Below are 115,343 nucleotides of genomic sequence, written 5' to 3'. Positions count from 1 at the left end.
CAATAAAATTAATTGCGACAATTTTATTCTCATCATTATCATCTAACGTGTTATTTATATCAAATTTAACTCCTAAGCTACCCAAACAACTAATAAATGTTTCTATATCTGGAAAGGGACCACCTTTAGAATTTAAAATCATATCTATAGGATTTGTAAATGTAAAAATAATGTACTCATTACTACTTTCATCAATTTGCAAATTACCATTTTTGTCCTTCATGTACATATAAGCAGCTTTAACGGCTTCAGCTGTATCATTGATTTTGATCTTAGTGGTGGCTTCTAATGTCTTAATATCTGGCAATAAAATGTTCATATTGTTACTCCTAATTATAGTTGGATATTTCTATTAAATTTTCATCAGGATCTCTTAGGTAAATTGATGTGATTGCTCCTAGAGCACCATGCTTCTTTTCAGGGCCCTCAATAATCTGAATATGTTTATTATTTAATTCTTGAATAACTTCTTTAATAGGAGTTGCAGAAATTAAACATAAATCTTCTGAGCCTGGAGTAGGTAAATCAGCTTTAGGATTGAATTCATTATTTACTTCATGCAAATTTATTTTCATGCTACCAAACTTTAATGCATATCTTTTGCGATTATCAGTTTCAAATACTTCTTTTTGCATATTGAGTCCATCTGTATAAAAATTTAAACTTTTCTCAATATCTTTTACGGTTAAAACGATATGATCAATTGACTTAATTTGCATATGAATACCTCCCAAATTATAAGTTCATATTTTTATCCTTTGAATTTATTATTTTTAAATAAATTACTATAGAAACTTATTTTCTTAATACTTTGATTTAATTTCTTTTCATAGAAATCTTTTGAAGGGGCATCTTCTAAAAAGTGACCATCTTCATCAAAGTTCTTTTGAACATTGCCAATGGAAACATTTTGAGGGATGACAAATGCATTTAGTCTGGTTAAAACAGAATTTAATTCTAATCCACCAAATTGTCCACCACGACTATTGTTAGCATATGTCATAGTTAAAACTGCTTTATTAGAAATTTGGTTAGATAAATAATCAATCGCATTCTTAATCACAGCAGGGAAGGAATGATTGTATTCAGGAGTTAAGAAAATATATCCGTCTGCTGAATACATATCATCAACCCATTGTTGTTGCTTTGCGGGTAAATGGCGATTTTTATTTCCCATTGGAGGTAGTGCTTCATAGAAAAATGGCAATTCATATTGACCGATTTCAATGAAATTTAATTCTGCATCAATTTGTGATTCATATTTTGTTTTATTATTTTTTAAATATTTAAATAAATTTTTGCCTAGCGAAGCTTCTCGAGAACTTCCTAAAATAATGTTAATTTTTGTCATGATTATGCTCCTTAATTTTTTAGAAAAATGCTTTAATAAACAAATAAATTGATAAGAAAATAGCGAAAATTCCAACACCATTTTTCATAATTTTAGTTGGAATATATCTCACGATTATTGGGCCGATAAAACCACCAATAAATAGTCCAATGGCCAAAATAATAAGTTCTTTCCAGTATAAATTGGCTACTAAAATAAATACAATAGATGCCATTAAATTAGATGCTAAAGTAGCAACATTTCTAGTAGCATTATAAACATTATATGAACTGTTAGTAATTCGAGACAAAACCGCAATCATAATAACGCCAGCGCCAGCACCAAAGTAACCAACATAAATTCCAACTAATCCTAAGAGCACATATTCCCAAAATGTACTTTTGGCGGTTGTCTTTTTATCTTGATGCTTAGTTGGAATTAAAATAGTACATGCGGCAAAGAAAATCAAAAATGGAATAATTTTTGAAAATGCTTCATTGGAACTATGTAATAACAAGATAGATCCAATAAGTCCACCAACGGCATTTAACAAAATGACAGGGCAAGCGGATTTCCAATGACCTTTTAATTCTCGTAATGATGATAGTGTTGAACTAATCCCACTAGAGATTAGGGCCACCGTATTTGAAGCATTAGCTAGTACTGGTGGAATCCCAACTGAAATTAAAGCTGGATATGAAATTAAAGAAGCCATTCCAATAATACTATTAATAATTCCAGATATTACACCAATAAAAATTAAAAAAATGATCGTAGAAATTGTGATAGATATCGCTTCCTTTGATAAAAAAGTCAGATTCCAATTTAGAATCTGACTTTTTAATATTATCTATAAATATGATTATAGATTTTTAAATTTTTCATCAATTTCTTGATAATCAGCATCACTAATAGTTGTGTTTAGAGCTTTAGCATTGCTTTGAACTTGTTCTGGCTTCTTAGCACCAGGAATTACAACAGTAATATCTGGGTTCTTCATGTACCATGCAAGAATTAGTTCAGCCATAGTAACACCATGCTTGTCAGCTAATGGTTTTAAGCTATCAACTGTATCCACAATCTTTTCAAAACGTGAGCCTTCAAAATCAGGGTTACCGTGTCTGATATCATCTTCTGGGAAAGTAACTTCCTTAGAATATTTACCAGTTAGTAATCCAGATGCTAGAGGGAAGAATGGTACAAATGAAATATTGTTTTCTCTTAAGTAAGGGAATAATTCTTTTTCAGCATCACGGTGTAATAGACTGTATTGGTCTTCAACAACATCAACTAAGCCATCTTTGTTAGCTTCTTTAATTTGATCTAGTGAGAAGTTTGAAACTCCAATTGCTTTGATCTTACCTTCTTTTTTCATTTCATTTAATGCAGCAACTGCTTCATCTTTAGGAGTGTTGTCATCTGGGAAATGGATATAGAAAATATCAATGTAGTCAGTTTGAAGACGCTTAAGCGCATCGTTAACTGCTTGTTTTAGGAATTCTGGACTGTTATTAATAGTAACTTCGCTACCAGAAGTGTCTTGAGCAGCTTTAGTAGCAATGACAAATTTACTACGGTCATAGCCTTGAATAGCCTTACCAATTAATTCTTCTGAATGGCCCATTCCATATGCAAAAGCTGTATCTAATAAGGTAATACCTGAGTTTAAAGCGGTTTTAACAATTTGAATACCAGTATCATCTTTTAAGTTTGGGAATAAGTTATTTCCACCAACTGCATTAGTACCTAAACCAAGTGCAGTAGATTCAACTGTTGATTTACCAATTTTAACCATAAAATTTGCCTCCTCAATTTTTATTAACATAATAATTATGAACTAAAAATAAGTAATTTTAAAGTATTTTGTAATTCACTCCCTTAATAATGTTTGTTACACTTAAGTTGTGAAAACTGGGGTGGTAAATATGAAGAAAATTTTAGTATTAGGTGGCAACAATCCAGTTGCCAAACAAATGATTACAATGTTTCATGACAATGCATCATATGATGTGAAAGTTCTTAGTGATGTTGACTTTGATAATGAAGGTTCATATATAGATGAAGTTAAAGATGTGAACATTATTTATTCATTTTTAGGACCAATGGATGTTGATTTAAACTTTGAAGCATTGTTTTCAGCTTTAGATGAAGTAAATCCACCATTAGAGCAATTTATAATGCTATCAACTGCCGGCATTGATAATGAACTAAATGAAAAAGTTACATATAATAATGTTGATAATGCAAAAGAATATTTAAATGAACAACGATACGCTGTGAAATTGGTCGATGAATATGAAATTCCATATACAGTTTTAAGACCAGTTGAAATGACACAACAAAATAATGGCAAATTGAAAATTATTGATGAAGGAAAATCAATGGATTATGGTAAAGTTTCTTTTGATAACGTTGCGAATGTAGCTTACAATGTGGTTGTGAAGAAAGAATTCCTTAATCAATCTATTGGATTAATTGAGGAATAATAAATTATTCGAGGTGTATATTATGGCATTACAATTAAATAAACAACAATTATCCCAAATTAAACAACAATTATCAGCAACTAGAGAAGAATCACATTTAGTTATCTTCAAGAGTGTTGCTAAACAAGGTGGATATATGCATATGATCACCGATTATAATACTTTTGAGCAATTAAAGAATTCTCGTCCAAATATTGAAATGGAAATTGTTAGAGATATCATTCCAGTAACTGATAACTTAGCATATTGGGCAGTGGCACAAGATACTGCTGGACATATGGATCCTAAAGATAAAAATATGCAACAAGTTGCTATGGATATTGAAAAATATACTAATAAAGTATTGAAGGAAAATAAGTTACCAGAAAACAAATTACCAGAAGCATAATTAGCGATTTCAAACGTTGTATTTTGAAAATGTTTCACATGAAACATTTTTAGAATATGGCGTTTTCTTTTTGCAAAATATATAATGATAGATACTATTTAATGAAAAAGAAGGGATAATTTAATGGCACTACAATTTATTTTAGGAACTGCTAGTTATGACCATGAAGCAGTTATTATTGAACAACTTAAAAAATCACTAAATGAAAATCCCAATGATCAGTATTTTTATCTGGTGCCTAACCATATCAAGTTTGAGTCTGAAGTTCAGGCCTTAAAAAAGTTAAATTTTAACGATGAATCAATCTATGCGGAAAGTAAATTTCAAACTTTTTCAATTACCCGTCTAGTTTGGTATTACATGAAAAACAATCCTGAATATCAACGTACCCGTTTAAGTGAATCAGGAATTAATATGTTAATTTATCAAATTATTTTGGATCATCAAGATGAATTAACAGTCTTTCGTGGTGAAAGTGGACAACCAGGGTTTATCCAAAAAATTTCACAACAAATTTCTGAAATGCAAGCAGGTCAAATTGCTGCCGACGATTTAAATACTATTTATGAAAATAATGAACATTTAAAATCTAGTTTGCATGATAAAATGCACGATTTTATTATTATTTATCGTGCTTTTGAAGAACAAACTGACGGTAAATATTTATATAAATCAGATGTAATTAATTTATTCTGTGATTATTTGTTAGCAGGTAATCTAGATTTATCTAACAGTCATTTTTACTTTAATGGCTTTAACCAATTTACCGCTCAAGAACGCCACTTAGTTGAAATCTTAATTCAATATGCTAAAAGTGTAACGATTTCTTTAAATTTAGACCGAAAATATGCTAATCAATTACCTGAAAGTCCCAATCTTTTTTATCAATCTGCCAAATTATACAATCATTTTTATAATTTTGCGCGTGATAATGAGACCCATATTTTAGTGGATCAAATGGCCAAGCAACAACGTGTTAGCGATGACTTAAAAACATTTGATAAATATTGGCAACAATCCACTAAATTAGGCGCAATTGAGAATGAACCATTAAACAATAATGAATCCATTCAAGTATTTCGTGCAGATAGTCCATTCTCAGAAGTAGAACATATTGCAACTAAGATTCGCCAGATGGTAGCAACTCAGCATTATCATTATTCTGATTTCTTAGTAATGACTCGTCATCTAGACCGTTATCAAAATGTATTAGCACCCATTTTTGATTTAGAAGATATTCCTTCTTTTAATGATGTTAGTCGTTCAATGGAAGATCATCCGTTAGTGGAACTGATTAATTCATTATTCAATATTGATCCAGTTAATAGTAAACGCAGTTATCAATATGCCGATGTCATGCGTTTATTAAAGACGGAATTATTTATTCCCAAAGATGAAAATGGCGATTATGTTTCGATTGAAGATTATCGCAGAGCTGTAGCTTTAACTGAAAATTTAGTGTTGAAAAACGGCTATGAAGGTAATCGTTGGCTACAAGATGAGGATTGGCAATACGCATGGTTCTCCGATAGTGATTTTGGAGTAAAAGCAGATAAATTTGTGGAAATCGATCAACAAATTAATATGATTCGCCACTTTATTAAAGATAATTTACCTCCATTCTTTAAACGGATTAAAAGAGCTAAAACTGGAGTGAAAGCAGCTCAAATTTTATATCAATTCTTAATTAAAATGGGGGTTGCTGACCAATTAAAAGCATGGCGTAAGCAATCGATTGATGATGGAAAATTAGTAGAAGCTTCGCAACCAGAACAAGTTTGGCAAACATTTTGTAACTTGCTTGATGACTTTGTTTCAATTTTAGGAGAACGTGAATTTAAACTAGAAGACTTCCTGTTGTTACTACAAAGTGGCTTTGAAGGTGCTAATTATTCGCAAATTCCTTCAACGTTAGACCAAGTTGCAATTTCTGAAAGTGGAATTGTGCAAATGAACAATCGCAAAGTTATTTTTATGATGGGTTCAACTGATGATGTGATGCCCGATAAAGTAACGAATGAAGCTTTATTTAGTGATGCCGATCGTGATGATTTAGAAGATAGTTTTGCTGACGGTCAATATTTGCGTGAAACATCTGAAAAACAAATGGCTAATGATCCATTTTTAAACTATTTAGCATTTTTAGCAGGTAGTGATAAATTAATCTTTTCATATACTTTAGGTGAAGATGATGACAGTTCTATCAATCTTTCTCCATATGTAGCACGAATTGTGGATCACTTTAATTTAGATGTGGAACATTTAAAGAGTATGCCTAAAGCCGATGACCCAATCATCAGCCAATTTATCGGGACTAAACGTGCAACCCTAAGGCATTTAGTACAAGCTAGTCAAAATAGTAAAGCTACTAATACTAAATTAGCACCCGTTTGGCACTATCTTTATAATCAATTAGTTAAAGATAATAATTTGGCGGCATTAACTGATAAATTATTGGGTGGTTTGGATTACAATAATACGCCTACTAAATTAACCGATGATATTATTACTGGACTTTACGGTGATCAAATAAATACTTCGATTTCTAAATTGGAACAATTTTACAGTAATCCTTATGAATATTTCTTGAAGTATGGTTTGAATTTAAAAGAACGTGATGTCTTTGATTTATCACCAGCAAGTACGGGGCAGTTCTATCATGAAGCATTAGATCGCTTAATGCGTGTAGTGAATGAAGAACACGTGGACTTATCAACACTAGATAAACAAGCGATGAATGAATTAGTCGATACAGTCACCGCTAAGATGCTAGAAGATCCTAACGATATGCAATACACAATCTTACAAAGTTCTAGTCGGATGAATTATATTAAATCACAATTGATTAAAACGATTAAACACACGATTGAAACGATGCAAAAACAAAGTCAATTTACCCCAATGCGTCCACGCAAGACTGAAATATCTTTTGGCCAAGTGGGACATAAAAATGATTTAAAACCATTGAAATTTGATATTCCAGAAGATAAAGAGATCAAAACGCCAAAGTTAATTAATGTGCGTGGCCGAATTGATCGTATCGACTATATGAATGTGGATGGTCATGATTATTTAGGCATTGTAGATTACAAATCTAGTGAACGTAAAATGGACTTTGGTCAAGTTTATGATGGAACTTCAATGCAAATGATGACTTATATTGATGTATTAGCACATAATTTAGGGATCTTTGATGAAGAAGGTAAGGCTGAATTAGCTGGTGCGGTTTACATGCATATTTTTAATCCTAAATATTCCAAGAGTGATTTAAGAAAGACCTTTGAAGATGCAATTTTAAGTAAACAAAAATACCAAGGAATCTTAGTTAATAACGGTGACTTATTGCAAAAAATTGATGAAACGATTTCTGACGAAAAATATGGTAGTTCGAAAGTCTTTCCAATTAGGAAGAAAAAAGATGGTAGTTATTATAAAAGTAGTCCCATTGTGCAACCGGATGATTTAGATTTGTTGTTAAAACATAATGAAAAATTAATTACGAAAGCTGGACATGATATTTTCTCTGGAAATATTGATATGAAGCCAGCTCGCTGGGGCCAAAATCAAGATGCAATGCAGTACACACCTTATCGTTCCATCATGCAATTTGACCCATTGTTAAATGAAAACAATTACCGCGATGTTGATGAATATAACCTACCAAGTATTCTAAAGAAGTTAAGGGGTGACAATTAATCATGCAATATACAAAACCACAAAAGCAGGCCGTCTTTGATCGCTTTGATAAAAATGTTTTAGTTTCAGCATCTGCTGGATCTGGGAAAACCCGCGTGTTAGTAGATCGAGTCATTAATAAGTTATTGAATGAACATATTGATATCGATGAAATGTTGATTTTAACTTTTACTAAAGCAGCAGCGAAAGAAATGCGTGATCGTATTCAAACGGCACTTCGTGAACAGCTTAATCAGACTGATAATAATGACACTAAGGTCTTCTTAGTGAAGCAATTACGTCGCTTACCAGTTGCTGACATTTCAACTTTAGATGCCTTTTGTCAGAAAATTGTGCAAAATTACTACTATATTATTAACTTAGATCCGAACTTTCGTTTATTAGCAGACCAGACGGAAAGCCAAATGTTAAAAGAACAGGTCTGGGAAAATGTTAGAGAAGATTTGTATGCTAATGATAAAGATGATAGTTTTGCTCAATTAACGGAAAACTTCTCGGATGATCGTTCTGACGATGGTTTAACGAACTTAGTTTTCAAAACCTATGATTATGCCAATGTTAATCAAGATCCCATCGAATGGTTAAAGCAAACGCCTAATATCTATGACATTGGTGCTGGTTCCATTACCGATAGTGATTTTTACCAAAAACATTTGTTACCCATTATTGAAAATGAAGTGGCACAACAAAAATTATCATTTGAATCAGCTAAAACGGTTGCCGAAGATAATGGATTAGAAAAAGAAGCTGCTTGCGTACAATTAGACATTGAAGCAATGCAACAACTTTTAGATTCATTAAAACAAAATAAATGGGATGATTTGAGAAAGACATTTAGCGAGGTTAAATTTAAGAGTTTCCCTCGCACCAATAAAGATTATGACGATGTGGATAAAGCTACTCATGATCGGATTAAAAATATTCGAAATGATGCTAAAAAAGCCTTTCAAAAATTACCTGATAAATATTTTGCATTAAATGAAGCTGATAATTTAGCAATCATGCAGGCCTCTAAAAAATTAGTGGATAAATTAGTACGAGTAGTTTTAACGTTTAGTGATAGTTATCAACAAGCGAAGTTAAAACGCCATGCACTGGAATTTATTGATGTGGAACATTATGCCTATGATATTTTGAGTGGTGATAATGCAAAATCAAAAGGTATTCGTGAGATTCTACAATCACAATATAATGAAATTATGATTGATGAATATCAAGATAATAATCGTTTGCAAGATGCCATTATTTCAACGGTTGCTAAGCAAAATCCTAGCAATATGTTTATGGTGGGGGATGTTAAACAATCCATTTATCGTTTCCGTTTAGCGGATCCTTCAATGTTTATTGATCGAATGGATAATCCAGATGATGACACCATCGTGTTACCTGATAACTTCCGTTCAGCTAAAAATATTGATGAATTTATTAATCTAATTTTTACGCAAATTATGGATAAACAAATTGGGGACATTGACTATACAGACGCTGCTAAATTAAAAGCTGGTGCGAAGTACCCTGATGATTTAACGGCGAATGTTGATTTATTAATGTATGAAAGCAAAGATGCTGATGAAGAAGCAGTTGATGAACAATTTCAAATTCAAGATAGTGCGCATGGACAAATTGAAATTGTTGCACAAAAAATTGATGAAATGATTAATAAACAAATGCCAGTTTATGATCGTAAGCAGCAAACGATGCGTCCAGTTGAATATTCAGATATTGCCATTATTTCTTCAACTAGAAACAATAATTTAGTCTTATCTGATATTTTTGGCAGTCATAATATTCCATTAATTGTGAATGGAGCGCAAAGCTATTTCAAAACCAATGAAATTCAAATTATGATGGCACTATTGAGTATTATTGATAATCCATACCAAGATATTCCATTAGTTGCAGTGTTACGTTCACCGATTGTTGGTTTGAATGAAAATCAGTTAGCTTACTTAAGGATTAATGCTAAAACTGGTGATTACTTTAATGCGGTGCTTAAATTTATGCATGATTATCCAACAACTGCGGATACTGAATTTGGGAATCAAGTTTTCGATAAAATTAAAGTCTTTTTAGAACAATTAAATGAATTTAGAAATATTGCCCAACAACATGAAATCGTGGATTTGATTTGGCATATTTATCAAACAACGGGCTTCTTAGATTATGTAGGTGGAATGCCTGCTGGGAAACAACGCCAAGCTAATTTACATGCCCTTTATGAACGAGCTTTCGACTATGAAAAAACTAGTTTTAAAGGATTGTTCCAATTCGTGCGTTTTGTTCATCATATGCAAGAACGAAATGAAGATTTAGATGAGGCCAATGCTGATGAAAATACTAATGCGGTCTCTGTTATGACCATTCATGGAAGTAAGGGACTAGAATTCCCAGTGGTATTTTTGATTGATGCATCCCATGGTTTTAATCAACAAGATAGCAAACAACCATATGTATTAAACGATCAATTAGGTTTAGGCATTACTTATTTAGATCCTAATAATCGAGTTAAAGAAGATACTTTGCAGCGCCAAGTTGTTACACAAGTGGAAAACAAAGGGCTATTAGCTGAAGAAATGCGTAAATTATATGTGGCTTTAACCCGTGCGGAACAACAATTATTCATTGTTGGAGCTACTAAGAATGGCAATGATCGTACTAAGATTATTGATGCCTGGCAAAAAGCTGCTCATAGTAATGAACTCTTGTTATCCAATGCTTTAAGAAGTGGCGCCAAAAATTATTTAGATTGGATTGGGCCAGCATTAGTTCGTCATCCACGTTTTCGTGAAAAATTTGGGGATGATATTAGTTACACTGGTTTAAATGATGATATAACGCAATTTGATGTAAACTTTTATAATCAAAATGATTTATCGAAAAATCTAATTAGTGGTGATAACACTGATAATAAGGAGTGGTTAGCGGCATTTAAAAAATTAGCTAAGCAACCACTACCAGAAGATATTAATGTCGATAAGATTGATCAAATTATGGATTATCAATATCCAGATCAAGTGGCCACGCAAACAACTGCTTATCAATCAGTTTCCGAAATTAAACGTTTATTTGAAGATCCCGATAACATCACTTTAGGGAACTACGATGAAGACTGGCAAGAAAATAAACAAAGTAGTCGGTATGTAAATAGTGATTTTAATGAGCCACAGTTTATGCAAGCAGTTAGTCAACCTAGTCCGGCTGAAGTCGGAACGGCAACCCATTTGATTTTACAAGAATTAGACTTATCCAAACGACCATCTAATCAAGAAATTATTGATTTAATTGAAAGGTTAGTGGCAGATCAAGTGATTACTAAAGAAGTAGCCGCTAAGATTGATGTCGATGAAGTGGTTAAATTATTTGATACTGATTTAGGACAATTAATCTTAGAAAATCATGATAAATTATCACGAGAAGCACCATTTTCAATGTTGATGAATGCTAACTTAGTCTTTAATGGCTTTGATAAAGATAGTGATGAAAAAATATTAATTCACGGAATTATTGATGGCTATCTAGAATTTTCTGACCATGTAGTCTTATTTGATTACAAAACTGATTATATTGGTAATCATAATGTTGATCAGCATGTCGCAAAGATTATTGAAAAATACCGTGGTCAAATCAATCTTTATGCGAAAGCATTATCGAATATTTTAAATAAACCAGTGACTGATAAATACTTATATTTATTATCAATTAACCAAGCTGAAAAAATTGATTAGATTCGTCTCAGAATAGTTGAATGCATTTTGTGAAATTTGTTACAATTTAAGGGTATTCATATATTAGGATTTTTCTGAAGGAGGATGTTCTTAATGGTTCAAGTTGATGAAATGATTAATGAATTAGTAAAAAAATCAAATGATGCATTGAAAACGATGATGACTTTTGATCAAGCAAAAGTAGACAAGATTGTGGATGCAATGGTAAAAGCTGGTTTGGAACATAGTAAAGAATTAGCTAATATGGCCTATGAAGAAACTGGTCGTGGGGTTGCTCATGATAAAGCAATTAAAAATATTTTTGCTTCTGGTCAAGTTGGTCATCGCATTAAAGACCATAAAACAGTAGGAATTGTTGATAAGAACAGTGAAAGAAAAACTGTTCAAGTTGCTGAACCACTTGGTGTTTTAGCTGGAATTACTCCAGTTACTAACCCAACTTCAACAACTTTATTCAAAGCTATTTTGGCAATGAAAACTAGAAATCCAATTATTTTTAGTTTCCATCCTCAAGCTATGAAGAGTTCATCAAAAGCTGCTCAAGTGGTTTTAGATGCTGCTGTTAAAGCAGGTGCTCCAAAAGAAAGTATCCAATGGATTACTGAACCAAGTATTGAAGCTACTAATAAATTAATTAATAATGACGGGGTCGCAACTACTTTAGCTACTGGTGGTCCGGCAATGGTTAAGGCTGCTTATTCAACTGGTAAACCAGCATTAGGTGTTGGTCCTGGTAATGGTCCACTTTATGTTGAAAAATCAGCTGATTTAGAAGCTGCTGCTAATGATATTTTGGCATCCAAGACCTTTGATAATGGGATGATTTGTGCCACTGAAAATAGTTTAGTTATTGATAATGATATTTATGATGACTTAAAGGGTAAATTAACTGATAAAGGTGTTTACTTTGTTAAAGAATCTGATCAAGAAAAATTAGCTAAAACTATGTTTAACGAAAAAACTGGTGGTGTGAATGGCCCAATCGCTGGTCGTCCTGCTACTAAGATTGCTGAAATGGCTGGAATTGAAGTTCCTGCTGATACTAAAGTATTAGCTGCTGAATTAACTGGTATTGGTAAAGATTATCTATTATCAGGTGAAAAATTATCACCAGTAGTTTCAGTATATAAGGCAAATGACCGTAAAGATGCCTTCAGAATTGTTGAAGCATTGTTGAACTATGGTGGTTTAGGTCATACTGCTGCTATTCGTACAACTGATGATGACTTAGTTACTGAATTTGGCTTAACTATGAAAGCATGTCGTATTCTAGTTAATACCCAATGTGGAATTGGTGGGGTTGGTGACATTGTTAATGGCATGGATCCATCATTAACCCTTGGAACTGGTTCATGGGGTTATAACTCCATTTCTCATAATGTAACTGATTCTGATTTACTAAACTATAAAACAATTGCTTACCCACTAGAAAATAAGAATTTTGAACAATTAGTTGATAAGTATATGTAATAAAAAAGCTCACTAAGATTATTTTCTTAGTGAGCTTTTTCTTTTAAATTACTTGTTTCTTAGCAGGGTGAATGCCTTCTAATCTAATACTTAACAAAGCATTATCACCTTTTCTAAAGACATCTACATATGGTGAAATTGATTCTTTACCATTTTGCATATATTTTTGGGTATCATAATTTAATTTTTTAATTAAATGCATTAATGATTTTGATAGGGTATCCAAATCATCTTTGTTTAAAATGTTATTGTTACCAGCTAAATTGATTGAATTTTCTTCTTCTTCAATATAATGAAATATTTTATTTTTAATGGTTTTGTCTTTAACCCAATAATCACATCTAATAATATTATGCACAAAATATTTTCTTCTATAGCTGTCTTTATATTTTACTTCAGCTTTTGATTTATTTTCATATGGATGTAATTGGACATTACTATATTTTGAATTTAATAATATTTTCTTTATTAAATCGTTGATTTTATTATCCCCTTATTAATTGTTTTCCATTTTATTTTTATCAAATCTATGGTAACACTATTTTTTTAATATTATCACCATAATTTAGTGAGCTTTTTAAGATATTTTTAGTTTGAATTTTGCTACACTGTTTAACAACTAAACAATGTAGATAGAAGGAAGAATAATTATGACTAAAAAATATGATGTTATGTTCATTGGTAGTGGCCATGCTACATGGCATGGAGCTTTGAAATTAGCTCAAAAAGGTAAAAAGGTGGCCTTAATTGAAGGGGACAAAATTTTTGGGACTTGTACCAATTATGGCTGTAATGCTAAGTTCTTATTAGATCGACCAGCCGACGTTGTACACCAAGTCGAAAATACTACTGGTCTAAAAGTCGAAGTGCAAATTGATTGGCCAACTTTAATGGAGCATAAACATAAAATGTTAGATTCAGATCCTGATCATAAGGCTATCAGAGAATCATTCCCTAAATTAGGTATTGATATCATTGATGGTTGGGGTTCAATTAAAGATGAAAATCATGTGCAAGTTGGTGAAGATATTTATGAAACTGACTATATTGTGATTGGAACTGGTCTTCGTCCTTCTAAATTGAATATTGAAGGTCAAGAATATTTACATGATAGCCGTGACTTTTTAAGCATTCCTACGATGCCTAAACATATCACTTTTATTGGGACCGGGATTATTTCGTATGAATTTGCTGATTTAGCACGTGCGGCAGGAGCAGAAGTTGAAGTAATCGGACATTCGGATCAACCATTACGTAATTTCTATCCTAAATATGTTAAAAAACTAACAAAGCGAATGAAGAAAAACGGTATCAATTTTGATTTCAATCAAAATGTTGATTCAATTACTAAGAATGACAACGGCTTAGTTTTAAAGACCAAAGAAGGCCTAGAAGTTAATACTGACTATGTGTTAGATGCTACAGGAAGAGTTGCTAATTATGAAAATCTAGGCTTAGATAATTTAGATATTACAGCTGGTCCTAAAGGAATTCAGGTCGATGATCATTTAAGAACTAGTGTTAAGAATATCTTTGTCAGTGGGGACGCAATCGATAAAAAAGAACCTAAGTTGACCCCAACTGCTACTTTTGAATCTAATTACATTGCCAAAGATATTTTAAATGATGATAATCCAGCAATTAAATATCCACCAATTGCTGAAGCATTATTCTCATTACCACGTTTGGCTCAAGTTGGACTAAAGGTTCAAGATGTTAAAGATAATGATGACTATGAAATTAAAAAAGTTCCATATGGGATGTTAGTGTTTGAACCTGCTGATAGAAATACATCTGAAGCAACAATTATTCTAAATAAAGAACATCAAATTGTTGGAGCTACCATTTTAGGTGGTCAATCAGTTCAAATTGCTAATGCGTTTTCTATCATTATTAGTAAAAAAATGACTCCAGAAGAAGTGGACGAAGCTGCTATTATGGCATTTCCTGACGATATATACGGAATTGTGCAATTACTAACAGGAGCTTTACCAGGTTAAAATAAAAAATAAGCGACTAAATTCAAAAATGAATTTAGCCGCTTATTTTTTTACATTTATTTATCTAACCGTTTTCTTGAATAATAAATCTCTTTGTTGATCATTACCTAATTGGAAAACGTGATCATCGAATTCTCTGAAGCCCATTCTTTTATAGAAATGAATAGCAGCTTCATTATTTTCCCATACACCTAACCAAACATTACTTAGGCCATTCTTTTTGGCTTGTTCCATTGCATAGTTGATTAAGAATGTGCCTAGACCTTTTCTTTTAAATTCTTTTTTGATGTAAATTCTTTCTACTTCTAAGGCATCTTTAACTTTAAGTTCTGACTGGCTATCCCCAATGTTTAATTTTAAATATCCAGCTAACTTATGATCACAAAAAACAAATTTGAAATTACTATTTTGATCATTAATTTCTTTTTTTAGTTCATCAACATTGTAGGCTGTATCAAAGTAATTTTGCATATCTGCTTCACTATTATATTCGCCAAATGTGTCTCTAAAAGTTTCAATACTGATGTCTCTTAATGTATCAACATTATCGTTCTTGATGGGTGTCATATTAATATTCATAGTTAAACCTCCTAGTATTTTCTAACGCTGCCATTTTTAACAGTGTCCCAATTGTTTACAACATTTTCAGTAGCTTTAGATAAAAGTACACTAAGATTGTTAATTTCATTTTCAGTTAGTCCATTTAAAGCTACATCATTAGAATATTCATTTTCACGCTTAATGATAGGATAAATTTTTTTACCTTTTTCGCTAACGTATAAATGTTTATTCTTTTTATTTTTATTATCATCCATTCTTTTAACTAAGCCATTCTTGATTAATTTATTAATTGATCGACTGGCTGTTGTTTTATCAACACAAACTAAATCAGCTAATCTTTTAGCGATGATTCCTGGATTTTCATAAATCCGCACTAAAAATAAATATTGTCCTTTGGATAAATTATATTTTTTAAATTCAATATTACTAATTGAATCTAATGCACGAGCGATAGTTCCAATATTTCGCAAAATATCTTTTTGCGCCATAACTTTTCACTCCTTGATGTATAGTTGCAAATGCAACTATAATATAAAAATCATTTAAAATCAAGATTGTCATACGTTTAATTTAGGCTTAGTATTTAATTAAATATCAAATGTGGGGGATAATACTTATGGAATTACATAAAAAATCAATTATTGGTTTTTGTTGTTCATTACTTTTAGCTTTAACATTATTTGTAGTTATTAGTAATAAACCAACTTACGCAAAATATAAGGGTCATTATGAAACTCCAACGGAACTCAGAGGAAATTGGTATGAATCTGGGCAAAATAATTATGGAGATTGGCAAACTTATCATATGTATATTGGTAAGAAGGCAGTTTATCAAGATGGTATGAAGTTGTATGATGTTCATAATCATAAATCAAATAATGAATACATGTTATATGTCCAAAAAATTAATAAAAAAGATATGGACTTTGCCGGTAATACTTATGTTTTAAATGGAAAAGTATTTCCATACAAAGATGGAAACCCATATGTTTGGTTATCAAAAAAGAGAATTCATGGTAAACGAGTTCTAAAAAGTTATACATTGATGAATGGAATTGAAGTTTGGACTAGAAACAAAATTCAAAAAGATTATTCTGATATGCGTAGTAATATTAGTAGGTCAAAAGTGGGTATATAAAAATTTATCTTAAGGAGATATTTATGAGATCACATAAAATTATTGCATTAATGACGGCAATATTATCAATATTTGTAGTAGCCTTTGCTTTAAATATTGGTAATACTAATGCTGCCAGCAAAAATGTTTGGCATAAGGGCAACCCTAAAATTCTTGTTCGTAAAGGTGATTGGAGTACTAATTATATAAAACATGGTGGTAATAAACATAGTAAATTAGCTTTTGAACAACCAGGCTATAATAGAGCTTTTACTTCATTCACATCTGGCATGGGTTACAATCCAATGACTATTAATTATAATATGAAGAAAAAAGAGATTGGTAGTGGAGTTCCATATTCAGCAATGGCAGGAATGAATCCCCATTATAAATATTTAGGCAATAATTATTATTTATTAAAAGCAGGTGCAATGCCATCTAAACAACATAGTGCCATGTATTATGAATTTAATGATTCTGGCATGACTGGAGTTACTAATTTAGTTAAAGTACATGATAAAAATCATATTTATATTTGGTCTTTTGATAGTAATAAAACCAAAAATAATAAATTAAACAGTAAAAAAAGTTACGATGGATACTTTATTTATAATAATAAACAAAAATAAATAAAAAAATGGTTCTCAATAATTTATTGGGAACCATTTTTTATTCTCTTTTAATTATATCTCCAGGATTGCAATCTAATGCTTTACATATTTTTTCTAGAGTATTAAATCTTATACCTCTAGCTTTATTATTTTTTAAAATTGATAAATTAGCAGGTGTTATTCCTATTTCTTTTGCTAACTCTTTTGAAGACATATTTCTTTTTAGCATAATAATATCTAGAGATATTTTAATCATTCTAATCTACTCCTAATATATAACACTATCAGAATCATTTTGAACTTTAATACCATATCTAAATATATTATAAATAATATAAATTGTAATTAAAATAACGAAATATATTACATAGTTTATGATTGAAGGTTTACCCAAACCAAAGATATCAGTAATATTAAACAATTTTTTTACTGAAGTTAATATGTTTAAAATGATATTTATAATTATAAAAATCATAAATGAATAAAGTATATTTCTAATATAAACAGCATTATTTTCTATAAAATATTGTTTAACTTTAAGATTTTTAATTATTTTCTTTAAGAATCTACAAATCATTATTAATGTTACGATCATCAACATTATTAGAAAGATAATAATAGGAGCTTTAATCCCTATATTCATTGGTAAAGAACTATTTGCATAATTTATTGATCCTTTGTTGTCAATGTTTAAGCCAATTATTATAAAACTAATTAATCCAATTAAAAATACAACTTCAAAGAAATATAACATAATTAATATTAATTGTATAAGAACCTGAGATATTTTAAAAACAATCTTGTTTAATGCTTCCATAAATTCCATCCCCTTAAACTGTTATTATTTTAAAACAACATTTAAATATTGTAAAGCAATAATAAATTATTGTAAAACGATAATAAAAGCGTATAATTTTCTGGTGAAAGGAAGTAATTAATTTGAAAAAAAGAAATATTATATTTATTATATTTTTGTTTATTGTTTTAAGTTTGGGCGGATTGTATTTTGTTAATCAAAATAAGGAAAACAAAAATTTAGTGAACATATATAATAATTCTAATAAATTAGAAAAAGTTATTAAAAATAAAAAATCAATAGATTATATATCACACATTTTTGGAGATAGTATAGGAAATGGAGTTGGTAATAACCCAAATATTAAATTACCTGATAATGTTAAAAAAGTATGTAAATTAGAATTTATACAGGCTGATTCTAACGATAAAGGATCATTTGATTTATATGATAATGGTTATGCTGTTCACAAAGATTATAGTTTAGGTAAAACGATTGTTTGGAAACTATCTCAAAAAGAGAACAATAATATAATAAAAATTATTAAAGACAGATAAGCATTATAGAAAAAGCGATTCCAATTATTGGAATCGCTTTTTATTATTTAAATACTCTTTTAATGAAATGTGTATTTGAAGTTACATATCCTTGGTTAGTTTTAAATCTAGTAATTTGACCGTATTGGACAAATTCACCTTGAATAATAGTATTCTTTTTAAAGAAGTGATTAGTTTTTTGTTTAAATGACCTATCTTTGTAGATGTTAATTTGATTACTTTTTACCTTTAATTTTGTTCCATACATTAAATAAGCAAATGGATGTTTACCTTTACCACTAGCACTTACAATTGTTGGATTATCATTTGGTGAAATAAAAGGAACTTCATAATTATCTTCAGCTGTATATTGATCTAAAGATATTGGTTTTTGATTAGGTGCCATTTTCTGCATATATCTTTTGAAATTGTTATAACAAGGGATAACAGCATGTTTCATTGTTTGTACAAATTGTTTATATGTCATATCAACTTCATGGATAATGCCTTTATCTTTTCCAGCTTTGTATATTCTATTAATGTCATTATCATAATTATGGTTTTCATCGGCATTAACATTTAAAGATGATCCCATTATGATAAGGAACAATCCTGCTGTCATTAATATTGGAATAATTTTCTTCATTTATGTTCTCCTTATATGTATATTAACTATATCAAATTAACATTTATTAAATTCCTAATCAATTTCAAAAAGTAAGTAACACTTTGATGAATTAATGAATTAGAAGTAAAATTAATTTTGACAATTAATTTAAATTGAATGGAAGAGATTTTCTATGAAAATAAAGAAAAATATTTTGTTAATGATATCAATCTTATCAATGCTGATTATTTGTTTTAAAATTACTGGAAATAATGCCAATGCTGCTCATAAAAATGTTTGGCATAAAGGCAGTCCTAAGGTGTTGATTCGGAAGGGCAGCTGGAGTACTAATTATATAAAACATAATTATAATGATACTTTTAAAGAACCAATTTATACTGAATCTATTACTGCATTTGGAAAAGATTATGGTGGTAATCCTCTTAGTATGGCTTATGATATAAACAAAAAACAAATTGGTGGTGGAATTCCAGATTCTGCAGTCGCTAGCGATAATCCTCATTATAAATATATTGGCCGTAATTATTATCTACTTAAGTCTAGTGCAGTACCAACTAAACATCATAGTGCTATGTATTATGAATTTGGTGATAATTTTGGAAGTAGAGGTTTCCCTGGCATTACTGAATTAATTAAAGTACATGATAAAAATCATATTTATATGTGGTCATTTTATAGTAACAAACCTAAAAATAATAAATTAAACAGTAAAAAGAGTTATGAAGGATACTTTATTTATAACAATAAACAAAAATAAATAAAAAGTGATTTTCAATTATTGAAAATCACTTTTTATTATTCACTAATTTTTGAATGCCATAACTTAATATATAAGCTACAAATGTATAAAATGGAATCAAATACATGCTCATTAATCCATCGTCTTGACTAAAAACAAGCGTAACTATAAACAAGATAATCGCGATAATACTGATAATAATTTTTAATTTGAAGTTTTTAACTCCAATCAAAATTAAAATTGCTATCGAAAATAAACCAATTGTTAAATAACTAATTCCATAGGTGATTGCCTTAAAAAAAATCTGAGATGAAGTATAATCAACTAATAAAATAGATAGGAAAGCTGATAATGAAAATAAAATATTAATAATAACAAGAATTGGATTTAAAATTTTCATTAACATTTGCATTGCTTTACTTACCATATAATTCTCCTTGTGAGTTTTTACAATGTTAAATTTTATCATACTAAAAAAGATGCCTAAAATAGGCATCTTTTTTGCTTAATTATTTAATTTGCACATTTCTCAAATTCTTTAGCAATTCACCATAAGTTACACATTCAGGGACTTTAACAAAATCCTGCATATTAAAGGTAGTTCTATCGTTGGACTTATTTTCATAACCCTTTAAATTCATGATTAAATCATCATCAATCATTTTATTTAAAGCTTTATGTTGCTTAGGATACTTATTCATAAAGGCAACATCATCTTCATTAAATAATCTGAAATCTTTGGCCGCCATCATATGAGCATCTAATAAGATGCTACATAATAGTAATTTGTTTTGTGCCTGATTACCTTTCAATAAGCTTAACAAAGCCTTTCTAGAAGCCTTTTTATCAGGAACTTGAATTGCAATTTCAGAAATTAATTCAATAAACTTATCTAATTGTTGATCTTCTTTGTTCACATACTTATCAATATTTGATTGATCATCAGTAACCACGTAATTCAAGTAATCTTTGACGCGGTAATCTAATTCTTTATAGGTCACTACTTTAGGCAAGCCATTCTTAATCAAATTATCTAAAGTAAATTTAACACTGATACCACCGGTCTTATTAGGGTGCTTGTTAATGCTGCCAAACTTATCTAAATCAATTAACTCTCGTTTATTAGCATCATTCATTAGTTCATTCTTAAATTGTTTAGGTAACTTAATTGCATCATCATCACAAATTTTTAGTAACTTCTTAGTTAAATCACCAACTGTAACTAAGTTAAATTGACCCTTAGTTTTAACATATTCATTAACCAATTTATTTTTATCTGGGATTTCCATTTTTAAATTATTTTTTACATAATCTAAAATACTATCCAAGCTAACTGATTGGTTAGGGTAATCTTTCGCAATTTTTTGTACTAAAGATAAAATATTATAGTCAAACATAATAACTCCACCTTTCTCACAAAACCTTCTACTTAAAGTATAGTCGGATTAAAATTAAGACTATAATATTTTGTTTCAAAACTACCTGGTCATATAATTTGTAATAACAAAATATATTTGTTATATTTTAATTATAGATAATAATTATTATAAAGTAAAAAATGTTATAAACTGTTTTGAGAGTGAAAGGTAGGTTTATATATTATGAAAGTTATCGTTTTAGGTTCTTCTCATGGTGGTTATGATGCAGTCCGTCAAATTTTATCAGACGCACCAGATACCGAAATTCAATGGTATGAAAAGGGAGATTTCATTTCTTTCCTATCTTGTGGGATGCAATTATATCTTGAAGGGGTAGTTAAACATGTGAATGATGTTAGCTATGCTAAACCAGATCAAATGCATAAAGCAGGCGTGGATGTTTTTGTAAAACAAGAAATCAGCGCAATTGATCCTGCAAATCATTCTGTTCACGTTTTAAACCACAATGATGGCACTGAACGTGATGAACACTATGATAAATTAATTATTAGTCCCGGTGCTAATCCAGCAAGCCTTGGCGTTAAAGGTGAAGACTTACAAAATATTTATAAAATGCGTGGTCGTGACTGGGCAATTAAATTAAAAGAAAAAACAGTTGATCCAACTGTGAAAAATGTTGCAGTAATTGGTTCTGGTTATATTGGAATTGAAGCTGCTGAAGTTTTCGCTAAAGCTGGCATGCATGTTTCAATTATTGAATTTAATGAACGACTATTAGGTGCTTATCTAGATCAAGAATTTACTGATACCTTAACCAAGGTTATGAAAGACCATAATGTTGATTTTTATGGGAACCAAGGAGTATCTGAATATCGTGGTGAAAATGGTAAAGTAACTACTGCAATTACATCAAAAGGAAACGAAATTCCTGCTGATTTAGTAGTCGAAGCTGCTGGAATTCGTCCTAATACTGAATGGTTAAACGGAGTCGTTGATTTAGATGACCATGGCTTCATTAAGAATAATGAATACATGCAAACTAGTGAATCCGACATTTATGCAGTGGGGGATGCAACCTTAGTTCCATTTGCACCAACTGGTGAAAAATCAGTCATCGCCTTGGCAACTAATGCTCGTCGTGAAGGTCGTACTGCTGCAATGAACGCATTAGGCCAATCACATAAGATGACACCAGTTTCTGGTTCCAGTGCATTGTCAGTCTTTGATTACAAGTTCGCTTCTACTGGAATTAAAGAAGGAACCGCTGCACGTTTTGATGTTAAGACCCAATCAACAACGGTAACCGATACCTTTAGACCAGCTTTTGTGCCAGATGAAGCCGGAAACGCCAAAGTATTATTTAAACTAACTTATAATCCTGAAACTCATGAAATCTTAGGTGGCCAAGTTATGTCCAAACAAGATGCCACTCAAAATATGAATACTATTTCATTAGCAATTCAAGCTCACATGAAAGTTGAAGATTTAGCTTATGCTGACTTCTTCTTCCAACCAGGTTTTGATCGTCCATGGAATATTATGAATGTGGCTGCTCAACAAGCACTTAAAGATTTAAAATAATTTAAAATTAAAACGACCAATCTTCAAAAAGATTGGTCGTTTTTTATTGGTTTAATTTTGGTAAACTCAACAAAATTGTATAGCATAAGTGGCATATAAATGTTGGCATGATTAGCGTACCAATCATACACATGAAGAATTCAAATATTAATAATAAACTATTAAAAATAGTAATCGTTTTAAAGGAACTTACATAAAAGAATACACTTATTTGAATAATTAAAAACATAATCAAACAGACATTAGATATGATATAAGCATATATTCTTATTAGCTCATATAAAGTGAAATTTCCGCCTGCACTAAATAATATATTTAGGATTAGACCTAATATCAGCATAATGTCCAGAAATGCCATAACATTATTAGCTATCTGTTTTAAAATATAGATATAATTTCTCCTTATTTTTCTTTTTTATATTTCAATCCTAATCCAACAAAGATTGCCACAATAGTTACTGCAAAAATTATCATACCACCCATATCAGAATCATCATCGTCTGATTCATTTTTAATTTTTTTGACTAGTTGCTTAATTTCATTTTTGATCTGATTTTGATACTTTTCAGTCACAGGTTCGATAACATGACCAGTGAATTTATCATTAACTTTATTGAAAATCATGGGTTCATTATCAAAGGTTAAATTATTGTCCTTAATAAATTGTTTACCAGCATCACTATTGGCAATAATGATTGGGACATCTGGATAAATATCCTTGAAATAATTACTATAGACATTTTTAGGGGTAACGATTATTTTCTTTTGATCTTTTAAACCATGGATATTATTGATAGGATTAGGAATCTTATTAGTGATTTTAATTCGATTATAGTAGCGTTTTAGTTCACGTAATCGATTGTGATTGTAGCCATTAGAATCACTATTATCTAAGTTGTGATTACTTACAAAATACCAATATGGTAGTTGATCTTTATTACTGTCACTTGGCTTTTTAATTTCATTATATTTTCCATAGTTGTCATTATTATTAATATTTTTATTGTCGTTTTTATTTATCTTGGTTTGTTGATCAATATCCTTGTCAGAAGCATCTTCATTAGCATTATCTGACATTTCATCAGCGTCCATATTATGCTTGGTATTAGTGTTAGTGGTTTCATCCTCATGTTCTGCGCCAGTAGTCTTAGTTTCTTCGTGCGTTGTCGTAGTTTCTTCGTGAGGAGTTGTTTCAGTGACATGCGCACCAGTGCTAAATGCAAAAGCATTAATTTCAAATGAATTGATTCCTATGAACAAGCTTGCGGCGATGCATAGTAAAAGTTTATTAGTTAATTTCATGATTACTATGCTCCTTTCAAATATGTATTTTAAAGACGAATGACATTCTAGCACTTTATATATGAAAGAAAACCCTTTATGAAAATCTTTTATATAAAATGTATAATACATTTGTAGTCTATTATAAAAAGAAAGGGAGATAATCATGTTGAAAAATAAAAAATCAATCATTTTCTTATTAATTGCAATGTTATTTATTCCAATGACACTAACTTCAATTAATAGTCAATCTGCAAGTGCTAATACTACATATAATCGTTATAAATTAAACGATAAAAAGTTAGGTATCATGATGACTTTTAAGTATTTATATTCACCTAAAATGGTTAAAACATATTCAAAAGCAGGAGCAATGGCCTACGCTGATAGTAAGCATACTAATATGCTAAAGGGATATTCATATGTGACTGGTCAAGGTGATCCTACTAGTTTTATCTACTACAAGCACAATGGGAATACTGCTTATTATAAATACTGGTACGTAGGTCCTAAGCAAGATGTTGCGCATGGCCATTTTATTAAGCAACGTCATGTATCAATTAAATATTTAGTTAATAAATATTATCATAGTAAATCCCAAAAGAATGCTGTTAATTACTATGCAAGTAAATTGAAAAACGATAATTATTAATTAGATAATAGGGATGTTAAAATCCTTAATTACGTTCATATTCATGCGGTCATGATAATCTAAAACGGCATCATCAAAAAACTTATAGAGTGATTTAGCAATATAAGCAGTTTTGTTATGTAGTTTATGATTAGTTTTCGTTTGAATGATTAAATTACGCATCGTTTTAACTAAATTATCTTGCATATGACAATTAGTTTCAAAATGTAATGCTTTCCTAGCTTCACTGTAACCGTGCTTTAATGCACGCTTCAGTGAAGCTTTTTTAGTTTTAAAAATGAGTTGTGCATATTGATATAAGCAATGCGCATTCTCGGAATACTTCACTAACGTATTAATTAATTCAGGTTCAAAGGCTGCTCTAGCCTTTAAGCCATCGACCACGTTTTGCATTAAATCAAATTCATTAATGTTAACCGGCTTATTTTGATGATTAATATTAATGTCTGCTGTAACAGCTGTCTTAGCTGTATTATGTTTAGAGTTAGTTTGATTAGAGTTGCTAGAACCAACTTGAGAGGGTTTATAATCTGCACTATCATCATGAAAATGGGGTAAAAAGAAACGCGTTGCTCCATTAAAAACTTTTTTCTTAATGACATAACCTAATTCCGCTAGCCTCTTATAAACATTAATCACGGTATTGCGACTTACACCTAAATCTTTGATCATTTCTTCAACCGTATATATCACATAATAAGCATTCACTTTTTGATCAAAGAATTCACGACGTTTGATTGAAGATTGCATGCGGTCATATAAGTAAGCATATGCCAAGCGAGTGTCGTTGTTTAAACGGTCATCATTACGTAAATCAATATCAAATTTAATAAATTGTTTCATCATTATCCATCCTTTTTGGGACAGAAAAAGAGGGCACAAGTAATAAACTTGTCCCCTCATATATGTAAGATATATTGAAACGAATCCCTAGCTCTTATATAATAACTAAGGAGCGTTAAAGGTTAACAAGTAAGTGCGATTACTTTGTTAGCTGGTCGATAATTATTACCAGTAATTGTCGATCAACGCTCTTTTTCTATATTTTATTTTTGTATGTTTATAAGTATAGCGGTTTTGGGGTGGGGTGTAAATGATATGATTAGTATTGTATAAGTATTTTATATATTATTTTTAGGGGGATAACATATTTTATGTCAATATTAGATGCTTTAGTTTCCGGTAGCGTTTTTGCTACATTTTTAACTTATGTTTTTAATAGTATAAATAATGATAAAAATGCAATTCATAATGAGTCTGAATGGAGATCTGATTTATATGAAATATCTAAGAAAGAAAACATAAATAAAGAAAATGTAGAAATGTTTAGAACCTGTATAAGTTCAACTAGAGGAGGATGTAAGTATAAGTTTGATAAAAGATTTTCTGATAGATACATGACATTGGATGATATCGCTTTAATTTATTATCATTATTTAATTAATGAATATAATTTTAAAGTTGATTCTAACAATCATAATAATAATGATTGCTCTGAAAAAAGTTATCATGTTCTAAATGAAGAAGATTCTATAGTATTTAGACAGTTATGCAGAATGCTTTTGAAATCCGATTGGGAAATTAGAAATAAAAATAATAATTTGTTAAATAAAATCAAATGCATTGTAAAAACAAATGAAACTGAAAAAAAAGCAGTATCTTTACTCTGTTCTCTTAGTAATTACGAATATATAATTAGATTATATGCTGATTGTAATCAAAAAAGATACATAGATACTATAAAAGGAAACGATGAATACCAAAATAAAATTATATATGTTGACTTGTTTAAATCAATATTCATTTTATCATTTATTATTATTAATTAATCAAAACAACTATTATCTTTTCAATGACTTATCATCTCATAGAAATGCTCTTTATATCATTATGAAGAATTCATTTTGTATGTATTTTTTACTATTACCTATTGATATTTTAAAAAAATATCTTTTTAGTAAATATATAGATTCTTCTTGCTCAAATGTTTTCAACATTATGGAAATAGTATTAATCATTTTGCTTTGCATTTTAAAAAAATCTATTATCATTACATTTTTATCAATAATAGCATTTTTCTTTTTGAATAAAATTTTAAATAAATATATAGGATTTAAACGTATAAGTATTTATTTGAGTTTTATATGATGAAAATATTGTTTGAATTATTTTAATATCTTTGCTTATTCATTTTTATGTTCATTACGCTAATAAAAAGAATGACAAATAAAAAAGCAAACAGCTTGCTGACTGCTTGCTAATTGGTCTGGTTAGTATATTGAGACGTAAAAAATTATATACATACAACTAGTATGCTTAGCTAACGGTAACTTGATTAACAAAATAATTCAAACTATTACCTCATAGGAAATAAAAGACCGCTTTAAAAGGTTAGCCTTTAAAACTAACTTTTTAAGGCGGTTTAATATTTAATTACTGCATTTGGCAGCTTATCGACCAATCTTACTCATATAATTGTACTTGGTGTAATTATATGCATAGTCATGTTTAATCTTTTTTCTATTATATATATTGAATCCTAATGAGTTTTTATATGTTTTTAGGACTCGTCTACCATTAATTTTACGGTGTGATAACCAGTATGATTTGGCATCACCCATGGTAAAACTTTTGTAGAAAGTGTAATTAGTACCACCAAAGCCATGTTGATTGCCATAGTGAGAACTACCTTTTTTATGTCTGGTAATGTACATATAACTTTTGTGATTTTTAACATAAAGTTTCTTTTGATTTAGATAAATTGAGTATTTATAGATATGCATATGATTAAATTTCTTTTTGTGTTTGTCCCATGCGTACCAATTTCCACGTAGTTCAGTAGGGGTTTGATGATGCCCTTTGTATTTCGCATGGACTAAATTAGCATCAGCACTAAAAAACAATAATAAAGCAAATAATATTGATATATTTAATCTTAAAATTGATTTTTTATTTGAAATCATAACTTTTCTCCTAATAGTTTATTCATAATAAATAATAGTCCTAGTTATTTTTAAATACAAATTAAGAATATGTTTCAAAACATTGCCTTAGATAAAATAAAAAGACTTGCTGATAAGCAAGTCCTTTACTCTATTATGATCATTATAGCTTTTTAGATTTTTATCTCTTTTATTATTTATTTTTCTTTTATTGTAAAGCCGTTCCAGTAATATGAACCAAAGCAGTCATCACGCTCTATGCATATAAACGATGTTATTTTTCACGGATGGGTCTGTCTAAGGGTATTCCAGTCTAAACTTTTAATTAAGTTAGAATATTTTTATTAAGTTAAAGTGTATGCTATAGCGACCATACTTGGCGCTATTCAGTGAGTTCAATTTTGAATCCATCACTAATTGAGCTTGAGATGTAATTATACACTATTAATGTTAAATAAGGAAATCATTTCATATTAATTCCAAATGTTTGAAATTTATTAGGTTAGGGATTATATTACTTAAACAATTCACATATTTAAGGAGTTTTAATTAATGATTACTAATAATGTTAGACTTACAATCGATCCTAATAAGCGTGCTGAATATTTATCATTCATTGATGATTTAGTGAACAAATCTTTGAAAGATAAAGGGAATTTATTATATGCTCATTATCAAGATATTAATGATGAAAATCAATATTTGATTTTGGAACATTGGGAAAACCAAGCTGCTTTAGATGCACATTCAAAAACTGATCATCTATTGAACTTTAAAAATCATATTGGAGAATATGTAACTAAGAAGCCAGAAATTTTAGTTTTTAAAAATTAATTTAAATAGGCCATCAATCATAAATTAGAGATTGATGGCCTATTTTTATTGGTATAATATAGATAAATTAATTATAGGGATGATTTGTATGTTTTGGCGGATATTCACGACGATAGTTTTTATATTTACGATTATAGATGGCATTGTTTATTTCAAAAATGAACATAAATCTAAGCATTTAGTAGAAAAGATTTTACAAAATGATGAAAACAAACAAGCCATTATGCAAATATTATCAACTAATCAAGAAGATGCCGTAAAGGTTAAAAATTTAAGAAAACATTTTGACTTAAAATTAGGTGAAAGTCTGGATATATTCATTAAATATAAAAAACACGAAATTTAATCAATAACAAATGAACAGTTTACATAATAACCAATAATTTAAATTATCGTAGCCAGCCTTATTAATTTTTAAGGGTGGTTTTTATTTATAATTTTTTATAAGTGTCTTTTATCTTTTTCACATGTTGTTGAAACTCATCTTTACTGACATTGTGAATATCGAAAGCATCAAATGAATAAACATTGTTAATGATCATATCTTCATTAGCTACATTATCTCGCAAAATATTAATCGTAATTTGCTTCGTTGTTAAAGGCTTAAAATCAATATCAGTGTCATACAAAAATTCGTGAATAACATTATTAGCATTATCTAGATCTTCATTATTAAGATTGCTGATAATATTATTATCTAAGTCACATTTATCATCATCGATTAGACTAGCGATGTTTACTAATAAAGCATCCAATAAATTATCATAGTCTAAATAATCAATTGTGGATAACTTACCATTTAATTTTCTGGTTTGATTAATATCATTATTTTTATCTTTACTAGGCTTTTTACTAATCTTTATTTTATTAACATATTCATTAAGTGAAATTTCTGGTAACTTTCTTAATTCTTGTAAGGAATTTTTAAAGTTGTTTTGGTCTGCTAGTTGTTCAGCTTTTTTAATGGTTTGCATATTATTCATAATTTTATCCTCTTATTTATTATTTTATTGTTAGTATATCATGCAAAAATTAATGAAGGTGAAGTGAATCCTTAAAGTGAAACAATACTTTAGGGGTTTTTATATGACAAAATTTAGTTTTGATTTAAAGAAAAAATAGTCAAAGAATATTTTTCAACGGAAACCGATGTAATTTCACCATCAGAGATAAAGTATAAGCTATTACTCTTAGGATTATAGTTCATCTCTTGTGTATGTTGCCCTAGACCATTTTTAATAACTTATTTAATATCTTTAAGGCCAACCTTAATATCTAAATATTTAGCATATTAATTATGATAACTTTATAACTTTGTTAATCTTTTCACTTGCTTATTATTTAATCTAGAACTATTATTTACTTGTCAAGTTGATAAAGCGCTTTCATTAATGCTGACAAATTAATTTTTGTGGGGGTTAGAATTATGGCTTACGTTACTACTTATCCATATACAAACAAGGTTGTTAAAAAATATGATTCAATGAGTGATGAAGATGTTGATGAAGCTTTAAATAAGGCTGGAACATTATATCAGTCTTGGAAGAATGAACCGGTTGCCTCAAGAAAAAATTATTTGGAAAATGTATCTAAATTAATGTTGAAAAACTGTGATAGTTTGGCTAAAACTATCGTACAAGATATGGGAAAGTTATATACTGAGGCGGTAGCTGAAGTGAAATTAAGTGCATCAATTGCTAAATATTATGCAGATAACGGTGAAAAATTCTTGGAACCTAAGCCATTATTAACTGGCGCAGGCAATTCATGGATTGAAAATGATCCTGTTGGCATTATTATGTGTGTTGAACCATGGAACTTTCCATATTACCAATTGATGCGTGTTTTTGCACCTAATTTTATGGTTGGTAATCCAGTTATGGTAAAACATGCTAGTAACTGTCCAGGTTGTGCGTTAGCATTTGAAAATATTATTAAAAAATCTGGGGCACCTGAAGCTGCATATCAAAATTTATTTGTTAGTCATGATCAAATTGCTAAAATTATTGCCGATAAAAGAGTCCAAGGAGTAGCTTTAACCGGATCTGAAAAAGCTGGTACACATATTGCTGCTGAAGCCGGTAAGAACTTAAAGAAGAGTACCATGGAATTAGGCGGTAATGACGTTATGGTTGTTTTAGACAACGTAGATGTGAAGAAAGCCGCTAAATTAGCTGCTTATGCTCGATTATGGAATGCAGGTCAAGTATGTGTTTCATCTAAACGTTATATTGTTGAAAAGTCTATTGCCAGTGAATTTATGGACGCTTTGAAATCTGAATTTGCTAAATACAAGCCAGGTGATCCAATGGATAAAAATACTACTTTAGCTCCATTGTCATCAAAAGGTGCTCAAGCTAAATTAGATGAACAAGTTAACGAAGCCGTTAAGAATGGTGCTAAATTAGAATATGGTGGAGGTATTCCAGATTTAGATGGTGATTTCTATAATCCAACTATTTTGTCAAATATTTCACAAGATAATCCAGCATATCATGAAGAATTTTTTGGCCCAGTTGCCCAATTTTATGTAGCTGATGATGATGAAGATGCAATTAGAGTTGCTAATGATTCCAATTATGGTTTAGGTGGTTCTATTGTGGCTAAAGATCATAAGAGAGCTGCTAAAATGGCCTCAAAAATTGATACCGGAATGGTATTCATCAATGGAATTACTCAAGTTGCTTATCCTGAACTACCTTTTGGTGGAATTAAACGTTCTGGTTATGGGCGTGAATTAGGACCTAATGGGATTAAATCATTTGTAAATCAAAAATTAATTAGTATTACTAAATAGTTGTGATTTTAAGTAATTAAGGGGTTGTTTAAAAATGGCAAAAATATATGCTAGTCCTTCATCTTATGTTCAAGGAAAAGGTATTTTACTTAAAAGTAAAAAGTATATTAAAAGATTAGGAAAACGTGCATTAACTTTAGCGGGTCCTAATGCTTTAAAAATTATAGGTAATGAATATAATCAATATTTAAAAGACAGTGGTTTTGAAGTTCAGCCGGTAACCTTTAATGGTGAATCTTCTATGGATGAGATAAAACGAATTGTTAAGATAGGTAAAGATTTTAAGGCCGACATGATTATTGGCCTAGGTGGTGGTAAAACTTTAGATACAGCTAAAGCCATCGCTAACAAGTTGAAAACTAAAGTAGCTATTTTACCAAGTTTAGCATCTACAGATGCTCCATGTTCACGTTTATCAGTAATTTATCATTCTGATGGTTCATTTTCAAAATATTTGTTTTACGATAAAAATCCTGATTTGGTATTAGTGGATACTACATTAGTGGCTAAAGCTCCAGTTCGTTTTCTAGCATCTGGAATTGGAGATGCACTTGCCACAAATGTTGAAGCGCAAGCAGTTGTTAAACATGATGGGAATACTACACTGGGTGGAAAACAGACCTTGGTAGGTAATGCTATCGCTCAAAAATGTCAAGAAACGTTATTTAAATATGGTAAAGAGGCTTTGATTTCAGTAAAAAATGGTATCGATAGTAAAGCTTTGGATAACGTTATTGAAGCTAATATCTTAATGAGTGGATTAGGCTTTGAAAGTGGTGGATTAGCTGCGGCTCATGCAATTTATAATGGGATGACAGTATTACATGGTGATATTAGCAAAATGATGCATGGTGAAAAAGTCGCTTTTGGAACTTTAACACAATTATTTCTTGAAGGCGTTGATATAAAAAGATTTGATAAGTTCTTGGATTTTGAACTTCAGATTGGTTTACCAACAACATTTAAAGATTTAAGAATTCCAAATATTAAGGATGACGAGTTGTTAAAAGTTGCTCATGCTGCTAATTCTAGTAATGATACGATGGGTGAAATGCCATTTGAAGTTTCGGATGACGATATTGTGCAAGCTATGAAAGCAGTAAATGCATATAGTATTGATTACCAAAATCTTAAATAAGATAAAAATAGGGGCTGTGACATAAGTCTCTACAAAAACAGGATTTACGTTTGATATTTAACGTAAATCCTGTTTTTTATGAATTAATTAAGGAAATGGACGACTTTATTTATCTTCTTATATAATATATAATAATAAATATAGGAGTGATTTTTAAATAATATGTGGAATATACTAGCTGTTTTATTAGTTGTATTCGTTGTATATGCTGTCGTTAAAGAGGTCAGAGAACGTCGTATTTTGACTGATTTTCTTAACGACAAGGAGAATGTTTTGAAGGTCAATAAGATTATTCAAAACCAATCTGATGATAAAGATGCTGTTGATAAGATTAAAGATGACTTTGATCTTAATAACGCAGTTGCTACCGATGTATTTGCATTTGTGCAAAAGATAAATTAATCGTAAATATTTTGGAGTCCCAGTAAGCTATTTAGCCTGCTGGGACTATTTTTTATCAAAATATAATAATTATTATTGAAATTATATAAAAGTTTAATGTTATATTTTTTTAATTAGTAAAGTTTCCTTTAGTGCCTAGCTTTTCGTATTAAAAATTAAATTGTAATAATAATATTTCTCATTTACAATAACAATAATATTATATAATTATAAACTAAATGTATTAGTATTATAATGTAATTATTAAATCCTAATTGATATTTTTAAATAGGGAACACCTACCAATTATTTTTTAAAATATATTCAAATTTGAAGGAGCCTTTTTTACGAAGCTTAATAACAAATTATTTAATATTTCTTTTTTGTTGATATGTTTATTATTCTTCTTTTCCATATTTAGTATTAATGTTCATGCTGCTGGTTTTAGTTTCTCTGCCAGTCCGGTACAACCAGAAAATGAAAACAGCTCATACTTCAACCTTAAATCACAGCCCGATCAAACCCATCAACTAAAGGTCAAGCTTACTAACAGTGGTGACAGCAAGATGACTGTCCATGCGAAAGCTAACACTGCATTGACCAATGATGGCATGGATGTGAACTATGCATCTAATGATGTTACTAAGTTTGATTCCAGTATGCGTTATCCATTGAGTAAACTAACAACCGATGGTGATAAGCATGATATTTCAGTTCCAGCTAAGTCGGATGTGACAACTACTTTTAATATTAAAGCACCAGCATCAGATTTTAATGGGACTGTTCTAGGAAGTTTAACTTTCACTAGTGATCCTGAAAGTAGTGGTAACAAGGGGAATGTTAAGATTAACAATGCTTATTCTTATGTTATTCCTGTAGTTATCCATCAAGGATCGAAAGCTAAACCTCGTTTGAATGCTATCAAAGCCGATGGAAAAGTTATTAACGGGATTAATACTTTTTACATGCATTTTCAAAATAATCAACCAGTTTTAATGACTGGTGTTGAAGCTGATAATGCAGTTTACACTGCTGATGGTTACAGCAATCGTGATAAGCCATTATATTCTAACAAGAAGAAAAATGGTTCAATTGCACCTAATACTAGCTTTAACATGTTATTACCTACTAACAAGTCCTTTAAATCAGGTGATTATGTTTTTGTAAGTAAAGTCTATTGGGGCGATCATTTCTGGAAATACGTTAAGCATTTTCATATGAGTATTTCTAAAGCTTATGAAGATAATAAAAATGCCACCAATGCTAACAATAATGACATTTGGATGTGGATTATGGGAATAATCATTGCAATTTTAGTATTGATTATTGTAGTGATTTCAATTATTTATTTCCATAATAAGAAAAGAAAGTAATGTTTAAATAAATACGCAAGAAAAACGTTCGATATATGATATCGAGCGTTTTTTGATGAATTAATGTTATTATTTTATTAGCTTTTTATTATTATAGTTACCAAAATTTTAGCAAACTTTTATATAACTTATTTTTCCTTGTGCATCAGCTTGTATTTACCATAAAATAAGCCTCTATAATAAAAATATTTCTAATGTTACATAATCTAAGGCTTTAATGAAACACAACTTTTTTTGAAAAGAACTATACTGTCAGTGTAAAAACTTAATTGATTTATTTTCGACCAATAATCCTAAACAATATCAATTATTTAATAATTCTAATTGGAGGATATTTTTATGAAAATAAATAAGCTTATAAATGTTTCATTAGTTTCTTTGTGTGCCTTAGGTTTAGCAATGTTAGGATTTAATACTCATGCGGATGATAAAAATCCAGTTGTTAATAACCATCCAAGTGACGATATTCAAAATACTTCTACTACTGGGCCTCTTTCTATGAAAAGTGTAAATGGTATTCATCCTGGCAATTTAGACATTAGACAAGATGGTAATGTTAATGCTCCTGTCTCAATATCTAGTGGTGATGTTACTGCTAATTTTGATAATTTTACTGGAACTGATCAATTTAAAAACTGGTCACTGAGTGTAAGTGGAGAACCATTGACCAATAGTACAAATGGTAAAAAAGCCAATGCTGTAATTAATTTGGGTGATAAGATTGTTACTTTAGATGGTAAACAAAATGGTACTCAATTATTTAATAATACTGGTATCGCTGAAGGAAAGGGGACTTCTTTAAAAATTGCTACAAACCCAACAATGCATGTAACTGATAAATCCTTGCCTCAAGCTCCTAATACAACTAATACTTACAGTACAACTTTGAACTGGAATTTAGGTGCAGCAACCCCATCAAATCCTGGTAAATAATGATTAATATATTAACAATATAATGATACAAATTATTAAAACGTAAAAAAGAGTTCGATACATTCAATATCGAACTCTTTTTGATTATCATATATTTTAAACAGCTAAAATCTTTGAGAGGAATTCTTTTAAGCGTGGATTCTTTGGATGATTGAAGATATCATCAGGAGTTCCTTGTTCCATGATTTTACCTTCATCGACAAAGACTACTCGATCGGCAACTTCTTTAGCGAAGCCCATTTCATGAGTAACCACTACCATAGTCATTCCTTCTTTAGCCAAGTCTTTCATAACTTGAAGCACATCCCCAACCATTTCTGGATCAAGGGCAGAAGTAGGTTCATCAAACAACATAATGTCAGGATTCATTGCCAAAGCACGAGCAATCGCAATTCTTTGTTGTTGACCACCTGATAGTGAATCAACGGAAGCATTAAATTTATTTTCCAAACCAACTACTTTTAGTAGCTTTTTAGCTTGTTTTTCAGCATCTTGTTTATTTAATTTACCTAGTTCAACTGGAGCTAACATAATATTTTTGCCAACATCTAAGTTATGGAATAAATTGAAATGTTGGAATACCATCCCAATTTGTTCACGAATTTTATCAATATTAGCATTTTTCTTGGCAATATCTTCACCATGAACAACGATGGAACCAGAAGTAGGTTCTTCTAATTTGTTTAGTGAACGCAAAAGGGTACTTTTACCAGAACCAGAAGGACCGATTACAACAACCACTTCGTTATCTTTAACTTCCAGATTAATGCCTTTTAAAACATGGTTATCGCCATATTGTTTATATAGGTCAGTTACTTTTATTTTACTCAAATTTTAGTCCTCCTTTTACCCCAATTAGAAAGCCAAGTTAGTAGGGTGATTACGATTAAGTAAATTAATGCAACCATTGCCCAAACTTTAAATCCTTCTAAGTTTCTAGCGATGATGATCTTACCAGTTTGGGTAAGTTCAATAATTCCAATTACAGAAAGAATCGAAGTATCTTTCAATGTAATAATGAATTGGTTAATGAATGATGGCACGATTAACTTAATTCCTTGTGGTAAGACAACCTTACGCATAGCTTTACCGAATGGTAAACCTAAACTACGAGCTGCTTCCATTTGACCTTTTTCAACGGATTGAATTCCACCTTTAACGAAGGCTGCAATATAAGCACCTTCATCCAACATCAACGTAATAACTCCGGCAGTGAAAGCAGGAATCTTAGTACCAATTAATGTAGGAATTCCAGTATAAATGAATAATGCTAAAACAATTAATGGAAGTCCTCTAAATACATAAATGAAAGTAGTTGATAATCCTTGGAAGAATTTCATTGGAAGCACTCCTAATAATCCAAAGAATACTCCAATAATAGTAGCAAAGACGATTGAAACAATCGTTAACCATAATGTTTGTAAGAATCCTTGCCATAAGAAGACTTTGTTTTGATTTAAAATACCAAAGAATGAATGGTTATCAGTCGTACTCTTTTTAGCATTTAAGTATTTGTCTAAAATCTTTTTATATTGGCCATTTTTCTTCAAGTTGGCTAAACCAGTATTGAACTTCTTCAATAATTCTTGGTTTTGACCTTTTTTAACTCCAAAACCAATTGGTGTTCCAGCAGCAGGTTTAGTAACAATCTTTAATTGAGTGCCTTGATTAATACCATATTTAAGTACTGGTTGATCATCAAAACATGCGATTGAATTACCAGTCATAACATCTTCATAAACGTTATTGGAATCATCAAAAGTAGAGATTTTGAAGCCATATTTCTTTTGAATTGATTGGGCATATTGGGCACCAGTAGTACCAGTTTTCACAGCAACAGTCTTACCTCTTAAATCATTAAGATTTTTAGTACTGTTATTATTTTGAGCGACTCCCATTACGACTCCAGAATTATAGTATGGATTTGAAAAATCGAAGGTACCTTTACGCTCAGGAGTAACTGACATTCCAGCTAAAACTCCATCAGCTTGTCCAGCTTGGACCGCCTGAATTGCAGCATTAAAACCTAATGGTTTAATATCAACATTAAAATGCTGATCTTTAGCGATAGATCTAATGAGATCCATATCAATACCTACATATTTATTGTTATCATTTGCGTATTCAAATGGTGGAAAAGTAACATCTGTTCCAATTTCATAAGTTTTTTCAGCAGCATGTGTTTTAGTAGGTGCCGCAAACAAACTTAACGCAATGATAAGACCACAAGCCATTGCTAAGATGCAACGGATGGCTAATGAATGTCTTTTCATCTGCACAATCTCCTTTAGTATGTAATGTTTTATAACATTGTATATTAAATATAATAACAGAAAATTATTTAAAAGTATATTTTATCTATTATAAAAACAGTTAATTAAGATTAAATGTCATTATTGTTCACATAGTCAAAATATTTTGAAAAAATTTGACCTTTGTATCCCTTGCTATGAAAAGGATAGGCGGACTTTTATAAAATAAAAGTCAAAAAAGGTCAGTAAATTACTTGTATTATGTAAAATAGATGCTATAGTATAGTTGTAATGAAGAAAGGGAATGAATAAATAAAGAAACTTTCTCCATCAATAAAAACTAAATAATAAAGAAAAGCGAGGGATGTACTATGGCTAGAGATCCATTCAATCCATTCAATGATGATTTTGATAAAATTTTCAATCAATTCTTAGGTGATACTGGGAGTTCAAACTCACAACGTCGCTACATGGTTAACGGTCAGGAGGTCACCCCAGAGCAATTAGAACAATTAAGACAATCTGGTCAACTCCAAAATGGTCAGATGAATCCACAACAAAAGCAAGGTAATAATGGTAAGAGCATTCTTGATAAACTAGGTCGTAACTTAACTAAAGAAGCTCGTGATGGGAAATTAGATCCTGTCATCGGCAGAGATAAAGAAATTCAAGAAGCTGCCGAAGTCTTATCAAGAAGAATTAAAAATAACCCAGTGCTAGTTGGTGATGCTGGTGTTGGTAAAACTGCTGTTGTTGAGGGCTTAGCTCAAGCAATTGCTAAGGGTGATGTTCCAGCAGCTATCAAGAATAAGGAAATTATCAGTGTTGATATTTCTGGACTTGAAGCTGGAACTCAATACCGTGGTAGTTTTGAAGAAAACATTCAAAACTTAATTAAAGAAGTAAAAGCAAAGAAAAATGTAATCCTATTCTTTGATGAAATTCATCAATTTTAGGTGCTGGTAATTCTGGTGATGAAAGTGGTTCTAAAGGATTAGCTGACATCATTAAGCCAGCATTATCTCGTGGTGACTTTACCGTTATTGGTGCCACTACTCAAGATGAATATCGTAATACCATCATGAAAGATGCTGCATTGTCACGTCGTTTTAATGAAGTTAAGATTAACGCTCCTTCAGCCGAAACGACATTAGCTATCTTGAAGGGCGTTCGTAAACTATACGAAACACATCACAATGTAGTATTACCCGATGATGTTTTGAAAGCTGCTGTGGATTATTCAGTTCAATATATTCCACAACGTAGCTTACCTGATAAAGCTATTGATTTAGTTGATATGACTGCTGCACACTTGGCAGCTCAACATCCAGTTTTAGATCAGAAACAAGTAGAAGATCAAATTGAAACTGAAAAGAAAGCTCAACAAGCTGCTGCAGATAAAGAAGACTACGAAGCTGCTTTGAATCATAAAAACAAAATTGATGAACTCAACAAGCAATTAGATAACAAGAGTGATGCTAAGAAAGTCACTGCAACTATTAATGATGTTGCTCAATCTGTTGAAAGATTAACTGGGGTTCCAGTTGCTAAGATGAGTAATAATGATATTGAGCACTTGAAGAATATGGGTAGTCGTCTAAAAGGTAAGGTTATTGGTCAAGATGAAGCAGTTGCTGCTGTTTCTCGTGCCATTCGTCGTAACCGTGCTGGTTTTGATGAAGGTAATCGTCCAATTGGTTCGTTCTTATTTGTTGGACCAACTGGAGTTGGTAAAACTGAATTGGCAAAACAATTAGCTTTAGACATGTTTGGTAATAAAGATAATATTATTAGATTAGATATGTCTGAATATTCCGATCCAACTGCTGTGTCTAAATTAATTGGTGCATCTGCTGGTTATGTTGGATACAACGATAATAACAATACTTTAACTGAAAAAGTACGTCGTAATCCTTATTCAATTGTGTTATTAGATGAAATTGAAAAGGCTAACCCACAAGTATTAACATTGTTGCTACAAGTATTAGATGACGGTCGTTTAACTGATGGCCAAGGTAACGTTGTTAACTTCAAGAATACCGTTGTAATCGCTACTTCTAATGCTGGATTTGGTAATGAAAGTGTTACTGGTGATGACAACAAAGATAAGAAGTTAATGGATCGTTTGGCACCATACTTCCGTCCTGAATTCTTAAACCGTTTCAATGCCATTGTTGAATTCTCACATCTATCTAAAGATAACTTGAAAGAAATTGTTAACTTGATGTTAGATGATGTTAACAAGACATTAGCTAAGAAGAATATGGATGTAAAAGTATCTGAACCAGTTAAGGATTACTTAATTGATCAAGGATATGATGAAGCAATGGGAGCTCGTCCATTACGTCGAGTTGTTGAACAAGAAATCAGAGATAAGATTACTGACTTCTACTTAGACCATGAAGATATTAAGCACTTAGATGCTGATATGCAAGATGGTAAAGTAGTAATTAGCGCTGATAAAGCTGATTAATAGGAAAGGCTATCTGAATATTTCGGATAGTCTTTTTTTATTCTATTGGAATTTTAATTATTTATGTTATTGTTAATAATATATTAATTATGAGGTGATTATATATGAGTGTTAAGTCAAAATTATTTAAAGGATTAGCTGTAATTTCATTATTATTACCAATTGCTTTTAGTGCAAATATTAATAATGTTAATGCAAACGCAAAAAAATCACATGCTGTTAAAGTCGTTAAACATAATCATAATAATAAAACAACTGCAGCGTTTGCCGATGAAATTTATAATTTCAGTAGCTTTTTTAAGAAAGATTTATTACCAACAGTTAAGAACTATAAAGCTGAAACTAAGTCTGGTAGAGAAACTAAATCTGGCTTGTTAGCAATGCTAAATGATAAGATGAGTAAAAAACAATTCAGAAGTGAAATGGAAAAATCAATGAAATCAAACCCTGAATTTAAAAATACATCAGCCAAAGAACGTAATAAAATGTTTTCTGAAGCAACAAAACAAGTAAAAAATGTTAAGCTTTCAGATCTAAACAAAATTTCATCATTAGCTAAACGTTGGGTATTAGTTTTACTGCAAGTAAATGATGGTAAAACTACGATTCACTTACCAGCAATGAAATAATATTAAAATAACATTAGAAGAGGAACTACTTTAATAAGTAGTTTCTCTTTTTTTATGAAAACTTGCAAAGAAATTCTTTGTCTAGTATAGTTTGCAACTATTGTTTGATTTTGTAACCTTTGATTAATTTATAAATTGTTTTTACAAAACGTTTTTTGAATAACTAAATAATATTAAACATTAAAGCTATACAAGTAATCTTGCTTGTATAGCTTTAATGTTTAATGAAAATATATCTTAATAAAAATATTTTATTTCAAAAATGTCTTGTACTATATAAATTAATAGTGTAGTATATTTCAAACATTGATAACTAAATAATTATTGTAACTATTAGCTAGATGGAGGAATATATGAAGAAAAACTTATTAGCACTATTAGGTATCGCATTTTTGACTTTTACATCAATTTACAGCATGACACAAAATACCCTGGCAAGTTCTAAACAACAATCAATTGTTAAAAAGATATCTGCTGGTAAGGATAAAAATTTTAATTATTATGAATTTGTTAAAAAAGATGGATCGGTAGACTTTGTTAGCGAGGTCAATGCTAAGTATCCAAAAACTCATTTATTACCTTTTATAAAAGATAACAACACAGGTTTAAATATTAAACAAAAAATTAACGATGATGGAACTATTCATGTAAAATATGATGGGAATTCCAACTTAAAGAATAACTTTAAAAATGCAGTTGCAGCTTGGAATAAATTGGACGTAATTAAATTTAAAATGGTCGATGATTCATCAGCAACAGTTGATGTTCATGGAAACTCTAACGCAAAAGAAGACGCTAACAATCCAGATTACGAAAAAGGTAATTTAGGAGATACTAATAATTATGTAGATTATGATTCATCAACTGCATTAGCAGATGGAACTAAAATGAATTATATTTCAAAAAGTGACATTGTACTATATTCAGGAATAGCCAAAGCTTCAGATAACAATAAAGATCATGTTATTATTCATGAATTAGGCCATGCATTAGGTTTTGATGATCTATATGGTCAAAAAAATCGTGGATTAGTGATGTTCTCTACTTCTCCAATTGGATCTGTACTTTTAAACCATTTAGGATCAAGTGAAAAAATATCACTACAACATTACTATCAATAACAAAAAGGCCAGATCTTAGGATCTGACCTTTTTTATATACTGATTATGAATAACTTTAACAAAATATAATGTAATTCCTATTAAGAAGGGCAAAATATAATAAGTTACTCGATAAATAATTAGCCAAGTCAATGCTTGATTAACATTTAAGCCATTCGTTGACATTCCAGCAACCATAATTGAATCAAAGCTTCCTAGTCCCCCTGGAATAAAACTAATAATTCCAATCATTCCAGCAATCGCAACTAATGCGTAAATAGATGGGATGTTGAAATGATAATCTAAGAATAAACCAATTGATACAAAGAATGATAAACAACAAATCCATTCAAAGAATGATCCAGTTAATAGTAAAATAGTGTCATGACGACTTAAAGATTTAGCTCTAAAGAATACTAAGGTAATCAAATAAATAATAAATCCAATTAGAACTAACCAGTAAAATAAGTTTAATTTAATATGGAAGAAAAAATGCATGATAATCACAATAATTGCATTCATTGATAATCCAGTAAGAGTAAATAAAGCAATTTGTGAAACTTGCACAATTGTTTGTTTAACATCTTTAACTTTACCAAATAAATAAGTTCTTAAACTGCCACCAATTAGGCCACCACCACCAGCTAAATTGGTAACTGTGTTGATTACATAACTGTTGACTAAAATAGTTGATACTTTAAATTGTTTATGACTTTGTTTAACATATTCGTAGTCATAGATTGCCATGGGAACAACCGATAATAATCCCAATGTAATTAGCATAACGATTTTGGTAGTTGTTAAACTACCAAATGAGTGTAGTATTTGGTTCCATTCAACTTGTTTTCTAATTGAGTTAAAAGCAACAGCAACTAAAATCACAATTGCTATTATATATATACCCTTTAGAACCCGACTATGTTTATTAAAAAAGTTGGTTATTTTTTGACTGATTTTCATGAATTAATCATCTCTTTTCATAATTTTATATACTAATATTGTATAATAATTCATTTATAATATCCCGTAATAATGAAGCATAGATAGGCTTAATAAAACTAATAGTATCATTATTACTAATGTTCTATACATTTTTAATTTAATTAAGTAGTAAAATAATATTATAATTAATATAATAGCTTCAATAATATTAGCTTGTTGATCATGATGATTATTGAAATTGCTGCCAGATCCATGATTTATGCTATGATTTACAGTAAAATGTTTAGCAAGCGTTGCTCTAATATGAGTATGGATTAAATTAAGGATATTTAACTCCTTTCAAAAATATTTTTTTATTTTAATTAACCTAGGGATGATATTTATAAAACTTAAAAAAATAACTTTAACGTTGTTAATAGTATTAATTATATTATTTTATTTTGCTGGATTATTATTTCATGCAAAATTTAAAAATTCGCATGATATTAATCCCACTAAGAATATTACATATAAAGATTTAACTAATAATAAATATATTAATCAAACTTATAATTTAAAGAATGTTTATGTAAATCAACAGTTCACTAAGGATAACACAAAACAGGCAACTGTTTCTGATAATCATAATCAATTGTATTTTATCATTTTAAATCATAATAGATTACCTAATGGGACAACTTCTTTATTTTGTAAGATTGAAAAATATAAAATTTTAAAAACTAATTTAGGATATAAATATCGCTATCCAGTTTTAAAATTAATCAATAAAAAATCCGCTGATTAATTAATAATCAGCGGATTTTTAAATATAATCTTAGAATTAATACTTACTAGTATTCAGGATCCCACTTAGTATTTTCGATGGCTTTATCAACGTCATCAATCTTTTCACGAGTTAAATCACGTTTTACAGCACTATCGGCAACAGCCTTAGCTACAGTAGTTGAGAATTGATCCAACTTAGATACTGGAGGTAAGACAGCAGCACCTGGTTTGTCAGTGTCAACAATACCACCAAGTGAGTGGGCAGCTGCAGAAATCATTTCATCGTCTAGTACAGTTGCAGTGGATGCAATTGCACCTAAACCTAGACCTGGGTAAACTAATGCATTATTAGCTTGACCAATTTGATAGGTGGTGCCATTGTATTCAACATCTTTAACTGGAATACCAGTACCGATTAATGCTTTTCCATCAGTCCATTTTAGTAAATCTTCAGCTTTAGCTTCTGCCAACTTAGTTGGGTTAGAAATTGGGAAGATAATTGGACGTTCAGTGTGAGCAGCCATTTCTTTAATAATATCTTGAGTAAAGCTACCAGGTTGAGTGGATGTACCAACCAAAATAGTAGGGTGAACAGCTTTAACAACTGCTTCAAGATTTGTTAATTCATCAGGATTTTCAAATTCATCACGTTTGTGAGCGAATGGTTTTTGTTGAGGAGTTAATGTTTCGTCATCATCAAATAGTAGACCTTGCTTATCTATTAAGTAGAAGTGTTTTTTAGCTTCTTTTGGATCCATCCCTTGTTGGATGAATTCATCATAAACACGAGAAACAATTCCAGTTCCAGCAGTACCAGCACCAAATGAAAGGTAAACTTGGTCGGTCATTTTTTCACCAGAAATATTTAGAGCACCTAAAATACCTGCTAAGACAATGATTCCAGTTCCTTGAATATCATCGTTGAAAACAGTGTATTTATCTTTGTAACGATCTAAAATTTCAGCAGCGTTACCACGACCAAAGTCTTCAAAATGTAAGTACATTTCTGGGAATAATTCTTCAGCATCTTCAACAAAAGTATCAACAAATTTATGGTATTTTTCGCCATAAACTCTTTCATGACGATTACCTAGATACATAGGGTCGTCTAATAGTTCTTTGTTATTAGTACCAGCATCTAAAACAACTGGAAGTACTTGGCTAGGATCAATGCCAGCAGCGGCAGTGTAAACCATTAGTTTACCAACAGCGATATCAACACCATTAGTAGCCCAGTCACCAATTCCTAAAATACCTTCAGCATCAGTAACAACGATTAAACGAATGTCACGACCAGCTGAAGCATTTTTCAATGAAGTTTTAATAGTATCTAAATCATCATCAATTGATAAGAAAGTTGCGTTTTGTGGTTGAACGAATAGTTCACTGTAATTTTCAATAGTTTCAGCAATTGTTGGATCATAAACAATTGGCATGAATTCTACAACGTGTTGTGAAAATAGTTTGTAGAATAGAACTCTGTTTTCATTGAAAATTTGCATTAAGAAAACACGTTTTTCTAAATCAGATGGTTTTGATTGAAATTGTGCGTATGTTTGATCTACTTGTTCTTGTAAAGTTTGTACATATGGAGGAAGTAATCCTTCTAATCCTAAAGATTTACGTTCTTCTTTAGTAAATGCAGTACCCTTATTCTTGAATGGGTCATTTAAAATATTGTATCCCATAGTCATAGTACATACCTCTTTTCTTAATTAATACATTGATAATAATACATAGTTTTTTGATAGTCAAAACTTAGTGTTATAATAAAAATAATTTATATGTAAAAAATGAATACCGTTATATCAATAATTAAAGGTGGTTAAAATGAATACTAGAGACCTCGAATATTTTATAAGCTTAACAGAAATAAAAATTTTTTCAAAAGTTGCAGAAGAATTTAATGTTAGTCAACCAACTATTACTTTTGCGCTAAAACGATTAGAAAAAGAAATGGATGCTAAGCTCATTATCAGACATCGTACGCATGGGGAATTAATTGTTACTGATAGTGGAAAACAATTATTAAAACATGCACGAGCAATTATTCGTCATTTTGAAGTAGCTAAGCAAAATATTGAAAACTTAAAATCAAATAAAATCTCAATTGGATTACCACCAATTATTGAAACAAGATATTTCCCTAAAATTGCACAACATTTAAAGGAAGAAAAATTATTGGGTAACATTAATACTTTTGAATATGGATCTGAAACGACTTTAGATGCATTAAAGAGTGGTGAATTAGATATAGCATTAATTGGCTCAATTAATCCGATGGAAGATGCTCGGATTGAAACTGAAGAAATTGACCAAATTCCTTTTTATGTCTATGTATCCAAAGATAATCATTTGGCAAAACAATCATCAATTAAATTCAGTGATTTAAAACATGAAGATTTTATTTTATTTAAGCAAGGATTTGTCCAAAATGAATCATTTCGCCAATTGACTAAGAAGAATGGGATGCATCCAATATTATTTTACGATCTAATGAAACCAATAATATTATGAATTTAATATCTAATGATGTGGGAATTGGTTTCTTTAACTCGTTCGTTAATTATCCTGATAGTGTGGTCAGATTGAAATTAGAAGATGATAATATGCCTAAGTTCGTGACTAATTTAGTCTATTTAAAATCACATTATTTTAATGAGTTACAACAAAAGGTTTTAGATAATATTCGTCATTCCATTAAATAAAAAAGAATGCCTTATGATAGGCATTCTTTTTGTTTATATTATCCTTTTGAAATATCAGAAATAACTTTATTATTGGGTAATGTAATCCCAGCAGCTTTAATTGCTTCTAGGTATAATTGTAAGAATTCGAATTGAACATCGAATCTAGTTTCATCAGTTGTTGGAATGTATTCCTTAACTGCGATGGTACCATCACCCATATCAACGGTTCCTAATAATTGAGGATCATCAATGATACCCTTAGTTTTTGGAACATATTCCTTGTTGATATCCTTCATAACATTAATAACTTTGGTAATTGGTGTATCAGGGTTAACACGAATATTAATTTCAGCTTTCATGCGTTCCTTAGACATGTTACTGATACTTGTGATATTACGATTAGGAATAAAATTCAAAGCATCATTATTACTTCTAATTTTAGTAGTTCTTAAGCCTAATTCAGAAACAGTACCAGTTACATCCCCAATGGTTACGTAATCACCAATATTAATTTGTTTTTCAAAAAGAATAAAGAATCCATTAATGATATCACTAGCAAGACCTTGAGCACCAAGACCAATAGCCACTGAGAATAATCCAGCACCAGCTAATAGAGTACCAATTGGAATTCCAATAATAGTTAATGCAGAATAAATCCAAAAGAATACTAACATATAAATATAAGCATTCATGGATAATGAATGTAAGGTTTTCATTCGATTAGATGAAATATTACTATGTTCCTTATTCGCATAGTTACTAAATAAACGATTAATAATAGCTTTACCAATTACTCTTATAATTAAAAAGAAAATAGAAATTAAAACTAAGTCAATCAAAATGTCAGTGATGTTGCGTAGAATTTCATCCCACTTAAATCCTTCAAGGTATTTAGTAAATACGCTAGGATTGTCAGCTTGTGCAAGCATTTGATTCACTCCCTAAATATTTTATTTACATATAATAATAACATTTCTACAATGAACAATGATAGTAAAGAGGCTGTTATTAAAGACTTATAAACATGATAATTAAAAAATTAATTATTTTTTACAAGTAGAGCTGTTATAATAATTACATAATTACATATAAAATGAGGTTTAAAATATGCACAGAAAAAAATTAAGTGTTCAAAGTGTGGTTGCGATTGGTATCGGAACCGCAATTTTATTTTTATTAAAAAGATATGTTTCAATTCCTTCAGGAATTCCTAACACTAATATTGATACTTCCTATGGTTTCTTAGGTTTTATATCCATTATGTTTGGTCCCATTGTTGGATTATTTGTTGGATTCTTTGGCCATTCTTTATCTGATTTTACCCAGTTTGGTGCCCCATGGTGGACTTGGGTATTTACAACTGGATTTATTGGTTTTGCGATTGGATTACTAAAAAAATATATCGTATTAGCTGACGGTAAAATTGGTTTTAAGAAGTTAGTTATTTATAATATTTATCAAATTTTAATTAATATTATTGGTTGGTCTTTGCTTGCACCTACAGGGGATGTATTAATTTATTCAGAACCTAGCAATAAAGTTTATTTACAAGGAATTATTTCTTCAATTACTAACAGTATTTCCACTGGAGTAATTGGAACGATTTTATTAGTTATGTATGCTTCAACTAAAGTCGAAAAAGGTAGTTTAAAAAAGGAATAGATTATGACAAAAACAATGATTGAATTTAAGAACGTTACTTTTCGTTATAATGCCCAAGCAGAGCCTACTTTAAAAAATATTAATCTGCAAATTAATGAGGGCGAAAAAGTTTTAGTAGTGGGTCCATCAGGTTCTGGGAAATCAACACTTGGCAATTTGATTAATGGTGTCATTCCAGAAAATTTTCGTGGCGATTTATCTGGTGAAATATATATTGATGGTGAAAATGCCAAAGATATGTCAATATTTGACACTTCATTAAAAGTGGGAACTCTACTACAAAATTCTAATGATCAGTTTGTAGGTTTAACGGTTGCTGAAGATATTGCTTTTGGGATGGAAAACGATTGCTTTGATAATCAAACAATGCAAACCAAGGTAAATCAATGGTCTAAAAAATTATCAATCAATAATTTATTAAAACAAGCACCTAATAGTTTATCAGGTGGACAAAAGCAACGTACTGGTTTAGCCGGATTATTAGTCGATGATGCACCAATTTTATTATTGGATGAACCGCTGGCTGCTTTGGATCCTATGGCAGGTAGTGAATCAATTCAACTATTGCAAGAGTTACATAATGAATTGAAAAATACCATTATTATTATTGAACATCGTCTAGAAGAATCATTGACTAAAGATGTTGATAAAATTATTTTAATGAATGATGGCGAGATTGTTGGAATTTATAATCCGGCAGAACTTTTAAAGCAGAATATCTTAAATCAATATGGGATTAGAGAGCCCTTATATATTGAAGCGCTTAAAAGTATTGGAATTGATCTAAATAAATTACATGATATTGATTCAGTTGAAGCTGTTGATGGACCAGGTGTTGCAGATCGAATTGAACAAGTTAGTGCAAAGGCTAAATCAATTAGTAAATACAATGCTTCAGCTGATATTCTATCAATTAAAAAATTGAATTTTGCTTATGACAAAAAAGTGATTTTTAATAATTTGAATGTTGATATTCAAAAAGGTGATATGATTTCTTTAGTTGGTAAAAATGGGGTTGGAAAAACCACATTAAGTAAATTAATCGTTGGCTTTTTACAACCTGATGCTGGAGAAATTACTTTTAATGGTGACAATCTTTTGAATAAATCCATTAAAGAACGTGCTGATGATATTGGGTATATTATGCAAGATCCAGACAAAATGATTAGTAAAGTAATGATTTATGATGAAGTAGCATTGGGGCTAAAATTAAGACATTATCCTAAAGAACAAATTAAAGAAAAAGTTGATCATGCGCTAAAAGTATGTAATTTATATCCATTTAGACATTGGCCAATTTCAGCATTAAGTTATGGACAAAAGAAACGATTAACAATTGCTAGTATGTTAGTTTTATCACCTAAATTATTAATTTTGGATGAACCTACTGCGGGACAAGATTACTATCATTATACTGAAATCATGAATTTCTTAAGTCAATTAAACCAAGAACAAGGCTTAACCATGATATTTATTACCCATGATATGCATTTGATGGCTGAATATTCAACTAGAACCTTAGTTATCGGTGATCAAACTATTTTGCGTGATAATACACCTGAAAAAGTTTTAGATGATGAAGCACTACTTGCTAAGGCCAACTTAAAAAGAACCAGTTTAAGCATTTTAGCTAAACGCTTTAATGTTAATTATAATGATTTTTCAAATTACCTAATTAGCAAGGAGCGAGATAACCAACATGAATAGTAATTTATTCGGATATGATCATAATGATACTTGGGTGCATCGATTAACTGGGACTAGTAAATTAATCTTTTTTATTTTAGTTTCAATTATTGCGATGATTAGTTATGATTATCGCTTTATTTTCTTAGTATTATTATTATCTATCTTTGCATTTAAACAATCACAAATTAAATGGTCACAAATTAAATTCGTAGTGAAATTAATTGTTGTTTTTGCAGTATTAAATTTAGTAATGGTCTTTGTATTTTCACCTAATCATGGTGCGGCATTATATGGAACTAGACATGTATTAATCAATTTAGGCTATTTTACTATTACTAAGGAGCAATTATTTTATGAATTGAACTTAGGTTTAAAATATTTAGTAACGGTACCAATTTCATTAATCTTTTTAATTACAACTAATCCAAGTGAATTTTCTTCAAGTTTAAACAAAATTGGGGTTTCTTATCGTTTAAGTTATTCACTTTCATTATCATTAAGATATATCCCTGATGTACAAAATGACTTTAAAGAAATCAGTCTAGCGCAACAAGCACGTGGCTATGAGATTTCTAAAAAGGGAAAATTATTTAGTCGTTTAAAGGGAACTACACAGATTTTAATTCCGTTAATTTTATCTAGTTTAGATAAAATCCAAACAATTAGTCAGGCAATGGAATTGCGTAGATTTGGTAAAAATAAACATCGTACTTGGTATATGAATCGTAAATTTACTAAAAAAGATTATGGAACAATTTTATTATCATTATTCATCGTGGTTATAGGAATTTTATTTATGAAAATGGATGGCGGTAGATTTTATAATCCATTTGTTTAAGGTAGTGATTTATAATGTCTAATTATGAAGCTAAAAGACAGCAAACAAGGCAAATCATTATCAATAGTATGATTATGATTGCAGAAGCTAAGGGGTTAGAAAAAGTAACAGTTAGTGATATTATTAAAAATGCTAACATTAATCGTAGTACTTTTTATCGTTATTTTGAAGATAAGTTTGCTCTGATTAATTTCATTGAATCTAATATTTTAAATGCAATTAAAATTAAATATAATATTTTCAATAATTGTAGTAATGAAGAATTAAAACGAGGTAAACCTCAAGATATATTTATCCGTTCATTTTTAAATGTTATTGAAAATAATCATAAATTATTGTCATTTTTATTAAGTGAAAAGGGTGATTTTGAATTTAATTTTCAATTAGTTCATTTTTTTGAATCCATTATTAGAAAATCTTTGGATAAGAATCCAGATAATTTTGATGACAAAAGAAAGAAAATATTTGCTTTTTATTGTGCAGTCGAAGCAATTGGACTGATTTCATTTTGGGTTCACAATTTTGAAGACTATTCTAAAGATTATATATATAATTTCATAAATAAAGATATGTGGTATGTAATATAAAAAGGATGCTCGAATGAGCATCCTTTATTTTTTATTCAGCACTTAAACTTTCAATTGGATCTAATTTAGCACCTTTATTTGCAGGTAAAATTGAAGCCAATAAGTTAATAATGATTGAGATTACAATTCCAAAAATTGCATTGCCAGGAGTAATTTGAATGATTGAGTATCCGATTGCTCCATCAACAGCAGAATTAATACCAAATTGTAATAAGTAACCAACTATAACGGATATGACTGATGAGAAGATTCCTAATAGTACTGCTTGAGATACGAATAACATTCTAATGCTACTCTTGGTTGCACCGAGTGCACGAAGAATCCCGATTTCTTTAGTACGTTCAGCAACACTGATGTAAAGGACAACAATAATCATAATTGCTGATACTAATAATGAAATTCCAGCAATTGCAGCTAATACATAAATAGCTAAGTTGATATAAGTGTTTAGAGTGGAGACAATTGATCCAGCACCAGAAACACTGTATGCTTTTTTATTATTAACTTTCATAGCATTAATCTTGTTTTGTACGGGAGTAACATTACCAACGCCACCTTTAATTTTGGCATCAATAAAGGTAGTGGTCATCTTAATCTTGTTATCAGCTAATGCTTGTTTAACAGTATTGTAAGTAGTTACTACAAGAGGAGATTGTGAATCATAGATTCCAGCAATCTTAAAATTCTTGGTTACTGGGAATGGACGACCATCTTTTTGAGCAGTAAAAGTAGTTTGAACTTTTTTACCAACTAATGATTTATAATCATTTTTATTTAAACTTTGTGCAGTTGTTTTATTAATTAGTACTTCATTATCTTTAGGAGTAGTACCTTTTTTGATATTACTACTATTAATGGTAGAAGCACTGGTTGTTAACATTTGACTTTGCGCGTTCTTTTTACCATATTTAAATTGAATACCACTCGAATCATATCCCTTTTCAGCAGAAGAAATATCTTTAACATTTTTAATTCGATTAATATCAGATTCTTTAAATGATGAATGATCATTTGAATTTTTATGTTCAATTTGCACACTATTAGGATTTACTTGTGAGTAGATTTCATGATTAATATAACCACGAACTCCATTTCCTAAACCAAGCATGAAAATAACGGAGAAAATTCCAATCATTCCACCGAAGATAATTAATAAATTACGTTTTAAATTATATTTTAAATTGTCCCAAGTCATTTTTAGGGTAGAACCAAATGATAAAGATTTGGATTCTAAAGTTTCATCTTGTTGTTCTGGGAATTTATCACGCAGATTTTTATCTTGATCAATCTTACCGTCAGTCATGTGTACAATCCGAGTTCCATATGCGGCAACTTTATCTGAGTGGGTAACAGTTAAGACTAGTTTACCTTCTTTGGCGATATCTTCTAGGATTTGAAGAATTTCTTCAGTATTTTGTGGGTCTAAAGCTCCTGTTGGCTCATCAGCAATTAACATTTCTGGATCACCAGCTAGCGCACGAGCAATTGAAACACGTTGCTTTTGTCCACCAGATAATTGGTTGGGATGTTTATGCATATGTTCCTTTAAACCAACCTTGGTTAGTAATTCTTCAGCTCTTTTACGTTGGTCACTCTTTGATAATGTGGTCATTTCTAATGGCACCATTACATTATCTAGAAGTGTTAAATGACTAATTAGATTAAAACTTTGAAAAATAAAACCAATTGTATTGCGACGATATTCGTCTAATTGTTTATCAGTTTCATGTTTTAAAGATTTACCGTTTAGTAAAACATCACCAGAATATTTACTATCTAAGCCACCAATAATATTCATTAAGGTTGATTTACCACCACCAGATTCACCTAAGATGGAAATCATTTCACCTTTGTTAAACGCTACATCAATACCTTTTAAGACTTTGAATTCATCTTTTCCTAAATAGTAGGACTTTTGGATGTTCTTTAATTCTAAGAAGGACATCTGAACACTCCTTTCAATTCCCTATATATAAGATTGTAACAACCATTATATTGACGATACAAAAATATACAATCATCAAAATGCATAAAAGTGTTGCATTTTCGTATTAATTTTTCATTTGACAAATAATGACCGATGGTCAATAATATATAAAAATAAAATAGGAGAAAATAAAATGAACGCTAGAACTAATGATCAAAAAAAACAAAAAGCAACATTGATTTCTAATGTTGCATTAAATTTATTTCAAGAAAAGCCATTTGCAGAAATTTCTATGAATGAAATTGCCAAAAAATCTAACGTTGCAAAAGGTACATTATTTAATTACTACAAAACTAAAGAAAATATTTTTATGCATTTATTACTAGTTGGGTATGCAAATTTTTTTAATCGATTATTAAGCCAATTAAATGAAAAGCAAATTAATACTATCAAAGAACTAAAAAATTTTTTATTAAATTCAACAGAAGATTTGATTCAAAAACATTTTACTTTAATTAAATTAAATGCTTTAAGGGGGCCAATTTTGGAAAATAAAGCTTCTCGTGATCAAACCATTGATGGACGAAAAGATCTTTATTTTATTCATGAACAATTATCTAAAAGAATTCATGATTTATTTCCTAAAATTAGTATTAGTCAAGCCAATAAAATTTTTATTATTCAAAGCAGCATTATTAGTGGACTGATTAATTTGTCAGGGCTGGATGCATTTAATCAAGAACCCATAAAAGATGATTTTGTTAATTTTAAAGTTAATGTTTTTGATGATTCTATTGAAACTTTTAGTTTTTATCTTGATGGATTATTAAAAGATAAGGGGTAATAAAAATGGAACAAAGAAATATTAGAAATTTCTCGATTATTGCACATATTGATCATGGTAAATCCACTTTATCAGATAAGATTATGCAAATAACTGATACTGTAAGTTTTAGAAATCATGAAAGCCAAATTTTGGATGATATGGATGTTGAAAAAAGTCATGGAGTGACTGTTAGATCAAGAACCGTAAGAAATTTATACCATGATAGAAATGGTCAGACTTATGAATTGAATTTAATTGATACTCCTGGACATGTAGACTTTTCATATGAAGTATCGAAGAGTTTATCAGCTAGTGATGGAGTTATATTATTGGTTGATGCTACTAAGGGTGTACAAGCCCAAACGGTTGCTAACTATAAAATTGCTAAAGCTAATCATTTACCAGTTATTCCGGTCATTAATAAAGTTGATAATAAAAATGCACAAATAGATATGTGTGAACAACAAATTTATGATTTAGATGATAGCTTAATTGAAAAGAATATTTTGCATATTTCTGCAAAAACGGGGCTAAATGTTGATCAAGTCTTAGAATCTATAGTTGAAGAAATTCCACAACCAAATGGAGATATAGATGCTCCATTAAAAAGCTTAATATTTGATTCTATTTATGATTCTTATAAAGGAATTATTGCTTATGTAAGAATTTATGATGGTAAGTTAAGAGCAAACCAAAAATTAAAATTTATGTCTAATAATCAATCATTTGAAAACAATGAAATAGGAATATTTACACCTTCTTTAAAGCCAGTTAAAGAATTACATTCTGGTGATATTGGATATATAGTTACTGGAATCAAAGATCCTAAAGGAGTTCGTGTAGGAGATACGATCACTAGCAAATTAGAACCAACCATTCATGCTGTTCCTGGTTATAAACCAGTTCGTTCGGTTGTTTATGCTGGAATTTATCCAAAAAATTCTAATTATGATGATTTGAAGATGGCAATTGAAAAATTATCACTTAATGATTCTTCATTATATTACACAGAAGATAATTCTGATTCCCTTGGACAAGGATTTCGTTGTGGATTTTTAGGAATGTTTCATTTGCAAATTGTGCGTGAAAGATTAATTAATGATTTTGATATATCTGTAATTGTTACTAATCCTAATGTAAATTATCGTGTTATTTTAAATGGAAATGAGGCAATTAATAATATTGATAATCCGGCGAAAATGCCTAACTTTTCTAAAATTAATTCAATTGAAGAACCATATGATGAAGTAAAAATGAAAGTACCCTCAAGCTCAATGAGTAAAGTTATGGATTTGGCTAATCAAAGTCGAGGAATTTTAATAACTATGGATAATGATTCAAATCTAGTAGAATTAACTTATGAATTACCGGTTGCAGAAATTGCTTATAATTTTTTCAATAAATTGAAATCAATATCACATGGTTATGCTACTTTTGATACCAAATTTTTAGAATATAAAGTTTCTGATATTGTTAAAATTTCTATTGATGTTAATTATTCGCCAGTTGATGCATTAACATTTATTGTTCATAGAAATAATGCCAGTCAATTGGCACAATCAATTGTGCATAAATTAAAATACGTTATGCCTAAAAAACTATATCCAATTCCAGTACAAGCATATGTAGAAGGACGTGTAATTGCTAGAGTAGATATTCCACCACTTAGGAAAAATGCTGCTGTTAGTGGTGAGAAAAAAAGTATCTCAAAAAAGCAAGCATTATTACGTCGACAAAATATCAATAAACGTAAAATTTCAAGCGCTAATATAATACTGCCACAAAGGATTTTTGATGCTATTCTAGGGATTTAACTCATTTTTAAATAACAAAATTGTTATATTTTGTAATGTTGTCATATCATTCTTGCAATATTTACCCGTTATACTACTAGTTAGTATTGATATTAGAGAAGAATAAATAGGGGTGAATTATATTGATTAAAAAGAGGTCAATATTTCTAATGTTGGCAACTTTATTTGCATTGTTATTTTGTGTAGGTTTTGCTAATACACATAAAGCAAATGCAAGTAGTAATCGAGTTTATGATCTATCCGAATGGCAAGGTAATTTCACTGCTAAAAAAGTGAAAAAATTAAAACATGAAGTTCCATTTGTGATTTTAAGAGTTCAATATGGTAGTTCATACCGAGATAAAACTTTTAACAACAATCGTAAGCTATTAGAAAAGTACGGATTACCTTATGGTGTTTACTCATTTAGTAGATATTCAAGTGCAGGCGCTGCTAAAAGTGAAGCTAAGCACCTATATAAATTAGCACCTAATGCTAAATTTTATGTTAATGATTATGAAATGGCTTCAGTAAAACATGGTAGTTCTAATAATGCTACTAAGGCTTGGGTACAAGCATTACGTCCATTAGTTGGTAGTAAAAAGATTCTGTTCTATTCCTATCAACACTTTATGTTGCAACATGCAGCTAAGGCATTGAAATATTATGATGGATACTGGGTTGCTGCATATCAAAGTAAGAAACCTTCACTAAAAAGTGTAATGTGGCAATATACTGATCGTCACTATTCAAGTGCATTAGGTAAAAAGATTGATGCAAGTTTACTAGGTAAAGGTAAGGATTGGTTCATTGGAAATGTTGAACTACCAGTTTCTAATAAAGATAATAGTGCGAGTAGCAAATCAACAAACACATTAGTTCCAGATAGCCAAAAAAAAAGTAGACCTGTAAAAACTCAAGGTAGCGTTAAATATTATAATAGTAATTTAAAACTTACGGTTAAAGATAATGCTAACTTTAACTTTTATAATCATTTAGGTGAAGATACAACTTATAAGTCTAGAAAACGACTACATTTAGTTAAAGATTATAAAGCAGCTACTCTTTTTGCTAACAAAAAGGGAGTTACTAAAAATGGTGATGTTTATTATCGTGTAACTCGTCATGGTAAGAGCATGGGTTGGATTAAATCTAATTCTGTAGAAAATTACATTGATTATAAGAGTGCTAACGAAGAAAAAACAATTAAAGCAGATGTTACTGGCGAATTTAATGAACACGTCAAAGGTAGTCATTTTGCTGATAATAAATCATTAGGTAATGTCCAAGACTTGGCTGGTAAGAAAGTTAAGATCATTGGAGAAGCTAAGAAAGTTGGTTGGAATACTCATTATTACCTTGTTCAATATGAAGGTAAAACAATGGGATGGACTTATCAATCCGTGTTTGAATAAAATAAAAAGAAAGGCTAGTCTAAAATGACTAGCCTTTCTTTTTTTATAACTGCTCCAGCTGGACTCGAACCAGCAACCTTCGCATTAACAGTGCGCTGTTCTACCATTGAACCATGGAGCAATAAATTAGATTTATGAAAAATAGAGAAATAATATCTCCAACTGCTCCAGCTGGACTCGAACCAGCAACCTTCGCATTAACAGTGCGCCGTTCTACCATTGAACCATGGAGCAATTATTTTTAGGAGATGGTTATTTATCTCCTTGGATAATATATTACTATATTTTAATTTAAATGCAAGCGTTTTTTAATTATTTTTTAATAAAAAATAAAAAGGAAACGATATATTATCATTTCCTTTTTATAGTGCAAACATTTGATCTAGATTTTTCACAAAAAGTGGAGTCCACCCATAGCGATATCCAGCACATGTAGGATGTGCATCATCAGCCATGAAGTATGGATTATTATGATTCATCTTTTTAATTTCTTTATTGTTCCAAACATCAATGATTGCGAAATGCCATTTCTTTTGTAATTCGAATAGTTTATTACGTAGTAATTCATAACCAGGATCAGGTTTTCTTAAGCAAGTATAAAATACAGTAGGGCAATCCCAATTCTTTTGAACATATTCGATGATGTATTCAATTGCACCAATTGTTGTATTAATATCGAAGTCTTCTAAATCATATGAATCACTAATTTTTCCAATTGGTTTTTTCTTGCGTTGATCATTAGTAGATAATTGACAAGCAAATAAATCAATATTTTCATCAGTGTTTAGATTATTTTTCATTCTTGAAACATATGATGATTCTTCTTCACCAGCTAAAGTAGTACCACTAACGGCTTCTTTGATAGTATTAACGCCGTGTTCAACATTTAAGAAATCAACGAATGATTTTCCTTTAGAAGCTAGTCCATGAGTTATTGATGATCCCAGAAAAACCATCTTTTTGCCATTAATATTACTATCAACAAAGAATTCTTTTGATGGCATATAGATTTCTTTGTTAGCTTTTCTTAGTTGCATACTTTTTTTGGAAAGTTTATATAATATTGCACTAGCAAATGTAAAAATAGCTGTTTTAATGAATCCGTTTTTCATATTTAACTCCTTTACTAATACTCGATGTCTTAATAATTAGATTTATCATAACGGCATTATTAACCAATAGCAATTGCTGTAACAGAACCTTAATAATAATGAAAAATATTTTTACTTACATAAATTATTTTTTTCAGTTATGTTATTTAAGTAATACTAATGTAAAGGAGAGCTTTTTAATGAATAACAAACAAGTAGTACAAAAATTTTATGATGAAGTTTTTATGAATGGAGATTTATCTAATTTAGATAACTTAATGCAAGATAATTACATTCAACATAGTCCTGAAGTGAAAAATGGTAAATCTGGATTTATGGAATTTATTAAGTTCTTTTTAAAGTTGGATCCTAAGATTGATATTATTAATATTAGCGCTGATCATGATTATGTTTATGTATTTTTCAAATGTACATTAAATAATGGTCATATTAATAAAGTTTGTGACGTTTACCGTTTAGAAAACAATAAATTAGCTGAACATTGGGATATTATTGAAAAAAATGTTGAAGCTGTAAAAACAGCTAGTAGGAATCCATTATTTTAATTAATTATTGATAGATTAGGCTTTTAAGTGAGCCTAATCTATTTTTTATATATTTATAAAAATAATATGATAAAATGTATTGTACATTTTATAATAACAGGAGGCTTATAGATGCCAAATGAATATAATTTTTCAGCAGTAATTGTGATGGGATCGCAAAATATTTATGTGCAAATTGTTGATATCAATCATGCATCATTAATTGAGAACGCTCACTATGACATCGACTTAGGAGAAGATGTTTTCTCTGACCGATTTATTGCTGGAGACACAGTTAATGAAATTGTTTCTTCATTAGAAGTTGTAAAAAATTTATTACTTGATTATCGAGTATCCGATTATCAATTCTTTGCAACTAATGCATTCCATGAAGCACGTAATTCTGAATTTGTTCGTGATCAATTACAAAAGCGAACCAAATTTGAAATTAATTGGATTAGTCAAAGCCAAGAATCTTTATATCGTAATTTAGCCACTAATTTTTATCTAAAAGATTTTAAGAAAATCGTTAAAGATAATACATTATTGATTGATATTAGTTCAGGAAATATTGAACTAATGGGTTATAAAAATGGTGAATTTATGTACTCAAAAACATTAAACTTAGGACCTTTAAGAGTTTATGAGGCAATGAGTGATGTTAAACCAGATATTGCTAACTTTAATGAAGTTCTTCATGATTATATTGATAGTCAATTACTAGAATTCGTTAGATTACTACCCAATATTGCATCAACCAAAAATGTTATTTTATTAGGTTCATCAGTAACGATTCTAAAATTACTTTTCGGAACTCATAAAGATACTGATAAATTAACAATGAATGATTTTGATGTCTTATATCACAAGATGCGTCGAGTAAATAATCAAGAATTAACACGTCGTTATAAGATAGATGAAAATGATCTATCACAAGTTGTTCCATTAGTTACGATTATTCATGAATTATTAGATCGATTATCAGTTAAGAAAATATGGTTATCGAGCTTGAAGTTTATTGATGGTTTAACCTGTGAATTGATTGAAGATAAACAGGAAAATAATATTCAACAAATGTTGAATAATCAAACTTTAGTTTCTGCTAGAAATATGGCCAAACAATATAACGTTGAACCTACGCATCAAGCAATGGTTGAAAAATTTGCATTAAAACTTTTTGATAGTTTGGAAGATATTCATGGCTTAGATGATCGTCAAAGACTATTATTGCAAGTTTCAACAATTGTTGATGATGTAGGAAACTTTGTAAATAGTTATAATCATTATGCACATTCTGAATATGTAATTAAAAATTCAGAAATACTAGGTTTATCTAACATTGAATTAATAATGGTTGCAATGATTTCCAGATATCACAGTCATTCAGCAACTTCATCGATATTTAAAATGTTAGATAAGCTCAGCATTTCAGATCGAATGGTCGTTATTAAGCTAGCAGCCATTTTAAGAATTGCCGATTCACTAGATGCTAGTCGATTACAAAAAATTAGAACAATTGATATTAATTTAGATGATCCAACTAAATTAATTATTTATGTAACTACTGATGATGAATTAACGTTAGAAAACCTTAACTTAAAACGAAAAGGGGCTTTCTTTGAATCTGTATTTGGCATCAAACCTATTTTAAAAGGAGAGATTAGACAATGAGTTTCAACAAACCAGAATACTTTAATAGTCGTGAATTAAGTTGGGTTGATTTTGATAAACGAGTTCTTGAAGAAGCTAATGATCCTACTAATCCATTATTGGAAAGATTGAGATTTCTTGGGATAACCCAAAGTAACCTTGATGAATTCTTTAATATTAGAGTTGCTTCTTTGCATAAACTAATTTCTGTAGGTTATGAGGGGACTGATTCGGCAGGCCTTACTGCTGCCGAACAATTAAGTGGCATTTCACATAAAGTGCATGAATTAGTTAGAAATCAATATTCCATTCTTTTCAATGAGCTATTGCCTAAGTTATCACGTGAAAATATTAATATTGTAAAAATGAGTCAGGTTACTCAACGTCAGAGAAACTTTTTAGATGAATACTTTCATCAGAATCTTTATCCAGTTTTAACGCCATTGGCTGTTGATTCATCCAGGCCATTTCCTTTCTTAGCGAATAATACTTTGAATATTGGATTAATGATTACTAAAAACGATGATGCAAAAGATGAATCATTTGCGACCGTCCAAGTTCCAGATGCTTGTCCAAGAGTTATTAAACTTCCAGGAGCAGAAAATGATTTTATTTTATTAGAAGAAGTTATTAAATACTTTATCAATGAACTTTTTGTTGGCTATCGAGCTCATGATATGGCTTGTTTTAGAATTACTCGTGATATGGATGTTGAAGCCGATGAAGATACATCTGATTTAATGAAAGAAATTAAGCATGATCTAAGAAAACGTGAATTTGGACCAGTAATGCGTTTGGAAGTTGAAGCTGGTATGAGTCATCAAATTTTAGATTTATTACTAAGTGAATATAATATCGATAAGGAAGGTTTATATGTAGTTGATGGGCCAATTGATTTAAATTGTGTTAACAAATTAATCAAACAAGTTAACGGTCATAAAGATTTATTATTTGAAAAATTCACACCATATATGCCTAAAGTCTTACGCAATCAAACTATGTTTGAAGCTATATCTAAGAATGATATTTTTGTTAGTCATCCTTATGATTCTTTTCAACCAGTTATGGATTTTATTAGTCAAGCAGCCCATGATAAGCAAACATTGGCTATTAAGATGACTATTTACCGTGTTTCTGCTAAATCACCAATTATTAAAGCACTTAAAGAAGCCGCCCAAAATGGTAAACAAGTTACCGTGTTAGTGGAATTGAAAGCACGTTTTGACGAAGCTAACAACCTACATTGGGCTGATGAACTAGAACGAGTAGGTTGTCATGTAATTTACGGATTAGTTGGTTTGAAGGTACATTGTAAGTTGGCCATGGTCGTTAGACAAGAAGAAAATGGGATTAAACGTTACATGCATATGGGAACCGGTAACTATAATGATGTTACTGCTAAGCTTTATACTGATATGGGAGTATTAACTTGTAACCAACAAATTGGTGTTGATGCTACCAACATCTTTAATATGCTATCTGGTTTTTCTCAACCACCATATTTCAATGATTTATCGATTTCACCTGATGGGATTCGTAATTACTTAATGCATATGACTGATAAGGAAATTGAAAACGTTAAAATGGGTAAAAAAGGATTAATTCAAATGCAAATGAATTCCTTATCTGATACGCAAATGATTGAAAAGTTGTACGAGGCTAGTGCTGCTGGAGTTGAAATCCACTTAATTGTAAGAGGGATTTGTAATTTACGAGTGGGTATTCCAGGAGTCTCTGACAATATTACGGTCCATTCAATCGTTGGACAATTATTAGAACATCGCCGTTTCTATTATTTCTATGCTGATGGGGATGAAAAAGTATTCCTATCAAGTGCCGATTTAATGAATCGCAATTTAAGTCGTCGAGTAGAATTAATGTTCCCGGTTTTAAATGATGATATTAGAAAACATTTGATCAATATTTATAAAATTCTATGGAATGATAACGTTAAAGCTAGACAGTTACATTCTGATGATACTTGGACCCACGTTAGAAATGATAAGAAACCTTTGAATTCGCAAAAGTATATGATTGATAATCGTAAAAAAATATCAGATAATTTGTTTAAGCAATTATTCCCTAAGAAACATACTAATCAACAAAAAACAAAGTTTACCCCAATGCGTAAGCCTAACGAAAGGAAGCGTTAATTTTGCAACATTTAGCAGTAATTGATTTAGGCTCTAATTCAGTCCGTTTAGCTGTTACAGAAATCAAAGAAGATGGTTCATTTAAGAACGTTATCGAAAGAAAAGAACCAGTCAGACTTTCTGAAAACATGGGCTCTGAAATGATTTTAAAACAACCAGCAATTGATCGAACCATTAAAACTTTGAAATCATTTAAAGAAGATTTTGAAAATTTAGAAAATGTCCATTTAAGAGCAATGGCGACTGCTGCTACTAGAATGGCAAAAAATCAAAAAGAGTTTTTAGAAGAAGTAAAATCTAAAACTGATATTGATTTGGAGGTAATTCCAGGAACAACAGAAGCATACTATGATTATTTAGGTGTGATTAACTCCTTGCCAGTGGTAAATGGAATCATCATGGATACTGGTGGTGCTAGTACTGAATTAGTATTAATTCAAAATAGACAAGCTGTGAATATGATTAGTTTGCCATTTGGGTCTGTAACACTATCAGAAGGCAATATTGATCCCGACATTCCAACTGCTGGGCAAATGTTCAAAACATTAGATTATTTAAATGAGATTTTTAATGATATCTGGTGGTTATCACGTGGAACTAATTTACCAATTATTGGTTTAGGTGGTTCCAATCGTACTTTAGCTAAGATCAAACGTCGTCGTGATAAAGATCGTAAACATTGGGATGATATTCATGGTTTTCATTTATCTAATCGTGAAGCCAAAGATATTTTCTTAATGCTATTAAATGATAATTTGGAAGAACGCAAGTTGGTTCCAGGAGTTTCTAAAGAACGTGCTGACATTATTGTTGGTGGTCTTTGTCCAGCTATGGAAATGATGAGAAGATTAAATTCTGATCGAATGATTTTTGGCAAACAAGGCTTGAGATATGGAGTTCTTTATGAACATTTAGATAACTTGAGAAGTTCTGGCAAAATTCAACAAAAATAGTAAACAAAAAAGAAGCAACTTTTAAAGTTGCTTCTTTTTTTTATTTTTCATGCTGTTCTTTAACATGTTCAGAAATGTTTTGGTAAAAACGTTTTTCCAAATCAGATTTACCAGAACTCTTAAATGCTTGCCAGCTACCTACTAAATCAATACTAAATAGCACAATCCCATCTGGAATTAAGAATTCTTTATCAAGGGTTTCTTTTAAATCCTTTGCAATTTCTTTAGTGCGATCTAATACTTCAAATTCGTTTTCATCAATAAATGATGATTCAAATTCTTTTTGATATTTATTTAGGAAATTGCTCATAACATCATTTAGTTCATCATTATATTTTTCAATAAATTGTCTTTTTCCATCTTTATATGTGTGATATTTATCATCAGCTAGAAAAGATAACTTAAACCACTCTGTATTACCATCTCTGGATTCAATATAGGTTAAGTCGGGATCATTAAATTCATTGAACATTTCTTTAACTAACGCAATTGCCATATTGTTCGAACCTCTTAACTTAAAATATCTTATATTAATATACCTATATTATATACTAATATTTTAAGCTGTTTACTTCAAACCGTTATTTTTTTGAATTTTCAATACTTGGTCGTATTGGCTATCCATCCATTTAATATAATTATCCATATTTTCTGGTTTAGTTTCAGTAACATAGACAATAGGTAGGTTATTTTCTTTAGCTAAATTAGCTAAGTTAGTGACAATTTTACTATTAACTTGTTTATTTACTACAAAGAAGGCTAGCTTATGATTTTTAATATCATTTTGCAATTGACGAATGTCGGCAGGAGCAGGATCATTACCTTTTTCGATGGCTTCTTCAAAGTTTTTATTTGCGATGGAGTAACCTAATTTGTCTAATGAGTAATCAAAGACAGGTTCTGAAACAGCAACTGGTTTATTAATCTTATGCTTCTTGATACTATTGATTTTATTTTCAACTGGTTGTAATTTGCTAACATAATTTTTAGCGTTTTGTTCAAATGCTTTTTTATTTTGTGGCTGTAATTTACCAAATTGATCAGCCAATTCATATGCTAATTTTTTCATAGTATCAATGTTATACCAGATATGCGGGTTATCACCACTTGCTTTATCCATTAATTGGCCAACGTTAATATTTTTAATGTTCTTATTGTTGCTAGTTAGATTTTCAGCCCAGCTATCATAACCTAAACCATTTGATACCATTATGTTAGTTTTAGATACATTTCTGGCATCACTACTCTTAGGTTCAAAATCGTGAGGATCAACATTAGGACTATTGATGATTGATGTAACTGAGCCATGGTTGCCTAATACATCTTTGGCAACCTCACCATAAAAGTTTAATGAAGTAGTTACATTAATACTTTTTTTAGGGTTATTGGTTTTGCCTGAGCATCCAGTAAGAATTAATAAAACACTACTAATAATTAAAAATATACTCATCTTTTTGAATTTATTCATAAATTCCTCCATAAAATACAAATATCTCTTTGTTATATATTAAATACATTTATATAACAAAAAGAGATATATGTCAATTAATAAGATTTAATCATTAATATGCGTTTTTAAAGTTAATAATAATTGGTAAACATGCTTATCACTTAATTGATAGATTCTTTCTTTACCATCTTTAGTACTAAAAACTAAGTTAGCATCCGCTAATATTTTCAAATGTCGAGAAATATTAGGTTGAGAGATATTAAAAACATTAATAAGATTTGAAACATTACTACTATTATTTTCAGCTAGATAATATAACATTTTAATTCTTGTTGAATTATCTAGAGCCTTAGTAATCATATGTAGTTTTTGTTCATTAATATTCATTATGGCCTCCAATTGAATTATTGCTTACCTAGTCGGTTAATTTTAGCACTTAATTTTTCTTCGCGATCATCTGAAGCACGATACATAACTTGTGCATAACCGGCGATTATTACTATTAAAGATAATACACTGAACAATGGTAAAGTTAAATGCCATCCAAAAGCATCAAACACAGTTTTAATAGAAACAATTGCTTCTAACATACAAGCAAATGAAATGTATGCCCAGGCAGTAGATTGGTTAGAAATATTATAGAATCTTTTAAAACGTTCGGCATCTTCTTTTGAATTACCACTACTTTTAAGAATATTTCTTAAGCGATTTCTTTCAAGCATAATTTTTAATGGTGGAATCATCCATAGTCCGGTTCTAATAGCTTTAAATTTTTTAGATGAATTTTCAGCTTTATGAATTTCATTTATTTGGGCGGACATATCTAAAACGCCTTGGAACAAACAAAAAACAAACATTATGTATCCAGCGATAAAACTGATAATTGCATAAATCATAGGCATCCTCCTAATAAACTTATTATTAACAATATTATAACATTTTAATAAATTGATTATTTGCAAAATTCTCAAATAGATTTATCATTAACAGTAAATGAATTTTTATAGGGGAGGTGGTTATCTTGAAGACTTTAATATTCGGACATCGTGGTTTTCCGGCTGAATATCCAGAAAATTCAATACAAGGATTTCGTTATGCCATTAATCACCATATTGATGGCATTGAGTTTGATGTACATCTAACGAAGGATAATGTTCCAGTGATTATTCACGATGAAAAAATTAACCGAACAACCGATGGTCGTGGCTTTGTTAAAGATTACACTTTAGATGAGCTTCGCCAATTTTCTTTAGATAACTATGAACCTATTCCGACTTTAAGTGAACTATTAGATTTAGTTGAAAATAAAGACATTTATTTAAATTTAGAATTCAAAACTAATAAAATTCATTATCGTGGAATTGAAAATATCGTGATTAAAATGATGAATGAATATCATTTATGTCATCCAGTCATTTATTCATCCTTTAATATGGATTCTATAAAAATTGCCCAAAAAATTGATAGTAATCAGAAATATTGCTTTTTATCAGTAAGAAAAATTAAAAATCCACAAATGTTTATGCAAAAGTATCATCTAGATGCACTGCATTTAAAATTCTTTCAGGAAAATATTGAAAATCAAGAATCAATATTTACCGTTAATCATAGACTACGTTTGCGATTCTTATTTAATAAAAAGATAAAGGGAATATTTACCAACGATTTTGAGCGTGCTAATAAAATAAAAAATGAAATACAAAGTTAGCAAATATTACTGCAAAACTTATGTTTAAGTGGTAAAATATTGCTATTCTTTTCACGGAGGCTACATCATGGCACTTACAACTGCTGAAATGTATTTTTTGATTACTAGTAAATCAAAAGATAGTAGAGTAATGTTAAAAAATATTCGCTCACGTGCATACCTAGTCGATAGCTGTTTAATAGATTTAGCAGCTGCAGATGTTATTAGTATCGGTGCGGATAATAAAATAAAGATTTCTAATAATTTGCCACATCAATTGTACTTTTTAAATTCATTTATGGATTTAATTGAAAGAAATAAGGATTCTGATGTTGATACAGTTATCGCTAAACTATTGCAGAATATAGATGTTATGAAACATACCTATATGGCATTAGGCGAACAATTTGCTGAATATGGACACGTAGTTGAAAAGAAAAAAGGATTACTACACAAAGTAAGAACTTTTGTACCTAAACATCAAACTAATCAAGAAATTATCGATCATATTTCTAGTCAGATGTTAGGAACTGCACCCATGTCAGTTAATGTTTTTTGTTTAACTGAAATATTGAATGTAAGTCGTCAACTGAAATTATGTTTTCGTAATCGTGAACGTCGTGCAATTATCAAAAGAATGAATCGTTTAGAAGCACACGATGAATATTTACAAATTCAGGAATTAATTCGTGATTTTGGTGATCATATGCAAAAAGTTTCCAATTTAGTTGCTAAGGAATCACCAGCTTCATATAATACTAAGTCACAAACAATTATCTAAATAAAAAAGAGAAGTCCATTTTTGGAGTTCTCTTTTTTATTCTATAGTAATCAGTCTAACTTTACTGGTATCTTTAATCTGTCTTATTTTATCCATCATTGCTTCTACTGAAATATTCATATGATTAATGTCTAGTGAAATAACAACATTAGCCATATTATTGATTGGAATGTTTTGATTAATGGTTAAGATATTAGCATCTGTTTTGGAAATTCCGTTTAAAACTTCAGATAAGATGCCACTTTTGTGATTTAACAAAAAGGAAATGACTGCTTTACGCTGTCTATTATTTTCCGCTTCATATACGAAATCTTTATATTTATAATAACTGGCACGACTAATGCCTACTTTTTTGACGGCATCACTAACATTTTTTACTTCACCATTATTTAGTAATTTTCGTGCCTCAATAACACGACTAAAAGCTTCTGGTAGTAGTGATTTATCAACTACATAATAATTGTTGATATTGAACACCTCAAATTCTTTATTTGTTAAAACTATTTTATCACTATTTAAAAAAAAGCTCATCATCTAAACAGATGGTGAGCTTTTTAGTAATATTTTATTTTAGTACCAATGGTGTGTTTGCCAGAAGTGCTTAGCATTTGTCCATGTACCATAACGGTTCTTAACGTAACGGTTAGCAGTTAATTCTTGGTTTTTATGTGAATAATCACCATGTAAGTAACCAATACTTAATTGGAACTTACCATAACAACTACCATTTCTTGCATAGTATCTGTTAGTGGATTCGTGGAATGAAACCCAACGTCTAGCAGCAACTTGTGATTTTGATAAACCTCTTTCAGCAACTGTTTGCCAGTTGGTAGCAGCTTGAGCATTGTTTTGATTGTTAGTTGATAGGTTAAATGCAAATAATAAAGCAAATGTACCTAACGCGATTACTGTGTATTTAATGATTGATTTTTTAAGACTATTCAAAATATAACATTTCTCCTTGTATTAAATTAATTCGTTTTATTGAGTTCGTTCGTTTAATTTATATTTATAACTATACATGGAGAATGTATCAGCAACGTTATTAGATAATTACATTTATATTATTTAATATTACAAGCCTGACATATTGTGTACAATATTATCCTATATATGTATAAAAAAAGATTGCCAATAGGGCAATCTTAAAAAACTTTATTTATTTAGTGATTTCATCCATATCTAAACCTAAAGCCTTAGCAACACGAGTTCCATAATCATGGTCAGCTTTGTAGAACATGCGAGTTTCTAGCACTTTATTTTCATGGCTCTTAATAGTACCTAAGGTGTTCTTAAGAGTTTCGATTAGACGATCTTTTTCATCATCGGAATATACATTGTATAAAGCCCCAACTTGTGAATATGGATCAGCGTCATAAGTCTTGTAATGACCAGCTTCACCATCGACCTTATATGAATGAATTTTTGCATGTGGATCTTCTGTAGGACCGTTTTCACCATTAGGTTCATAATTAACGTCACCGTTTTGTCCTTGTGCCATGAAGCCATCACGAGCATAGTTATGAACTTCATTCTTAGGACGGTTGATAGGTAACTTTTCATAGTTAGCACCTAAACGATATCTTTCAGCATCTTTGTATGCGAATAAACGACCTTGTAGTAATTTATCCATTGATGGTTCAATTCCAGGAACCAGGTTAGCAGGTGAAAAGGCTGCTTCTTCAACATCATCAAAGTAATTAGCAGGATTTTTGTTTAAAGTAAATTCACCAATTTCTTGTAATGGATAATCCTTATGTGAAACGGTCTTAGTGACATCAAAAATATCATATTTGTAGTTCAAACCTTCTTCATAAGGGATAATTTGAACACAAACTTTCCATTTTGGATAGTCACCTTTTTTAATTCGATCATACAAATCTTGAATTAAGTAATCAGTATTTTCTGATGCCACTTTTTGCGCTTGTGCATCAGTCATGTTTTTAACACCTTGTTCTGAGATGAAATGATATTTGACCCAGCAAGGTTTGCCATCAGCATTGACCCATTTGAATGTATGAGAACCATAACCATTCATATTAGCATAGCTAGCTGGATTACCACGATCACCCATTAAGTATGTTACTTGATGAAGTGATTCAGGGGAGTGTGCCCAGAAATCCCATTGCATATCTTGTGATCTTAGATGAGTAGCAGGATCACGTTTTTGCGAATGAATGAAATCTGGGAACTTTAATGGATCATTTACGAAAAAGACAGGTGTATTATTACCTACAATATCGTAGTTACCATCTTTAGTATAGAATTTCATTGAGAATCCACGAACATCACGAAGGGTGTCAGGATAACCTAATTCACCGGCAACTTCAGAAAATCTAATTGTCATTGGAGTTTCCTTACCTTTGCCATTGAACAAGTCGGCTTTCGTGTATTCACTCATATCACGAGTTAATTTGAAGACTCCTTTAGCACCAGCACCCTTGGCGTGGACAACACGTTCAGGAATACGTTCGCGGTTAAAGTGAGCTAATTTTTCAATTAGTTGATAGTCTTGTAATAAAACAGGGCCACGGTTACCAGCAGTCAAAGAATGATTGTTGTCTGCCCATGGTTGACCTTCATCAGTAGTTAATTTATCAGTCATAAATGTTCCTCCTTAATTACAAACATCAAATATATTATTGTATAAATTTTGCTTAGGCACAAATAAATGGCCTTAAAAATTATTATTAAAATTGATATAATAAATATTAGTTGAATAATATTAACGAACATTAAATTTATTTATTGATATAAAATTTGTGAAATCTTAAATTGCTATTTTTCACAATATAATTTGTAATTGTTTCACGAAAATCATTATTTGTTGATTTTTATACATATATGCTTATAAACATTGATTTAAAAGCGATTTATAGATATTGAAAATTAAAATGTTATTTTATCCACTAGCCTGTGGATAACTCTGTGGATAAAAAAGTTACACGTAAAATATTGGTGATATAATTGCTTATTTGTAGGCGTTTTATAGCTGTTACACAAAAAACAAAGTATCCACTGCTTGTGGATAACTTTGTGGAAAACATTGACATTTTCAAAATCATATTGGTAGTGTTTGCTTTCAAAATTAAACACAAAATATAGTATTTATTATTTTAGAAAGGATAATTTCACAAATGAATATTAAGTTAGTTGTAGTAGGAAAATTAAAAGAAAAGTACTTTAAAGCGGGAATTTCCGAATATGCCAAGCGTTTATCTCGTTTTTGTAAATTTCGGATTATTGAAGTTCCAGATGAGAAAGCTCCAGAGTCGCTTAGCCAAGCTCAAATGGACAATGTGATGGAAAAAGAAGGCCAGAGAATTTTATCTAAGATTTCGGATCGTGAATATGTATATGCTTTAGCCATCTTAGGTAAAGAAAGAACTTCGGAAGAATTTGCGAAAGAATTAGACAAACTAACTACATATGGTAATTCAGATATTACTTTTGTTATTGGTGGATCATTAGGGTTATCACCTAAAGTCTTAAAAAGGGCAGATACACAAATCTCATTTGGTAAATTTACTTTGCCCCATCAATTAATGCGTCTAGTTTTAACTGAACAGGTATATCGTGCATTTATGATTAATGAGGGTAGAATATACCATAAGTGATTTTTATATTGTTAATAACTGAATTTTGTTATTGTTATTTTTTGTAAATGATTTGTTATATTAAACAAATACAAAATAGTCTATATCTATATATAATTAGAATATTTTGTATTTTGCAACTTATTTTCTGTATTAGCTAAATTGTCTATAACCTAGAATACTAAAGTATATAAAATTGTGTAAATAATATATGGTTGAGAATCATACCCTCTTAAAATAAAATATCAAAGTTAAGGAGAGTATGTTTATTAAATGGCGCATTTTATGTTTATCTTAATTTTTTTAGTATAAGTTTCCTCTGGTTCTAATGTTTTTAAAATATATTAATAATATACTTCGGGAGTAAAAAGGGAAAACGTTCTAGTTAATAATCTATTAAATTTGTCCTTTTGTAATTAATAATATCTATGATATTATTTTCTATAATTATTATTGCAAAAGAAAAAATTATCTTTTAATGTACAAAAATTATTATAGATACTGTTTAGATTAATCCCACTTTAAATAAATATATACAGGTAAATTATAAATTTTAATATGCTATAACTTTTATTTTCTCTCTAGTAGAAATAATTAGCATTGTATTCTTATAAATAAAAAGAGTAGTTGAACATTTTACTTAAAAAGGATATGATTTTTAATATATCTTAATTGTTTTTTTATGAAAAAATTATTATAATATAATCTAGATTAATTATATAAGGAGTGTATTTATATGTTGAAGAAAAGAAAAATAGTTTCATGCGGTGTCTTGTTTTCTACTTTATTGGGATTAGGTTTATCAACAAGTAATGTGATGGCTCATGCCGATTCTCACAGTACTAATGGTTCAGTTCCAGATACTAGTGTTTATAATAACGGAAGTCCTATTGATCCTAGTAATAGTAAAAATAGTTCAACTGATTACGCTAAAAAGACTTCTAAGGCAACTGTTAAAGTTGTAAATGGTTATTTAGTTTTAGAAGCAGTACCTGATTTTGACTTTGGTATTCAAACTGATAATAGTAGTGCAATGAGAGCTAACTTATTTGGTAATGGTGCAAGTAATGGTCAGATTGCAGTTTCCGATAGTAGAAATGGTAATAATAACAATTGGACTTTGAATGCTTCTCTTGGTAAATTTACTTCGCCTGACGCAGGATATACTGACAATAAAGCAAATGCTAGTGACTGGACTTTAAACTTAAATAATACAAATTCTAAGAATAACCAAAATAACATTATTCAAACAAACCCCGTAAGTTTAAAGGGAAGCGATGATGGTAATTCTAATGCGAAGACTGTAATGCAATCAAGTCCCGGAAAAAATAAGGGTGAAACAACATTAGATTATGCAAGCAATAGTAGTCAAGCCACTCTTGATATGCCAGGCAATCTAAAAGTAGGTACTTACAATGCCCCAGTTTATTGGTCACTAGGAGCTGGATCAACACCAGATCCAACACCTGGAACACCAACTGATACTAGTAAAGCTCAACAAACTTCAGGTCAACAAACTCCAGGTCAATAAACTCCAACTGGGTGGCTATTAGATAGTCTTACAGTCTAGATGTTAGACTTTTTATTATCTCAAAATGGATATAATTTATATCCGTTTTAATACATATTCAATGGAGAGCTATTTTTATGAACAAGTTATCAAAGAAAAATTTTTTATTTTTAATTTTCTCATTGCTATTGTTTTCTTCACTAACTTTATTTTTTAATCAATCAAATGTTTATGCTACCAATGCGCCTGCGCTAGCATTGAAACCTATATATCCTAATAACCAAATAATGAAAAATGGAATTTTTTTTGTAGACACTAAGCCTGGAGATGTGCAGGATTTGGATTTAAGTTTGATAAATTTATCCAATGAAAAACAAGACATGATTGTTTATCCAACTACTGCATATACCACTAATGGTGGGGCGATTAGTTTTGATAATACAAAGAGATTTCCTAAAGACCATAGTCTTAAATATAAGTTTTCTGACTTAAGCATCAAAAAGAAATATCGTGTTACTTTACAACCAAATAAAGCCACTACTGTGAAAGTTCAAGTTCGTATACCTAAAAAACATTATGAAGGTATTATACTTGGATCTTTATATGTTAAGCCTAAATTAGACGAGGCATATTATAAACAAAATGGTGCAAGTATTACCAATAAATTTGCTGTTGCAATGCCAGTATATTTAAGAGATCGGAATATAAAAGTTGTACCTAAACTAACTTTGGGTAAAGTTGGTTTTAAGCAACAAAATAGGAATGGTATTATCTATAGTCATCTTTACAATGAGCAACCAACAACATCTACTAATATGACTATGAGTAATAAGATTTATAGAAAAGGTGATTCTTCTCACATTTTAAGTAGTGCAAAAGAGACCGGTATGAGTTTAGCACCTAATTCTAATTTTACTTATGATAATTATGTAAATAGTAATTTAATGATTCCCGGAACTTATCATATTCATATTGATGCAAAAGATGGTAATAATAATCATTGGAAGATAGATAAAGATTTTAATGTAAGTTTTGAACAGGCACTTGAATATAATGCTAAAAAAATATGGTGGTGGTTAATAATAATAATAATATTATTAATTTTGATACTTTTATTGGTGTACATCATATATAGACAACATAAAAAACATAAAACTTTGGAAGATAAGGATTAATTTTAAGATGATATAAATGTTTAAATTGAAATTTTCGATTATTTTATTAACAATCATTTTAATTTTTGATAATTTATCAATTAATGTTTTTGCAGATTATTATGATGGTAGAAAGTCTAGAATTATTATTAAGACAAATAAGCCTCAACCAATGGTTAGGATTGAACCTAATTTAAATGACTTTTTTCCTCCAATAATAGTTATTTGTAAAACAATAATAATTATTTTGTTGATAATTATTTTAATTTTACTGTTAAAAATACTTATTAATAAGGTAAAAAATAGGGGGCTATGATAATGACGAAGTCATGGTTTATAAAAATTAATATTATCATCTTTTTTATAATATTTTTTTGTATACTTTATTTTAGTATTGGTATCTATGCTAAACAAAAAAATAATGTATCAGTTAGACCAATGTTAAGTGGACTTCCGATTATAAAAAATAGCCGTTATTTTAATTTATCTGTTGAACCCAATAAGCATTATAATATTTCACTATTGGTGACAAATAATACCAATAAACAATTGTTTTTTAGATCTATTATAAAAAATGCAAGTACAGCTGATAATGGTAATATAGTTTATAATAATCTAAGTCATAATAATGACATGTTATTGTCAGGTTTAATAGGTAAGAATTTAAAATTTAATACATTAAAACCCTTTACTCAAAAAGTTATAAGGTATAATTTTTACACCAAAAGCAATTTATTTTATGGATCTAAGCTTGGAGGTGTGATTACAACCTTTTATGATGTTGGCAATAAAAAATCAATAAAGAATGAGGTTAGTTATATTAATGGAATTTCTTTCAATGAAATTAATTTAGAGTCTAATTTACAAAAATTATCTATTGGAAATTATTTCTACTCTGACCAAAATCATGGATACATGATACAAATTAAAAATCCAAATAGTATTTTGTATAGACACTTGCAGATTGATTTAAAAACTAATAATGATATATTAAAGAAATCCTTTTCAGATATTAATATTGCGCCTAAAAGTAGTTTTTACCTAATTTTACAAAGTAATAATAAAAATGTACTATTAAAAAATATTTCCGTAACTGTGAATCATAAATTAAATTTAAATAAAGAATTTAATGGGAATTCTTTTATTCATTATAAGTTTTTAATCTTTTTTATATCTACTGCTATACTGCTTATATTGATGATTATTGTTCGGAGATGATATTTTGAGATGTTTTAAGAAACTATTATTATTTTTTATGTTGTTGATAATCCTTTGTTTAAAATGCAATATTAGTATTCACGCAGATACACAAATTCCAGCACCACCTTCGGGTGGTCCATCAATGCAAGGTAATTTTAATGTCATTGGATCCAATGTTCCTAAACAAATATACGATAAATATAATAATGTTCAAATTATCACTGATGGATCACAAAGAACTAAACAGGCAATGTGGTGGAAGAATAAGGTTAATGTTACTAAACCTTTTACAATTAAGTTCTATGCTTACATTACAGCGCCAGATTTAAGTAATGTTGCTGATGGTATAACATTCTCATTGCAAAATGATGATAGGAAACAGATTACTGATAGTAATGGTAATCCTATTAAAAGTAATGCGATTGGTACTAATGGGGAGTCCATGGGTGCTTACGGTGATGTGAGAAGTAATAACTATTATGATGGTGATTATATAAAAAATGATTTTTCATATGAGTTTGATCCCTATTACAATGGGGACTATAGTGATAACGGATTACAAGATAAATTTGGCAATTCAATAACAGGTCAACATACTGCATTTACTACAACAGATTCTACTGGTATTAATGGTCTAACTCGAGGTAGTTTATATGGTAATTATGGATTTAGTCAAAATCATTACGATGCACATCCTTTATCAGACTGGCCTGGAATTTTACTTCCTAAATGGCATAAATTTATTTATAATTGGACACCAAATAGTGATGGGACAGCAAAAGCTGATGTTCAGATTGATGACAGTAGTATTCATCAATCTCATGTGATTGATATCAACCAGATATTAGGGGCTAACAATAATAACCCATATGTATGGTGGGGATTTACAGGTTCAACGGGATTGTATACGATGATTTCTGCTATTGCTGATACCGCAGTTACGGGAGACCCTGGTATAACTAAACTGGCTTTGGATATATCAAATTTATCAGATGATAAGAAGAAACAAATAAAATACAATATAGACAATTCTAATCAATCAGAATTAACAAAAAAGGAATTAATAGATTGTATATATAATCCTAATTCATCATCCTCTGATGCAGATTTATCAAACATGCTTGTATCTTTAGTTCCCTCAGAATATTTTTCAGCATCTGTTAAAAACACTAATGTTGGTGATGTTATACTCTATAAAGTAAGTATTTATAATTATAAGACTATTGATGGAATTGGAAATGATTGGACTAATGTTAAGGTGGTTGATGATAATTTATCTGATAAAGGAATGACTTCATTAGATAATCGGAATAATATTGATGCTACTTATGAAGATATTCCACCTATTGATATTAATTCCAATAGTGATGTGCAACCATCATCTGTTGGAATAAGAACAATAATTAATTCTAATAAAAATATTTCTAATCCAAGAAGTAACATAGTTGTTGCTAGTGGAAGTAATTTTTATGGAAATAGTATTGAGGGAAATAATGCTAGTCGCTCAAGTGTAGCTAATGTATATGTTAATAAAACACTCCCGCCAATTAATAATAGAATATTAGTGGATAATAAGATGACTAATGTTAATAAAAATGATTCATTGAAATCGGATAATCTGTCCGATGTATCTAGTTATAATTCTATTAAGTATAGTACAAATTTAAAAAATATTGTTGATGGTTCTAAAACAAGTAATAGTGGCACTTATAGTTTTTGGGTTCCTAGTTTAAATGGAAATCAAGCTGATATATCAGTTAATAATAAACAAATATCATCTAATGCTACTAATAGTTCACCTTACTACAAAATTAGTGATAATTATGAATATAGCAATTCTATAGGAAATTATTTGAATAAAAATTCTAATGATAGTAAAAGAAAACTTGTTACTATTTACAACTTACCATCTATTAGTGTGAATAATGATGTTAATATTACAGCCACAATAAAATTAGATAATAAAAATCCAACATCATTTTCATCTACTCCTACGTTTATGGATGGAAGCGATTACTATATTGGTCAAAAAGAAAACTATAATTTTGATAACGGAAATTTATCCTTTAATTATATAAACGATATTGATTATGGGATAAAGGATAGTTTTTATATAAATACATTACTTTCTCCTTCAAAAATAGAAAGACAAAATAATTATTATAGCGTTAATAAAAATAAAGTTTATAATATGGCTCAAATTTACGATTCACGGAGATATAAAATTCCCTATAGCGTGTATTTATCCCAGATACCGATAAGTAATAACTCGGTAAATGAAATTGGCTCTAAAGAATCTCCATTTATTTTACATTATTTTAAAAATAATAATGATAATATTTTGAATCCAAATAGTGAACCTATAGACATATTTAATAATAATATAACTAATGATGATGATAATGATACTGTTTCTAATATAAATTGGGATAATCAAAATGAATTAAAATTAGGTAATAATACTAATTTTAATGAACATAATTATAGTATACAAAAAGGAACAACTAGTTATAATGCAGAATTAAATTGGAGCATTAAAGATAATGGAACTCCTTAGAAACGTTATAATAAAAATAGTTGATCATTTATATAAATGATCAACTATTTTATTATGTGTAAACATTAATGGGATAATTTTTACATAAAACCTCATCTAAAAAGGTTAAGATAGTCCTTATCATAAGTGATTAAATTATTAAAACTTTAAAAATGAATGTGTATTAAATTCCTTAAAGAATCTGCTAGTTTAGATAATGCTTAAATATAATTTAATATATTATAAAATATTTTAATATTTATGAAAGAGATGATTCAATTGGATTTAAATTGTATAAATTCATATGACAACTTTAAAATTGTTGGTAAATGGGGAATAGATAAAAATAATTTAAACATTGATGGTTTTTTGAATTACGATAATAATGGTATAAATTTAATAACTAATGATTCAATTACCGATGATTTTCTAATAAATTCTGAACGTATTGATTTTATTTATGGTAAAGGCTTTATACATATTAATAACAATAAATTTTATGTAAGCCACATATCTCTTTATAAGAACTATTTTAGTATTGACGGGATAGCTGGTTTAAGTAAAGTATATAATTGCAAATCGAAATATATATATGGGTAATATGTTTATAAACAATGATATAAATTTTAATTCTTGTTCAATTTATTTATCAAATTTTAGTCAATTTATTAATGGCGATTTGAACATAAATCAAATTAATAATATCAAGGATTTAAATTCATCACGTAAAAATGAAGATAATATAAATATTTCTTTAAACAATAAATGTATTTATGTTAATAAGCATAGTTTATTAAATAATATAATTGGTTATCAACTATCAAGCTATATTAATTTAAAAAAAGATAACATTAACTTGTCTGATGTTAATAAATATGAAAATATTTTATCTACTTATTTTTCATTAATATCTTCTTATATGCAGCAAGTACTCAAATCTTTTTTATATTTTAATGATAATTATAATGTTTTGAAACTTTCTAGAACACCTATAAAGAAAGTTAAAAAACAAGATTTCTTTTTTGAGCTTAAAAGAAATATAAGAAATAGCGAATTTATTGATATTATAATAAATTCACTATTTGAATGGATTAATAATGTAGATGAGCTAAAACCTATATATGATATTTCAATAGTATCTCCTGAAATTGGAACTATTGATCAACAACTTTCTGGCGCTTTTTCTGGTCTAGATATGATAGCTAAGCATTTTTTAGATGATAAATTAAATGTTCTTTTAAAAACAGAAAATTCAAAATTAGAAAAATCTAAAAAGAAAAATAAAACATTTGATATGAAAGTCTTAGTAATACTAAACAGTTTTGATGATGAAATTGTTCAACAAATATTGAATAGGTCTAGATTTAATGATAAATATTCTTTATGTAATTTATTATGGAAAGCAAGAAATGGGAGTTCTCATAGTTCTTTAGAATATAAATCTGATTATGTTTCACTTGAAGATAGATATATGATATTAATTATCTCTCAATTTATTATTAGAATTTGGATGTTAAAAAAAATAAAAATACCAAAAGATATTATACAAGAAGAATTATTATTTAATAATAATTTACAAAGTGAGCTATTATTTTAGATAATAGTTTACAAAAAATGCTCTGATTCATTCAGAGCATTTTTATTATCTAAATTTTTCTATGCATACACATCATCATTTGCATAATAAGCTTTTTTAGCCAATGAAGTATTTCCAACGATTGATAATTTTTTACTAGAGTTGGATGGTAAAGTAATATAATCATCAAGATTTCCATCAACTTTAATATAGTCATTCATGAGCTTTTTAAATTCATTTCTAATTTTTTCAATTTCAATTTTATTAACAATATCGCCACCAATAATGATTTTTTGTGGACGAATTAAGAGGGTAGATTGAATAGCTGCTTGAGCAATGTAATAAGCGACAATGTCCCAAATAGGATTAAACATTGAAACCTCTTGATAACTTTTATTAAAACGAGCTTGAAAAGCAGGTTCAGCAACTAAGCCCTCTAAACAGTCACCTTGATAAGGACAAGTTCCTTTAAACGTTTGATCTTTAGGATGACGTTTAGGGTAAATATGACCAATTTCAGGGCTGCCTTTGTAGCCAACTAATTCACCATCATTTACAATTCCAGCACCAACACCTTTACTAATCGTAATGTAAACTAAAGACATTACTGGTTTGTTATTTAAAATAGATGCGATATATTCACCATAAGCAGTACTATTAACATCGGTAGTAAATGCCATTGGCACTTTTAAGTAATGCTTTAAAGTCCCTAAAAGATTAACATTCGACCAATTAGGTCTAGAAGAATCGGTAATATAACCATATTTAGCAGAATATGACCTTAATTCTAATGGCCCAAAAGATGATATGCCGATCGCTTTAACATCTGGAATTTTTTTAAAATAATTAATAATATTTTTGAAGGTCTCATTAGGAGTAGACAATGGAAATTCGACTTTATCTTTAATATTGATTTGGTTATCACTAACCGCACAAGTAACGTTATGATCACGTAATTCAATGCTTCCTAGCAACATAGGAATCCCTCTTTTCATATTTACATAAATACTATGAACAACTAAAAAATACCACTTTATGAAACCGTTTACAACATTTTAGTTGATTTTTATTGTAAGCGATTACAAAAAGTGCTATCTTTAACTTGTAGCAATCGCTATGGACTAAAAATAAATTTGAATAATTAATTGTGATTAACGAGGTGATTTTAATGTTATTCGGTAGTATTGAAGCTGGTGGCACTAAATTTGTGTGTGCGATTGGTGATGAAAATTACAACATTAAAGATAGTATTCATATTCCTACTACTACTCCAGAAGAAACAATTGGAAAATGTGTAGAATATTTTAAAAAGTTTGATGACATTAAAGCAATTGGGATTGCATCATTTGGGCCAATTGAAGTCAGAATTGATAATCCTAAATATGGATATATTACTGACACACCTAAGAAGCATTGGTCTAATACTAATTTCTTAGGTACGATGAAAAAATATTTTGATATTCCAATGTATTGGACAACCGACGTGAATGGATCTGCTTATGGTGAATACATTACCTCGATTAATAATCACAAACCCATCCATTCACTCGTTTATTACACTATTGGAACTGGAGTGGGTGCTGGAATTGTTGATAATGGACATTTTTTAGGTTATCTAGGACATCCAGAAGCAGGACATGTCAGATTGAAACGTGCTAAAGGCGATGAACATTTCAATGGCATTTGCCCATATCATGGTGATTGTCTTGAAGGGATGGCCTCAGGACCTACTTTCAACGCTAGAACTGGTAAAAATGGTAAGGATGTTCCATTAACTGATCCTTCATGGGATTATGTTGCTTATTATGTCGCTCAAGCAGCCGTTCAAGCCACTTTATTTGTAAGACCAGAAAGAATTATTTTTGGTGGTGGAGTTGTAAGTGAGCCATTCTTAGATATGGTTAGAAAACATTTTAAAGCAATATTTAATAATTACCTTTCAGTAGGTGATTTGAAGGAATATATTCAAATGCCTCAAGTTCCACATAATGGTTCTGCAACCGTCGGGAACTTTTCACTTGCATTAAAACAGTATTATAAGGAAAATATTGTTAAAATCTAATTGAGGTGAATATGATGACGAATATTAAATTTGATACATCCGCACTAAAACAATTTGTAGATGAAAACGAATTAAAAGAAATTAAACCAATGCTTAATACCGCTCGTGATGAGTTATTAAATGGTACTGGTGTCGAAAGTGAAATGCGTCAATGGATGACTTTACCCATTGATTATGATAAAGAAGAGTTTAGTCGAATTAAGCAGGCGGCTAACAAGATTCAATCAGATTCTAAAATTTTAGTTGTGATTGGAATTGGCGGTTCATACTTAGGTGCCAAAATGGCGCTTGATTTTCTTCATGACAATTTCTATGAATCAGCAGATAGTAATAAATATCCAAAAGTGGTTTTTGCGGGAAATTCAATTAGTGGATCCTATGTTAATGATTTAATTAAATTAATTGGGGATAAAGATTTCTCAGTTAATGTTATTTCTAAATCAGGAACTACGACTGAACCATCTATTGCTTTTAGAATTTTTAGACAACTATTGATTAATAAATATGGTAAAGATGAAGCTAATCAACGTATTTATGTAACTACTGATGCTAAAAATGGGGCATTAAGACAAGAAGTTAATGAAAATAACTATGAATCATTTGTAATTCCAAATGGAATTGGTGGTCGTTATTCAGTTCTTTCAGCGGTTGGTTTATTACCAATTGCCGCTTCCGGTGCTGACATTGATCAATTGATGAAAGGTGCAGCAGATGCACAAAAGCATTATATGGATACTTCATTAGAAGATAATGGAGCATTACAATATGCCGCTTATCGTAATATCCTTTATCGCAAAGGTTATACTAATGAAATTTTGGAAAACTATGAACCTAACTTACGTTTCTTAGCTGAATGGTGGAAACAATTGGCTGGTGAAACTGAAGGTAAGAGTAATAAGGGAATTTATCCAAGTTCAGCTAACTTTTCAACTGATTTGCATTCATTAGGTCAATACATTCAACAAGGGATGCGTAACTTAATGGAAACAGTGGTTAGAATTGAGGAACCTCAATCAGATATTAAGATTCCAGTTACTGGTAACAATAATGATGGAATTCAATATCTTGAAGGAAAATCCATGAACTACGTTAATGATAAAGCCTTTCAAAGTGTTATCATTGCCCATACTAATGGTGGCGTTCCTAACATGGTTGTGAACTTAAAAGATCAAAGTGAATATAGTTTAGGTGAACTAATTTACTTCTTTGAATTTGCGATTGCTGTTTCTGGATATTTGAATGGGATTAATCCATTTAACCAACCAGGAGTAGAAGATTATAAGAGTAATATGTTCGCATTACTAGGTAAACCTGGTTATGAAGATTTAAAAAATAAAATTGAAAAAGACATGTAATTTATACAAAAAGGCACTTAGAATCTCTGTTCTAAGTGCCTTTTTTGTATAGTATATTTATTTTAGGGGAATATTTTGACCATTTGAGGTTATTTATAAATCCAATTTAAAGAAGCGGCGTTCCAATTCTGATTAACCTTTAAGTCTATTTTGTATTTATGATTTTTATTGATATTAAACTGTTCATTCTTAATTAAAGTTTTAGTCATATTGTACTACCTTCTTCCTTGTTTGGATTGTTATTAATATATCAGTAGTACCTTAAATGAAACTTAAGGATTATTTATTTTTTGGCAAGAATGGAAGAAGCAGCGATTGATAAACCAATTGCTGATATTACACCTAAAACTAATACTTTATATAAAAAGATTCCATCATCATTATCAGGTAAGTTCAAATACATAATTAAAATAATACTTGGTATAAAACTACCACATATGCCTAATAAAATGCTTAACATATTTATGTTATATTTCTTAGCTTTGATAAATAAGATGATATTCATTATTAATAGTATTAACGTAACTATATAAAATATAATGCAACCTACAATAAATATAATATTAACAATTTGTACATTATAAAATGACATGCCTAACATCAGTGTAAAAGGGGCTGCAAATATCATTGCTACTGCAATAATGATATCAAGAATTCCAGTTATTTTATGAATAAATTTATCCTCCAATGTTCAATTAATATATACATAATTTAACATATAAAATTTTGACCAACATTTCCAGGTAAACTAATATAATACTAAAAGAAGGTGGTAAGTATTAGTTATATTATATTTGTTTCATGTGTAACAATTGTATTATTGTTTCTATTTTTAATGGTTGGCTTTTTATATAAAGGCCATCATGTTGCGTTAGGAACTTTATTACTTATTTGTACTTTGTTTGCATCTTGTGTAATTTACGTTGTTGGGTCATTTCAAATTGTTCAATATCAAGCTGAATCAACTGTTAATCAAGAACTTAATTCTAGCAATGTAGATAGATCTGCAGTAAAAGATACATATACTAAAAAATATTTAGCTAGTCATAAAATTTTTAAAGCCAAAATAAATGGCGAAATAGAATATTATAATAAGGCTGTTATTGGAGCATTTAGTGTAAATAATAAAGATGCTGATATTAAAGTTAAGTCAGTCAATGGAAAGTTTAAAGTTCAGGATTTAAAAATTTATAAAAAGACTTAGAGATGAAAATTTATGTATAGAATTAATAATGAAAATTTGGAAACCATTATTGGAACATTAATATCATGGTCAATTATTGTTGAATTATTAATCCAACTAGGTTTCTTATACGATACTAGTGAATTTATTGGAACGACGATGTCTATTATTTGGTTAATCGCAAATATGTATTTAATTGGTTCCTATATTATACATGATGCTTTAAATAAAAATGTAGAGACTCCCTTTTATCGTAAATTTTTAGCAGGGCAGGGAATTGCGATGCTATTTTTTTACCTAGTTCTTATGGCAATGGTAGGATCTCCAGGTTGTATGTAAATTTAAATAAAGAAGGAAAATTATGAGAAATAAGAAATTATTAATCAGTATGTTTACATTAATATTGTTGATATTACCCACAATGTCAGTGTCAGCCAATCATAAAAGTAAGATTATGAAAAGTGACATTCCAACTATGATGAATTTTTATTGGGAAAATTGGCGTCATGTTCAACTAACTGCTCCAATGAAAGTTGACTGGATTAAAGACTACAAAGATGCCGATAATGCTTGGCAAAGAAAAGTTATTAAAAAACAAACTTTAAAGTCTGGCAGTAAAGTTTATGTAACTGCACTATTTAACACCTTTACGGTTTTAACTCACAAACCTGATAGTAATAGCACTGATATGCATCATCAAACTGAAATGTATGCAAAAATTCATGGAGTGCCTAGAATCCAATTACTTAATGATCACAAATATAATTTACCGGTTAAAGAAGTACATTATAAGCAAGCCAAAATAAGCGATTTTAATGATAAAATTTGGTATCGTGGTCAATTTAATAATAGTGCAGTCAGTGGTAATTTTGGTAGTTCTATCTTATTGTTTCCTACATTAAAATCTATGAAAAAATATGATAATGAAGATGAAACTTTGGGTGACTATGAAGATGGTGATCCAGAAGCTAAAGAGCTGGCTCAACTTACCAATGATCTTAAAGAAGCCAAAAAGCCCGCATTAGAAATTCCTAGTAAGACAAAAAGAATTGTTTATATTAAAAAAAATAAGGGAAATTATCTGGCTAAACTCAATCATAGTAATAAAATATATTATTTAGATTCCAGCAACGAGATCGGTACTTATAATACTATGCTAGGAGGTAAAACAATTCAGTCCAACTTTGATCCTACAGAATATAATAAAATATTGACACCAAAAGGTTCACGTTTATTTCTATATAAGGGGATGAAGTGGATAGGGTCAAAAAATAAATTCTATTATAATGGTAATCGCTGGATCAAGAACAACAAGATATTATATTAAAAATATATTGTATTCAAATTAATAGCATTCCATAAATACATCTTATACAATACAATTAATAGCTTAGAGCTATGAAATAGTATATAATTAAAATAACATTAAAATAAGATTAAAAAATCAAATTAGGAGGGCACTATGGAACAAATTAAAAGATTATATAGTCGATTCCAACCAGAACATTACGATATCTATTTAGATATTAATCGTGAAGAAAAGACTATTTCTGGTAAAACAACGATTCAAGGGAACGCTTCTGATAAAAATATTTCGGTTCATCAAAAAGGCTTAAAGGTAAATGCTGTAAAAGCAGATGCTGATGACTTAGCTTATGATGTTGATGATGATAATGAAATGATTAACATTGAATTACCAGGAGCTGGAGCAGTTGAATTTTCAATCGAATATACTGCTGCTTTAACTGACTCAATGATGGGAATTTATCCTTCATACTATGAGGTTAATGGTGAAAGAAAAGAATTAGTAGGCACTCAATTTGAAACTAATTTTGCCCGTCAAGCATTTCCATGTGTTGATGAACCTGAAGCTAAAGCTAAATTTAATTTAGCCATTAAATTTGATGAAAAACCAGGTGAAATGGCCATTGCTAACATGCCTGAAAACAGAGTTGAAGATGGTGTTCACTACTTTGATGAAACTGTTCGTATGTCAACTTACTTGGTTGCATTTGCCTTTGGTGACATGCAAAGTAAAATGACTGAAACTAAGAGTGGGGTTAAAGTTGGTGTTTTTGCAACTAAAGCTCATAAATCAAATGAATTAGACTTCGCATTAAACATTGCTAAACGTGCAATTGAATTTTATGAAGATTTCTATCAAACTCCATATCCACTACCACATTCATGGCAATTAGCACTACCTGACTTTTCAGCTGGTGCAATGGAAAACTGGGGCTTAGTAACCTATCGTGAAGCTTTGTTACTAATTGATCCAGATAATACTTCATTATCAACTAAGCAATTAGTTGCTACTGTTATTACTCATGAACTAGCTCATCAATGGTTTGGTGATTTAGTAACAATGAGATGGTGGGATGACCTATGGTTAAATGAAAGTTTTGCCAACATGATGGAATATGTATCAGTTGATGCATTGGAACCTGATTGGCACATTTGGGAAACTTTCCAAACCTCAGAAGCACCCGCTGCTTTACAACGTGATGCGATTGATGGTGTTCAATCAGTTCACGTTCAAGTTAACCATCCTGCAGAAATCGATGCATTATTTGATCCAGCTATTGTTTATGCTAAAGGTGCTCGGATGCTTGTTATGGTTAGAGCTTTAATCGGTGATGATGCATTAAGAACTGGATTAAAGAATTACTTTGCTGCACATAAATATAATAATGCTACTGGTAATGATTTGTGGGATGCATTAGGTGCTGCATCAGGCATTGATTTAGCAAATATTATGAACTCATGGTTAGAACAACCTGGCTATCCAGTTGTTTCAGCAATGGTTGATGATGGTCATTTGAAATTAACGCAAAAACAATTCTTCATTGGTGAAGGTGAAGATAAAGGCCGTATCTGGCAAATTCCATTAAATGGTAATTATGATGAAGATCCTGAAATCTTCAAAGATAATCATGTAGATTTAGGTGATTATGATGAATTACGTCAAAAGAATGGTAAACCTTTCCGTATTAATGTCGGCAATAATTCTCATTTCATCGTCAAATATGACGAATCATTATTGAACGATATTTTAGATCACTCTGATGAATTAAGTTCAATTGATAAGATGCAAATTTTACAAGACTTACGTTTATTAGCTGAAAGTCGTCAAATTTCATATGCATCAGTTATTCCAGTACTATCTAAATTTGCTGATAGTCATTCTAATGTAGTAAACGATGCATTATATCGTTTAGCATTTAACTTAAGAAAATTTGTTAAACCAGCATCCAAAGAAGAAAAGAACTTAAAACACTTTATGAACCAATTAAGTGTTGATCAAGTTCAACGTTTAGGATGGGATAGTAAAGATGGCGAATCTAATGATGATCAATTAACTCGTCCATTGATTTTGCATGCATCACTATATTCTGAGAATGAAGATACCATGGATAAAGCCCATGCAATCTTTGAAGATAATAAAGATAATCTAATTGGTTTACCAGCTGATACTCGTGTATTGATATTATCTAATGAGATTAGAAACTTTAATGATATGGACTTGTTTGAAGATTTATTAGATGACTATCGTCATACAGCTGATCCAAGTTACAAGTCTGATATTGCGGCAGCACTAACTTCAACCAAAGATCCCAAATTATTGGCAATCATTGTTGCTAACTTTGAAGATAGCAATACAATTAAGCCTCAAGACTTACGTTCATGGTTTAGAGGAGTTCTTGCTAATAATGATGGCCAACAATTTGCCTGGGATTGGATTCGTAATGAATGGCAATGGTTAGAAGATACTGTTGGTGGTGACATGGAATTTGCATCATTTATTACTGTTACTGCAGGTATTTTCCATACTCGTACTCGTTTTGACGAATTTACTGAATTCTTTGGCCCTAAGGTGGATAATCCAGGATTGACTCGTGAAATTAAGATGGATACCAAAGCCATTGATACTCGTGTTGATTTAGTTGAAGCTGAAAAACAAGCAGTTAACGATAAATTAGCTGAATAATATTTCAAAAGTACTGGTAATATATCAGTGCTTTTTTTGTTAATCATCTCATAATCTAAATGTAACAATTTGTAAACGCATTCCCCCTTTAAAAATAGTACTATGTAGTTAGTATTGATTTTGGAGAGGTGTAATATTAATGAAGTTTAAATGGATGAAAAAAACAGTATTAGTTACATTGAGTTTGGTAACTTTAGGAGCTACTGCTAATGGTGTTACTGCCAGTGCTAGTTCTTATAATGCTCAAATGAATGATAATGCGAAAACGGCAAAGGCTGCATATGCATTTGACATGAACGATGGACATGTTTTTTATCGTAAAAATGCTTATAAGCGTATGCCAGTAGCTTCAACTGCTAAATTAATGACTTTATATTTAGCAATTCAAAAGGCACAAAGTACAAGAAATGGTTGGAATCAAAAGATTACCATGCCTAATAATCTTGCTAGAATGAGTCAAAATCGTTCTTTAGGTAGTTATAAATTAACCGCTGGTAAGAAATATACGGTTTATAATTTGTATCGTGCAACGGTAATTGCTTCTTCTAATAGTTCGGCAATTGCTTTAGGTCAATGGGTTGCCGGTTCTAATACTAATTTTATTAAAAAAATGAACCATCAAGCTAGAGACTGGGGACTAGGTCGTCAAGCTACTTTCGTGTCAGCATCGGGTCTAGAAAATTCAGATCTATATGGCTATGGAGTTAGATATGGTGGATACTATGCTTATAACAAAGTTAGTGCTAAAGCATTAGGTATCATTGCCTCAAATGTTTTGAAAATATATCCAGATGTTGTAAATACATCCAAACTTTATCGAGCTAAACAAAACGGTCAATTGATGCATAATACTAACGAATTATTGAAGGGTGGTTTGAGATACTATCCAGAATTACACGTTGATGGATTAAAAACTGGTTACACACCACTAGCTGGTAATACTTTAGTAAGCACTAGCCAATTACCTGGAAAAGATCGAGTAATTATTGTTACCTTAAATGATCGCTTCAGTGCTTACAGTCAATCCAAGATGTATAAGGCTATTTATAAGTACTCACCATACTTCAATCAAACTGATACCAATAGACAAAGAACTAGTAATAGAACGCCTGCGATGGCCCAATAAAATTTATGATTAAGAGCTGATAATAAATCAGCTCTTTTTTTATAAAAAAATTAAGCATAACTATTGCATTAAAAAATAATGATAGTATTATGAGGATAATCTTAATCGTTAGGAGGAGATAAATATGATTAAGAATAAGAAAAATCATTTAGACTTATTGCACTTAGTATCTGACAAATTTAAATTGCCTACTGGTATTTACAAACAAGATATGAGGAATGTTTTTAATTATATTATTGTCTCTACCAATCGATTGGATAAGTTGAAGCGTTCCGCAAACTAATTATTTAATTAAAGGAGATGTTTAATATGACAACAGGTTCAGTAAGTGAGTTTTCAATTTTAAATTATAAGAATTTCTCAGTCAAAGACGAGAAAGGTAGCGTGTTTTATATTAATATCTCTAATCGTCGATTAAACCGACTAAAGCAATAAAATAATAATTTAGTTTCGGAGATGGTAATCATGAAAATGAATAAATTTAATTTAAAAGGTAGTGCTCTAACTGTTATTCAAGATACTAATAAACGTTTGGATAAACGAAAGCGTTAATTAATTTTATTAAATTGCTTAAATTAGGAGATGTTTAACATGATTGCTAGCAAATTAACCTCTTTTAAAAAATTTAAATATAATATCTTCAATAATGCTAAAACTGCAAATGGGTGTTTAGATAAACGAAAGCCATCTTGCATTAGATAATTATTTATGGAGATGATTAAAATGGTTACAATAAATCTATATTTTAATTCTGAAATTAAAAGTGTATCAATCTTTTCAAAAGTGATGATGAAAAGACGTGATCGTCTAAAGCGTTAACCTAATTGTTGATGGGTTACGTTATTAGGGGATGATTAATATGATTAAAAATTTAAACTTAAATTCAAATAAACATGCTCTACCGCTGGGAGTTTACAAGGATGGTAAGGGTAATGTATTTATCAACTCATTGAATAATTACATTACTGATTCTATTAAAGTAGAATTACCCCCAACTTAAATGAAAGGTGTCGTTCGTGATATACGAGCGACACCTTTTTTAATTGTTATAAACGTAATTATTGAAAAAATCATATCGTTATGTATAATATATTATATTGAATATAATATTAAATAATACATAAAAAGAAGGTGTTAATTAATGGCACTTAAAGTAACAACTGAGTTATTAGATGGGTGTGTACTAGGTGTTTTGAGCAATGATGATTATTATGGATATGCTTTAACACAAAAAATTCAAGAAAGTATTTCTGTATCCAGTTCTACTATTTATCCAGTTATGCGTAGACTAAAAAAACAAGGATTAGTTACTGTTTATGATTCTCCTTATCAAGGTCGAAACCGTAGATACTATAAAATCACTGATGATGGTAAGAATGAACTAAAGCAAATCATCTTTAACTGGAAAGAATTTCAAAATAATATTAATAAATTAATGGGGGATGAATAGAAATGGATCAATATTTAGAAGAATTGCGTAAATATTTGTCAAAATATAACAGTGAAGATGCTGAAAGTGCATTAGAATTCTATACTGATTACTTAACTGATGGTCCATTTAGTACTTATGAAGATTGTGTTAATGATTTGGGTACGCCTAAATTTTTAACGAGAAAGATTATGGCTGAACAATCAATTAAAAGGAATAAAGATAGTAAAAAGTCACGTGAAAATATGAAAACGATTTGGTTAGTAATATTAGGCATATGTTCGACGCCAATTACGATTCCATTAGCAGTTATGTTCTTTGTTTTCTTTGTTATCATGCCACTAGTTATTTTTATCTCAATATTTGCAGTGTTGTTATCAGTATTTCTTTCAGGAATTGCCTTTATTATTGGTGGTTTGAGATTTGATTTACAAACTATCTTAATGTTTATAGGTGCTGGTCTAGTAGCAATCTCTGTTTCAACTATTCTATTTTGTGGTTTGTTCTGGATTTCTGCCAAAACAATTACCGGAATTAAGAAATTATTTATATGGGCTTATGGAAAAATTGGCAAAAGAAAGGGTGATAAATAATGAAGAGAATTATGCAAATATCAGGTGTAGTTATAATCATAGGATTTATATTATTTATAATTGGTTTTGCCAAAAATGATTTTCAATTGCCTAATGGACAAAATAATCCTAATAATAAAATAACGCATACAGTTTCCAAAAAATTAGGTAATTTTAATTCAATCAATATGGATATCTCCAATGCTGGTTCAATGGGGATGCCGGTTACCATTAAGAGTGGCAATGAATCTAAAATTGAAGCAAAATTATCCAAAAAGCAAAATTTAGATTATTCAATTGCCAATGGTCAGTTAAATATTAAAAATAAAAATACATCTGTTTTATCTAAGTTATTAAGAATTGGATATTTAGATCATAATAATTCTTCAATTACTATTTATGTTAAAAAAGGCACTCAATTGTCATCACTTTTGGCTAAAAATGATTTAAGTGATTTTAGTATTGATGGCTTGAATATTACTAATGGCATTAATATAGATGGTGGTGTTAATGCTAAAAATATTCATGCTGGTAGCATTAAAGCAGAATCCGGTGATGATGATGTTTATATTGCTAACAGTAAATTTGATAAAGGTCATAGTGACTTGTCTAGTGCTGATGGAGACGTTTCTCTTCATGGAAATGAATTTGATTCATTAAATGCTTCTAGTAATGACGGAGATGTTTCAATGAGTGATAATATAATTCACAATGGCTTTAGCAAATTAGAAAGTTCCGATGGTGACTTGAACTTAGGGCATAACAGTTGGCATGCTTTAAGCTTATCTAGTTCCGATGGTGATATTAGTTTTGACCATCAAGATATCAAACATAGCTTAAGAGCGGATTCTTCTGACGGTGATATTGATGGGGATGTTTACAGTAATGATAATGCTAGAATTGTTTCTAATACTTCGGATGGTGATAACAATATCGATTCTAGTTTAAATCATCCACAATCTAATAAGGTTTATAACTTTACCAGTTCCGATGGTGATATCACAATTAATTAATTCTTGTATCAGTCAAAATAAAAGCTAATATGACCTCACTTTGTTAGAATTTAGTTAGTGAATATTTTAGATTCATTTTTAATAAAGTGAGGTCATTATTATGGACAAAAAATATTGGACAATGGAAAGATTAGATCGATTATACAAAGATTGGGATCCTAAAGTACTAACCGATTTGAAAGCTAAAATTGCAAAATCAAATTGGCGTTTAGGTTACCATATTCAAACCGAAACTGGTTTGTTAAATGATCCTAATGGTTTTTCATATTTTAATAATCAATGGCATTTATTTTTCCAAGCATTTCCATATGGTGGAGTGCATGGATTAAAGAGTTGGACTCATATGGTTTCTGACGATTTAGTTAATTGGGAAAATACTAATAAACCAATGGTTCCAGATCGTTATTATGATCGTCATGGTTGCTATTCCGGTAGTGCAATTAATGTTGATGACAAGTTATTCTTAATGTATACAGGAAACGTCTTTGAAGATGATGATGAATATCGTCGTCATCCATATCAAGATGGTGCCTGGATGGATAAAGATAATAATATTGAAAAATTATCAGAACCATTAATTGATAATGCACCAGCTGCGATTACTGGTCACTTTAGAGACCCACAAATTTTAAAACATGGTGATTATTACTATGCTATTTTGGGTGCACAAAATATTGACAATGAAGGTGAAATCCTAACTTATCGTTCTAAGCATGTTGATAAAGGTTGGGAATTTTATAAAGTGATGGATTTAGGTCATGATAATTTAGGCTATATGGCTGAATGTCCTAATTTAGGTTTTGTTGATGGAAAAGTTGTCTTAATTTTCTGTCCACAAGGTGCTGATGATACTAAATTTAGTTATGATAATGTTCATCCTAATGCTTATATCACTGCTGATGATTTTGATTGGGAAAATATGAAATTAATTAATCCATCAGCAATGCATCAAGTTGATGAAGGCTTTGATTTCTATGCTACTCAATTATTTAATGCACCAGATGGTAGACTACTAGAATCAGCATGGATTGGTTTACCAGATACGAAATACCTTTCAGATAATGAGGGCTGGGAAGGTGCATTAACAATGGTACGTGAACTACACATTAAAGATGGCCGATTAATTCAAACCCCAGTTAAAGAAAATGATTCATTAATTGGTGAAAAAGATAATGTTGAAAATGGTATGCAATTAGATAAACAAAGTCTAATTAAATTTGATGTCGAAGATGGCAAAGATAATGAAATGTTGATTAATTCTGATGACAGTTATCTAAAACTATCTTTTGATAAGGATTCACATAAATTAAACTTAACTCGTAAAAATATCGGTGAAGATGCAGAAAGCCGCAATGTTTTACTTGGCTCATCTAGATTACAAGATTGTGCAATTTATTTTGATAACACAGTCTTTGAAATTTATATTAACGATGGTCAAAGAACAATGACTGGAACATTCTTCCATGATGGTAAACACTTAAATCTTAAATTTAACAATTTAGATAATGTATCTGTAAATAAATTATCTAATATTGGTATCAATGCTTAAATAAAAAAGATTCTTGTACTTTTGAGTACAGGAATCTTTTTTTATACAAACTATTTTTTATTTTCTTCTAAAATACCATCAACAATTTCCTGAATGTTAATATTATTCATTTCTTGTTCAGCTGTTTGTTGTACTTTGTCGTAAGCATGAGTCAACGTTTTTTGAATATTAGCACCTACGATACAATTTAAATTAGTTTTAGGATCTACATGTAATAATTTAGGTTCTTCAATAGCATTATAAACATCTAGTAAACTAATGTCTTTAGCTGGACGACTAAGTTCTAAGCTTATTTTTCCAGGAGTACTATTTATTAAACCAGCATTACTTAAAGTAGCCATTAAACGTCTGACTAAACTGGGATTAGAATCAATACTGCTGGCAATCGCACGACTAGAAAGGTCAGTACTACTATTCGATATTCCAATATAAGTTAGAACATGGATAGCATCGCTCAATTTATGTGAGTATTTCATGCAATATCACCATCCATTTTTATTGCAATGCTTCTCTTAAAGCATCTTCAATTGATGTTAGGGGATGCCCAAGCACATCTGGCAAATCATTAGTATTTTCTTGTAATTCGCCATCTTTAATTAGTGCTTGAATATCAGTAACCACTTTAGCTACTGCTGCAGGTAAATCTGCTTTTTGCATGCCTTCTTCATATTCATCTAGACTTACTTCTTTAACTACAAAATCATTAGCGGCAACTTTCTTTAAAGCATTGGATAATTCAGCGTAACTTCTACTTTGACCAGCAAATTCATATATTTCCTTAGGCTTATCCATAGTTAGTACTTTAACGGCACTTTCAGCATATTCTTTTTCTAATGCCCAACCAACTTTGCCATTACCTGCAGCATATACAAAAGTACCACCATTATTAGCAGCTTTTAAAGTAGCTAATTCGTTTTCTAAGTACCAATTGTTTCTTAAGAATGAACGATCAATGCCCATTTCTTTGATATATAGTTCTGTTGCAGTATGGTCTTTTGATAGGAAGTTATCAGCTTTATCAGCATGAGGAAAACTAGTGTATGCGATATATTTTACATCAGCTTTTTTAGCGGCATTGACAACATTTTTGTGTTGTTGTAAACGAGAAACTTCTCCACCAGGTTGTGATGAAATAAATAATAATTTATCCACATCTTTTAGTGATTCAACTAGTTGATCTTTATTAGTATAATCTCCAGGACGGACTTTAATATCTTCAGGTAGTTCTTTTTTAGCTTTATCTACATTTCTAGCCAAAGCAATAATATCTTTGTGATCTACTAAGTTCATTAAATAATTAATAGCGGCTTTGCCGAATTTTCCAGTAACCATTGTAATTGCGTATTTCATAATTAAAGACTCCTTTTGATATGTTACTTATAAAGTAACAGGTTGCATAAATGATTTCAATAAAAAAGAATGCAACATTAATTGCATTCTAGTTATTTAGCAGTGAACTGTCCGTCAAAAGTGGAATTATCATTACTATTAATCATATCAATAGCTTGTTTCTTTTTTAATAAATAATCTTCGCGTAACCATGCTTGGATAGAAAAGGCATCAATTATCCACCAAATTCTGATGAATAATATAATAGGGAGACCAATTAAGATAATTGATAAAATCCATCCAGTAACATCAATTATCAACATAGCTAATGCGTTATTGCGATGTAAGTAAAATCTGTGAGCACCAAATTCTCCTAAAAACCACCATAGCACCCATGCAATAATTGGATTTGCTTTATTTGCATCAGCACTATTGTCTACCATATTTTGTTGTTCAGGTGAAAGACGTTGTTCTTCTTTTAAAATTTCCGCTTCTAGTTGATCTAAATCGTTCATAATAAACCTCCTAGGTAATATTACAAAAATTATACCACAATTCTTTTATATGTTTGATTTTACTAATTTAATCTATTAATATAAAAAACAATACATACTTATTTTAAAGGAGGACCTTTTATGGTCGGAATGTGGGAAGCTTATAAATTATTTTTTATGAATTATGTTAATTTCAGTGGGAAGAGTTCTCGTGCTGAATATTGGTGGGTAAGATTAATTAATTTTATTATTGAATTTATTTTTGTAATTATTGGAATTGGTCTAATTTTAGGATATGTTGCTAATACTAGTAATTTTGCAATGCTATGGTACGGTATAATTTTATTTATGTTTCCATCCTTTTATGGTTTGGTTATTCTTATTCCTGGTATCAGTTTATTAATAAGACGTTATCGTGATACAGGAATTTCACCATGGTGGTTATTACTTACAGTTGTATTACCATATTTTATGCTTGTACTAATACAATTTAATATTAACAATAATTTATTTGTCGTTATTGCATACATTATTTTTGCCTTATTGACTATTGCTAACTTTGTTATCACAATTTTACCTAGTAAAAAAGAACTATAGGAGATAATAAATATTGAATGCATATTTTAAATTTTGGAAAAATATTTTCAATTATAAGGATAAAACTAATATAAAAGACTTTTTTATTCCACAAATTATCAATATTGGTTTAATTATTTTATTTATGCTTTTAGCTAATATGGTAAATAATATAAATAATATTATAATTTTAACTTTTGTTAAATTAATTATAGGATTTATAATTATTTCTTTAATCCCAGAAATATCATTAATGGTGCGCCGTTATCGTGACAGTGGAACACCAGTTTATTATTTTTTAATAATTCTGGTATTGATGTTAATTGGAAATATATTACTTAAAGATGTAAAAATTATTTCTTATGTTGGTAAAATAGCACATCTATTTAATTTATATTTCTTATTTAAATCAACAAAAAAAGCTGACAATTAAATGTCAGCTAATATGTTTAAGATGAGTTTTTTAACTCATCTTTTTTGTAATCTTTTTTAAATACTGACATGATGGCACAATCATGATAACTGCCATTAGCAAAATATTGTTCTTTTAGAGTACCTTCAGTTTTAAAGCCCAATTTTTGATAAACTTTTACTGCCGGAGCATTATCTACATCTACATATAAGTAAACTTTGTGTAAGTTAAGAGTTTCAAATGCATATTTAAGGCATTCTGCAAAGGCTTTTTGGGCTAATTTCAAGCCTCTAAATTCACTATCAATAATAATTTGAATTTCAGCATGACGATGTCTTAAATCAATGTCGATTAATTCAACAATTCCCGCAAAATTTTCATTATAACTAACCGCAAAACTACGAATGGAATTATCATTTAGACTATGATTAAAACGGTCTTCTAATTTTTCCATTGGTAAGTATGGTTCTTCAAACCAAAATTGCATGTTAAAAGGATCATTAAACAATTGATGGATGCTTGTTAAATCACTTTTTTCTAAGGCCCGTAGTTTGAATGACATCTCAAATTCCTCCTATTTTTTACTATTGTAATAAAATAACTAAATAATAGTTATTAAGTTGATTATGATTTCCTAAACGTAATGGACTTTTAATTGCTGATACACCAATATGTTCATTATCAATATTTTTTAGAGTATTATAACTTTGATTATTTTCATTCTGATCAAAGTAGACTAATTTTTTAAATGCTAAATAGCTAAATGAAGTTGGCATATATGTTTCTTGGTAATTTGTATAATACACTATTTGATTATTAGTATTCTTGGGTAAAAAATCTTTATCAATGTTTTTGGCAATTATATTGGCCTTATGATTCAATTTATGGCTGACTTTTAATTTGTTAATGCCATTTTCATTACGATAAGTATTAATTAATTTTCTAAAATTTTTAGAAGCTTGATAAGAAAATGTTCGATCAGAATCAATATTTAAAAATCCATGCCAAACATACCCCAATAATTTTCTTCTTCGATAAACCGCTTGATATACTTTGTTAACACCGTTAATTTTTACGTGATATTGTTTACCTGTCATTACTTTTTTTAAGGTGTCAGTTTTATTCTTATTTTTAAAATCTTTAGTATAAATATTAATCTTTTCAGAAGTATTTATATTGGCAATAGAGTTTTTATTAGTATCTGTAATTTTATAAATGTTGGGGTTTGAATCAGCCTTAATTATATTATTATTTTGAAAAAATATTATGAATGCAGGTACTAATATTAAAAATAGTGTTAGTTTTTTCTTCATACATAAACCTTCTTTGAAAAGAGTTTCCTTTATTATATACCATTTTAAAATCGTGCTAAAATAAAAGTATGTTAAATATTTTTGAGGAGGATATTTGCAATGAAAAAGTTATTGTTATCATTTTTATTATCATTATCTTTGTTAATTTTCGTTGGAACGACTACCTCAGCAAAATCTAACCCTAGTCAAATGTCCAAGTATTGGTATCATTTTAGAACGGTTAAAGTTACTAAACCAGTAACAGTTGATCGTGTTAAAATTACCGGAATCCCTGAATGTAATCATATTAAAGTAGACAAAAAGATTACTTTACATAAAGGACAAATTGTTAAATTAACCAGTGCTGGTAGTAATTTTACTTGGGTTTTAAAACTAAATCACAAAACTGCTAAGCAACTATGGGTTATGTTCAAACCAGATAATACCCGTTGGTTGAAGATTATTAAATAATAAATTAATTTTATAAAGGAGATATTTGAATGCTAAATAAATTAAAAAAGTTTGTTTTCAATTATCTTCTTTATTTTTCTGTTCATTTTAATGGAATTCCGACAATCAATTTTGTAATTTAATATAAATGGTCACTCACTGTGACGTTAAACAAAGGAATTCTAAATATGAAACATACAATATTAAAAGTTATTTTAATAAATGCTTTTACACTTTTATTAATCACAATAATGGCCTTACTTCACGATAAAGGTTTATTGCTAAATGCGTTAGTTGCTTTTTTAGTATTTAGATTGTGTTTAATACAGTTAAATTTTCAATCATCAAATTGTTATGTATGCTTATCTCATAATGAGCAGAAAGTCTATGCTATTATTTATGCAATAGCCATAGTTTGTTATTTACTTCTTATAGAATTTTATTAACTAGCTTTATAATATTAAATTTGAAAGACGGTGAAATTATGCGCATTAATGTTTTACAACATGCATCTAATGAAGGACCTGGCACTATTCGTTCATGGGCGGAAGATCATGGACATGATATGTATATTTATCATCCTAATGAATTTTATAAATTACCTAATATCAATGAAACCGACATGTTAGTGATATTAGGTGGTCCAATGAGTGCTAATGATGATGACGACTGGATTAAGGCAGAACGTAAATTAATTCATGAAGCAATTGATAAAGATATCCCAATTTATGGGGCTTGTTTTGGGTCACAACAAATAGCTAAAGCATTAGGTTATCGGATTGCTCCTTCGCCAGTGAAAGAAGTGGGCTGGGCACCTGTATATTTGAAAGCTAACATAATAGATAATTTTCCTAAAAAATTAATGGCGTTACATTGGCATGGTGAAATGTTTGAAGTTCCTAACCAAGCTAAATTATTATTTTCTAGTGATTTATTGAAAAATCAAGGCTTTGTAATTAACCATCATATTATGGGCTTACAATTTCATTTTGAACCTATGCAAACAGATTTAAGAGAAATTGTCGTTAATGATGGCGAGTATGCTTGTGATAATGCTTTAAATCAAAGTGCTGCTGATATTATTAACTATCCAGTGCCTAAAGAAAATAAAAAGATTATGTATCAACTATTAGATTATATAAATCAATAATAAAAAAGGTTCTATCTTGAATGATAGAACCTTTTTACATATATAAAATAATTGTTATTACCACAATTAATAATCCAATTAATAAATTTAAGCGTTTGTGATTCAAGATAATTGCAAAATATTCACGTAAAATACTATGCGATAAGGATGTAATTTTAGTTTTTGATCCGATACCATTAATTGGTAGACCAACTATTTTAGCATATCGATTAGCGCGATAAACATGATAATTACTTGATACAAAAATGCCTCTATCAATTTTTAAATGTTTACGTTCAATTATTTCTTTTGATTTTTTAAAATTGGTCATTGTATTAATTGAATGTTCTTCTGCAGTTACATCAGCTTCATTTATACCGTGTTGATTTGCATATTCACACATTGCAAAACCTTCAGAAACAGTTTCATCATGACCTTGACCACCCGAACAAATTATGAAGGGATGTTTATTGGTTTTTTCGATTTGTTGCCAATAAATATTAATTGCTTTATTAATTCTGGCAGCTAAAATGGGACCAACCTCATCACCATGCACTAAACCAGCACCTAAAATGATTATATAATCTTGATTTAATGTTGGTCGATTTAAATTGCATAGAATGACTGCAATGCAAAAAGCAATAAATGAACTAACAATATAAAATAAACCAAATTCAATGATTCTTTCGATGATTATATCAAAAGGATTAGGAAAAATTTGAATAATAAAGTGATTAACAATTGGGTACACTATCATTATTAATCCCAATATTAAGCTAAAGATATTTGCCAAATGATGAGTTTCATAATACCAAACTACAATTCCATCAAATATTAGTATCATTGTATAAACTAGGTAGACTAATAAAAGTAACGAACTTATGATTGCAAAAACAATCATTGCTGGAATATGGATCAATTGGATATGTATATTAAATGTTAAGTAACCTAAGTTAGCTACAATGGCAAAAATAGATGATAGAATAAACAATCCATTCATGATACTAGTTTTATTTAATTTATATGAAATTATGGATAAAACAATTGATAATAATAAAGTTAACAATAATATATAAATCATATGTATCCTCCTAATATAATTTTAACCTATATTATTTGATACCAATAACTTTTTCATTCAATTTATTGGTGTTATAATTCTTTATTTATAAGTATCATAAAAATAAAGGAGATGAATGTTACATTGGGTTCGAAAACTGTTAATTGGAAACAAAACTTAAACGTTTTATGGTTTGGAACCTTCGTAGCGGGGATTGGCTTTAGCTGTATTAGTCCATTCATTGCATTATTTATCGGACAACTGGGTCATTATAATGCGACTGAAACTTCAATCTATAGTGGATTAGCCTTTGCTGCACCATTTATTGTTAAGATGATTGTATCGCCACTTTGGGGATATTTAGCCGATAAATACGGACGTAAGCCGATGTTACTAAGGGCTTCATTTGGAATGGCAGTTGTGATTGGTTGTATGAGTTTAGTAACAAGTGCTTGGCAACTGATTATTTTGCGTTTACTACAAGGAGTCTTTTCTGGTTTTATTAGTAATGCCAATGCATTAGTAGCTGCCGAAACTCCTAAAAACAAAATTGGGCATGCATCTGGTAAATTATCGACTGGTAATGTATCGGGAACATTGATAGGTCCAATGATTGGTGGTTTAATAGCCGATGTATTTGGATATCGGTATACCTTTTTAATTACTGGAGTTGCGATGTTGATTGCATTCTTCCTTAGTGTCTTTTTTGTTCATGAGAATTTTACGCCAGTTGTTCATGAAAAGGGCGAAAAGCAACCACATTTCTTAAGTGGGATTCCAACGGCACAAATTTTATTTGGAATGTTTTTAACTACATTGTTTATTCAAGCTACCAATAATTCGATTTCACCAATTCTTAGTTTATATGTAAAACAACTGGATCCTAATTCAACGAACATTGCGTTAGTCGCAGGAATTATTCAAGCTTTAAATGGAGTGGCAATGATTTCAATTGCACCATTTTTTGGTAAATTAGGTGATCGAATTGGGTCGCATCAAATTTTAAAATTTGGCATATTATTTTCTATTTTAATTTTCTTTTTAACTAGTTTTGTACAAATGTTTGGCAACTAGGAGCAACTCGTTTCTTAATTGGTATTTCAGATGCCGCTTTATTGCCAACTGTTCAAGCAATGTTAGCTAAATATAGTCCTAAAAAAAGAATTAGTCAGGTATTTAGTTGGAATCAAAGTTTTCAAGCTGCCGGCAATGTTTCAGGACCAATGATTGGATCAGCAGTTGTATTAATTGGTGGCTATCGTGGTGTATTTATTGCGACAACTATTTTGGCAGCAATTAATTTATTCTTAGTTAGAAAGAATTTGCGATCAATTAAAAATGATGGAGATTAAGAGGGGTGTTTATATGGAAAAGGACAGTATTGATCAAACATTATTAAATTTAAAAAGAACCCGTTCACATTTAATAAATGCTTTTGATAACACTAATGAAAAAAGTAATGTGATTTCAGACATTGATAATTTGGTTAGCTATTTAAAGCAAAGTGATAATATTAATCAAACCCATGTTGATAATAAGATCAAAATTATTAAAGGTGAGATTGATTGCTCAATGCATTGTTTTATGAATGCTATGAAATCACTATCTTAACACTCGTTAATCGAGTGTTTTTATTTTACATTTAAAAATTAGCGTGCTAGTGTTACTAACATTAAGTAAGCTAAACGGAGGGATAAAATAATATGTCTTTATTATTATCTAAAGCTAATGTTGGTGGATTAAATTTAAAAAATCGAGTGGTTATGTCACCAATGTGTATGTACGAAGTGAAGAATGAAGATGGTATCTTAACGCCATTTCATTTTGCACATTATGGAATGCGTGCCATTAGTCAAGTCGGATTGATTATTACTGAATCAACAGCCGTTGAACCGGATGGACGTATTACTAAAAATGATTTGGGATTGTGGAATGATCAACAAGCAGACAAATTGAAATCGTTAGTTAGTTCGATTCACTATTTAGGTAGTAAAATTGGAATTCAATTAAACCATGCTGGACGTAAAGCTAGTGACGCTAATTATCCAGTTGCACCTAGTTCATTTGAATTTAGTAGTCATTATCGTACTCCCAATGAATTAACAATTAGTCAAATTAAACAAATTGTGCAAAATTTTGGTACAGCAGCTAAAAGAGCAGCTAATGCAGGCGTCGATATGGTGGAAATTCATGGAGCACATGGATATTTATTACATCAATTTTTATCAGCAGTTGCAAATAAACGTGATGATGAATATGGTGGTAGTTTAGAAAAACGTTACCGTATTGTTCGTGAAGTTATTGAAGCTGTTAAGGCTAATTATAATGGCCCAATTTGGATTAGATTGTCATTGAGTGATTATGATACAACCGGCACACAAAATACAATGTCTGATTGGCAACAAATTGGTCGCTGGCTAGAAGCATCAGGAATTGATTTAATCGATGCTTCAACTGGTGGCTTAACTGATGCCAGTCCTGATTTTCCAGTACATGATGGTTATCAAACTAAATTCGCAACTGCAATGAAACAGGCGGTTAACATTCCAGTTTCAACGGTTGGGCTTTTAGATAATCCTGGATTATGTGAATATATTTTGCAAAACAACCAAGCTGATTTGATTATGGAAGGACGTGCACTTTTACGTAATACTAATTGGTTATCTGATGCTGCTAAATATTTACATGATAAAAACTTTAAGGAATTTAATGATTCATATAGTCGTGGCCAAGACTAATAAAAGACACCTAAAATTTACTATTTTAGGTGTCTTTTTTGTCTTATCTTTCACTTTATGAAGCTTTTTATATATAATAGATTTAAAGAGGGTGAAAGGACATGTATTGGACAGATGAAAGAATTAAAACATATCAAGCTAAAATCAAAGGTGCATGGTACATAAAGAAGTTTTATGCTAATTATCATTATGATTTAAGAAACCCTAAAGATAAGGTTAGACTTTATCGTAATATGGATCCTAAACAGGTCAAAAAATATTTTGACGATTTAATGGATAATTATGATGATGAATTTATGACTACCTTGAATAAAATGAGTACTGATGAATTATTTGAAGAACTTCAATCATTACAACTTGATAAATATATTGATATTTAAAAAGCCACTTTATGAAAAGTGGCTTTTTTGATTATCCATTTAATGTGGTAAATTTCTTATTATCTAAATTACTATTTTTGAATGTTAAGTTCACAGCATTGCCATTTTTATCATTTTGATAAGTTAAGAACTGTACACCGTCCGATATTTGTTCTGCAAGTGGACTGCCTAACTTATTTATTACTTCATTATAAGAAGTACCATTTTTTAAGTCCTTAATGGTTTCCTTTTTAACTAATTTAGATGATGTATTTTGTTGATATCCTTTACTTAGAATTTTATCTTTATAAACGATTGCAAAAATGTATTTAATTTTGGCATCATTACCTAATTGCCAAGTATATTCTTTAGCATTTTGATTATTAGTTAATTTAGTGTCTGAAGTATGATATGGCTTACCTAAAGTTTTCATAAGACTCTCTTTAGAACTGCCACCTTTTAATTGATTGCTAGAAACCTTAATGTTGTCATATTTTTGGAGTGAAATACCACTTGTATCAAAAGCACTAGATAATGATGGTACTTGAAGTGGCTTCTTATTTTCATTTGATTGTTGTTTACCACATGCACTTAAAATAAATAGACAAGCAAATGTTGCCAATGTAATTTTTAATAATTTTTTCATTATTTTAATTCCTCCGTATATTGTATAACCTTATTATAATAGACTTTCCAAGCCGATATCAATTATTTACTTTGAATAAGTTCTTTTACTTGTATCATGATTAATTCTTATGTAGCATGTAAATGATCACATGAATAGAGGAGGAATTTTAATATGAGTAAGATTGCTGCTGTTGTTACAAGCGGATATGAAGATTCAGAATTAACTTCACCTAAAAAGGCTTTGGAAGATGCTGGTCACAGTGTATACATTATTGAAGCAAAAGCTGGTAATGAAATTCACGGTGAACATGGTGATGTTCAAAAAGTTGATGTTTCAATTGATGATGCTGATTTTGATAGTTATGATGCTCTATTGCTACCAGGTGGTGGCTCTCCTGATGCTTTACGTGTTGATGCTCGTTACGTTAACTTTGTTAAAGAATTCTTAATGGCTAATAAGCCTGTATTTGCTATTTGCCATGGTCCTCAATTCTTTATTCAAACTGGATTAACTAATGAATTGAAATTAACAGCTTACACAACCATCAGATATGACTTGTTCTATGCTGGAGCTGAAGTATTAAATGCACCAGTTGTGGTTGATAGTAAACACAAATTAGTTACAAGTCGTACTCCTGATGATTTGGAAGACTTCAATCGTGAAAGCTTGCAATTACTAAAATAATATTTAGACAAAAGGGTTCTATCCATTATGGGTGGAGCTTTTTTTACTGCCATATGGATTATATGTACTATAATATATTAATAACTTAAGATAGAAAGAAGTTTTCTAAAATGGTTAAAACAAATAATTTGTATCAATATGGGACTTTAGCATTACTAGTTCCAGGATTATTTAAAGGAACCCTAAAATTAAGTGACTTATTAAAACATGGTGATACTGGAATTGGCACTGGTGATGGCCTTGATGGTGAATTAGTCATTAAAGATGGTACTCCATATCAAATTGATGGTCATGGTAGTGTGAATAAATTAGATGGTAATTTTACGGTTCCATTTGCTGACGTTCACTTTGCTGATTATAAAAAATTATTTGATATTGAATCCACAATGACTCCTGATAAGTTAGAAGAAAAAGTTATGGGGATGAAAGATTGGCAAAATACTTTCTTCTCAATTAAACTGCATGGCACTTTTGATAAAATTAAAACTAGATCAGTTTACAAACAAGAAAAACCATATCCAACTTTAGTGGATTGTGCTCATAAGCAACATGAATTTAATGGTGAAAATGTAACTGGAACTGTTATGGGATATTATTCTCCACAATTATTTAATGGTTCGGCGGTAGGTGGCTTTCATCTACATTTTATTGCTGATGATTTATCAATGGGTGGTCATTTGTTAGACTTTTCAACTAATAATGGCGAAGTTTCAGCTCAAGTATTAGATCATTTAGAACAACAATTACCAGTTAACGATGAAGAGTTTATGAAACATGATTTTTCAAAAGATGACATTGCTGGAGCAATTGGTGAAGCTGAATAAAATAAAAAAGCTTAGGTTATTCCTAAGCTTTTTTATTTTATTTATTATTTGTATTAATATCGCCAACATGTAGCCAACCATTATCTTTGGCTAAGTATTCAAATACTTTTAGTTTTCCATCGTTGGACATTTGACGCCATTGATCACCATTTTGTGGTGTGTAACTACTTAATGCTACCGCATTTGAGTCATTTGGTGCATATAATGAAAATACAATATTACTTTTTTGAGAAGCATAAACGTTGTTTCTAGTTGGTAATTGTATATCTTTGCTAATTGGCATTGGATATTCATTACCATCAACTTTAATTAATGCATTATTGTCATCAACTTTTTTGGCTTGTACTTTTTGTCCAGCCGTTGCAATTGTTTTATCTTTGTTTCCAATATTACTTTGGAAATATGCATCAGTATAATCACTACCAATATCACTTGTAGGAGTGGTATTATATTGTGATTTTAGAATTTGTGAATCGCTAAATTTGTTATTTTGTCCTTGAATGATCCAAGCACCATTTTTGCTAGTATTAGGTACATTACTACTTAATATTAAGAATTCATTTTTACTTAATGGTTTTACTAAAATAGTTGTACCACTTTTTAAAGTGTCTTTTTTAATGTTTTTATTTTGAATGACATTATTTTTGACCGCTTTTTCAGTTATTGAAACGTCTTGATTTAAATCAATATACTTATTACTAATTGGTTTTGGAGTGTACTTTTTCATCCAGTTAGTACCTTTGTTATTAGTTACCCAAGCACCATTTTTACTAGTCTTAGGCATATTATTACCGAAAACTAGCCATTCATTACCACCAAAACTTCTTACATAAACAACTGAACCTTTTTTAAGACTAGATTTTTTCAATGTTTTATTTTGAATTTGATGATTCTTAGTAGCCTTTTCAGTAATGTTTATCTTTTTAGTTAAGGTTACTAATTTAGTTGTATTATCAATCTTCTTTGGTGTATATTTACTCATCCAATTAGTATTCTTTTGATTAGTTGACCAAACAGAATTTTTACTGTTTTTTAAACCATCTAATAAAAGCCATTCATTATGACTGCTTTTTAATCTATCGACGACTAAGACAGTACCTTTTTTAACGGTCATTTTTTTATTAATTTTAGGTTGAATAGAATTATTTTTAACTTTTCTTTGAACAGCTGAAATATTTTTATTTACTTTTATGTACCTAACTTTATTCCAATAATTAGAACTATTTTTAGGCATTCCGTTAGCACTAACAGCCATTGCTGGCATTGATGCTAATGTAATTCCAGTTAGAATTGCTGCAACATTTTTCTTAAAATTCATAATAACCCTTCCTTATAAATATTTATCTCCATGATAACTTAATTAAAGTTTGATATCTATTAATTGATATTATTTGAGCAAATGATTAGTGATTTTTATACTCAAGTGCTAGTATATTTAATCAAGTAAGATTATATCTTACCAAATACATTTTTTTGAGGAGTCTTTATAATGAAAGTATCAAAAGTATTGGCTACAACTTCAATGGCAGCATTAGGTTTATCTTTATTTGGTGGAGTGGGTGCAAATGCATCAATGACCAAAGATATGCATCACTCTGATAAATCATCAATGAATATGAGTGCCATGCATAAAAAAGATAAGTCTATGCATATGATGAAAATGGATGGTTTAACCATGAATATGCATTCAGCCATGCCAAAAGGCCTTAAAAAAGATACCCATGCTAAGTTTCATGTTGGTGAAAAGGTCATTCTAAAAGCTGATCATATGAAGGGCATGAAGAATGCCAAAGCCACTGTAGCTGGTGTATATAAGACTAAATTATATAAAATAGACTTTAAACCTACTAATGGCAGTAAAGAAGTAAAAAATCATAAATGGGTAGTAGCTAGTGAATTAAGTGCCAAGGGTGCATTAAAAGCTGGAAAAGCTGTTACTGTAAAAGCTGATCATATGTATGGCATGAAAGGTGCTAAAGGTAAGATTGTTTCAGTTAATAAGGGACCTGCTTATACGGTAAACTTTAAAGATAAAAAAACAGGTATGAATATTAAAAATCACAAGTGGTTAGTTCAATCAGAACTAAAATCTGAATAAATATAATTTTAAAGAAGTTTATCTTATTAGGTAAACTTCTTTTTGTTTTGCAATGAAATTATGCAAATGTATTTAATTTTTTAGCAAAAAGGTCTATATTTGTTATCATTAGGTTATAAATTTGATTCGAAAGGATACATAATTATAATGAATAAAATTATAAATTGGGTAAAACATTGGTATCGTTATAAAACCGATGAACCATATATAATTGCTTTATCTTTTATTGGTGCATTTTGTTTATATGGTTCGATTTATTTTGATCATAAAAATAAATCAATGATATATGTTCTAATATTAATTTTACTAGGGATTTGGACATTACTTAGAACTGTTACTTTCAAAAAGAACTATATTAATCAGTTTGTTGATAATCATGATTTTACCGCTTCAAGCAAGGGACTAGATTTAGGGACTGGGACTGGCTATGCCTTAATTAAAATGGCTAAAGATAATCATTTAGCAGAAGTAGATGGGGTTGAAGATGTTTATCAATACAGCATTCAACGATTAGAAAAAAATTCTACATTAGAAGATGTAAAAGAAAAAGTTCAATTGAAAGCCCATGATATTACTAGTATTCCATATGATGATAATAGTTTTGATGTGGCAACAGCTATTCATGGACGTGATGATCAATTAAGTAATCGTAAAAAATCGGTTTATCAACCAATCTCTAAAGAATTAAATCGAGTGGTTAAATCTGGTGGAGTTATTTTTATGCTAAATACTCCTGGAATGATCAAACGTTTTAAAAAAGAATTTGAAGCAAAGGGTGCATCTGTTAAATATATGCACCGAAGATTTGAATTGTTCTTTAATGTGAGAGCAATCGTTATCACTGTTAAATAAAAAACTCGAACTGTTAAAGTTCGAGTTTTTTTATTATTTTAATTTATTTTTCTTTCGCGAAAGCCACGAGTTAAGAAGTAGAATGGCAATGCAACTACTAAAGCCCCAAAACCAAATATTAATAAATTAACTTTAGTATTAAAGATTAACCATAATGATATTGCTAAAGCAATGATTGGAATGGTGTAACCTAAAGGTAATTTAAAGGCTCTAGGCTTATTTTTCATTGTCTTTCTAAATACCATAACAGCAATAATAGTAGGAATAAATTGAGCAAATCTTGAAATGGCACTAATTTGTGCTAGATAAGTAAATGTTCCTGAATATGATAAAGCTAAAATCAAAATAGCATTTACAATAATTGAAATGTAAGGAGCATTTTTACGATTTTTCTTACTAAATGCTTTTGGTAAGATTCCATTGTCTGCAAGAGCTTCGGTTGAACGAGGTGTAATAAATGAAGATGCAATACAAATACCACCAATTGATAGTACTGATCCTGCAACAACAATGTAACTACCAACTTTACCAATCATAGCAGTCAAAGCAGCTTGTAATGGCACTGAAGTTTGAGTTAATTTAGTTCCTAAAACACCAATACATACAGTCATAATTAGGATATAGATGATAGTTACCACTGATAATACCACCATGATGGCACGTGGTAAATTCTTTTTAACATTACTCATTTCACCAGCAGTAACAACTAATCCTTCAACCCCAGTAAAAATATAAAACATGGTTAAGGTAGCATCAGAGAAGTTTGATGCATGAGTTAATGATGGCACGAAGAATGGGGTAAAGTTACCAGGATGAATAAAGAATAGACCAATAATAATAATTAAAAAGATTGGTAATAACTTTCCAACGGTAATAATATTACTGAAAACAGAGGCTGCTTCAATTCCTGATAAGTTTAAAATCATTAATCCCACTGCCATGATTGTAACGATAATATTTTTAGCTAAAGAAGTATTTAAAGCGGGGAAGAAACCACCTAAAGCAGTTGCGAATGCAACATACATAGTTGCTTCAGCGATAATTCTAACAGCCCAAGCAGCAATTCCCACTTCATAACCAATAAAATTACCGAAGGCATGTTTAGCATAAATATAGGCACCACCAGATTCATCAAACAATCCGGAACATTCAGCGAAACATAAACCAATCATAAAGGCTAAAAATGCATCAAAAACTAAAACTAAAATACTAGCTGGACCAAAGATTTTCATTCCAGCTGTAGGTAGTAAAAAGATTCCGGAACCAATAATGGCATTGATTCCTAAAAGAACAATACTAAAGAAACTTAATTTCTTTTTCGTATCGGGCATTAAATATCACTCCTTATTTTGTATGAATACGATTGAAGAAATCAACAAATAGTTGGTTTTCATCTGCGTAGTGATCCCACATATTTTCGGGATGCCATTGAACACATTGAATGGACTTGTCGTCATTTTCAAGGCCTTCAATCATTCCATCATCGGCGATAGCAACTACTTTCAAGCTAGGGGCAACATCTTTGGCTGCTTCATGATGGAAGGAATTAACAAATGCACGACTACCAAAGGTTTTTGCTAATGCTGAATCACTATTGATGTTAATATGATGAACAGGAGCATATCCGATTGCTTTTTGGGAATGTTGTAAAATTCTCATATTATCTTTAGGTTCAAATTGAGTATCAATATCTTGATATAAAGTGCCACCTAAAGCAACATTAACAATTTGTAGTCCGCGACAAATTGCCAAAATTGGTTTTTTCATTTGAACGGCTTGTTTAACTAAAGCTAGCTCAAATTGATCACGAGGTTCATATGTAGTACCAATTTCTCTAATTGGTTCTTCACCATAGAATTCAGGTAATACATCTGGTCCACCAGTTAATATTACTCCGTCAACTGTTTCTAATAAGTCAGCTGCCATCTCTGGTTTAGCAACTGGCAAAATCACTGGAGTTATATTATTAGCCAAAAGGCAATTCATTAATGTACGTTGTGCAAAATGACCTTCACGTTGTCTGAAGGTTTGATTTTGACTTAAAATAATGTCTGCGGTAACTCCGATTCGCATTTAAATCATTCCTTTTCGATTTTTTGTATAAAAATACATCGTACAATAAACATTCTAACTATTTTTTGTAAAAACGTATAGTTAATTGGCTTAATGATTGCAATTTTTTTAATATTTGGTTGATAAATAATTGATTACTGGATATGCATCTATAAAAGTTGTAAAATTGTGAAATATAATAAACGAGTTTTGAAATAGGGGTATTTTATGGATCTTCGATTATGGAAACAAAGACCTGAGTTAGAACAAAGGTTGAAAACTATAGAAAATATCATGAAACAGCAAGTGCAAATTAATGATGATGATTTTAAGAAAAGCATTAATGAATTAATTAATGGTAGTGGCAAGATGTTGCGTGCTGCTTTCTTAATGTTATTTACTGAATTTGGGACACAAAAAGATGAAGATAATTATTTTGAAAAAGTGGCAGCTTCAGTTGAGTTAATTCACTTGGCATCATTAGTACATGACGATGTTATTGATAAATCAGATTTACGTCGTGGTGTTACTAGTTTGAACTACAATTTTGGTGAACGGACTTCCATTTATTTAGGTGATTATTTATTTGTTAAGTATTTCCATTTAGTCTTAGATACTTTGCCTAGTAAGGAAGATATTAAATATAATGTCAGTGGAATTGAAGGCATTATTGATGGTGAATTGCGCCAGAATGAAACTAAATTTGATCCGAAAAGAAATGAAGAACAATATTTAGCAGCTGTACAAGGAAAAACTGCTGATTTATTCAAAATTGCAGCTGGTAATGGAGCAATTATTTCTAAAGCTGATGACAATATTATTAAGTTATCTGAACAAATCGGTTCAGAATTTGGGATTGCATTTCAACTGCGTGATGACTTAATTGATTTTGAAGACACGGAAGAAGAAGCTGGGAAGCCAATTTTAAATGATATCTTAGATGGTGTTTATACATTGCCGGTCATATATGCAATGCAGACTTCTTATCATGATGAACTACTTGCTATTCTAAATAAAAAAGACCAGCTCAAACGAGCTGATCTAATTAAAGTTAAAGCTATTGTAAAAGAAAGTGGATCTTTAGATAAAACGCATGCCAAAATGGATGCTTATCATCAATCAATTGAAAAAATGATTGATCAACTACCAAATAATAGTGCTAGAAAAGTATTATTAAAATTGGTTAATAAGTTGTTTAATTAATTTTCAATTCCTTGATCCATTTGATAAAGTTTACGGTATTTTTCATTATTCTTATATAACTCACTAGGGGAGCCATCCATTTGGATGGTTCCTTTTTGTAAGAAAATAACTTCATCCATAGTAGATAAGCCTTGCAAGTGATGAGTTACCCAAATAATGGTTTTGTTCTTTAATACCTGATTTAAAGTGTTTATCAAATTATTTTCAGTAATTGGGTCTAATCCAACCGTTGGTTCGTCTAATAATACAATTGGATTATCTTGCAACAGAATTCTAGCAATCGCTAAACGTTGACGTTGACCACCAGATAATTTGATTCCACTTTCATCAATATCAGTATCATATTTTTTAGGCAGAGTTTCAATATAATCTGCTAAACCAACTTCAGATAAAGCTTGTTTAGCTTCTGCAAAAGTAGCTTGTTCATTTCCAATCATCACATTATTGATGATCGTAGTATCAAATAAAAATGGTTGTTGATCTAAAACACTAAAAATATTAGAACGATTGTTTTGTAAATCAGTAACTTTAACATTATTTATTTTAACTTCACCTTTAGTGGGGTTGATACTACCAAGTAATAGTTGAAGTAGCGTAGTTTTACCCACACCACTTGGACCAATGATGGCTAATTTTTGGCCTTGTTTAACATTCAATGAAATATTATTTAAAATAGCTGAATTATCGTCATCATATTTAAATGAAACATCATTCATACTAATACTATTAATTTTATTAGGATCAAAATTATTTTCTGTATTATCAATTTCTTCTTTATCCAACGTATTAGATAAGTTATTTAAACGATTTACTGATTCTTTGTAAATAGGCCAATTTTCCATAGCCTGTGATACGGGGATAAATGTATCTAATAGTGGAAAAACTCCTAAAACAAAGGCAGCAATATAATTAGAAATCGATTGAGAATCATTTAGATATATATTTCCCCAGATGATGGATCCAACAATAATGACTCCAATCATGCTACGTAATGCGAAGTCACGATTCCATTCGAAATGATCGACTTTATTGCGTGATTGCGCTAATTTTTTATCGTTCTTAGTTCCTTCACCAATAAAATCCTTTTTACGTCCAGAAATCATCCAATCGGTAACTCCTAAAGTAGCATCAGTTAAGTTTTGATAATTATTAGCGACTAAATTTTTTTCATATTTTTTAGCTTTACCAAAAATAATGACTGAAATGATGGGCATTACTAATAGGATGACTGCGAAGCAAACAAACATGAATAAGGCATAGGGAATACTAACGATGCCTAATAAAATGATGATAATAATTCCAGTTATATATGAGGTAATAATTGGAAAGATGGTTTTTAAATATAGATCTTCTAGATGTTCTAAATCATCGGATAAGACACCTAACAAATTACCTAATTTAAAACGTTCGCCAACAAAGTCAGCGCCTTTTTCTAATGTCATATATAAACGTTGACGTAGTTTAGAAACAACTCCTAATACCCAATTATGCGAGGTTAATTGTTCTAAATATTGAAAGACTGGACGTCCAGTTCCAAATGCTTGCGCTAAAATAACTGGAATATAAACAATTAAAATATTGTATGGCCTAGTTGCCGAACGACTGATTAAATAACCAGCAACGAACATTAAACCAATTGAACAAATGATGGTAACAATTCCCAGACCAAAAGCAGTGAACAATAATTTTTTGTCCTTTTTTAAATATGGCTTAATCCATGTATCTTTATTAAAAAAATTACGCATTATTATCTTCACCTCTGATTTCATCAACTAATTGGCGATATTTACCTGACTGTTTTAATAACTTTTTAGGATTACCTTGTTCAACTAACTTACCGTTTTCCATTACCAAAATATAATCCATCTCGTTCATCCAGTGGAGACGATGAGTAGCGAAGATTACTAAATGATCTTTGAAAATTGGTAACATGGTTTGTTTTAATTCATATTCAGTTTCGATATCTAAGTGCGCAGTTGGTTCATCTAAAAGAATAATTTCACGTTGGTCTAATAAGACTCTGGCTAAAGCAATTCTTTGGGCTTGACCACCAGACACTCCACGGCCACCACGACCAATGATAGTATTCATACCATCTTTTAATGAATTAATAAATTCTTCAAGACCAGCGCTTTGAGCAGCTTTTTTAATATCATCGGTATTAGCATTAGGAGCATAAAAAGCGATATTTTCAGCAATTGTTCCAGAAAATAGGTAGGGATTTTGTGGAATGTAACTAAGGTGTTTTTGCCAAGCAAATTGCGCTAAACTATCAGTTTTTTCACCATTAATTTTAAAGTTAGTTTTATCTTCTGGTTGTAGCCAACCACCTAATAAGTTCAACATGGTGGATTTACCAGAACCAGATTGGCCAACAATTCCAACCTTTAAATGACCAGTAAAGTTAAATGAAACATCTTTTATACCTTTATCACTATCCTTATCATATTGAAAAGATAAATGATCAGCTTTTAGGGTTGATTTTTGATTCCAAGTTTTGAATTGTTTTAATTCTTTTTGTGCCTTAGGAGATGGAGTATCTAAAATGCTAATTAGATGATCTAAAGCATTCTTACCATCTAAAGTGGCATGATAATCATTTCCATAATCTCTTAATGGTAAGAAGTAATCAGGAGCAGTAATTAATGCAAATAGTGCAGGGAATAATAATACGGAACCATTAATTAATCTAACTCCTAAAATGACCGCAACAATCGCAATTGAAATAGTAGTCATAAAATCTAATGTAAAAGTAGATAATAAAGCAATTTTTAAAACTTCTAAGGTCGATTTACGATAATTTTCTGAAACGCGAAAAATATTTTTCCCATAAATCTTACTTAAACCAAATAATTTTAGTGTTTTTAAACCACGGAGAGTATTAATAAAATTATTAGACATTTTGGAAAAGTTTAAATATTGTTGATCTGATTTTTTACGGGCAGCAATTCCTAAAATGATCATAAAGTAGATGATGATGGGGAATACTAATAAAAGAACTAATCCAGATAAAGCATTCACAAAGAAAACAGCTACTAAAATGATCCATGGAATAATTGCTAAATTTAATGTTTTCAAAATAATTAGATTTAAATAGTTCTTAATTTGGTCAATTCCTTCAAGTGCAATGGTAATTAATTGTCCAGAACCTAATTTGGCAACTGATTGTGGACCTAGTTCAAAAGTCTTTTCTAATAAGGCTTTTTTGAAATCATTACTAGCTTTGTCGGAAAAATTATCAGTAATTTGATTTTCAATTCTAGTGATCAAATATCTAATTATGAAAGCAATAAAAAAGAACAGCATTGGATAAATCGATGCTGTTACTTTTTTAAGCATCCAGGCATTTACTAAAGCGCTGGATAAGAACCATGCTTCAGCAATAATTGAAAAGGCCTGAATGACTGCTAATATGCTAATTTTAATAATTAGTTTTTTGATACCGGGAATTGTCATTAATTTTTTATTAAACATATGAAGATTCCTCCCGATATGAAATTCTAGTAGGCACCCTTATCGGTGTTTTCGAATTCTGATAAATCATGACGTTTCCATTGAATTACATAACTCCAAATGAAGTATGCAGTTAGAATTGGTAATAGAATACATAAAACAATAGTAACTACAGTTAAGGTAAGTGGAGAAGAAGAAACGTTTTTAATTAATAATGAGTTAACTGGATTTTGTGCAATTAATACATGTGGGAATAATCCAACAAATACTAATAAGACAACACATGCAATTGTTAATGAGTTAGCAATATATGCTTGGACTTCTTTGTGCATTCCAGTTGATAGATGACCCCAAGCAGTTGTTAGAACAATTAGTACTAATAATACTAAGGTACTCAATAAATGATCTTCAAAGAAATTAGTTTCAAAGAACAATGCAATTGCGAATAGGACTTCAACAGGGTAAGCAGCCCAATATAGGTTACCTGCTAAGCTGGCAGCACGATATCTCATAATTCCATTTGCATGTAAGATGAAGAAATGTAGTCCTTGATATAAGCATAATGCAGTAACTGCAATGCCACCTAATA

At 29.9% G+C, this 115,343-nt stretch carries 114 protein-coding genes, 2 tRNA genes and 3 pseudogenes (2 of these 119 cut by a window edge); 72 read left to right on the top strand and 47 right to left on the bottom strand.

Annotated elements, in window-relative coordinates; translation table 11 throughout:
• The 5 genes from C7N41_RS03105 to C7N41_RS03085 all read right to left on the bottom strand — a co-directional run.
• Nucleotides 1-319 carry the 5' portion of a hypothetical protein gene (locus C7N41_RS03105; protein WP_105964276.1) on the bottom strand. Its footprint begins 26 nt before the window's first position, so 319 of the gene's 345 nt are visible here — the first part of the coding sequence; the start codon lies at nucleotides 317-319; the stop codon falls past the left edge of the window.
• A 10-nt stretch (nucleotides 320-329) separates the two neighbouring features.
• Complete coding sequence (locus C7N41_RS03100) at nucleotides 330-719, bottom strand: VOC family protein (RefSeq protein ID WP_105964275.1); 390 nt, start codon at nucleotides 717-719, stop codon at nucleotides 330-332.
• Between the two features lie 32 nt (nucleotides 720-751).
• Nucleotides 752-1,351: an NADPH-dependent FMN reductase gene (locus tag C7N41_RS03095; RefSeq protein ID WP_157944957.1), complete on the bottom strand. Its 600-nt coding sequence runs from the start codon at nucleotides 1,349-1,351 to the stop codon at nucleotides 752-754.
• A 19-nt stretch (nucleotides 1,352-1,370) separates the two neighbouring features.
• Nucleotides 1,371-2,084 (bottom strand): sulfite exporter TauE/SafE family protein, encoded by a 714-nt coding sequence (locus tag C7N41_RS03090; protein ID WP_225362861.1) that lies wholly within the window; start codon nucleotides 2,082-2,084, stop codon nucleotides 1,371-1,373.
• Between the two features lie 108 nt (nucleotides 2,085-2,192).
• On the bottom strand, nucleotides 2,193-3,125 hold the full coding sequence (locus C7N41_RS03085) for an aldo/keto reductase (protein WP_404799008.1): 933 nt from the start codon (nucleotides 3,123-3,125) through the stop codon (nucleotides 2,193-2,195).
• A gap of 130 nt (nucleotides 3,126-3,255) precedes the next feature.
• Here C7N41_RS03085 and C7N41_RS03080 point away from each other — a divergent pair, with 130 nt between their 5' ends.
• From C7N41_RS03080 to C7N41_RS03060, 5 genes and pseudogenes are all read left to right on the top strand, one after another.
• The gene (locus C7N41_RS03080) at nucleotides 3,256-3,816 is read left to right on the top strand and encodes an NAD(P)H-binding protein (RefSeq protein WP_105964272.1); all 561 of its coding nucleotides are present in this window, start codon (nucleotides 3,256-3,258) and stop codon (nucleotides 3,814-3,816) included.
• Nucleotides 3,817-3,838: 22 nt separating this feature from the next.
• Nucleotides 3,839-4,204 (top strand): hypothetical protein, encoded by a 366-nt coding sequence (locus tag C7N41_RS03075; protein ID WP_105964271.1) that lies wholly within the window; start codon nucleotides 3,839-3,841, stop codon nucleotides 4,202-4,204.
• Between the two features lie 123 nt (nucleotides 4,205-4,327).
• Nucleotides 4,328-7,900, top strand: coding sequence for a PD-(D/E)XK nuclease family protein (locus C7N41_RS03070; RefSeq protein WP_105964270.1), 3,573 nt, complete (start codon nucleotides 4,328-4,330; stop codon nucleotides 7,898-7,900).
• A gap of 2 nt (nucleotides 7,901-7,902) precedes the next feature.
• Nucleotides 7,903-11,625, top strand: coding sequence for a helicase-exonuclease AddAB subunit AddA (gene addA / locus C7N41_RS03065; RefSeq protein WP_105964269.1), 3,723 nt, complete (start codon nucleotides 7,903-7,905; stop codon nucleotides 11,623-11,625).
• A gap of 84 nt (nucleotides 11,626-11,709) precedes the next feature.
• Nucleotides 11,710-13,089, top strand: a pseudogene (locus C7N41_RS03060) (aldehyde dehydrogenase family protein); the annotation flags it as partial.
• Between the two features lie 49 nt (nucleotides 13,090-13,138).
• Here C7N41_RS03060 and C7N41_RS03055 read toward each other — a convergent pair.
• Nucleotides 13,139-13,453, bottom strand: coding sequence for a hypothetical protein (locus C7N41_RS03055; protein ID WP_105964268.1), 315 nt, complete (start codon nucleotides 13,451-13,453; stop codon nucleotides 13,139-13,141).
• Nucleotides 13,454-13,745: 292 nt separating this feature from the next.
• Here C7N41_RS03055 and C7N41_RS03050 point away from each other — a divergent pair, with 292 nt between their 5' ends.
• On the top strand, nucleotides 13,746-15,095 hold the full coding sequence (locus tag C7N41_RS03050) for a dihydrolipoyl dehydrogenase family protein (protein WP_105964267.1): 1,350 nt from the start codon (nucleotides 13,746-13,748) through the stop codon (nucleotides 15,093-15,095).
• A gap of 60 nt (nucleotides 15,096-15,155) precedes the next feature.
• On the opposite strand, the gene C7N41_RS03045 is transcribed toward C7N41_RS03050, so the two are convergent.
• Together C7N41_RS03045 and C7N41_RS03040 are read right to left on the bottom strand one after the other, a co-directional pair.
• A complete protein-coding gene (locus tag C7N41_RS03045) occupies nucleotides 15,156-15,674 on the bottom strand; it encodes a GNAT family N-acetyltransferase (RefSeq protein ID WP_105964266.1) in 519 nt (172 codons plus the stop codon).
• Between the two features lie 11 nt (nucleotides 15,675-15,685).
• Nucleotides 15,686-16,144, bottom strand: coding sequence for a MarR family winged helix-turn-helix transcriptional regulator (locus C7N41_RS03040; protein WP_105964265.1), 459 nt, complete (start codon nucleotides 16,142-16,144; stop codon nucleotides 15,686-15,688).
• A 128-nt stretch (nucleotides 16,145-16,272) separates the two neighbouring features.
• Between C7N41_RS03040 and C7N41_RS03035 the strand changes: the two genes are divergently transcribed.
• Entirely contained in the window at nucleotides 16,273-16,794 is a 522-nt protein-coding gene (locus tag C7N41_RS03035; protein WP_105964264.1) for a hypothetical protein, read from the top strand.
• Nucleotides 16,795-16,817: 23 nt separating this feature from the next.
• The gene (locus tag C7N41_RS03030; protein WP_105964263.1) at nucleotides 16,818-17,402 is read left to right on the top strand and encodes a hypothetical protein; all 585 of its coding nucleotides are present in this window, start codon (nucleotides 16,818-16,820) and stop codon (nucleotides 17,400-17,402) included.
• Nucleotides 17,403-17,442: 40 nt separating this feature from the next.
• On the opposite strand, the gene C7N41_RS03025 is transcribed toward C7N41_RS03030, so the two are convergent.
• Both C7N41_RS03025 and C7N41_RS03020 read right to left on the bottom strand, forming a co-directional pair.
• A complete protein-coding gene (locus C7N41_RS03025; protein WP_105964262.1) occupies nucleotides 17,443-17,640 on the bottom strand; it encodes a helix-turn-helix domain-containing protein in 198 nt (65 codons plus the stop codon).
• A gap of 12 nt (nucleotides 17,641-17,652) precedes the next feature.
• Complete coding sequence (locus C7N41_RS03020; protein ID WP_157944956.1) at nucleotides 17,653-18,201, bottom strand: DUF2975 domain-containing protein; 549 nt, start codon at nucleotides 18,199-18,201, stop codon at nucleotides 17,653-17,655.
• Between the two features lie 122 nt (nucleotides 18,202-18,323).
• On the opposite strand from C7N41_RS03020, the gene C7N41_RS03015 reads away from it, so the two are divergent.
• Complete coding sequence (locus tag C7N41_RS03015) at nucleotides 18,324-18,737, top strand: hypothetical protein (RefSeq protein ID WP_105964260.1); 414 nt, start codon at nucleotides 18,324-18,326, stop codon at nucleotides 18,735-18,737.
• 43 nt (nucleotides 18,738-18,780) lie between these two features.
• Here the strand turns inward: C7N41_RS03015 and C7N41_RS03010 are convergent, their stop codons facing one another.
• A complete protein-coding gene (locus tag C7N41_RS03010; RefSeq protein ID WP_105964259.1) occupies nucleotides 18,781-19,362 on the bottom strand; it encodes a DUF5776 domain-containing protein in 582 nt (193 codons plus the stop codon).
• Between the two features lie 154 nt (nucleotides 19,363-19,516).
• On the opposite strand from C7N41_RS03010, the gene C7N41_RS03005 reads away from it, so the two are divergent.
• The gene (locus tag C7N41_RS03005; RefSeq protein ID WP_105964258.1) at nucleotides 19,517-20,101 is read left to right on the top strand and encodes a hypothetical protein; all 585 of its coding nucleotides are present in this window, start codon (nucleotides 19,517-19,519) and stop codon (nucleotides 20,099-20,101) included.
• Nucleotides 20,102-20,129: 28 nt separating this feature from the next.
• Here C7N41_RS03005 and C7N41_RS03000 read toward each other — a convergent pair whose 3' ends face one another.
• Both C7N41_RS03000 and C7N41_RS02995 read right to left on the bottom strand, forming a co-directional pair.
• Entirely contained in the window at nucleotides 20,130-20,510 is a 381-nt protein-coding gene (locus C7N41_RS03000) for a hypothetical protein (protein WP_105964257.1), read from the bottom strand.
• 82 nt (nucleotides 20,511-20,592) lie between these two features.
• On the bottom strand, nucleotides 20,593-21,480 hold the full coding sequence (locus tag C7N41_RS02995; RefSeq protein ID WP_105964256.1) for a hypothetical protein: 888 nt from the start codon (nucleotides 21,478-21,480) through the stop codon (nucleotides 20,593-20,595).
• A 204-nt stretch (nucleotides 21,481-21,684) separates the two neighbouring features.
• On the opposite strand from C7N41_RS02995, the gene C7N41_RS02990 reads away from it, so the two are divergent.
• Nucleotides 21,685-23,043: an FAD-dependent oxidoreductase gene (locus C7N41_RS02990; RefSeq protein ID WP_105964255.1), complete on the top strand. Its 1,359-nt coding sequence runs from the start codon at nucleotides 21,685-21,687 to the stop codon at nucleotides 23,041-23,043.
• A 402-nt stretch (nucleotides 23,044-23,445) separates the two neighbouring features.
• On the opposite strand, the gene C7N41_RS02985 is transcribed toward C7N41_RS02990, so the two are convergent.
• Nucleotides 23,446-24,345: a hypothetical protein gene (locus tag C7N41_RS02985; RefSeq protein WP_105964254.1), complete on the bottom strand. Its 900-nt coding sequence runs from the start codon at nucleotides 24,343-24,345 to the stop codon at nucleotides 23,446-23,448.
• 148 nt (nucleotides 24,346-24,493) lie between these two features.
• Between C7N41_RS02985 and C7N41_RS02980 the strand changes: the two genes are divergently transcribed.
• Nucleotides 24,494-24,976, top strand: a complete 483-nt coding sequence (locus tag C7N41_RS02980) for an Lreu_0056 family protein (protein WP_157944955.1) — start codon at nucleotides 24,494-24,496, stop codon at nucleotides 24,974-24,976.
• Here the strand turns inward: C7N41_RS02980 and C7N41_RS02975 are convergent, their stop codons facing one another.
• Nucleotides 24,977-25,819, bottom strand: coding sequence for a replication initiator protein A (locus C7N41_RS02975; RefSeq protein ID WP_167390228.1), 843 nt, complete (start codon nucleotides 25,817-25,819; stop codon nucleotides 24,977-24,979).
• Between the two features lie 311 nt (nucleotides 25,820-26,130).
• Here C7N41_RS02975 and C7N41_RS02970 point away from each other — a divergent pair, with 311 nt between their 5' ends.
• Nucleotides 26,131-26,805: a hypothetical protein gene (locus tag C7N41_RS02970; RefSeq protein WP_105964251.1), complete on the top strand. Its 675-nt coding sequence runs from the start codon at nucleotides 26,131-26,133 to the stop codon at nucleotides 26,803-26,805.
• Between the two features lie 621 nt (nucleotides 26,806-27,426).
• Here C7N41_RS02970 and C7N41_RS02965 read toward each other — a convergent pair.
• Nucleotides 27,427-27,939 (bottom strand): hypothetical protein, encoded by a 513-nt coding sequence (locus tag C7N41_RS02965; RefSeq protein ID WP_105964250.1) that lies wholly within the window; start codon nucleotides 27,937-27,939, stop codon nucleotides 27,427-27,429.
• A 531-nt stretch (nucleotides 27,940-28,470) separates the two neighbouring features.
• Here C7N41_RS02965 and C7N41_RS02960 point away from each other — a divergent pair.
• Nucleotides 28,471-28,752: a putative quinol monooxygenase gene (locus C7N41_RS02960; protein ID WP_105964249.1), complete on the top strand. Its 282-nt coding sequence runs from the start codon at nucleotides 28,471-28,473 to the stop codon at nucleotides 28,750-28,752.
• Between the two features lie 88 nt (nucleotides 28,753-28,840).
• On the top strand, nucleotides 28,841-29,098 hold the full coding sequence (locus C7N41_RS02955; RefSeq protein ID WP_105964248.1) for a hypothetical protein: 258 nt from the start codon (nucleotides 28,841-28,843) through the stop codon (nucleotides 29,096-29,098).
• 85 nt (nucleotides 29,099-29,183) lie between these two features.
• Here C7N41_RS02955 and C7N41_RS02950 read toward each other — a convergent pair whose 3' ends face one another.
• The gene (locus C7N41_RS02950; RefSeq protein ID WP_105964247.1) at nucleotides 29,184-29,735 is read right to left on the bottom strand and encodes a hypothetical protein; all 552 of its coding nucleotides are present in this window, start codon (nucleotides 29,733-29,735) and stop codon (nucleotides 29,184-29,186) included.
• 443 nt (nucleotides 29,736-30,178) lie between these two features.
• On the opposite strand from C7N41_RS02950, the gene C7N41_RS02945 reads away from it, so the two are divergent.
• The 5 genes from C7N41_RS02945 to C7N41_RS02925 all read left to right on the top strand — a co-directional run bounded on the left by C7N41_RS02945 (nucleotide 30,179) and on the right by C7N41_RS02925 (nucleotide 35,374).
• Nucleotides 30,179-31,549, top strand: a complete 1,371-nt coding sequence (locus tag C7N41_RS02945; RefSeq protein ID WP_105964246.1) for an NAD-dependent succinate-semialdehyde dehydrogenase — start codon at nucleotides 30,179-30,181, stop codon at nucleotides 31,547-31,549.
• 34 nt (nucleotides 31,550-31,583) lie between these two features.
• Nucleotides 31,584-32,687 (top strand): glycerol dehydrogenase, encoded by a 1,104-nt coding sequence (locus C7N41_RS02940; protein ID WP_105964245.1) that lies wholly within the window; start codon nucleotides 31,584-31,586, stop codon nucleotides 32,685-32,687.
• 162 nt (nucleotides 32,688-32,849) lie between these two features.
• Nucleotides 32,850-33,089 carry a hypothetical protein gene (locus tag C7N41_RS02935; RefSeq protein ID WP_105964244.1) on the top strand — a complete coding sequence of 80 codons (240 nt, stop codon included), beginning with the start codon at nucleotides 32,850-32,852 and terminating at the stop codon, nucleotides 33,087-33,089.
• Nucleotides 33,090-33,451: 362 nt separating this feature from the next.
• Nucleotides 33,452-34,441 carry a DUF916 domain-containing protein gene (locus C7N41_RS02930; protein ID WP_105964243.1) on the top strand — a complete coding sequence of 330 codons (990 nt, stop codon included), beginning with the start codon at nucleotides 33,452-33,454 and terminating at the stop codon, nucleotides 34,439-34,441.
• Between the two features lie 339 nt (nucleotides 34,442-34,780).
• Nucleotides 34,781-35,374, top strand: a complete 594-nt coding sequence (locus C7N41_RS02925; protein ID WP_105964242.1) for a hypothetical protein — start codon at nucleotides 34,781-34,783, stop codon at nucleotides 35,372-35,374.
• A 96-nt stretch (nucleotides 35,375-35,470) separates the two neighbouring features.
• On the opposite strand, the gene C7N41_RS02920 is transcribed toward C7N41_RS02925, so the two are convergent.
• A complete protein-coding gene (locus tag C7N41_RS02920; RefSeq protein WP_105964241.1) occupies nucleotides 35,471-36,205 on the bottom strand; it encodes an amino acid ABC transporter ATP-binding protein in 735 nt (244 codons plus the stop codon).
• Complete coding sequence (locus C7N41_RS02915; protein ID WP_105964240.1) at nucleotides 36,202-37,647, bottom strand: amino acid ABC transporter substrate-binding protein/permease; 1,446 nt, start codon at nucleotides 37,645-37,647, stop codon at nucleotides 36,202-36,204. The genes C7N41_RS02920 and C7N41_RS02915 overlap by 4 nt, the downstream gene beginning before the upstream one ends.
• Nucleotides 37,648-37,997: 350 nt before the next feature.
• Here C7N41_RS02915 and C7N41_RS02910 point away from each other — a divergent pair.
• The 3 genes and pseudogenes from C7N41_RS02910 (at nucleotide 37,998) to C7N41_RS02900 (ending at nucleotide 41,849) form a co-directional block, all read left to right on the top strand.
• Nucleotides 37,998-40,099: pseudogene (locus C7N41_RS02910) on the top strand (AAA family ATPase).
• Between the two features lie 104 nt (nucleotides 40,100-40,203).
• On the top strand, nucleotides 40,204-40,728 hold the full coding sequence (locus C7N41_RS02905) for a hypothetical protein (RefSeq protein ID WP_105964239.1): 525 nt from the start codon (nucleotides 40,204-40,206) through the stop codon (nucleotides 40,726-40,728).
• A gap of 353 nt (nucleotides 40,729-41,081) precedes the next feature.
• Entirely contained in the window at nucleotides 41,082-41,849 is a 768-nt protein-coding gene (locus C7N41_RS02900; protein WP_157944954.1) for a M57 family metalloprotease, read from the top strand.
• A 15-nt stretch (nucleotides 41,850-41,864) separates the two neighbouring features.
• On the opposite strand, the gene C7N41_RS02895 is transcribed toward C7N41_RS02900, so the two are convergent.
• Nucleotides 41,865-42,788: a lysylphosphatidylglycerol synthase domain-containing protein gene (locus C7N41_RS02895; protein WP_105964237.1), complete on the bottom strand. Its 924-nt coding sequence runs from the start codon at nucleotides 42,786-42,788 to the stop codon at nucleotides 41,865-41,867.
• Between the two features lie 355 nt (nucleotides 42,789-43,143).
• On the opposite strand from C7N41_RS02895, the gene C7N41_RS02890 reads away from it, so the two are divergent.
• Nucleotides 43,144-43,554, top strand: coding sequence for a hypothetical protein (locus C7N41_RS02890; protein ID WP_140925730.1), 411 nt, complete (start codon nucleotides 43,144-43,146; stop codon nucleotides 43,552-43,554).
• A 46-nt stretch (nucleotides 43,555-43,600) separates the two neighbouring features.
• On the opposite strand, the gene C7N41_RS02885 is transcribed toward C7N41_RS02890, so the two are convergent.
• A complete protein-coding gene (locus C7N41_RS02885) occupies nucleotides 43,601-45,229 on the bottom strand; it encodes a malolactic enzyme (protein ID WP_181398814.1) in 1,629 nt (542 codons plus the stop codon).
• A 136-nt stretch (nucleotides 45,230-45,365) separates the two neighbouring features.
• Between C7N41_RS02885 and C7N41_RS02880 the strand changes: the two genes are divergently transcribed.
• The gene (locus C7N41_RS02880; RefSeq protein WP_225362849.1) at nucleotides 45,366-46,052 is read left to right on the top strand and encodes a LysR substrate-binding domain-containing protein; all 687 of its coding nucleotides are present in this window, start codon (nucleotides 45,366-45,368) and stop codon (nucleotides 46,050-46,052) included.
• On the top strand, nucleotides 46,049-46,243 hold the full coding sequence (locus C7N41_RS07775; RefSeq protein ID WP_225362848.1) for a type 2 periplasmic-binding domain-containing protein: 195 nt from the start codon (nucleotides 46,049-46,051) through the stop codon (nucleotides 46,241-46,243). The genes C7N41_RS02880 and C7N41_RS07775 overlap by 4 nt, the downstream gene beginning before the upstream one ends.
• Nucleotides 46,244-46,281: 38 nt before the next feature.
• Here the strand turns inward: C7N41_RS07775 and C7N41_RS02875 are convergent, their stop codons facing one another.
• Nucleotides 46,282-47,154, bottom strand: a complete 873-nt coding sequence (locus C7N41_RS02875) for a mechanosensitive ion channel family protein (RefSeq protein ID WP_105964235.1) — start codon at nucleotides 47,152-47,154, stop codon at nucleotides 46,282-46,284.
• 178 nt (nucleotides 47,155-47,332) lie between these two features.
• Here C7N41_RS02875 and C7N41_RS02870 point away from each other — a divergent pair, with 178 nt between their 5' ends.
• Genes C7N41_RS02870 through C7N41_RS02855 form a run of 4 tightly spaced genes read left to right on the top strand, consistent with a single transcriptional unit; the run spans nucleotide 47,333 to nucleotide 51,001 of the window.
• Entirely contained in the window at nucleotides 47,333-47,887 is a 555-nt protein-coding gene (locus C7N41_RS02870) for an ECF-type riboflavin transporter substrate-binding protein (RefSeq protein WP_105964234.1), read from the top strand.
• A gap of 3 nt (nucleotides 47,888-47,890) precedes the next feature.
• The gene (locus tag C7N41_RS02865; RefSeq protein ID WP_105964233.1) at nucleotides 47,891-49,594 is read left to right on the top strand and encodes an ABC transporter ATP-binding protein; all 1,704 of its coding nucleotides are present in this window, start codon (nucleotides 47,891-47,893) and stop codon (nucleotides 49,592-49,594) included.
• A complete protein-coding gene (locus tag C7N41_RS02860; protein WP_105964232.1) occupies nucleotides 49,587-50,414 on the top strand; it encodes an energy-coupling factor transporter transmembrane component T family protein in 828 nt (275 codons plus the stop codon). Before C7N41_RS02865 ends, C7N41_RS02860 begins: the two co-directional genes overlap by 8 nt.
• 14 nt (nucleotides 50,415-50,428) lie before the next feature.
• The gene (locus C7N41_RS02855) at nucleotides 50,429-51,001 is read left to right on the top strand and encodes a TetR/AcrR family transcriptional regulator (protein ID WP_105964231.1); all 573 of its coding nucleotides are present in this window, start codon (nucleotides 50,429-50,431) and stop codon (nucleotides 50,999-51,001) included.
• 31 nt (nucleotides 51,002-51,032) lie between these two features.
• On the opposite strand, the gene C7N41_RS02850 is transcribed toward C7N41_RS02855, so the two are convergent.
• The gene (locus C7N41_RS02850; protein ID WP_105964230.1) at nucleotides 51,033-52,946 is read right to left on the bottom strand and encodes an ABC transporter ATP-binding protein/permease; all 1,914 of its coding nucleotides are present in this window, start codon (nucleotides 52,944-52,946) and stop codon (nucleotides 51,033-51,035) included.
• A gap of 175 nt (nucleotides 52,947-53,121) precedes the next feature.
• Between C7N41_RS02850 and C7N41_RS02845 the strand changes: the two genes are divergently transcribed.
• The 3 genes from C7N41_RS02845 (at nucleotide 53,122) to C7N41_RS02835 (ending at nucleotide 56,962) form a co-directional block, all read left to right on the top strand.
• Nucleotides 53,122-53,772 carry a TetR/AcrR family transcriptional regulator gene (locus tag C7N41_RS02845; protein ID WP_105964229.1) on the top strand — a complete coding sequence of 217 codons (651 nt, stop codon included), beginning with the start codon at nucleotides 53,122-53,124 and terminating at the stop codon, nucleotides 53,770-53,772.
• Between the two features lie 5 nt (nucleotides 53,773-53,777).
• Nucleotides 53,778-55,568, top strand: a complete 1,791-nt coding sequence (gene lepA / locus C7N41_RS02840) for a translation elongation factor 4 (protein ID WP_105964228.1) — start codon at nucleotides 53,778-53,780, stop codon at nucleotides 55,566-55,568.
• A 122-nt stretch (nucleotides 55,569-55,690) separates the two neighbouring features.
• Nucleotides 55,691-56,962: a GH25 family lysozyme gene (locus tag C7N41_RS02835; RefSeq protein WP_140925727.1), complete on the top strand. Its 1,272-nt coding sequence runs from the start codon at nucleotides 55,691-55,693 to the stop codon at nucleotides 56,960-56,962.
• 49 nt (nucleotides 56,963-57,011) lie between these two features.
• Here C7N41_RS02835 and C7N41_RS02830 read toward each other — a convergent pair.
• The 3 genes from C7N41_RS02830 to C7N41_RS02820 all read right to left on the bottom strand — a co-directional run bounded on the left by C7N41_RS02830 (nucleotide 57,012) and on the right by C7N41_RS02820 (nucleotide 58,074).
• Nucleotides 57,012-57,083, bottom strand: a tRNA-Asn gene (locus C7N41_RS02830).
• 41 nt (nucleotides 57,084-57,124) lie between these two features.
• A tRNA-Asn gene (locus C7N41_RS02825) sits at nucleotides 57,125-57,196 on the bottom strand.
• A gap of 128 nt (nucleotides 57,197-57,324) precedes the next feature.
• Entirely contained in the window at nucleotides 57,325-58,074 is a 750-nt protein-coding gene (locus tag C7N41_RS02820; protein ID WP_105964226.1) for an SGNH/GDSL hydrolase family protein, read from the bottom strand.
• Between the two features lie 179 nt (nucleotides 58,075-58,253).
• Between C7N41_RS02820 and C7N41_RS02815 the strand changes: the two genes are divergently transcribed.
• From C7N41_RS02815 to C7N41_RS02800, 4 genes are all read left to right on the top strand, one after another.
• Nucleotides 58,254-58,619 (top strand): nuclear transport factor 2 family protein, encoded by a 366-nt coding sequence (locus tag C7N41_RS02815; RefSeq protein ID WP_105964225.1) that lies wholly within the window; start codon nucleotides 58,254-58,256, stop codon nucleotides 58,617-58,619.
• Nucleotides 58,620-58,730: 111 nt separating this feature from the next.
• Nucleotides 58,731-60,269 (top strand): Ppx/GppA phosphatase family protein, encoded by a 1,539-nt coding sequence (locus C7N41_RS02810; protein ID WP_105964224.1) that lies wholly within the window; start codon nucleotides 58,731-58,733, stop codon nucleotides 60,267-60,269.
• Nucleotides 60,266-62,401: an RNA degradosome polyphosphate kinase gene (locus C7N41_RS02805; protein ID WP_105964223.1), complete on the top strand. Its 2,136-nt coding sequence runs from the start codon at nucleotides 60,266-60,268 to the stop codon at nucleotides 62,399-62,401. The genes C7N41_RS02810 and C7N41_RS02805 overlap by 4 nt, the downstream gene beginning before the upstream one ends.
• Before the next feature lie 2 nt (nucleotides 62,402-62,403).
• Nucleotides 62,404-63,354, top strand: a complete 951-nt coding sequence (locus C7N41_RS02800; protein WP_105964222.1) for a Ppx/GppA family phosphatase — start codon at nucleotides 62,404-62,406, stop codon at nucleotides 63,352-63,354.
• 40 nt (nucleotides 63,355-63,394) lie between these two features.
• Here C7N41_RS02800 and C7N41_RS02795 read toward each other — a convergent pair whose 3' ends face one another.
• The 4 genes from C7N41_RS02795 to C7N41_RS02780 form a co-directional block, all read right to left on the bottom strand.
• On the bottom strand, nucleotides 63,395-63,850 hold the full coding sequence (locus C7N41_RS02795; protein ID WP_105964221.1) for a hypothetical protein: 456 nt from the start codon (nucleotides 63,848-63,850) through the stop codon (nucleotides 63,395-63,397).
• A 72-nt stretch (nucleotides 63,851-63,922) separates the two neighbouring features.
• Nucleotides 63,923-64,822, bottom strand: coding sequence for a metal ABC transporter solute-binding protein, Zn/Mn family (locus C7N41_RS02790; protein ID WP_105964220.1), 900 nt, complete (start codon nucleotides 64,820-64,822; stop codon nucleotides 63,923-63,925).
• Between the two features lie 87 nt (nucleotides 64,823-64,909).
• Entirely contained in the window at nucleotides 64,910-65,191 is a 282-nt protein-coding gene (locus C7N41_RS02785) for an ArsR/SmtB family transcription factor (protein ID WP_105964219.1), read from the bottom strand.
• 17 nt (nucleotides 65,192-65,208) lie between these two features.
• Nucleotides 65,209-65,700, bottom strand: a complete 492-nt coding sequence (locus C7N41_RS02780; protein WP_105964218.1) for a hypothetical protein — start codon at nucleotides 65,698-65,700, stop codon at nucleotides 65,209-65,211.
• A 122-nt stretch (nucleotides 65,701-65,822) separates the two neighbouring features.
• Between C7N41_RS02780 and C7N41_RS02775 the strand changes: the two genes are divergently transcribed.
• Nucleotides 65,823-66,512, top strand: a complete 690-nt coding sequence (locus C7N41_RS02775) for a glycerophosphodiester phosphodiesterase family protein (RefSeq protein WP_105964442.1) — start codon at nucleotides 65,823-65,825, stop codon at nucleotides 66,510-66,512.
• A 67-nt stretch (nucleotides 66,513-66,579) separates the two neighbouring features.
• Nucleotides 66,580-67,272: a GPP34 family phosphoprotein gene (locus tag C7N41_RS02770; protein WP_105964217.1), complete on the top strand. Its 693-nt coding sequence runs from the start codon at nucleotides 66,580-66,582 to the stop codon at nucleotides 67,270-67,272.
• A 36-nt stretch (nucleotides 67,273-67,308) separates the two neighbouring features.
• On the opposite strand, the gene C7N41_RS02765 is transcribed toward C7N41_RS02770, so the two are convergent.
• The 3 genes from C7N41_RS02765 to C7N41_RS02755 all read right to left on the bottom strand — a co-directional run bounded on the left by C7N41_RS02765 (nucleotide 67,309) and on the right by C7N41_RS02755 (nucleotide 69,877).
• On the bottom strand, nucleotides 67,309-67,740 hold the full coding sequence (locus C7N41_RS02765; RefSeq protein ID WP_105964441.1) for an ACT domain-containing protein: 432 nt from the start codon (nucleotides 67,738-67,740) through the stop codon (nucleotides 67,309-67,311).
• 102 nt (nucleotides 67,741-67,842) lie between these two features.
• Nucleotides 67,843-68,217 (bottom strand): aggregation-promoting factor C-terminal-like domain-containing protein, encoded by a 375-nt coding sequence (locus C7N41_RS02760; protein WP_225362847.1) that lies wholly within the window; start codon nucleotides 68,215-68,217, stop codon nucleotides 67,843-67,845.
• Between the two features lie 214 nt (nucleotides 68,218-68,431).
• Nucleotides 68,432-69,877 carry a catalase gene (locus C7N41_RS02755; protein WP_105964215.1) on the bottom strand — a complete coding sequence of 482 codons (1,446 nt, stop codon included), beginning with the start codon at nucleotides 69,875-69,877 and terminating at the stop codon, nucleotides 68,432-68,434.
• Nucleotides 69,878-70,409: 532 nt separating this feature from the next.
• On the opposite strand from C7N41_RS02755, the gene rlmH reads away from it, so the two are divergent.
• The 6 genes from rlmH (at nucleotide 70,410) to C7N41_RS02715 (ending at nucleotide 78,865) form a co-directional block, all read left to right on the top strand.
• Nucleotides 70,410-70,889: a 23S rRNA (pseudouridine(1915)-N(3))-methyltransferase RlmH gene (gene rlmH / locus C7N41_RS02750; protein ID WP_105964214.1), complete on the top strand. Its 480-nt coding sequence runs from the start codon at nucleotides 70,410-70,412 to the stop codon at nucleotides 70,887-70,889.
• 715 nt (nucleotides 70,890-71,604) lie between these two features.
• Nucleotides 71,605-72,399, top strand: a complete 795-nt coding sequence (locus C7N41_RS02745) for a hypothetical protein (protein WP_105964213.1) — start codon at nucleotides 71,605-71,607, stop codon at nucleotides 72,397-72,399.
• 116 nt (nucleotides 72,400-72,515) lie between these two features.
• Nucleotides 72,516-73,553, top strand: a complete 1,038-nt coding sequence (locus C7N41_RS02740; protein WP_105964212.1) for a DUF3324 domain-containing protein — start codon at nucleotides 72,516-72,518, stop codon at nucleotides 73,551-73,553.
• Between the two features lie 297 nt (nucleotides 73,554-73,850).
• Nucleotides 73,851-74,750 (top strand): WxL protein peptidoglycan domain-containing protein, encoded by a 900-nt coding sequence (locus tag C7N41_RS02730; RefSeq protein WP_157944953.1) that lies wholly within the window; start codon nucleotides 73,851-73,853, stop codon nucleotides 74,748-74,750.
• A 124-nt stretch (nucleotides 74,751-74,874) separates the two neighbouring features.
• Entirely contained in the window at nucleotides 74,875-77,289 is a 2,415-nt protein-coding gene (locus C7N41_RS02725) for a lectin-like domain-containing protein (protein WP_105964209.1), read from the top strand.
• A 658-nt stretch (nucleotides 77,290-77,947) separates the two neighbouring features.
• Nucleotides 77,948-78,865: a HEPN domain-containing protein gene (locus C7N41_RS02715; protein ID WP_140936080.1), complete on the top strand. Its 918-nt coding sequence runs from the start codon at nucleotides 77,948-77,950 to the stop codon at nucleotides 78,863-78,865.
• Nucleotides 78,866-78,924: 59 nt separating this feature from the next.
• Here C7N41_RS02715 and C7N41_RS02710 read toward each other — a convergent pair whose 3' ends face one another.
• Entirely contained in the window at nucleotides 78,925-79,821 is an 897-nt protein-coding gene (locus C7N41_RS02710; protein ID WP_105964206.1) for an ROK family protein, read from the bottom strand.
• 191 nt (nucleotides 79,822-80,012) lie between these two features.
• Here C7N41_RS02710 and C7N41_RS02705 point away from each other — a divergent pair, with 191 nt between their 5' ends.
• The 14 genes from C7N41_RS02705 (at nucleotide 80,013) to C7N41_RS02650 (ending at nucleotide 93,121) form a co-directional block, all read left to right on the top strand.
• Complete coding sequence (locus tag C7N41_RS02705; RefSeq protein ID WP_105964205.1) at nucleotides 80,013-80,906, top strand: ROK family protein; 894 nt, start codon at nucleotides 80,013-80,015, stop codon at nucleotides 80,904-80,906.
• 14 nt (nucleotides 80,907-80,920) lie between these two features.
• Nucleotides 80,921-82,261: a glucose-6-phosphate isomerase gene (locus C7N41_RS02700; RefSeq protein WP_105964204.1), complete on the top strand. Its 1,341-nt coding sequence runs from the start codon at nucleotides 80,921-80,923 to the stop codon at nucleotides 82,259-82,261.
• Between the two features lie 290 nt (nucleotides 82,262-82,551).
• Complete coding sequence (locus tag C7N41_RS02695; RefSeq protein WP_105964203.1) at nucleotides 82,552-82,794, top strand: hypothetical protein; 243 nt, start codon at nucleotides 82,552-82,554, stop codon at nucleotides 82,792-82,794.
• A 287-nt stretch (nucleotides 82,795-83,081) separates the two neighbouring features.
• Entirely contained in the window at nucleotides 83,082-83,465 is a 384-nt protein-coding gene (locus C7N41_RS02690) for a hypothetical protein (protein WP_140925706.1), read from the top strand.
• 12 nt (nucleotides 83,466-83,477) lie between these two features.
• Nucleotides 83,478-83,783, top strand: coding sequence for a hypothetical protein (locus C7N41_RS02685; RefSeq protein WP_105964201.1), 306 nt, complete (start codon nucleotides 83,478-83,480; stop codon nucleotides 83,781-83,783).
• 22 nt (nucleotides 83,784-83,805) lie between these two features.
• Nucleotides 83,806-84,771 (top strand): hypothetical protein, encoded by a 966-nt coding sequence (locus C7N41_RS02680; RefSeq protein ID WP_105964200.1) that lies wholly within the window; start codon nucleotides 83,806-83,808, stop codon nucleotides 84,769-84,771.
• Between the two features lie 135 nt (nucleotides 84,772-84,906).
• On the top strand, nucleotides 84,907-87,432 hold the full coding sequence (locus C7N41_RS02675) for a M1 family metallopeptidase (RefSeq protein ID WP_167390227.1): 2,526 nt from the start codon (nucleotides 84,907-84,909) through the stop codon (nucleotides 87,430-87,432).
• A 139-nt stretch (nucleotides 87,433-87,571) separates the two neighbouring features.
• Nucleotides 87,572-88,558: a D-alanyl-D-alanine carboxypeptidase family protein gene (locus tag C7N41_RS02670; protein ID WP_105964199.1), complete on the top strand. Its 987-nt coding sequence runs from the start codon at nucleotides 87,572-87,574 to the stop codon at nucleotides 88,556-88,558.
• Nucleotides 88,559-88,682: 124 nt separating this feature from the next.
• Nucleotides 88,683-88,841: a hypothetical protein gene (locus tag C7N41_RS07645; protein ID WP_157944952.1), complete on the top strand. Its 159-nt coding sequence runs from the start codon at nucleotides 88,683-88,685 to the stop codon at nucleotides 88,839-88,841.
• 576 nt (nucleotides 88,842-89,417) lie between these two features.
• Nucleotides 89,418-89,558 carry a hypothetical protein gene (locus C7N41_RS07640; RefSeq protein ID WP_157944951.1) on the top strand — a complete coding sequence of 47 codons (141 nt, stop codon included), beginning with the start codon at nucleotides 89,418-89,420 and terminating at the stop codon, nucleotides 89,556-89,558.
• A gap of 141 nt (nucleotides 89,559-89,699) precedes the next feature.
• On the top strand, nucleotides 89,700-90,008 hold the full coding sequence (locus C7N41_RS02665; protein WP_105964198.1) for a PadR family transcriptional regulator: 309 nt from the start codon (nucleotides 89,700-89,702) through the stop codon (nucleotides 90,006-90,008).
• A 2-nt stretch (nucleotides 90,009-90,010) separates the two neighbouring features.
• Nucleotides 90,011-90,580: a DUF1700 domain-containing protein gene (locus tag C7N41_RS02660; RefSeq protein ID WP_105964197.1), complete on the top strand. Its 570-nt coding sequence runs from the start codon at nucleotides 90,011-90,013 to the stop codon at nucleotides 90,578-90,580.
• Complete coding sequence (locus C7N41_RS02655; RefSeq protein ID WP_105964196.1) at nucleotides 90,580-91,572, top strand: DUF4097 family beta strand repeat-containing protein; 993 nt, start codon at nucleotides 90,580-90,582, stop codon at nucleotides 91,570-91,572. Before C7N41_RS02660 ends, C7N41_RS02655 begins: the two co-directional genes overlap by 1 nt.
• A 100-nt stretch (nucleotides 91,573-91,672) precedes the next feature.
• Entirely contained in the window at nucleotides 91,673-93,121 is a 1,449-nt protein-coding gene (locus C7N41_RS02650) for a sucrose-6-phosphate hydrolase (RefSeq protein WP_105964195.1), read from the top strand.
• Nucleotides 93,122-93,171: 50 nt separating this feature from the next.
• On the opposite strand, the gene C7N41_RS02645 is transcribed toward C7N41_RS02650, so the two are convergent.
• The 3 genes from C7N41_RS02645 to C7N41_RS02635 form a co-directional block, all read right to left on the bottom strand.
• A complete protein-coding gene (locus C7N41_RS02645; protein ID WP_105964194.1) occupies nucleotides 93,172-93,597 on the bottom strand; it encodes an Rrf2 family transcriptional regulator in 426 nt (141 codons plus the stop codon).
• A 19-nt stretch (nucleotides 93,598-93,616) separates the two neighbouring features.
• Complete coding sequence (locus C7N41_RS02640) at nucleotides 93,617-94,471, bottom strand: SDR family oxidoreductase (RefSeq protein ID WP_105964193.1); 855 nt, start codon at nucleotides 94,469-94,471, stop codon at nucleotides 93,617-93,619.
• A gap of 92 nt (nucleotides 94,472-94,563) precedes the next feature.
• Nucleotides 94,564-94,965, bottom strand: coding sequence for a TM2 domain-containing protein (locus C7N41_RS02635; RefSeq protein WP_105964192.1), 402 nt, complete (start codon nucleotides 94,963-94,965; stop codon nucleotides 94,564-94,566).
• Nucleotides 94,966-95,085: 120 nt separating this feature from the next.
• On the opposite strand from C7N41_RS02635, the gene C7N41_RS02630 reads away from it, so the two are divergent.
• Nucleotides 95,086-95,541, top strand: coding sequence for a DUF805 domain-containing protein (locus tag C7N41_RS02630; RefSeq protein ID WP_105964191.1), 456 nt, complete (start codon nucleotides 95,086-95,088; stop codon nucleotides 95,539-95,541).
• A gap of 13 nt (nucleotides 95,542-95,554) precedes the next feature.
• Entirely contained in the window at nucleotides 95,555-95,953 is a 399-nt protein-coding gene (locus C7N41_RS02625; RefSeq protein WP_157944950.1) for a DUF805 domain-containing protein, read from the top strand.
• Nucleotides 95,954-95,969: 16 nt separating this feature from the next.
• On the opposite strand, the gene C7N41_RS02620 is transcribed toward C7N41_RS02625, so the two are convergent.
• Nucleotides 95,970-96,494 carry a GNAT family N-acetyltransferase gene (locus C7N41_RS02620; RefSeq protein WP_105964189.1) on the bottom strand — a complete coding sequence of 175 codons (525 nt, stop codon included), beginning with the start codon at nucleotides 96,492-96,494 and terminating at the stop codon, nucleotides 95,970-95,972.
• 22 nt (nucleotides 96,495-96,516) lie between these two features.
• Nucleotides 96,517-97,245, bottom strand: a complete 729-nt coding sequence (locus C7N41_RS02615; RefSeq protein ID WP_105964188.1) for a CAP domain-containing protein — start codon at nucleotides 97,243-97,245, stop codon at nucleotides 96,517-96,519.
• A gap of 99 nt (nucleotides 97,246-97,344) precedes the next feature.
• Here C7N41_RS02615 and C7N41_RS02610 point away from each other — a divergent pair, with 99 nt between their 5' ends.
• Both C7N41_RS02610 and C7N41_RS02600 read left to right on the top strand, forming a co-directional pair.
• Nucleotides 97,345-97,695: a hypothetical protein gene (locus tag C7N41_RS02610; protein WP_105964187.1), complete on the top strand. Its 351-nt coding sequence runs from the start codon at nucleotides 97,345-97,347 to the stop codon at nucleotides 97,693-97,695.
• Nucleotides 97,696-98,158: 463 nt separating this feature from the next.
• Entirely contained in the window at nucleotides 98,159-98,824 is a 666-nt protein-coding gene (locus C7N41_RS02600) for a type 1 glutamine amidotransferase (RefSeq protein ID WP_105964439.1), read from the top strand.
• Nucleotides 98,825-98,858: 34 nt separating this feature from the next.
• Here the strand turns inward: C7N41_RS02600 and C7N41_RS02595 are convergent, their stop codons facing one another.
• On the bottom strand, nucleotides 98,859-99,884 hold the full coding sequence (locus C7N41_RS02595; protein ID WP_105964185.1) for a YdcF family protein: 1,026 nt from the start codon (nucleotides 99,882-99,884) through the stop codon (nucleotides 98,859-98,861).
• Nucleotides 99,885-99,995: 111 nt separating this feature from the next.
• On the opposite strand from C7N41_RS02595, the pseudogene C7N41_RS02590 reads away from it, so the two are divergent.
• The 4 genes and pseudogenes from C7N41_RS02590 to C7N41_RS02575 all read left to right on the top strand — a co-directional run bounded on the left by C7N41_RS02590 (nucleotide 99,996) and on the right by C7N41_RS02575 (nucleotide 102,981).
• Nucleotides 99,996-101,215 (top strand): annotated as a pseudogene (locus tag C7N41_RS02590) (multidrug efflux MFS transporter).
• Between the two features lie 13 nt (nucleotides 101,216-101,228).
• Nucleotides 101,229-101,474 (top strand): hypothetical protein, encoded by a 246-nt coding sequence (locus C7N41_RS02585; RefSeq protein WP_105964184.1) that lies wholly within the window; start codon nucleotides 101,229-101,231, stop codon nucleotides 101,472-101,474.
• 92 nt (nucleotides 101,475-101,566) lie between these two features.
• Nucleotides 101,567-102,601, top strand: a complete 1,035-nt coding sequence (locus C7N41_RS02580; protein WP_105964183.1) for an NADH:flavin oxidoreductase/NADH oxidase — start codon at nucleotides 101,567-101,569, stop codon at nucleotides 102,599-102,601.
• 101 nt (nucleotides 102,602-102,702) lie between these two features.
• The gene (locus C7N41_RS02575; protein WP_105964182.1) at nucleotides 102,703-102,981 is read left to right on the top strand and encodes a hypothetical protein; all 279 of its coding nucleotides are present in this window, start codon (nucleotides 102,703-102,705) and stop codon (nucleotides 102,979-102,981) included.
• A 31-nt stretch (nucleotides 102,982-103,012) separates the two neighbouring features.
• Here the strand turns inward: C7N41_RS02575 and C7N41_RS02570 are convergent, their stop codons facing one another.
• Entirely contained in the window at nucleotides 103,013-103,606 is a 594-nt protein-coding gene (locus tag C7N41_RS02570) for a DUF3862 domain-containing protein (protein WP_105964181.1), read from the bottom strand.
• Between the two features lie 153 nt (nucleotides 103,607-103,759).
• Between C7N41_RS02570 and C7N41_RS02565 the strand changes: the two genes are divergently transcribed.
• Both C7N41_RS02565 and budA read left to right on the top strand, forming a co-directional pair.
• Nucleotides 103,760-104,272, top strand: coding sequence for a type 1 glutamine amidotransferase domain-containing protein (locus C7N41_RS02565; RefSeq protein ID WP_105964180.1), 513 nt, complete (start codon nucleotides 103,760-103,762; stop codon nucleotides 104,270-104,272).
• Nucleotides 104,273-104,382: 110 nt separating this feature from the next.
• Nucleotides 104,383-105,096 carry an acetolactate decarboxylase gene (budA, locus tag C7N41_RS02560; RefSeq protein ID WP_105964179.1) on the top strand — a complete coding sequence of 238 codons (714 nt, stop codon included), beginning with the start codon at nucleotides 104,383-104,385 and terminating at the stop codon, nucleotides 105,094-105,096.
• Between the two features lie 37 nt (nucleotides 105,097-105,133).
• Here budA and C7N41_RS02555 read toward each other — a convergent pair whose 3' ends face one another.
• On the bottom strand, nucleotides 105,134-106,414 hold the full coding sequence (locus C7N41_RS02555; protein WP_105964178.1) for a hypothetical protein: 1,281 nt from the start codon (nucleotides 106,412-106,414) through the stop codon (nucleotides 105,134-105,136).
• A gap of 171 nt (nucleotides 106,415-106,585) precedes the next feature.
• Here C7N41_RS02555 and C7N41_RS02550 point away from each other — a divergent pair, with 171 nt between their 5' ends.
• Nucleotides 106,586-107,194 (top strand): YdhK family protein, encoded by a 609-nt coding sequence (locus C7N41_RS02550; protein WP_225362846.1) that lies wholly within the window; start codon nucleotides 106,586-106,588, stop codon nucleotides 107,192-107,194.
• 147 nt (nucleotides 107,195-107,341) lie between these two features.
• Nucleotides 107,342-108,046: a class I SAM-dependent methyltransferase gene (locus C7N41_RS02545; RefSeq protein ID WP_105964177.1), complete on the top strand. Its 705-nt coding sequence runs from the start codon at nucleotides 107,342-107,344 to the stop codon at nucleotides 108,044-108,046.
• A 38-nt stretch (nucleotides 108,047-108,084) separates the two neighbouring features.
• Here C7N41_RS02545 and C7N41_RS02540 read toward each other — a convergent pair whose 3' ends face one another.
• Nucleotides 108,085-109,377: an APC family permease gene (locus C7N41_RS02540; RefSeq protein WP_105964176.1), complete on the bottom strand. Its 1,293-nt coding sequence runs from the start codon at nucleotides 109,375-109,377 to the stop codon at nucleotides 108,085-108,087.
• 13 nt (nucleotides 109,378-109,390) lie between these two features.
• Nucleotides 109,391-110,119, bottom strand: a complete 729-nt coding sequence (locus C7N41_RS02535; protein ID WP_105964175.1) for a gamma-glutamyl-gamma-aminobutyrate hydrolase family protein — start codon at nucleotides 110,117-110,119, stop codon at nucleotides 109,391-109,393.
• A 207-nt stretch (nucleotides 110,120-110,326) separates the two neighbouring features.
• Between C7N41_RS02535 and C7N41_RS02530 the strand changes: the two genes are divergently transcribed.
• The gene (locus C7N41_RS02530) at nucleotides 110,327-111,301 is read left to right on the top strand and encodes a polyprenyl synthetase family protein (protein WP_105964174.1); all 975 of its coding nucleotides are present in this window, start codon (nucleotides 110,327-110,329) and stop codon (nucleotides 111,299-111,301) included.
• Here C7N41_RS02530 and cydC read toward each other — a convergent pair.
• The 3 genes in view from cydC to cydB are tightly spaced (at most 26 nt apart) and all read right to left on the bottom strand, a layout consistent with a single transcriptional unit that may run on beyond the window.
• On the bottom strand, nucleotides 111,298-113,046 hold the full coding sequence (gene cydC, locus C7N41_RS02525) for a thiol reductant ABC exporter subunit CydC (RefSeq protein WP_105964173.1): 1,749 nt from the start codon (nucleotides 113,044-113,046) through the stop codon (nucleotides 111,298-111,300). The genes C7N41_RS02530 and cydC overlap by 4 nt on opposite strands.
• Nucleotides 113,039-114,775, bottom strand: a complete 1,737-nt coding sequence (cydD, locus tag C7N41_RS02520; protein ID WP_105964172.1) for a thiol reductant ABC exporter subunit CydD — start codon at nucleotides 114,773-114,775, stop codon at nucleotides 113,039-113,041. Before cydD ends, cydC begins: the two co-directional genes overlap by 8 nt.
• Before the next feature lie 26 nt (nucleotides 114,776-114,801).
• A protein-coding gene (gene cydB / locus C7N41_RS02515; RefSeq protein WP_105964171.1) for a cytochrome d ubiquinol oxidase subunit II crosses the window boundary here: on the bottom strand, nucleotides 114,802-115,343 show its 3' portion. The gene runs 487 nt beyond the window's last position; 542 of the gene's 1,029 nt are visible here — the last part of the coding sequence; its start codon lies off the right edge, out of view; the stop codon is at nucleotides 114,802-114,804.

Origin of the sequence: Apilactobacillus micheneri, from assembly GCF_002993975.1 — a bacterium.
Lineage (GTDB): Bacteria > Bacillota > Bacilli > Lactobacillales > Lactobacillaceae > Apilactobacillus > Apilactobacillus micheneri.
The sequence above is the reverse complement of the archived record's forward strand: the minus strand, read 5'-3'. Positions and strand labels throughout refer to the sequence as shown.

Bases quoted from the DNA above. Each gene is read 5' to 3' on its own strand.
- C7N41_RS03100 (WP_105964275.1), bottom strand. From the start codon at position 719: ATGCAAATTAAGTCAATTGATCATATCGTTTTAACCGTAAAAGATATT.
- C7N41_RS03095 (WP_157944957.1), bottom strand. From the start codon at position 1,351: ATGACAAAAATTAACATTATTTTAGGAAGTTCTCGAGAAGCTTCGCTA.
- C7N41_RS03085 (WP_404799008.1), bottom strand. From the start codon at position 3,125: ATGGTTAAAATTGGTAAATCAACAGTTGAATCTACTGCACTTGGTTTA.
- C7N41_RS03080 (WP_105964272.1), top strand. From the start codon at position 3,256: ATGAAGAAAATTTTAGTATTAGGTGGCAACAATCCAGTTGCCAAACAA.
- C7N41_RS03075 (WP_105964271.1), top strand. From the start codon at position 3,839: ATGGCATTACAATTAAATAAACAACAATTATCCCAAATTAAACAACAA.
- C7N41_RS03070 (WP_105964270.1), top strand. From the start codon at position 4,328: ATGGCACTACAATTTATTTTAGGAACTGCTAGTTATGACCATGAAGCA.
- addA (WP_105964269.1), top strand. From the start codon at position 7,903: ATGCAATATACAAAACCACAAAAGCAGGCCGTCTTTGATCGCTTTGAT.
- C7N41_RS03050 (WP_105964267.1), top strand. From the start codon at position 13,746: ATGACTAAAAAATATGATGTTATGTTCATTGGTAGTGGCCATGCTACA.
- C7N41_RS03045 (WP_105964266.1), bottom strand. From the start codon at position 15,674: ATGAATATTAATATGACACCCATCAAGAACGATAATGTTGATACATTA.
- C7N41_RS03040 (WP_105964265.1), bottom strand. From the start codon at position 16,144: ATGGCGCAAAAAGATATTTTGCGAAATATTGGAACTATCGCTCGTGCA.
- C7N41_RS03035 (WP_105964264.1), top strand. From the start codon at position 16,273: ATGGAATTACATAAAAAATCAATTATTGGTTTTTGTTGTTCATTACTT.
- C7N41_RS03030 (WP_105964263.1), top strand. From the start codon at position 16,818: ATGAGATCACATAAAATTATTGCATTAATGACGGCAATATTATCAATA.
- C7N41_RS03025 (WP_105964262.1), bottom strand. From the start codon at position 17,640: ATGATTAAAATATCTCTAGATATTATTATGCTAAAAAGAAATATGTCT.
- C7N41_RS03020 (WP_157944956.1), bottom strand. From the start codon at position 18,201: ATGGAAGCATTAAACAAGATTGTTTTTAAAATATCTCAGGTTCTTATA.
- C7N41_RS03010 (WP_105964259.1), bottom strand. From the start codon at position 19,362: ATGAAGAAAATTATTCCAATATTAATGACAGCAGGATTGTTCCTTATC.
- C7N41_RS03005 (WP_105964258.1), top strand. From the start codon at position 19,517: ATGAAAATAAAGAAAAATATTTTGTTAATGATATCAATCTTATCAATG.
- C7N41_RS03000 (WP_105964257.1), bottom strand. From the start codon at position 20,510: ATGGTAAGTAAAGCAATGCAAATGTTAATGAAAATTTTAAATCCAATT.
- C7N41_RS02995 (WP_105964256.1), bottom strand. From the start codon at position 21,480: ATGTTTGACTATAATATTTTATCTTTAGTACAAAAAATTGCGAAAGAT.
- C7N41_RS02990 (WP_105964255.1), top strand. From the start codon at position 21,685: ATGAAAGTTATCGTTTTAGGTTCTTCTCATGGTGGTTATGATGCAGTC.
- C7N41_RS02985 (WP_105964254.1), bottom strand. From the start codon at position 24,345: ATGAAATTAACTAATAAACTTTTACTATGCATCGCCGCAAGCTTGTTC.
- C7N41_RS02975 (WP_167390228.1), bottom strand. From the start codon at position 25,819: ATGAAACAATTTATTAAATTTGATATTGATTTACGTAATGATGACCGT.
- C7N41_RS02970 (WP_105964251.1), top strand. From the start codon at position 26,131: ATGTCAATATTAGATGCTTTAGTTTCCGGTAGCGTTTTTGCTACATTT.
- C7N41_RS02965 (WP_105964250.1), bottom strand. From the start codon at position 27,939: ATGATTTCAAATAAAAAATCAATTTTAAGATTAAATATATCAATATTA.
- C7N41_RS02960 (WP_105964249.1), top strand. From the start codon at position 28,471: ATGATTACTAATAATGTTAGACTTACAATCGATCCTAATAAGCGTGCT.
- C7N41_RS02955 (WP_105964248.1), top strand. From the start codon at position 28,841: ATGTTTTGGCGGATATTCACGACGATAGTTTTTATATTTACGATTATA.
- C7N41_RS02950 (WP_105964247.1), bottom strand. From the start codon at position 29,735: ATGAATAATATGCAAACCATTAAAAAAGCTGAACAACTAGCAGACCAA.
- C7N41_RS02945 (WP_105964246.1), top strand. From the start codon at position 30,179: ATGGCTTACGTTACTACTTATCCATATACAAACAAGGTTGTTAAAAAA.
- C7N41_RS02940 (WP_105964245.1), top strand. From the start codon at position 31,584: ATGGCAAAAATATATGCTAGTCCTTCATCTTATGTTCAAGGAAAAGGT.
- C7N41_RS02935 (WP_105964244.1), top strand. From the start codon at position 32,850: ATGTGGAATATACTAGCTGTTTTATTAGTTGTATTCGTTGTATATGCT.
- C7N41_RS02925 (WP_105964242.1), top strand. From the start codon at position 34,781: ATGAAAATAAATAAGCTTATAAATGTTTCATTAGTTTCTTTGTGTGCC.
- C7N41_RS02915 (WP_105964240.1), bottom strand. From the start codon at position 37,647: ATGAAAAGACATTCATTAGCCATCCGTTGCATCTTAGCAATGGCTTGT.
- C7N41_RS02905 (WP_105964239.1), top strand. From the start codon at position 40,204: ATGAGTGTTAAGTCAAAATTATTTAAAGGATTAGCTGTAATTTCATTA.
- C7N41_RS02900 (WP_157944954.1), top strand. From the start codon at position 41,082: ATGAAGAAAAACTTATTAGCACTATTAGGTATCGCATTTTTGACTTTT.
- C7N41_RS02895 (WP_105964237.1), bottom strand. From the start codon at position 42,788: ATGAAAATCAGTCAAAAAATAACCAACTTTTTTAATAAACATAGTCGG.
- C7N41_RS02890 (WP_140925730.1), top strand. From the start codon at position 43,144: ATGATATTTATAAAACTTAAAAAAATAACTTTAACGTTGTTAATAGTA.
- C7N41_RS02885 (WP_181398814.1), bottom strand. From the start codon at position 45,229: ATGACTATGGGATACAATATTTTAAATGACCCATTCAAGAATAAGGGT.
- C7N41_RS02880 (WP_225362849.1), top strand. From the start codon at position 45,366: ATGAATACTAGAGACCTCGAATATTTTATAAGCTTAACAGAAATAAAA.
- C7N41_RS07775 (WP_225362848.1), top strand. From the start codon at position 46,049: ATGAATTTAATATCTAATGATGTGGGAATTGGTTTCTTTAACTCGTTC.
- C7N41_RS02875 (WP_105964235.1), bottom strand. From the start codon at position 47,154: ATGCTTGCACAAGCTGACAATCCTAGCGTATTTACTAAATACCTTGAA.
- C7N41_RS02870 (WP_105964234.1), top strand. From the start codon at position 47,333: ATGCACAGAAAAAAATTAAGTGTTCAAAGTGTGGTTGCGATTGGTATC.
- C7N41_RS02865 (WP_105964233.1), top strand. From the start codon at position 47,891: ATGACAAAAACAATGATTGAATTTAAGAACGTTACTTTTCGTTATAAT.
- C7N41_RS02860 (WP_105964232.1), top strand. From the start codon at position 49,587: ATGAATAGTAATTTATTCGGATATGATCATAATGATACTTGGGTGCAT.
- C7N41_RS02855 (WP_105964231.1), top strand. From the start codon at position 50,429: ATGTCTAATTATGAAGCTAAAAGACAGCAAACAAGGCAAATCATTATC.
- C7N41_RS02850 (WP_105964230.1), bottom strand. From the start codon at position 52,946: ATGTCCTTCTTAGAATTAAAGAACATCCAAAAGTCCTACTATTTAGGA.
- C7N41_RS02845 (WP_105964229.1), top strand. From the start codon at position 53,122: ATGAACGCTAGAACTAATGATCAAAAAAAACAAAAAGCAACATTGATT.
- lepA (WP_105964228.1), top strand. From the start codon at position 53,778: ATGGAACAAAGAAATATTAGAAATTTCTCGATTATTGCACATATTGAT.
- C7N41_RS02820 (WP_105964226.1), bottom strand. From the start codon at position 58,074: ATGAAAAACGGATTCATTAAAACAGCTATTTTTACATTTGCTAGTGCA.
- C7N41_RS02815 (WP_105964225.1), top strand. From the start codon at position 58,254: ATGAATAACAAACAAGTAGTACAAAAATTTTATGATGAAGTTTTTATG.
- C7N41_RS02810 (WP_105964224.1), top strand. From the start codon at position 58,731: ATGCCAAATGAATATAATTTTTCAGCAGTAATTGTGATGGGATCGCAA.
- C7N41_RS02805 (WP_105964223.1), top strand. From the start codon at position 60,266: ATGAGTTTCAACAAACCAGAATACTTTAATAGTCGTGAATTAAGTTGG.
- C7N41_RS02795 (WP_105964221.1), bottom strand. From the start codon at position 63,850: ATGGCAATTGCGTTAGTTAAAGAAATGTTCAATGAATTTAATGATCCC.
- C7N41_RS02790 (WP_105964220.1), bottom strand. From the start codon at position 64,822: ATGAATAAATTCAAAAAGATGAGTATATTTTTAATTATTAGTAGTGTT.
- C7N41_RS02785 (WP_105964219.1), bottom strand. From the start codon at position 65,191: ATGAATATTAATGAACAAAAACTACATATGATTACTAAGGCTCTAGAT.
- C7N41_RS02780 (WP_105964218.1), bottom strand. From the start codon at position 65,700: ATGATTTATGCAATTATCAGTTTTATCGCTGGATACATAATGTTTGTT.
- C7N41_RS02770 (WP_105964217.1), top strand. From the start codon at position 66,580: ATGGCACTTACAACTGCTGAAATGTATTTTTTGATTACTAGTAAATCA.
- C7N41_RS02755 (WP_105964215.1), bottom strand. From the start codon at position 69,877: ATGACTGATAAATTAACTACTGATGAAGGTCAACCATGGGCAGACAAC.
- rlmH (WP_105964214.1), top strand. From the start codon at position 70,410: ATGAATATTAAGTTAGTTGTAGTAGGAAAATTAAAAGAAAAGTACTTT.
- C7N41_RS02745 (WP_105964213.1), top strand. From the start codon at position 71,605: ATGTTGAAGAAAAGAAAAATAGTTTCATGCGGTGTCTTGTTTTCTACT.
- C7N41_RS02740 (WP_105964212.1), top strand. From the start codon at position 72,516: ATGAACAAGTTATCAAAGAAAAATTTTTTATTTTTAATTTTCTCATTG.
- C7N41_RS02730 (WP_157944953.1), top strand. From the start codon at position 73,851: ATGACGAAGTCATGGTTTATAAAAATTAATATTATCATCTTTTTTATA.
- C7N41_RS02725 (WP_105964209.1), top strand. From the start codon at position 74,875: ATGCAAGGTAATTTTAATGTCATTGGATCCAATGTTCCTAAACAAATA.
- C7N41_RS02710 (WP_105964206.1), bottom strand. From the start codon at position 79,821: ATGTTGCTAGGAAGCATTGAATTACGTGATCATAACGTTACTTGTGCG.
- C7N41_RS02705 (WP_105964205.1), top strand. From the start codon at position 80,013: ATGTTATTCGGTAGTATTGAAGCTGGTGGCACTAAATTTGTGTGTGCG.
- C7N41_RS02700 (WP_105964204.1), top strand. From the start codon at position 80,921: ATGACGAATATTAAATTTGATACATCCGCACTAAAACAATTTGTAGAT.
- C7N41_RS02685 (WP_105964201.1), top strand. From the start codon at position 83,478: ATGTATAGAATTAATAATGAAAATTTGGAAACCATTATTGGAACATTA.
- C7N41_RS02680 (WP_105964200.1), top strand. From the start codon at position 83,806: ATGAGAAATAAGAAATTATTAATCAGTATGTTTACATTAATATTGTTG.
- C7N41_RS02675 (WP_167390227.1), top strand. From the start codon at position 84,907: ATGGAACAAATTAAAAGATTATATAGTCGATTCCAACCAGAACATTAC.
- C7N41_RS02670 (WP_105964199.1), top strand. From the start codon at position 87,572: ATGAAGTTTAAATGGATGAAAAAAACAGTATTAGTTACATTGAGTTTG.
- C7N41_RS07645 (WP_157944952.1), top strand. From the start codon at position 88,683: ATGATTAAGAATAAGAAAAATCATTTAGACTTATTGCACTTAGTATCT.
- C7N41_RS07640 (WP_157944951.1), top strand. From the start codon at position 89,418: ATGATTAAAAATTTAAACTTAAATTCAAATAAACATGCTCTACCGCTG.
- C7N41_RS02665 (WP_105964198.1), top strand. From the start codon at position 89,700: ATGGCACTTAAAGTAACAACTGAGTTATTAGATGGGTGTGTACTAGGT.
- C7N41_RS02660 (WP_105964197.1), top strand. From the start codon at position 90,011: ATGGATCAATATTTAGAAGAATTGCGTAAATATTTGTCAAAATATAAC.
- C7N41_RS02655 (WP_105964196.1), top strand. From the start codon at position 90,580: ATGAAGAGAATTATGCAAATATCAGGTGTAGTTATAATCATAGGATTT.
- C7N41_RS02650 (WP_105964195.1), top strand. From the start codon at position 91,673: ATGGACAAAAAATATTGGACAATGGAAAGATTAGATCGATTATACAAA.
- C7N41_RS02645 (WP_105964194.1), bottom strand. From the start codon at position 93,597: ATGAAATACTCACATAAATTGAGCGATGCTATCCATGTTCTAACTTAT.
- C7N41_RS02640 (WP_105964193.1), bottom strand. From the start codon at position 94,471: ATGAAATACGCAATTACAATGGTTACTGGAAAATTCGGCAAAGCCGCT.
- C7N41_RS02635 (WP_105964192.1), bottom strand. From the start codon at position 94,965: ATGAACGATTTAGATCAACTAGAAGCGGAAATTTTAAAAGAAGAACAA.
- C7N41_RS02630 (WP_105964191.1), top strand. From the start codon at position 95,086: ATGGTCGGAATGTGGGAAGCTTATAAATTATTTTTTATGAATTATGTT.
- C7N41_RS02620 (WP_105964189.1), bottom strand. From the start codon at position 96,494: ATGTCATTCAAACTACGGGCCTTAGAAAAAAGTGATTTAACAAGCATC.
- C7N41_RS02615 (WP_105964188.1), bottom strand. From the start codon at position 97,245: ATGAAGAAAAAACTAACACTATTTTTAATATTAGTACCTGCATTCATA.
- C7N41_RS02610 (WP_105964187.1), top strand. From the start codon at position 97,345: ATGAAAAAGTTATTGTTATCATTTTTATTATCATTATCTTTGTTAATT.
- C7N41_RS02600 (WP_105964439.1), top strand. From the start codon at position 98,159: ATGCGCATTAATGTTTTACAACATGCATCTAATGAAGGACCTGGCACT.
- C7N41_RS02595 (WP_105964185.1), bottom strand. From the start codon at position 99,884: ATGATTTATATATTATTGTTAACTTTATTATTATCAATTGTTTTATCC.
- C7N41_RS02585 (WP_105964184.1), top strand. From the start codon at position 101,229: ATGGAAAAGGACAGTATTGATCAAACATTATTAAATTTAAAAAGAACC.
- C7N41_RS02580 (WP_105964183.1), top strand. From the start codon at position 101,567: ATGTCTTTATTATTATCTAAAGCTAATGTTGGTGGATTAAATTTAAAA.
- C7N41_RS02575 (WP_105964182.1), top strand. From the start codon at position 102,703: ATGTATTGGACAGATGAAAGAATTAAAACATATCAAGCTAAAATCAAA.
- C7N41_RS02570 (WP_105964181.1), bottom strand. From the start codon at position 103,606: ATGAAAAAATTATTAAAAATTACATTGGCAACATTTGCTTGTCTATTT.
- C7N41_RS02565 (WP_105964180.1), top strand. From the start codon at position 103,760: ATGAGTAAGATTGCTGCTGTTGTTACAAGCGGATATGAAGATTCAGAA.
- budA (WP_105964179.1), top strand. From the start codon at position 104,383: ATGGTTAAAACAAATAATTTGTATCAATATGGGACTTTAGCATTACTA.
- C7N41_RS02555 (WP_105964178.1), bottom strand. From the start codon at position 106,414: ATGAATTTTAAGAAAAATGTTGCAGCAATTCTAACTGGAATTACATTA.
- C7N41_RS02550 (WP_225362846.1), top strand. From the start codon at position 106,586: ATGAAAGTATCAAAAGTATTGGCTACAACTTCAATGGCAGCATTAGGT.
- C7N41_RS02545 (WP_105964177.1), top strand. From the start codon at position 107,342: ATGAATAAAATTATAAATTGGGTAAAACATTGGTATCGTTATAAAACC.
- C7N41_RS02540 (WP_105964176.1), bottom strand. From the start codon at position 109,377: ATGCCCGATACGAAAAAGAAATTAAGTTTCTTTAGTATTGTTCTTTTA.
- C7N41_RS02535 (WP_105964175.1), bottom strand. From the start codon at position 110,119: ATGCGAATCGGAGTTACCGCAGACATTATTTTAAGTCAAAATCAAACC.
- C7N41_RS02530 (WP_105964174.1), top strand. From the start codon at position 110,327: ATGGATCTTCGATTATGGAAACAAAGACCTGAGTTAGAACAAAGGTTG.
- cydC (WP_105964173.1), bottom strand. From the start codon at position 113,046: ATGCGTAATTTTTTTAATAAAGATACATGGATTAAGCCATATTTAAAA.
- cydD (WP_105964172.1), bottom strand. From the start codon at position 114,775: ATGTTTAATAAAAAATTAATGACAATTCCCGGTATCAAAAAACTAATT.